Origin of the sequence: Rhodococcus sp. NPDC049939, from assembly GCF_040656415.1 — a bacterium.
Classification (GTDB): Bacteria; Actinomycetota; Actinomycetes; order Mycobacteriales; family Mycobacteriaceae; genus Rhodococcus_F.
Map to the genome: position 1 here is coordinate 114,130 of NZ_JBFAMC010000001.1, position 115,343 is coordinate 229,472.

At 63.2% G+C, this 115,343-nt stretch carries 99 protein-coding genes, 1 tRNA gene and 2 pseudogenes (2 of these 102 only partly in view); 68 read left to right on the forward strand and 34 right to left on the reverse strand.

The annotated features are described in order from the left end of the window. Both AB0I57_RS00535 and AB0I57_RS00540 read left to right on the forward strand, forming a co-directional pair. On the forward strand, window positions 1-624 hold the 3' portion of the coding sequence (locus AB0I57_RS00535) for a VIT1/CCC1 transporter family protein (RefSeq protein WP_358328321.1). 468 nt of this gene lie to the left of the window's left edge; only the last 624 of its 1,092 coding nucleotides appear in the window; the start codon falls outside the window, past its left edge; it ends in the stop codon at window positions 622-624. Window positions 625-805: 181 nt separating this feature from the next. Next, window positions 806-2,278, forward strand: a complete 1,473-nt coding sequence (locus AB0I57_RS00540; RefSeq protein ID WP_358328324.1) for a DUF4185 domain-containing protein — start codon at window positions 806-808, stop codon at window positions 2,276-2,278. Window positions 2,279-2,403: 125 nt separating this feature from the next. Here AB0I57_RS00540 and AB0I57_RS00545 read toward each other — a convergent pair whose 3' ends face one another. From AB0I57_RS00545 to shbA, 4 genes are all read right to left on the reverse strand, one after another. Then, window positions 2,404-4,059, reverse strand: a complete 1,656-nt coding sequence (locus tag AB0I57_RS00545; protein WP_358328328.1) for an FAD-binding dehydrogenase — start codon at window positions 4,057-4,059, stop codon at window positions 2,404-2,406. After that, window positions 4,056-4,760, reverse strand: a complete 705-nt coding sequence (locus AB0I57_RS00550; RefSeq protein WP_358328331.1) for a TetR/AcrR family transcriptional regulator — start codon at window positions 4,758-4,760, stop codon at window positions 4,056-4,058. The genes AB0I57_RS00545 and AB0I57_RS00550 overlap by 4 nt, the downstream gene beginning before the upstream one ends. Before the next feature lie 119 nt (window positions 4,761-4,879). Further along, window positions 4,880-5,392, reverse strand: coding sequence for a CGNR zinc finger domain-containing protein (locus tag AB0I57_RS00555; RefSeq protein ID WP_358328334.1), 513 nt, complete (start codon window positions 5,390-5,392; stop codon window positions 4,880-4,882). A gap of 173 nt (window positions 5,393-5,565) precedes the next feature. Continuing rightward, window positions 5,566-6,240, reverse strand: coding sequence for an RNA polymerase sigma factor ShbA (gene shbA / locus AB0I57_RS00560; protein ID WP_358328337.1), 675 nt, complete (start codon window positions 6,238-6,240; stop codon window positions 5,566-5,568). Window positions 6,241-6,411: 171 nt separating this feature from the next. On the opposite strand from shbA, the gene AB0I57_RS00565 reads away from it, so the two are divergent. The 3 genes from AB0I57_RS00565 to AB0I57_RS00575 all read left to right on the forward strand — a co-directional run bounded on the left by AB0I57_RS00565 (window position 6,412) and on the right by AB0I57_RS00575 (window position 10,483). After that, entirely contained in the window at window positions 6,412-7,596 is a 1,185-nt protein-coding gene (locus AB0I57_RS00565; protein ID WP_358328340.1) for an ATP-binding protein, read from the forward strand. Between the two features lie 184 nt (window positions 7,597-7,780). Next, on the forward strand, window positions 7,781-9,736 hold the full coding sequence (locus tag AB0I57_RS00570) for an aconitate hydratase (protein ID WP_358328343.1): 1,956 nt from the start codon (window positions 7,781-7,783) through the stop codon (window positions 9,734-9,736). Window positions 9,737-9,766: 30 nt separating this feature from the next. After that, on the forward strand, window positions 9,767-10,483 hold the full coding sequence (locus AB0I57_RS00575) for a M50 family metallopeptidase (protein ID WP_358328346.1): 717 nt from the start codon (window positions 9,767-9,769) through the stop codon (window positions 10,481-10,483). On the opposite strand, the gene AB0I57_RS00580 is transcribed toward AB0I57_RS00575, so the two are convergent. Both AB0I57_RS00580 and AB0I57_RS00585 read right to left on the reverse strand, forming a co-directional pair. Next, on the reverse strand, window positions 10,473-25,175 hold the full coding sequence (locus AB0I57_RS00580) for an amino acid adenylation domain-containing protein (protein WP_358328349.1): 14,703 nt from the start codon (window positions 25,173-25,175) through the stop codon (window positions 10,473-10,475). The two genes, AB0I57_RS00575 and AB0I57_RS00580, sit on opposite strands and share 11 nt — an antisense overlap. A 137-nt stretch (window positions 25,176-25,312) precedes the next feature. Continuing rightward, a complete protein-coding gene (locus AB0I57_RS00585) occupies window positions 25,313-26,320 on the reverse strand; it encodes an NAD(P)H-dependent glycerol-3-phosphate dehydrogenase (RefSeq protein WP_358328352.1) in 1,008 nt (335 codons plus the stop codon). A 140-nt stretch (window positions 26,321-26,460) separates the two neighbouring features. Between AB0I57_RS00585 and AB0I57_RS00590 the strand changes: the two genes are divergently transcribed. Beyond that, window positions 26,461-27,351: a haloalkane dehalogenase gene (locus AB0I57_RS00590; RefSeq protein ID WP_358328355.1), complete on the forward strand. Its 891-nt coding sequence runs from the start codon at window positions 26,461-26,463 to the stop codon at window positions 27,349-27,351. Window positions 27,352-27,450: 99 nt separating this feature from the next. Here the strand turns inward: AB0I57_RS00590 and AB0I57_RS00595 are convergent, their stop codons facing one another. After that, window positions 27,451-28,935, reverse strand: coding sequence for a multicopper oxidase family protein (locus AB0I57_RS00595; protein ID WP_358328358.1), 1,485 nt, complete (start codon window positions 28,933-28,935; stop codon window positions 27,451-27,453). Between the two features lie 386 nt (window positions 28,936-29,321). Between AB0I57_RS00595 and AB0I57_RS00600 the strand changes: the two genes are divergently transcribed. From AB0I57_RS00600 to AB0I57_RS00625, 6 genes are all read left to right on the forward strand, one after another. Beyond that, window positions 29,322-29,765 (forward strand): VOC family protein, encoded by a 444-nt coding sequence (locus AB0I57_RS00600; protein WP_358328360.1) that lies wholly within the window; start codon window positions 29,322-29,324, stop codon window positions 29,763-29,765. Between the two features lie 372 nt (window positions 29,766-30,137). Further along, window positions 30,138-31,313 carry an ABC transporter substrate-binding protein gene (locus AB0I57_RS00605; protein ID WP_358328362.1) on the forward strand — a complete coding sequence of 392 codons (1,176 nt, stop codon included), beginning with the start codon at window positions 30,138-30,140 and terminating at the stop codon, window positions 31,311-31,313. Window positions 31,314-31,383: 70 nt separating this feature from the next. Further along, window positions 31,384-32,274, forward strand: coding sequence for a branched-chain amino acid ABC transporter permease (locus AB0I57_RS00610; RefSeq protein WP_358328365.1), 891 nt, complete (start codon window positions 31,384-31,386; stop codon window positions 32,272-32,274). Further along, window positions 32,271-33,257: a branched-chain amino acid ABC transporter permease gene (locus AB0I57_RS00615; RefSeq protein WP_358328368.1), complete on the forward strand. Its 987-nt coding sequence runs from the start codon at window positions 32,271-32,273 to the stop codon at window positions 33,255-33,257. The genes AB0I57_RS00610 and AB0I57_RS00615 overlap by 4 nt, the downstream gene beginning before the upstream one ends. After that, window positions 33,254-34,063, forward strand: a complete 810-nt coding sequence (locus AB0I57_RS00620; RefSeq protein WP_358328371.1) for an ABC transporter ATP-binding protein — start codon at window positions 33,254-33,256, stop codon at window positions 34,061-34,063. The genes AB0I57_RS00615 and AB0I57_RS00620 overlap by 4 nt, the downstream gene beginning before the upstream one ends. Next, entirely contained in the window at window positions 34,047-34,766 is a 720-nt protein-coding gene (locus AB0I57_RS00625) for an ABC transporter ATP-binding protein (protein ID WP_358328373.1), read from the forward strand. The genes AB0I57_RS00620 and AB0I57_RS00625 overlap by 17 nt, the downstream gene beginning before the upstream one ends. Before the next feature lie 62 nt (window positions 34,767-34,828). Here the strand turns inward: AB0I57_RS00625 and AB0I57_RS00630 are convergent, their stop codons facing one another. Further along, window positions 34,829-35,371 carry a TetR/AcrR family transcriptional regulator gene (locus AB0I57_RS00630; protein ID WP_358328376.1) on the reverse strand — a complete coding sequence of 181 codons (543 nt, stop codon included), beginning with the start codon at window positions 35,369-35,371 and terminating at the stop codon, window positions 34,829-34,831. Window positions 35,372-35,424: 53 nt separating this feature from the next. On the opposite strand from AB0I57_RS00630, the gene AB0I57_RS00635 reads away from it, so the two are divergent. Together AB0I57_RS00635 and AB0I57_RS00640 are read left to right on the forward strand one after the other, a co-directional pair. Beyond that, a complete protein-coding gene (locus AB0I57_RS00635; RefSeq protein WP_358328379.1) occupies window positions 35,425-36,264 on the forward strand; it encodes an SDR family NAD(P)-dependent oxidoreductase in 840 nt (279 codons plus the stop codon). Window positions 36,265-36,321: 57 nt separating this feature from the next. After that, window positions 36,322-36,687 (forward strand): annotated as a pseudogene (locus AB0I57_RS00640) (integrase core domain-containing protein); the annotation flags it as partial. On the opposite strand, the gene AB0I57_RS00645 reads toward AB0I57_RS00640, so the two are convergent. The 3 genes from AB0I57_RS00645 to AB0I57_RS00655 are packed head-to-tail and all read right to left on the reverse strand — an operon-like array spanning window position 36,650 to window position 39,425. Next, window positions 36,650-37,414: a crotonase/enoyl-CoA hydratase family protein gene (locus AB0I57_RS00645; RefSeq protein ID WP_358328382.1), complete on the reverse strand. Its 765-nt coding sequence runs from the start codon at window positions 37,412-37,414 to the stop codon at window positions 36,650-36,652. The pseudogene AB0I57_RS00640 and the gene AB0I57_RS00645 sit on opposite strands and share 38 nt — an antisense overlap. Before the next feature lie 27 nt (window positions 37,415-37,441). Further along, window positions 37,442-38,206, reverse strand: a complete 765-nt coding sequence (locus tag AB0I57_RS00650; RefSeq protein ID WP_358328384.1) for an SDR family NAD(P)-dependent oxidoreductase — start codon at window positions 38,204-38,206, stop codon at window positions 37,442-37,444. Between the two features lie 34 nt (window positions 38,207-38,240). Then, the gene (locus tag AB0I57_RS00655; RefSeq protein ID WP_358328387.1) at window positions 38,241-39,425 is read right to left on the reverse strand and encodes a thiolase family protein; all 1,185 of its coding nucleotides are present in this window, start codon (window positions 39,423-39,425) and stop codon (window positions 38,241-38,243) included. A 126-nt stretch (window positions 39,426-39,551) separates the two neighbouring features. On the opposite strand from AB0I57_RS00655, the gene AB0I57_RS00660 reads away from it, so the two are divergent. The 9 genes from AB0I57_RS00660 to AB0I57_RS00700 are packed head-to-tail and all read left to right on the forward strand — an operon-like array spanning window position 39,552 to window position 49,528. After that, complete coding sequence (locus tag AB0I57_RS00660) at window positions 39,552-40,721, forward strand: acyl-CoA dehydrogenase family protein (RefSeq protein ID WP_358328390.1); 1,170 nt, start codon at window positions 39,552-39,554, stop codon at window positions 40,719-40,721. Between the two features lie 36 nt (window positions 40,722-40,757). Continuing rightward, window positions 40,758-41,531 (forward strand): SDR family oxidoreductase, encoded by a 774-nt coding sequence (locus tag AB0I57_RS00665; RefSeq protein WP_358328395.1) that lies wholly within the window; start codon window positions 40,758-40,760, stop codon window positions 41,529-41,531. Between the two features lie 30 nt (window positions 41,532-41,561). Beyond that, window positions 41,562-42,584: an LLM class flavin-dependent oxidoreductase gene (locus tag AB0I57_RS00670; RefSeq protein ID WP_358328398.1), complete on the forward strand. Its 1,023-nt coding sequence runs from the start codon at window positions 41,562-41,564 to the stop codon at window positions 42,582-42,584. 15 nt (window positions 42,585-42,599) lie between these two features. Further along, complete coding sequence (locus AB0I57_RS00675; RefSeq protein ID WP_358328401.1) at window positions 42,600-44,252, forward strand: AMP-binding protein; 1,653 nt, start codon at window positions 42,600-42,602, stop codon at window positions 44,250-44,252. A gap of 17 nt (window positions 44,253-44,269) precedes the next feature. After that, window positions 44,270-45,436, forward strand: a complete 1,167-nt coding sequence (locus AB0I57_RS00680; protein ID WP_358328404.1) for an acyl-CoA dehydrogenase family protein — start codon at window positions 44,270-44,272, stop codon at window positions 45,434-45,436. Window positions 45,437-45,446: 10 nt separating this feature from the next. Then, window positions 45,447-46,352 carry a CoA ester lyase gene (locus AB0I57_RS00685; protein ID WP_358328407.1) on the forward strand — a complete coding sequence of 302 codons (906 nt, stop codon included), beginning with the start codon at window positions 45,447-45,449 and terminating at the stop codon, window positions 46,350-46,352. Next, entirely contained in the window at window positions 46,352-46,819 is a 468-nt protein-coding gene (locus AB0I57_RS00690; protein ID WP_358328411.1) for a MaoC family dehydratase, read from the forward strand. The genes AB0I57_RS00685 and AB0I57_RS00690 overlap by 1 nt, the downstream gene beginning before the upstream one ends. Next, window positions 46,819-48,300, forward strand: a complete 1,482-nt coding sequence (locus tag AB0I57_RS00695; RefSeq protein ID WP_358328414.1) for an aldehyde dehydrogenase family protein — start codon at window positions 46,819-46,821, stop codon at window positions 48,298-48,300. Before AB0I57_RS00690 ends, AB0I57_RS00695 begins: the two co-directional genes overlap by 1 nt. Window positions 48,301-48,310: 10 nt before the next feature. Continuing rightward, complete coding sequence (locus AB0I57_RS00700; protein WP_358328417.1) at window positions 48,311-49,528, forward strand: CoA transferase; 1,218 nt, start codon at window positions 48,311-48,313, stop codon at window positions 49,526-49,528. A 60-nt stretch (window positions 49,529-49,588) separates the two neighbouring features. Here the strand turns inward: AB0I57_RS00700 and AB0I57_RS00705 are convergent, their stop codons facing one another. Next, entirely contained in the window at window positions 49,589-50,017 is a 429-nt protein-coding gene (locus tag AB0I57_RS00705; protein ID WP_358328420.1) for a hotdog domain-containing protein, read from the reverse strand. Then, window positions 50,014-50,808 (reverse strand): glucose 1-dehydrogenase, encoded by a 795-nt coding sequence (locus AB0I57_RS00710; protein WP_358328429.1) that lies wholly within the window; start codon window positions 50,806-50,808, stop codon window positions 50,014-50,016. Before AB0I57_RS00710 ends, AB0I57_RS00705 begins: the two co-directional genes overlap by 4 nt. 158 nt (window positions 50,809-50,966) lie before the next feature. On the opposite strand from AB0I57_RS00710, the gene AB0I57_RS00715 reads away from it, so the two are divergent. The 15 genes from AB0I57_RS00715 (at window position 50,967) to AB0I57_RS00785 (ending at window position 64,715) form a co-directional block, all read left to right on the forward strand. Then, window positions 50,967-52,115: an acyl-CoA dehydrogenase family protein gene (locus AB0I57_RS00715; protein ID WP_358328432.1), complete on the forward strand. Its 1,149-nt coding sequence runs from the start codon at window positions 50,967-50,969 to the stop codon at window positions 52,113-52,115. Between the two features lie 21 nt (window positions 52,116-52,136). Beyond that, window positions 52,137-54,071, forward strand: a complete 1,935-nt coding sequence (locus AB0I57_RS00720; protein WP_358328434.1) for a 2-oxoacid:acceptor oxidoreductase subunit alpha — start codon at window positions 52,137-52,139, stop codon at window positions 54,069-54,071. Between the two features lie 5 nt (window positions 54,072-54,076). Further along, entirely contained in the window at window positions 54,077-55,144 is a 1,068-nt protein-coding gene (locus AB0I57_RS00725; RefSeq protein WP_358332984.1) for a 2-oxoacid:ferredoxin oxidoreductase subunit beta, read from the forward strand. Between the two features lie 127 nt (window positions 55,145-55,271). Next, the gene (locus tag AB0I57_RS00730; protein WP_358328437.1) at window positions 55,272-55,484 is read left to right on the forward strand and encodes a hypothetical protein; all 213 of its coding nucleotides are present in this window, start codon (window positions 55,272-55,274) and stop codon (window positions 55,482-55,484) included. 25 nt (window positions 55,485-55,509) lie between these two features. Further along, entirely contained in the window at window positions 55,510-57,060 is a 1,551-nt protein-coding gene (locus AB0I57_RS00735; protein WP_358328440.1) for an AMP-binding protein, read from the forward strand. After that, complete coding sequence (locus tag AB0I57_RS00740; RefSeq protein WP_358328443.1) at window positions 57,057-57,524, forward strand: hypothetical protein; 468 nt, start codon at window positions 57,057-57,059, stop codon at window positions 57,522-57,524. Before AB0I57_RS00735 ends, AB0I57_RS00740 begins: the two co-directional genes overlap by 4 nt. After that, entirely contained in the window at window positions 57,521-57,931 is a 411-nt protein-coding gene (locus tag AB0I57_RS00745) for a MaoC/PaaZ C-terminal domain-containing protein (RefSeq protein ID WP_358328445.1), read from the forward strand. The genes AB0I57_RS00740 and AB0I57_RS00745 overlap by 4 nt, the downstream gene beginning before the upstream one ends. 33 nt (window positions 57,932-57,964) lie before the next feature. Then, window positions 57,965-58,801: a mycofactocin-coupled SDR family oxidoreductase gene (locus AB0I57_RS00750; protein WP_358328448.1), complete on the forward strand. Its 837-nt coding sequence runs from the start codon at window positions 57,965-57,967 to the stop codon at window positions 58,799-58,801. A gap of 46 nt (window positions 58,802-58,847) precedes the next feature. Continuing rightward, complete coding sequence (locus AB0I57_RS00755) at window positions 58,848-59,684, forward strand: mycofactocin-coupled SDR family oxidoreductase (protein ID WP_358328450.1); 837 nt, start codon at window positions 58,848-58,850, stop codon at window positions 59,682-59,684. 46 nt (window positions 59,685-59,730) lie between these two features. Further along, window positions 59,731-60,570, forward strand: coding sequence for a mycofactocin-coupled SDR family oxidoreductase (locus AB0I57_RS00760; protein WP_358328453.1), 840 nt, complete (start codon window positions 59,731-59,733; stop codon window positions 60,568-60,570). A 90-nt stretch (window positions 60,571-60,660) separates the two neighbouring features. Further along, complete coding sequence (locus AB0I57_RS00765; protein WP_358328456.1) at window positions 60,661-61,500, forward strand: mycofactocin-coupled SDR family oxidoreductase; 840 nt, start codon at window positions 60,661-60,663, stop codon at window positions 61,498-61,500. Window positions 61,501-61,547: 47 nt separating this feature from the next. Beyond that, window positions 61,548-62,384 carry a mycofactocin-coupled SDR family oxidoreductase gene (locus AB0I57_RS00770; RefSeq protein WP_358328458.1) on the forward strand — a complete coding sequence of 279 codons (837 nt, stop codon included), beginning with the start codon at window positions 61,548-61,550 and terminating at the stop codon, window positions 62,382-62,384. 105 nt (window positions 62,385-62,489) lie between these two features. Continuing rightward, window positions 62,490-63,326 (forward strand): mycofactocin-coupled SDR family oxidoreductase, encoded by an 837-nt coding sequence (locus AB0I57_RS00775; protein ID WP_358328461.1) that lies wholly within the window; start codon window positions 62,490-62,492, stop codon window positions 63,324-63,326. Window positions 63,327-63,372: 46 nt separating this feature from the next. Continuing rightward, window positions 63,373-64,212: a mycofactocin-coupled SDR family oxidoreductase gene (locus AB0I57_RS00780; RefSeq protein WP_358328464.1), complete on the forward strand. Its 840-nt coding sequence runs from the start codon at window positions 63,373-63,375 to the stop codon at window positions 64,210-64,212. Further along, window positions 64,209-64,715, forward strand: a complete 507-nt coding sequence (locus AB0I57_RS00785; protein ID WP_358328467.1) for a pyridoxamine 5'-phosphate oxidase family protein — start codon at window positions 64,209-64,211, stop codon at window positions 64,713-64,715. Before AB0I57_RS00780 ends, AB0I57_RS00785 begins: the two co-directional genes overlap by 4 nt. Window positions 64,716-64,768: 53 nt before the next feature. Here the strand turns inward: AB0I57_RS00785 and AB0I57_RS00790 are convergent, their stop codons facing one another. The 3 genes from AB0I57_RS00790 to AB0I57_RS00800 form a co-directional block, all read right to left on the reverse strand. Next, complete coding sequence (locus AB0I57_RS00790) at window positions 64,769-65,305, reverse strand: nuclear transport factor 2 family protein (RefSeq protein ID WP_358328470.1); 537 nt, start codon at window positions 65,303-65,305, stop codon at window positions 64,769-64,771. 91 nt (window positions 65,306-65,396) lie between these two features. Beyond that, window positions 65,397-65,918, reverse strand: coding sequence for a nuclear transport factor 2 family protein (locus AB0I57_RS00795; protein ID WP_358332987.1), 522 nt, complete (start codon window positions 65,916-65,918; stop codon window positions 65,397-65,399). Window positions 65,919-65,976: 58 nt separating this feature from the next. Beyond that, entirely contained in the window at window positions 65,977-66,741 is a 765-nt protein-coding gene (locus tag AB0I57_RS00800; protein ID WP_358328473.1) for an enoyl-CoA hydratase/isomerase family protein, read from the reverse strand. A gap of 188 nt (window positions 66,742-66,929) precedes the next feature. Here AB0I57_RS00800 and AB0I57_RS00805 point away from each other — a divergent pair, with 188 nt between their 5' ends. Continuing rightward, the gene (locus AB0I57_RS00805) at window positions 66,930-67,667 is read left to right on the forward strand and encodes an FCD domain-containing protein (RefSeq protein ID WP_358328476.1); all 738 of its coding nucleotides are present in this window, start codon (window positions 66,930-66,932) and stop codon (window positions 67,665-67,667) included. 62 nt (window positions 67,668-67,729) lie between these two features. Here the strand turns inward: AB0I57_RS00805 and AB0I57_RS00810 are convergent, their stop codons facing one another. Beyond that, window positions 67,730-67,927 (reverse strand): ferredoxin, encoded by a 198-nt coding sequence (locus AB0I57_RS00810; protein ID WP_358328479.1) that lies wholly within the window; start codon window positions 67,925-67,927, stop codon window positions 67,730-67,732. 158 nt (window positions 67,928-68,085) lie between these two features. On the opposite strand from AB0I57_RS00810, the gene AB0I57_RS00815 reads away from it, so the two are divergent. Beyond that, window positions 68,086-69,330 (forward strand): cytochrome P450, encoded by a 1,245-nt coding sequence (locus AB0I57_RS00815; protein ID WP_358328482.1) that lies wholly within the window; start codon window positions 68,086-68,088, stop codon window positions 69,328-69,330. 101 nt (window positions 69,331-69,431) lie between these two features. Beyond that, window positions 69,432-69,860, forward strand: a complete 429-nt coding sequence (locus AB0I57_RS00820; protein WP_358328485.1) for a nuclear transport factor 2 family protein — start codon at window positions 69,432-69,434, stop codon at window positions 69,858-69,860. A gap of 53 nt (window positions 69,861-69,913) precedes the next feature. Here the strand turns inward: AB0I57_RS00820 and AB0I57_RS00825 are convergent, their stop codons facing one another. Then, a complete protein-coding gene (locus AB0I57_RS00825; protein WP_358328489.1) occupies window positions 69,914-70,831 on the reverse strand; it encodes an SMP-30/gluconolactonase/LRE family protein in 918 nt (305 codons plus the stop codon). Between the two features lie 175 nt (window positions 70,832-71,006). Here AB0I57_RS00825 and AB0I57_RS00830 point away from each other — a divergent pair, with 175 nt between their 5' ends. Beyond that, complete coding sequence (locus tag AB0I57_RS00830; RefSeq protein ID WP_358328492.1) at window positions 71,007-71,645, forward strand: isochorismatase family cysteine hydrolase; 639 nt, start codon at window positions 71,007-71,009, stop codon at window positions 71,643-71,645. 32 nt (window positions 71,646-71,677) lie between these two features. On the opposite strand, the gene AB0I57_RS00835 is transcribed toward AB0I57_RS00830, so the two are convergent. Continuing rightward, window positions 71,678-72,865, reverse strand: a complete 1,188-nt coding sequence (locus AB0I57_RS00835; protein WP_358332990.1) for an ROK family transcriptional regulator — start codon at window positions 72,863-72,865, stop codon at window positions 71,678-71,680. 221 nt (window positions 72,866-73,086) lie between these two features. On the opposite strand from AB0I57_RS00835, the gene edd reads away from it, so the two are divergent. From edd to AB0I57_RS00850, 3 genes are read left to right on the forward strand one after another with little or no spacing between them, the layout of a single operon-like run. Next, the gene (edd, locus tag AB0I57_RS00840; RefSeq protein WP_358328495.1) at window positions 73,087-74,940 is read left to right on the forward strand and encodes a phosphogluconate dehydratase; all 1,854 of its coding nucleotides are present in this window, start codon (window positions 73,087-73,089) and stop codon (window positions 74,938-74,940) included. An 11-nt stretch (window positions 74,941-74,951) separates the two neighbouring features. Further along, entirely contained in the window at window positions 74,952-75,578 is a 627-nt protein-coding gene (gene eda / locus AB0I57_RS00845) for a bifunctional 4-hydroxy-2-oxoglutarate aldolase/2-dehydro-3-deoxy-phosphogluconate aldolase (RefSeq protein WP_358328497.1), read from the forward strand. Between the two features lie 40 nt (window positions 75,579-75,618). Further along, window positions 75,619-77,055 carry a sugar porter family MFS transporter gene (locus AB0I57_RS00850; protein WP_358328500.1) on the forward strand — a complete coding sequence of 479 codons (1,437 nt, stop codon included), beginning with the start codon at window positions 75,619-75,621 and terminating at the stop codon, window positions 77,053-77,055. Here the strand turns inward: AB0I57_RS00850 and AB0I57_RS00855 are convergent. Further along, a complete protein-coding gene (locus AB0I57_RS00855) occupies window positions 77,052-77,771 on the reverse strand; it encodes an FCD domain-containing protein (protein WP_358328503.1) in 720 nt (239 codons plus the stop codon). The two genes, AB0I57_RS00850 and AB0I57_RS00855, sit on opposite strands and share 4 nt — an antisense overlap. 165 nt (window positions 77,772-77,936) lie before the next feature. Between AB0I57_RS00855 and AB0I57_RS00860 the strand changes: the two genes are divergently transcribed. Next, window positions 77,937-79,331, forward strand: coding sequence for a gluconate:H+ symporter (locus AB0I57_RS00860; protein WP_358332993.1), 1,395 nt, complete (start codon window positions 77,937-77,939; stop codon window positions 79,329-79,331). A 45-nt stretch (window positions 79,332-79,376) separates the two neighbouring features. Then, on the forward strand, window positions 79,377-79,958 hold the full coding sequence (locus tag AB0I57_RS00865) for a gluconokinase (RefSeq protein WP_358328506.1): 582 nt from the start codon (window positions 79,377-79,379) through the stop codon (window positions 79,956-79,958). Window positions 79,959-79,960: 2 nt separating this feature from the next. On the opposite strand, the gene AB0I57_RS00870 is transcribed toward AB0I57_RS00865, so the two are convergent. From AB0I57_RS00870 to AB0I57_RS00890, 5 genes are all read right to left on the reverse strand, one after another. Then, entirely contained in the window at window positions 79,961-81,391 is a 1,431-nt protein-coding gene (locus AB0I57_RS00870; RefSeq protein WP_358328509.1) for an MFS transporter, read from the reverse strand. A gap of 109 nt (window positions 81,392-81,500) precedes the next feature. Further along, entirely contained in the window at window positions 81,501-83,099 is a 1,599-nt protein-coding gene (locus tag AB0I57_RS00875; protein ID WP_358328511.1) for an NAD(P)/FAD-dependent oxidoreductase, read from the reverse strand. Between the two features lie 99 nt (window positions 83,100-83,198). Then, window positions 83,199-83,275 (reverse strand) — tRNA-Met (locus AB0I57_RS00880). Window positions 83,276-83,341: 66 nt separating this feature from the next. Then, the gene (locus AB0I57_RS00885; RefSeq protein WP_358328514.1) at window positions 83,342-83,980 is read right to left on the reverse strand and encodes an LON peptidase substrate-binding domain-containing protein; all 639 of its coding nucleotides are present in this window, start codon (window positions 83,978-83,980) and stop codon (window positions 83,342-83,344) included. Next, the gene (locus tag AB0I57_RS00890; protein ID WP_358328517.1) at window positions 83,980-84,453 is read right to left on the reverse strand and encodes a DUF309 domain-containing protein; all 474 of its coding nucleotides are present in this window, start codon (window positions 84,451-84,453) and stop codon (window positions 83,980-83,982) included. The genes AB0I57_RS00885 and AB0I57_RS00890 overlap by 1 nt, the downstream gene beginning before the upstream one ends. A gap of 240 nt (window positions 84,454-84,693) precedes the next feature. Here AB0I57_RS00890 and AB0I57_RS00895 point away from each other — a divergent pair, with 240 nt between their 5' ends. After that, entirely contained in the window at window positions 84,694-86,199 is a 1,506-nt protein-coding gene (locus AB0I57_RS00895; protein ID WP_358328520.1) for an MFS transporter, read from the forward strand. A 28-nt stretch (window positions 86,200-86,227) separates the two neighbouring features. Here AB0I57_RS00895 and AB0I57_RS00900 read toward each other — a convergent pair. The 4 genes and pseudogenes from AB0I57_RS00900 to AB0I57_RS00915 all read right to left on the reverse strand — a co-directional run. Then, a pseudogene (locus tag AB0I57_RS00900) lies at window positions 86,228-87,427 on the reverse strand (MFS transporter); the annotation flags it as partial. A gap of 122 nt (window positions 87,428-87,549) precedes the next feature. Then, window positions 87,550-88,899 (reverse strand): phosphonoacetate hydrolase, encoded by a 1,350-nt coding sequence (gene phnA, locus AB0I57_RS00905; RefSeq protein WP_358328523.1) that lies wholly within the window; start codon window positions 88,897-88,899, stop codon window positions 87,550-87,552. 223 nt (window positions 88,900-89,122) lie between these two features. Next, window positions 89,123-91,069, reverse strand: a complete 1,947-nt coding sequence (locus tag AB0I57_RS00910; protein WP_358328526.1) for an NHL repeat-containing protein — start codon at window positions 91,067-91,069, stop codon at window positions 89,123-89,125. Window positions 91,070-91,207: 138 nt separating this feature from the next. Beyond that, window positions 91,208-91,846: a TetR/AcrR family transcriptional regulator gene (locus AB0I57_RS00915; protein WP_358328529.1), complete on the reverse strand. Its 639-nt coding sequence runs from the start codon at window positions 91,844-91,846 to the stop codon at window positions 91,208-91,210. Between the two features lie 143 nt (window positions 91,847-91,989). On the opposite strand from AB0I57_RS00915, the gene AB0I57_RS00920 reads away from it, so the two are divergent. The 3 genes from AB0I57_RS00920 to AB0I57_RS00930 all read left to right on the forward strand — a co-directional run bounded on the left by AB0I57_RS00920 (window position 91,990) and on the right by AB0I57_RS00930 (window position 94,678). Next, a complete protein-coding gene (locus AB0I57_RS00920; RefSeq protein WP_358328532.1) occupies window positions 91,990-93,135 on the forward strand; it encodes an acyl-CoA dehydrogenase family protein in 1,146 nt (381 codons plus the stop codon). 40 nt (window positions 93,136-93,175) lie between these two features. Then, window positions 93,176-93,937 (forward strand): glucose 1-dehydrogenase, encoded by a 762-nt coding sequence (locus AB0I57_RS00925; protein ID WP_358328535.1) that lies wholly within the window; start codon window positions 93,176-93,178, stop codon window positions 93,935-93,937. A gap of 96 nt (window positions 93,938-94,033) precedes the next feature. Further along, a complete protein-coding gene (locus tag AB0I57_RS00930; protein WP_358332996.1) occupies window positions 94,034-94,678 on the forward strand; it encodes a TetR/AcrR family transcriptional regulator in 645 nt (214 codons plus the stop codon). 3 nt (window positions 94,679-94,681) lie between these two features. Here the strand turns inward: AB0I57_RS00930 and AB0I57_RS00935 are convergent, their stop codons facing one another. Continuing rightward, window positions 94,682-95,149 carry an SRPBCC family protein gene (locus AB0I57_RS00935; RefSeq protein WP_358328538.1) on the reverse strand — a complete coding sequence of 156 codons (468 nt, stop codon included), beginning with the start codon at window positions 95,147-95,149 and terminating at the stop codon, window positions 94,682-94,684. Window positions 95,150-95,441: 292 nt separating this feature from the next. Here AB0I57_RS00935 and AB0I57_RS00940 point away from each other — a divergent pair, with 292 nt between their 5' ends. Next, window positions 95,442-96,461, forward strand: a complete 1,020-nt coding sequence (locus AB0I57_RS00940; protein ID WP_358328541.1) for a phosphotransferase family protein — start codon at window positions 95,442-95,444, stop codon at window positions 96,459-96,461. A 37-nt stretch (window positions 96,462-96,498) separates the two neighbouring features. Here the strand turns inward: AB0I57_RS00940 and AB0I57_RS00945 are convergent, their stop codons facing one another. Next, window positions 96,499-97,371, reverse strand: a complete 873-nt coding sequence (locus tag AB0I57_RS00945) for a DeoR/GlpR family DNA-binding transcription regulator (protein WP_358328544.1) — start codon at window positions 97,369-97,371, stop codon at window positions 96,499-96,501. A 193-nt stretch (window positions 97,372-97,564) separates the two neighbouring features. Here AB0I57_RS00945 and AB0I57_RS00950 point away from each other — a divergent pair, with 193 nt between their 5' ends. The 5 genes from AB0I57_RS00950 to AB0I57_RS00970 all read left to right on the forward strand — a co-directional run bounded on the left by AB0I57_RS00950 (window position 97,565) and on the right by AB0I57_RS00970 (window position 103,017). Continuing rightward, complete coding sequence (locus AB0I57_RS00950; RefSeq protein ID WP_358328547.1) at window positions 97,565-98,440, forward strand: class II fructose-bisphosphate aldolase; 876 nt, start codon at window positions 97,565-97,567, stop codon at window positions 98,438-98,440. Between the two features lie 172 nt (window positions 98,441-98,612). Then, window positions 98,613-99,932 carry a D-tagatose-bisphosphate aldolase, class II, non-catalytic subunit gene (locus AB0I57_RS00955; RefSeq protein WP_358328550.1) on the forward strand — a complete coding sequence of 440 codons (1,320 nt, stop codon included), beginning with the start codon at window positions 98,613-98,615 and terminating at the stop codon, window positions 99,930-99,932. Beyond that, on the forward strand, window positions 99,925-101,088 hold the full coding sequence (locus AB0I57_RS00960) for an SIS domain-containing protein (protein ID WP_358328552.1): 1,164 nt from the start codon (window positions 99,925-99,927) through the stop codon (window positions 101,086-101,088). Before AB0I57_RS00955 ends, AB0I57_RS00960 begins: the two co-directional genes overlap by 8 nt. Window positions 101,089-101,090: 2 nt before the next feature. Continuing rightward, on the forward strand, window positions 101,091-102,071 hold the full coding sequence (locus AB0I57_RS00965; protein WP_358328555.1) for a BadF/BadG/BcrA/BcrD ATPase family protein: 981 nt from the start codon (window positions 101,091-101,093) through the stop codon (window positions 102,069-102,071). Window positions 102,072-102,075: 4 nt separating this feature from the next. Next, the gene (locus AB0I57_RS00970) at window positions 102,076-103,017 is read left to right on the forward strand and encodes a DMT family transporter (RefSeq protein WP_358328557.1); all 942 of its coding nucleotides are present in this window, start codon (window positions 102,076-102,078) and stop codon (window positions 103,015-103,017) included. A 94-nt stretch (window positions 103,018-103,111) separates the two neighbouring features. Here AB0I57_RS00970 and AB0I57_RS00975 read toward each other — a convergent pair whose 3' ends face one another. Further along, window positions 103,112-103,699 (reverse strand): ribulose 1,5-bisphosphate carboxylase large subunit, encoded by a 588-nt coding sequence (locus tag AB0I57_RS00975; protein ID WP_358328560.1) that lies wholly within the window; start codon window positions 103,697-103,699, stop codon window positions 103,112-103,114. Between the two features lie 111 nt (window positions 103,700-103,810). Here AB0I57_RS00975 and AB0I57_RS00980 point away from each other — a divergent pair, with 111 nt between their 5' ends. From AB0I57_RS00980 to AB0I57_RS01000, 5 genes are read left to right on the forward strand one after another with little or no spacing between them, the layout of a single operon-like run. Further along, a complete protein-coding gene (locus AB0I57_RS00980) occupies window positions 103,811-104,317 on the forward strand; it encodes a methylated-DNA--[protein]-cysteine S-methyltransferase (protein WP_358328562.1) in 507 nt (168 codons plus the stop codon). Beyond that, window positions 104,314-104,805, forward strand: coding sequence for an RNA polymerase sigma factor (locus tag AB0I57_RS00985; RefSeq protein ID WP_358328565.1), 492 nt, complete (start codon window positions 104,314-104,316; stop codon window positions 104,803-104,805). Before AB0I57_RS00980 ends, AB0I57_RS00985 begins: the two co-directional genes overlap by 4 nt. After that, window positions 104,802-105,407, forward strand: coding sequence for a methylated-DNA--[protein]-cysteine S-methyltransferase (locus AB0I57_RS00990; protein ID WP_358328568.1), 606 nt, complete (start codon window positions 104,802-104,804; stop codon window positions 105,405-105,407). The genes AB0I57_RS00985 and AB0I57_RS00990 overlap by 4 nt, the downstream gene beginning before the upstream one ends. Window positions 105,408-105,447: 40 nt before the next feature. Further along, window positions 105,448-106,104: an alpha-ketoglutarate-dependent dioxygenase AlkB gene (locus AB0I57_RS00995; protein WP_358332999.1), complete on the forward strand. Its 657-nt coding sequence runs from the start codon at window positions 105,448-105,450 to the stop codon at window positions 106,102-106,104. Next, a complete protein-coding gene (locus AB0I57_RS01000; RefSeq protein WP_358328570.1) occupies window positions 106,101-106,955 on the forward strand; it encodes an AlkA N-terminal domain-containing protein in 855 nt (284 codons plus the stop codon). Before AB0I57_RS00995 ends, AB0I57_RS01000 begins: the two co-directional genes overlap by 4 nt. Here the strand turns inward: AB0I57_RS01000 and AB0I57_RS01005 are convergent. Both AB0I57_RS01005 and AB0I57_RS01010 read right to left on the reverse strand, forming a co-directional pair. Beyond that, complete coding sequence (locus AB0I57_RS01005) at window positions 106,952-109,174, reverse strand: MMPL family transporter (RefSeq protein ID WP_358328573.1); 2,223 nt, start codon at window positions 109,172-109,174, stop codon at window positions 106,952-106,954. The two genes, AB0I57_RS01000 and AB0I57_RS01005, sit on opposite strands and share 4 nt — an antisense overlap. Window positions 109,175-109,253: 79 nt before the next feature. Then, window positions 109,254-110,795, reverse strand: a complete 1,542-nt coding sequence (locus tag AB0I57_RS01010) for a bifunctional 3'-5' exonuclease/DNA polymerase (RefSeq protein WP_358328576.1) — start codon at window positions 110,793-110,795, stop codon at window positions 109,254-109,256. Between the two features lie 116 nt (window positions 110,796-110,911). Between AB0I57_RS01010 and AB0I57_RS01015 the strand changes: the two genes are divergently transcribed. The 6 genes from AB0I57_RS01015 to AB0I57_RS01040 form a co-directional block, all read left to right on the forward strand. Further along, a complete protein-coding gene (locus AB0I57_RS01015; RefSeq protein WP_358328579.1) occupies window positions 110,912-111,118 on the forward strand; it encodes a hypothetical protein in 207 nt (68 codons plus the stop codon). Window positions 111,119-111,317: 199 nt separating this feature from the next. Then, window positions 111,318-111,869: a MarR family transcriptional regulator gene (locus AB0I57_RS01020; protein WP_358328581.1), complete on the forward strand. Its 552-nt coding sequence runs from the start codon at window positions 111,318-111,320 to the stop codon at window positions 111,867-111,869. Window positions 111,870-111,965: 96 nt separating this feature from the next. Next, window positions 111,966-113,165, forward strand: a complete 1,200-nt coding sequence (locus AB0I57_RS01025; protein ID WP_358328584.1) for a homogentisate 1,2-dioxygenase — start codon at window positions 111,966-111,968, stop codon at window positions 113,163-113,165. Continuing rightward, window positions 113,162-114,019: a hypothetical protein gene (locus AB0I57_RS01030; RefSeq protein ID WP_358328587.1), complete on the forward strand. Its 858-nt coding sequence runs from the start codon at window positions 113,162-113,164 to the stop codon at window positions 114,017-114,019. Before AB0I57_RS01025 ends, AB0I57_RS01030 begins: the two co-directional genes overlap by 4 nt. Further along, window positions 114,016-115,209 (forward strand): fumarylacetoacetase, encoded by a 1,194-nt coding sequence (gene fahA / locus AB0I57_RS01035; RefSeq protein WP_358328590.1) that lies wholly within the window; start codon window positions 114,016-114,018, stop codon window positions 115,207-115,209. The genes AB0I57_RS01030 and fahA overlap by 4 nt, the downstream gene beginning before the upstream one ends. Then, window positions 115,206-115,343, forward strand: partial view of an enoyl-CoA hydratase gene (locus AB0I57_RS01040; RefSeq protein ID WP_358328593.1) — the 5' portion only. The gene runs 645 nt beyond the window's last position; 138 of the gene's 783 nt are visible here — the first part of the coding sequence; its start codon is at window positions 115,206-115,208; the stop codon falls past the right edge of the window. The genes fahA and AB0I57_RS01040 overlap by 4 nt, the downstream gene beginning before the upstream one ends.

Here is a 115,343-nt window from a genome sequence, read left to right on the forward strand (position 1 = left end):
CTGGTCAGCAACCTTGCGCTGATCCTCGGCATCAGTGGAAGCGGCGCCTCCAACGAAATCGTGTTGCTCACCGGACTTGCCGGACTGCTCTCGGGTGCTCTGTCGATGGGCGCGGGTGAGTACGTATCCGTGCGTTCGCAGCGTGAGCTGCTCGAGGCCTCGACACCGGGGAAGGGGGCGCGGGAGGCTGTGCCACTTCTCGACGTCGATGCCAACGAGCTGGCACTCGTATACCGGGCACGCGGCATGTCGGCGGCGGATGCCGAGAAGAAGGCGTCCGAGGTCCTGGAGGCAACTGATCAACTCGATCCTGTTTCGGGGGAAGACGCCGTCGACCAGCACGAGGCTATCGGTACAGGGCTCGGTGCGGCTGCGGCGAGTTTCTCCTTCTTCGCATCCGGCGCGATCATCCCGGTTCTGCCGTATCTCTTCGGGCTGCAAGGAACCACCGCGCTGGTGGTCTCCGCATCGCTGGTGGGCGTGGCTCTGCTCTCGACCGGCGTGGTAGTGGGACTCCTGTCGGGTGGTCCGCCGATCAAGCGGGCATTGCGCCAGTTGGCAATCGGATACGGTGCCGCGACCGCCACCTACATCCTGGGCATGTTGTTCGGTGCGAGTATCTGAGACCGTCATCGGCACGGCAGAACTTAGGTCTGGGAACCGACCACGTCAGCCCCCCGGGGTTGTCCGAGAAAGTTTTTCGCCCCGAGCGTGCGTGGTGAATCTGTGAGTGCCTGCAGGCGGTGTTACCTTCCAGTTTGCGGTGGTGCCGCGACCGAGCGGCGGATCCAACGGAGGGGGCGGGATGTCGAAGAAGTTGGTCGCGTCGTTCGCGGCCGTGGCGATCGGTTCGGGTGTCATCGTCTACTCGAACCAAAGCGATGCGGTTGCCGAACCCGAGGCGGTGTGGAACGGGATTCCCGGCAGCGGTCCGTGCGCTAGCGAGGTTTCGAACGAGACGGTATCGCTCATCCCGGAGAAGCTGGAGATTCCGGTTCCATACCCGAAGATCACGACGGTGCCCTACCCGGTGGAGGCGAAGGAACCGGTTCGTGTCTCCCAGGAATTACCCGCCGATCCATGCACCGATCCGTGCCCGGACTTGACCGACGAGACCGCCCTGGACTCCGGGAACCTCTCGAGTGTTCTGAACATTCCGGACGTCAGCCTGAAGTTCACACCGTTCCATCTTGGAATTCCCGTCCCGGGAGCCGATATTCAACTACCTCCTCCACCACCGGTGGCAAATCCCGCGACCGTGGAGGCTCCACGCAGTCCTGCTCCGCCGACCCCGAAGGTAGGAGAGGTGACTCGCGTGGCCAAGGTGACCGGGCCGGGTTCGGTCAGTCGCACGGACAAGCGCTACCAGGTCAACGGCACCGACCTCGGGATCATGTGGGAGTCCGCGCCGGACCAGATAGCGATTGCGTTCGGTGACACCTTCGGCAAGGGTTTCATTCCACCCGGCGGCCAGGGTGGCGATTGGCGCAGCAATGTGCTGGGGTTCAGCTCCGACCGCAACCTGGCGGACGGGATGAGCCTGGACAGCATGGTGATGGACAGCCGTTGCCATGCGGCGGAGGTTCTCGACAGCCGAAAGCTCGACAACGTCGAGATCACCACCATACCGACGTCGGGATTCGCCATCGGGGACAGGCAGTACATGAGTTATATGTCGATCCGCACGTGGTACAGCATTCCCACCACGTGGTGGACGAACTACGGCGGTATCGCCTACTCGGACGACGGCGGCTCCACCTGGACGAAGGACCCGTACGCGAAGTGGGAGAACATATTCGGCGTCACCAATTTTCAGGTCGCGTCGATGGTGCCTGTCGGTGACTTCGTCTACATGTTCGGCACTCCCAACACGAGACTGGGTTCGGTCGGACTCGCTCGTGTTCCGGTGGACCAAATCTTGAATACGTCTGCGTACCAGTACTGGCAGAACGGCACCTGGACACCGGTGGGAGGCTTCACGGAAGCGACGCCGATCGTCAATGCTCCCGCCGCAGAACTATCTGTTCGTTACGACGAGACGACGGGCAAGTGGCAGATGGCTTACCTCGACACGTCGAAGCTGGCCATCGTTCTGCGTGAGGCCGACTCGCCGCAGGGTGCCTGGTCCGACGGGGCGCGCATGGTCAGTGTCACCGAGTACCCGGAACTGTACGGCGGATTCATCCACCCCTGGTCGACCGCCGACGACCTGTACTTCACCATCTCGACCTGGTCCGACTACAACGTCTTTCTGATGAGAGCGAAACTGGGCGAGTAACCGGCTCGATAGCGGCGGCTCGGTGGCCGGTCGCGTCGCAGGCGTGACACCTTCACCGGTGTCTCCGCCTGCGACGTCCGCAAACGCGGGAGCGACGGCACTGAGGAAATTGTGAGCGGACGGGCCTACAGCTTGCGGGCCAGTGCGCGACCTGCCGCGCGTCCGGAGAAGATGCAGCCACCGAGGAAGGTGCCCTCGAGTGCGCTGTATCCGTGGACACCTCCGCCGCCGAATCCGGCAACCTCCCCGGCGGCATAGAGGCCTTCGAAGGCCGTGCCGTCCGGTCGGATCACCCGAGAGTCGAGGTCGGTTTCGAGGCCGCCGAGGGTCTTGCGGGTCAGCAGGTGCAGCTTGACCGCGATCAGTGGACCGTTCTTGGGATCGAGTAGTGCGTGTGGGCTAGCGACGCGGGTGATCTTGTCGGACAGAAGATTTCGCGCATTCTGGATCGCCATGATCTGGAAATCCTTGCTGTAACTGTTCTTCACCTCGCGGTCTCGGGCAACTATCTCACGCTCGATGTCCTCGTAAGCCACCGGAGCCTCCGGGGAGATTGCGTTCATGCCGTCGACGAGCTCGCGGAGGTTGTCGCGAACGACGAAGTCCGCACCCTTCTGCTTGAACGCCTCGACCGGTCCGGGCGCCCCCTTCCTGACCCTTTCGGCGAGAAGTTTGAAGTCGCGGCCTGTGATGTCGGGGTTCTGTTCGGAACCCGACAGCGCAAACTCCTTCTCGATGATCTTCTGGTCGAGGACGAACCACGTGTGGTGGTGTCCACTGTCCACGATGTGCTGGAGCGTTCCCAAGGTGTCGAACCCGGGGAAGTTGGGGCTCGGCAGTCGTTTACCGTTGCCGTCGAACCACATCGACGACGGGCCGGGGATTATGCGAATGCCGTGGTTGGGCCAGATCGGATCCCAGTTCTGGATGCCCTCGACGTAGTGCCACATACGGTCCCGGTTCACGATGTTGCCGCCCGCGTTCTCGGTGATCGCCAGCATCCGGCCGTCGACGTGTGCCGGGACGCCGGCGAGCATGTGCTCGGGAGCCTTTCCCAGACGTGCGGGCCAATTCTTCTTGACCAGTTCGGGATTGCCGCCGATGCCTCCCGACGTGACGATTACCGCCTGAGCCGAGAACTCGAACTCCCCGATCGCAGTCCGTGAACTCTTCACTCCGCGAGGCTCGGTGGACGGCTCCAGGACAGTGCCGCGCACGCCGGTGGCGGCGCCGTCCGTCACAACGATCTCGTCGACCTGGTGGCGGTGTTTGAACGTGACCAGTCCCCGCTTCGAGGCCGCGAGGACGCGCGTGAGGAAGATGTCCACCACGCCAGGACCGGTGCCCCAAGTGATGTGGAAACGAGGGACGGAATTGCCTTGCCCGATTGCGGACCCACGTCCACGTTCGGCCCAACTGACGTTCGGCATCAGGCGCAGGCCGAGGTCGTGGAGGTAGCGCCGCTTCTCGCCTGCGGCGAACTCGACGTACGCCTGCGCCCACTGTCGTGGCCATCTGTCCTCGCGGTCACGGTCGAACGCGGCGGTGCCCATCCAGTCTTGGATGGCCAGTTCGTACGAGTCCTTGATGCCCAGGCGTCGCTGTTCGGGGCTGTCGACGAGGAACAGTCCACCGAGCGACCAGAAGGCCTGCCCGCCGAGGTTTGCCGCACTCTCCTGGTCGACGACGAGGACTTTGCGGCCCGCCTGAACCAACTCATAGGTAGCGACCAGTCCCGCCAGTCCTGCTCCGACGACGATCGCATCAGCTTGTTCTGTCACGAAGACTCCTCATTTTTTGGGTGGGTATGAGCGGTATCGGGTTCGGTGTATGCGGCCACGACATGGGTGAAGAGGTCGAGGCGTAGTTCGCGTGCCGAGACGTCGTCCTCCTCGATCAGGCATTGGATCGTTGTGCCGTCGTGCAGGGCGACAAGCGCGCGACCGAGGACGAGAGGATCGCCGACTATGCGTCGACCGAGTCGGCTCAGCGCCTTCTCGAGAATAGGCATGATGGTGTGCAAGATCGCCTCTTCGCGCTCGGCTAGTGCTTGCTGGAGCGGTGGGTTTCGCAGCGCGTGGGCAATGAACTCGGAGTTGATTCGGTACCACTGATCGTCGATCGGGACTGCGTCGAGTACCAGTGCCGTGCCGGTTCGGAGTTTGTCGTCAGGGGTGAGCTGTGCGAGGGCAAGGGCCGAGGAGTCGGCGGTGCAACGGATTCGGTCGAGCATCGAGTTGGAGCGTTGCTCCCACATCGCGAAGAACAACTCGTCCAACGAAGCAAAGTTGGAGTAGAACGCGCCGCGTGTATAGCCTCCGCGTTCACAGATCTGCTCGACGGTAGACCGGCCGAAGCCGTTTTCCGCGAAGACCTCGCCTGCGGCGTCGAGTAGGCGTTGGCGAGTACGCACCCGCCGCTTCGTCACACGCGTGACTGTATCGGCGACAGGTTCGCCGGAGCGTGCCGGCGATGTCGACACAGCGCCTCCTCATCATCCCGGTTCGAGAGCAACGTTCGATACGCTAGCGCATCGGATACACCAGCGTATGCTTTTTCTGGTTGCGTTTCCCGGTTGAGAGCCGGGGAAGAGAGGGGCAGTTACCGGGCCCGATGGCGACGTACGGCATCTCGGTTCGCGCACCGTGGCGAGCAGTACCGCTGGCGGCCGGTGCGCGACACGTCAGCGTAGATGACATGGCATTCTTCTACTGCGCAGCGGCCTAGGCGGTGCATCCCGCGGCCCACCAAGTGCAGCGCCGTCCCCATGGAGATCAGAGCTTCGAGTACACCCGCGAGCGAATGTTGGTCGTCGCGGTAGTGAAGGTGCCAGCCGTCGTCGGCGTGGTTGCTCATTCGGGGATAGGCCGAGGCCTTCTCGAGCATGATGTTGACGAGTTCGGCCCGATCCTCTTCAGCGGTGGCGTCCACGACCAGTGCCCACCGGTCGAGAATTTCGTGCACGTCGGACAGGTCGTCGTCGGTGACGGGGAAGTCGATTACGAGGCCGGACTCGACGCATCGGGCGACGAGTTCCTCTGTTGATTCGGGTGGGCGATTCGCAAGATCAGCGGCTAGTACGACAGCAGGTTCGCCGTAAGGGTTGAGATGCACAATGCCATTACATCACGCTGGGGGCATGAGTGACCAGCATCAACATGAATGGCGTGAAACGTTTCGGTACCGGACGAGCACGGGAATCGTCGCGTACCGTGTCTGCGGGTGTGGACTGTGGGAGGTGTCGCCGACTGAGGTTTCGCCCTCTCAATCCCCGTAGCCATGTCCAATCACGCACGCGACGAACGGGTTCGAGCCGTTGTCTGTGTACAAGCGTGAACAGGTCTCCTTCTCGGCGCTTGTCGAGGTATTGGCGAATGGTTTTGTGCAGTGTCAGATCCAATCCGTTCCCGCAGATGGTTCAGCGCCCGGTGTTGCGCGACGCGGACGGCCCCAGCAGTGGTGTCGAGGACGCGAGCGGTCTGTTGTGCCGACATTCCCAGCACGATGCGCATGAAGAGGATCTGCTGATGCCGGGTCGAGAGACCTTCGACGAGTTGTCCTACGTCGGTGCGTAGTTCGCGGTGGAGAACGTGGTGTTCTGGGCTGTCCTCGGTGCCTACCGGGTCAGCTGCGGCTGCAGCGCGCGCGGTCGTGACGGACCACCGGGTCGCGCGACGCCGAGCGTCACACACCTTGTGCGCCGCGATGCCGAAGATGAACGACAAGAGGGACTTTCCCTGGTCCTCATATGTGGGGAGTGCCCCTATCAACGCCATGCAGACGTCCTGGGTGACGTCTTCGGCGCAGGCATGCGAGCTATCCGTGCCTTCGAGCCTGCTCTTGGAAAAGCTGTACACAAGGGGGTATGCGATACGTAAGACTTCTTCCACGGCCGCTTCGTCCCCATTCACGGCGTCCGGAGCGAGTGCTTCCAATTTGGCTCGCAGGTCCAACTCGATCATGATGTCCTCCCCGATTCTGTGTCCGTATCCAGACTCGACGGAGCATGCGAATGGCGATAGGCACCACAGGGTGGGAATGTCCCCACTCTCTGGCAGCAACTTCATAGCGTCGTCTAGGACACGGGCTAGATCTGCCCAGATTCGACAATCGAGGTTGTTACCTTCAAAGCCATGGACCCCGTCCGTAACCCATATGCGCCAGGAGCAGGACAGCGGCCACCGGAACTCGCCGGGCGAACTCGCCAACTCGACGCATTCGACGTGGTGCTCGAGCGAGTCGCCCGCGCGCGCCCTGAACGCAGTGTGATGCTCACCGGTCTTCGAGGGGTAGGCAAGACGGTGCTGCTCAACCACTTGCGTTCGGCGGCAATCTCGCGGAGGTGGGGAACCGGGAAGATCGAGGCCCGTCCAGACCAGGAGTTGCGCAGGCCGCTGTCGTCGGCATTGCACATGGCGGTCCGGGAGATCGCCGGTGCGCACCGCGACCCCGACCGGGTCGAGGCGTTCCTCGGCACCCTCAAGTCGTTTGCCCTGCGTGCGACCGGAGACAAGGGCATACGGGAACGGTGGCAGCCGGGTATCGACGTGCCGGCAGTGAAGGGTCGTGCCGATTCGGGTGACATCGAGATCGACCTGGTCGAGTTGTTGGTCGAAGCGTCCTCGTTGGCCGGAGACGTCGGGGTTGGGATCGCACTGTTCATCGACGAGATGCAGGACCTGGGTGCCGCGGATGTCTCGGCGATTTGCGGCGCTTGCCACGAATTGAGTCAGGATGCGGCCCCGTTGATCGTGGTCGGCGCGGGACTGCCACACCTTCCCGCGGTGCTGTCGGCGTCCAAGAGCTATTCGGAACGCCTCTTCAGCTACCACCGCATCGATCGTCTGGATCGTGAGTCCGCCGACCGGGCACTGATCGCGCCCGCCCGCCGAGAAGACGTGAAATTCACTGACGAGGCTCTCGATGCGCTGTATGCGGCAGCTGACGGCTACCCGTATTTCGTTCAGGCGTACGGCAAGGCGACGTGGGATGTGGCTGCGGTAAGTCCGATTACCGCCGAGGACGTTCGGGTGGCCGCACCGACGGCGGAGGAAGAGCTCGCGGTCGGCTTCTTCGGATCGCGTTACGAGCGCGCTACTCCCGCCGAACGCGAATACATGCGAGCGATGGCCGATCTCGCGGACGACGGCCCAGTGGCGACGGCGACGATCGCCTCCGAACTCGGTCGCAAGCCCGCCTCCCTGTCACCCGCGAGGGACGGGCTGATCAAGAAGGGTCTGATCTATTCGGCTGAGCGCGGATCGGTCGGATTCACCGTGCCGCACTTCGGTCGGTATCTGCGCGCCCAGAACGACTAGGTATATGAGGCACCGACCTTCGCGGCGCTTCCTCGGGAAGTGGAGGCCCACTAGCGATTTCTAGTCATCTCTACGGCACGACGTAGAGAGCTCAAGATTCTCATGTCGAGTATCGAGATGCTATCGGCTCTGGCCCTCGTCGGGGGTTGTGACGCATCCTGGATCTAGGACGAAGGGATCAACGATGCCCGAGAATGTCGCCCGGAAAGTCATCAGTGCACACCTCCTCGACGGTCGGATGGAACCGGGCGAGGAGATCTCGATTCGGATCGATCAGACCCTCACACAGGACGCCACCGGAACCCTCGTGATGCAGGAATTGGAGGCGCTCCACCTCGATCGCATCGAGACCGAACTGAGCGTGCAGTACGTCGACCACAATCTGCTGCAGGCCGATGAGAAGAATGCCGAGGATCACGAGTTTCTTCGATCGGCGGCTCTCCGGTACGGGTTGTGGTTCTCGAAGCCCGGTAACGGGGTCTCCCATCCAACCCACATGCAGCGATTCGGTGTTCCCGGCAAGACGTTGGCTGGGTCGGATTCGCACACACCGGCGGCAGGGTCTCTGGGCATGCTCGCGATCGGTGTGGGAGGGCTCGAGGTGGCGATGGCCATCGCGGGTCATCCCCTGTACCTTCGGATGCCTCAGATCTGGGGTGTGGAATTGACCGGCAGGCTGCCCGAGTGGTGTTCGGCGAAAGACGTCATCCTCGAGATGCTCCGCCGCCACGGGGTCAAGGGCGGTCTCGGCAGGATCATCGAATACCACGGATCGGGACTTGCGACGTTGACGGCGATGGACCGTCACGTCATCGCGAATATGGGCGCCGAACTGGGCGCCACCACATCGATATTCCCGGCCGACATCGCGGTTCGCGACTTTCTGCAGTGTGAGGGGCGGGAAGAGGACTTCGTGGAACTTCTCGCCGACGACGGTGCGGACTACGACTTGCATGAGCACATCGACCTGTCGACGATCGAGCCACTGATCGCGAAGCCGTCGTCACCGGGGAACGTGGTGCCCGTCCGCGAGGTGGTTGGTGAGGATGTGAGCCAGGTGGTGATCGGATCATCTGCGAACCCCGGTCTACGTGACTTCGCGATCGTCGCTGCCATGGTGTCGGGGAGGCAGACCGTCCCGAGTGTGAGCTTCGACGTCAATCCGAGTTCACGGGAAATCTTGTCGGATCTCACGGGGATGGGCGCGACGCTCGAGCTGGTCATGGCAGGCGCGCGGATTCACCAGTCCGGATGTATGGGCTGCATCGGCATGGGGCAGGCGCCCGCGACGGACAAGAACTCTCTGAGGACTATGCCCCGAAATTTCCCGGGCCGCTCGGGAACCAGGGAGGACTCCGTATGGCTGTGTTCGCCGGAGACGGCGGCAGCGTCGGCGCTGACCGGGGTCATCACCGACCCGCGGAACTGGGCGAGAGAAGTAGGAATGCCGTATCCGAAGATCGAGTTTCCGGCACGGGCTGCGATCAACACCGCCATGCTCGTGGCGCCACTACCCGAGGAAGAAGCCCGTGGCGTCGAACTCGTGAAGGGGCCCAACATCTCTTCCCTGCCCGAGCTTCCGCGCCTGCCCGACCGACTCGAGGCACCCGTGCTCCTCGTGGTCGGTGACGATATCTCCACCGACGAGATTTCACCGGCGGGGGCGCGTGCTCTGCCGTTTCGTTCCAACATCCCCAAGCTTGCCGAGTTCACGTTCACTCAGATCGACGAGACATATCCTGCGCGCGCGGAGGAGGTGGCGAAGAGCACCGGGCATTTCATCGTCGGCGGCGACAACTACGGTCAGGGGTCTTCTCGGGAACATGCAGCGATCACGCCGCGTCACCTCGGGCTGCATGCCGTCATCGCGAAGTCGTTTGCCCGAATCCACTGGCAGAACCTCGCCAACTTCGGTGTGCTCGCGCTCGAATTCGAGAATCCGGACGACTACGACACCATTCGGCAAGGCGACGTGCTGATCCTCGACGGAGTACGTGAGGCCATTCGTTCCGGAGCGCGCCTGACTGTATTCGACGTGACGCGCGAGCTCGAGATTCCCGTACATCATCGTCTGTCTCGGCGTCAGGTGAATGACGTGCTCGCAGGCGGATTGATCCCCAACCTGGCAAGACAGGGGTAGCTGAACTCGGCCGCCGTACACTCGGCGCCGATGAACGAAATTCAGTCGCTTTGGGAGCGCATGAGCGCCGTCAGTCCCGCTCCTGCCACCTGGGTCGTCCAGACTACGGCGGTTGTCGCCGTGGTCCTGGTTGTCGAACCGCGGTCCTGGCGACTTACCCGCAACGTGGTGACCATCGTCCATGAGGGTGCACATCTGTTGGTCGCCTTGCTCTTCGGGAGAAGGCTCAAGGGGGTGCGCCTGCACTCGGACACTTCGGGTGTTGCCATCTCTTCGGGAAAACCCACCGGCCCGGGCGTGGTCCTCATGACCTTCGCCGGATATGTGGGTCCCGCTGTACTCGGGCTGGGCGCTGCCTGGGTGCTCGGCACAGGACACGCAGTGGCGGTGCTGTGGATCGGTGTGGCGGCCCTGGCCGCGATGCTGGTTCTCGTCCGGAATCTGTATGGGCTGTTCTCCCTGAGCCTGGCCGGGGCGCTACTGTTCGGGCTCGTCTGGTTCGGGACACAGGACCAGCAGGTGGCGGCGGCGTACTTGATCACGTTGTTCATGCTCTTGGCCGCGTCGCGGCCTGTCATCGAATTGCAACGCCATCGCGCGAAGGGGGCGGCCCCGAACTCCGACGCCGATCAGCTCGCCCGGCTTACCCGTATCCCAGGACTCGTCTGGGTGGGCCTGTTCCTGGTTGTGACGGTCAGTTGTCTCGTGGTCGGCGGCGGTTGGATCCTCAGTCCGGTCATCGGCTGACCAGTGCGGAAGCCAAGACGGGTCCGAGTACTGCGAGGGCCTCCGGGTCCGTCATGTGGCGATGCGGGTAGTTGACGGTGTGGTCGATCAACTCCCCGCCGATCCATGGTCGCCACGTCTCGCTTGCGGGGACGGGTTGGGATTCGTCCCGGGTCGCGCTGAAGAAAAGCAATCCGCCATCGAACCATCCCGGCGCGTAGCCGACGGCGGCGTCGATGACGTCTACATAGTCTTCGTACAATCGCTTCAAGTGCTCCGGATCGAGTTGCCGGGCGAGATCGCCGTCGAACTCCGCCAGCAACTCCAGCGCCGACGGCAGCGGATTGTCCCGTTGCGCGGTGGCATAACTGTCGATCATGGCAAGCATGCTCACTTCTTCGCCGAGCGACCGCAACTCGACGGCCATTGCGTGGGCGATTACGCCACCAACCGAGTATCCGAGCAGATGGTAGGGCCCCTGCGGCTGCACGCGGCGAATCTCCTCGACGTAACGGTGGGCACGGTCGGTAATCGAAGTGAACCGTTCGTCGGGCGCGGTCAACGCTGGCGACTGCAGGCCGTAAACGGGTCTACCCGGATCGAGGTGTGCGTGCAGTCCCGAATAGCACCAGGACAATCCGATCGCAGGATGTATGCAGAACAGGGGTTCTCGCTCGTCGCCTCGGCTCAAGGGCAGCAGTGTGTCGAGCGCGGAAGCGGCTTCGGGACCCTGCTCATTCGATGAGATCCTGGCCGCGATTGCTTCAACCGTCGGATCGTCGAAGAACCATTCGAGCCGGACGGCGACATCAGTCGTGGTGTGCAGTCGTGATGCGGCCTTGACTGCCGACAACGAGTTGCCCCCCAACTCGAAGAAGTTGTCGTCCAACCCGACCGGACCGGCGCCGAGAATCTCCTCGAACGCGGACGTGACCATTTTCTCGATACAGGTCGTGGGAGGCCGAAATGGCTGGGTCCGCGGAATACCGGGATCGGGCAGCGCCCGCCGATCAAGCTTGCCGTGGGGTGTCGACGGCAACGCCTCGACCACCGCGATCTGGTTGGGCACCATGTATCGAGGGAGACTCCGAGCCAGTTCCGCCGACAACAGTCGGGTGTCGATCACGACGTCCGGGCGGGGGACCACATACCCGACCAGACGGGCTCCGGCGACGGGGGATTGGTGCACCGCGGCTGCAGATTGAGCGACGTCGCGGTGAGCCCGCATTGCCGCTTCGATTTCTCCGAGCTCGACGCGTTGGCCGCGAATCTTCACCTGGAGATCATTACGGCCTAGGTAGTCGAGGGTTCCGTCTCTTCGGCGACTCACCACGTCGCCCGTTCGGTACATCCGTTCACCGGACGAACCCCATGGATTGGCAACGAACCGGGCGGCGGTCGTGCCGGGTTGTCCCAGGTACCCGCGAGCGAGTTGCGCTCCCGCGAGATACAGCTCACCCGGAACGCCGACCGGCGAAGGATGTAATCGCGCGTCCAGAACCAACACGCCGACGCCGCACATGGGCAAGCCGATCGGGACGGTCCCGTCGCTGGTGTCGACGACGGAACGGGTGACGGCCACAGTTGATTCGGTCGGACCGTATTCGTTGTACAGCAGCGCATCCGGACACCGTGTTCGGAAGGCGTGAGCGGTGTCGCGGGGTAGGGTCTCGCCGCCACACGACACCTGTCGCAGCGACGTGAGATCGGTATCCGGGACCGTCAGGATCTCGGCGAGCATGAGTGGAAGGAAGTACCCCACACTCACCCGATGCCTTCCGATCAATTCGGCGAGACGCAGAGGATCGCGCTGACTGTCCGCCGGCGCGATCACCAACCGCGCACCCGCGACGAGTGGCCACCAGAGCTCGCGCGCCGAGGCGTCGAACGTGTACTGCAACTTCATCAGCACCGTGTCCTCGGGGCCGATCGGGTCGGTGCGCTGCCGCCAGTTCAGAAAGTTCACGACGGATGCATGAGTCACCACCACGCCTTTCGGTGCGCCTGTCGACCCCGACGTGTACATCACATACGCGGGGTTCTGGGCCCGTAGGGGCGCGATCCGGTCGAGGTCGGTTACCGGAGACGAATCGAGACCGGATACATCCACGCTGTCCAGGACTACGAGAAGGACGCCCGAGGGCACTCCATCGGAAATCTCGTGACGATCTCGTTCTGTGGTGAGGACGACGTGTGTGCCCGAAGCCTGGATCAACTCGGCGTTGCGATGCACTGGATGGTCCGGATCCATCGGCATGTACGCCGCTCCGGTCTTCGCCACGGCGTACATTCCGATGAGGAGATCAATGCCGTGGCGGACGGCGAGCCCCACGATCGATTCCGGTCCGACGCCGATGCCGATGAGATGGCGGGCCAGGCGATTGACGGTCCTGTCGAGTTCGCGGTACCTGAGTTCGCACCCGCCTTGCACGGTGGCTGTCGCGTCGGGTGACGCGGCGACCTGCCGGTCGAACAGATCGACGAGTGTCAGGCCTGTGGGGGCTACCACCGGAGGTGGAAGGATCCGTTCGAGGACAGCAATGTCTCCAACGGGCAGATCAGGTTGTGCGACAGCCTCGCTCAGGGTCGAGACGAAACGATCGGCGATCGCCGCGACAGTGTCATGGTCGAACAAATCGGTCGCATAGGTGAACACGAGAGACATTCCGGCTCGCTCCGCCGGCGGGTGTGGGCCGACGACCACGGTGAGTTGGAGGTCGACCCTTGCCGATTTGATGGACGGGGTCAGTTCGCGGACCTCGAGACCGGGCAGGGTGAGCGGGGTGTGGTCGAGATTCTGGAAGGCCAGGGCAACCTGGAACAGGGGATTACGTGCGCGAGACCGGGAAGGGTCGAGTACCTCGACCACGGTCTCGAAGGGCACGGTGGAGTGCGCGAACGCGTCGAGATCGCTCTCGCGAATCCGGCTGAGTAGGTTGCTGAAGCTTTCCCCGGGAACCACTTCGGTGCGCAGAGCGAGGTTGTTGACGAACATCCCGACCAGTTCGTCGAGGGCTTGATCCCCTCGTCCGGCGACTGGTGTGCCGATCACGATGTCGGTCGACCCGCTGAGCTTCGCCAGTAGAACCGCGAATGCGGCGTGCACGACCATGAATGCGGTGACCGAGTTCGCCGATGCCGTGCGTTCGATTGCGCACCAGACATCGTCGTCCAGTGTTGATTCGACGTTGGCACCGCGGTGCGACGCAACGGCGGGACGCGGTCTGTCGGTCGGAAGCGATAGTTGTTCCGGTGCACCCTCCAGCATCTTCTTCCAGTACGACAGCTGCTGTGCGACAATCGAATCAGAATCCTCCCGTTCGCCGAGGAAGTCGAGTTGCCAAAGGGTGTAGTCCGTGTACTGGACGGGTAGCGGCTGCCAGTGCGGCGCCTGTCCGGACAGTCGCGCGGCGTATGCCTGCATGAGGTCACCAGCCAGTATGCCCATCGAATAGCCGTCCGCGCTGATGTGATGGACGGTCATGGCCAAAACCCACTCGGTATGGGACAGGGCGAACAGCCTGGCGCGTATCGGAAGCTCGTCGCTGAGAGTGAATCCGGTAGTCGCACAGGCCGTCACTCGTGCAGCGACCTCATCATGGGATACGGGAATCGGCGTGAGCCGCGGCACCGCCCGCGGCGCCGGGGTGATCTGCTGATACGCGACACCGTCATGCTCGGGGTACTGGGTGCGCAACGGCTCATGACGACGCACCACGTCCCCGAGGGCTGCACCAAGAGCGGCCACATCCAGTGACCCCGACAGCCTCAGTGCCATCGCGATGTTGTATTCGGGTGACCGGGGAGCGAGGCGGGCAAGGAACCAAAGCCGTTGCTGAGCAGGAGACAGCGGGATACGCGCAGGCCGGGGACGGACTGTCAGGGCGACCGGGGCCGCGTCCTGAGCTTGTTCCGCGACGGCCTCAGCGAGCGTGGACACGGTAGGGGCATCGAACAGGGTGCGCACCGGCACGGTGGCGCCCAAGGCCGCGCCGATTCGCGAGACGGCACGCGTGGCGGACAACGAGGTGCCACCGAGTGAGAAGAAATTGTCTTCCCGCCCCACCAGATCGGTGCCGATCACCTGGGCGAACACCGTCGCAACGACCTGTTCGGTGGGCGTGCGCGGGGCGTGGAATGGGACCGTGGTGGGCTCTGGGTCGGGGAGGGCCGCGAGATCGAGTTTGCCGTTCGCGGTGAGCGGAACGGTGTCCACGACGACCACGGTCGTGGGAACGAGTGGCGCCGGCAGATACGCGGCCACGTATCGGATGATCTGCTCCGGATCGACGGTTGCATCTTGTGCCGGAACGACATACGACACCAATGCGTCCGCACCGGTGTGGAGCACGCGCAGATCCGTCGCGGCGAACCTCACGCTCGGATGCTCGAGGAGAGTCGCGTCGATTTCGCCGAGTTCGATCCGGACTCCGCGCAGTTCGACCTGCGCGTCGTTACGATACAGGTACTCGATCGAGCCGTCAGGTCGCCGCCGCCCGACATCACCGGTCCGGTACATACGTTCGCCGGCCGTCCCGAATGGACAAGCCACGAACCGTTCTCCGGTCAGTCCCGACCTGCGGTGGTAGCCTCGCGCAACACCCGGACCGCGAATGTAGAGTTCGCCCGCAACACCCGGCGGAACCGGGTGCAAGCGCGGATCCAGCAATACGATCGTGGAACCGCGCACGGGACGGCCGATCGTGACGACCTCGCCGGGCTCCATCGGATCACTGATGCTTGTAACTATGGTGGTTTCGGTCGGCCCGTAAGCGATGAACAACGAGATATGTTCCTGTGCGGCCCAGTCGGCGACGAGGCGCGGGGGGCAGGGTTCGCCGCCGACGACGACGAGAAGTGCGTGCAGTCCGGCCGGGTCGATCGTGGCCAGTACCGTCGGGGTGGTGAACATGTGCGTCACTCGTTCGGCCACGAGCACATCTGCGAGTTGGTCGTCGCCGTAGACCGTCGGTGGCGTAAGCACCGCGCAGGCACCCGCGCCGAGCGCCATGAGCAACTCGAGCATCGTCCCGTCGAAACTGGGGGACGATGCCAGCAATATGCGTGAGGACGCCGTCACCGAGTATCGTTCACGCTGTTCTGTAGTGAAATTCGCGAGACCTGCGTGCGTCGCCACGACACCCTTGGGCCTGCCGGTCGAACCCGACGTGTAGATCACGTACGCCGGATTCTGGGTGTGCAGTCGTTGCACACGATCTGAATCGGTTATCTCCGCCGACGAGTAGCCGCGGCACTCGCTACGGAAGCCCGGGTCGTCGAGCATGATCCAGTCGACCGCATTCGGCATCACCTCGCGATCCGACCGGGTGGTCAGCCCGAGAACGGCGCCGGAGTCGTCAAGGAGGTACTCGATGCGGTGTAGAGGGTAGTGGGGGTCAACGGGAACGAACGCAGCACCGGTCTTTGCGACGGCCCATATCGAGAGGACCGAGAGTATCGAGCGGGGCAGGCCCAGGGCCGCGACCGATTCCGGCCCGATCCCACGTCGAATCAATGCGCGGGCAAGTTGATTCGATTCGAGGTCGAGGTCGCGGTAGGTGACGGACCGGCCCTCAGCTCTCAACGCCGTCGCGTCCGGGTCGTGTCGGACGGCCTCCGACAACAACTCGGGCAGCGTTCGGGGCGGCAGCGACGGTGGACTTCGGTGTCCGACCTCGACATCCTTCTCCTCAGGGCAGAGCAGTTCGATGTCACCGATCACGACGTCGGGATTGTCGAGGACCGTCTCGAGAATACGTTGGAACCGATCCGCGAAACCTCTCACGGTGGCCTCGTCGAACAGGTCGGTGGCGTAGGTGAAGACGCAGGAGAGCGGGGCTGGGTCACCCGCAGCGTCGAAAGACTCGGTGACCGTCAGCTGAAGGTCGAACTTGGCTGTGTGGGTGTCGACCTCGAGAATTCTGGCGGACATGTCCGGAAAGTCGATCGCGATCGGTACCGGGTTGTGGAAGGAGAGCGCCAATTGGAACAGTGGGTTGTGACTGAGGGCGCGAGTCGGCGAAAGGGACTCCACCACATCCTCGAAGGCAACGTCCGCATGGGAGTACGAGGCGAGGTCGACGCTGCGCGCGTGGGCGACGACCTCGGCGAAGGATGTGTGCAGGGGGGTGTCGGTTCGCAGCACGAGAGTGTTGACGAACATGCCTACGAGATCATCGAGTTTCCGGGGTCCACGTCCGGAAATCGGAGTGCCGACTGCGATGTCGTGGATGCCGCTGAGCCTGGTCGCAAGAACCGCCAGCGCCGCGTGTACCACCATGAACGGAGTTGCGTCGTGGGTAAGTGCGAGTTCACGAATCTTCTGGTGGCTGTCGGCGTCGAGCGAAAATGTCACGTGGGCACCGTGGTGAGTCGCGACGCGAGGGCGGGGGCGGTCGCACGGAAGCGGCAACACCTCGGGCAGTCCGGACAGAGCCTGCGTCCAATACGAGAGCGCCGGGCTGCCCGGTCGACCGCGCAAATCTTGCTGCCACCGTGCGTAGTCGGCATACCGAACGGGTAGCGGAGCCCAGGAAGGCTCGGTTCCGGTCGTTCGAGACGTGTACGCCGCCAAGATGTCTCGTGCAAGAGGCCTGAGCGAAAAACCGTCGACACTGATGTGATGTATGACCAGAACGAGCACCCACTCGTCCTCACCGACCGCGAGGAGTGCGGTGAGAATCGGGGGGTCGACGGTGAGGTCGAATCCTGTCGAATTCAGTTCGTGTATCACTCCGGCGGGATCCACCGTCTTCGTGATCCGACAGGGCGATACAGCAGAGGCAGGAAGCACGTGTTGGTACGGAATCCCGTCGTGCTCGGGGTAGACCGTGCGCAGGGGTTCGTGACGCTCGATCACGTCACCCACCGCCGCGCACAACGCCGATTCGTCGAGTGTGCCCTTCAGAGACAACATGATCGGAATGTTGTCTGCGGACGTGTCACCGTCGAGACGGTTCAGGAACCATAGTCGCTGTTGCGCCGGCGACAGTGGGACGTGCTCGGGCTGAGCCCCAGACAGTGGGACGTGCTCGATCGGAACGCGAGCCACGAGCGGTATCGAATCGGTGCCGCGTCCCCGCATGGCGAGATACTCGGACAGTCCAGCGACGGTGGGATGGTCGAACAACTCGCGAATCTCGAGTGGGATCCCCAACGCTGATCCGAGGCGGGCGACGGCCTGCGAGGCGGTCAACGAGTTACCTCCGGCCGCGAAGAAGTTCAGGTCTCTAGCCACGTGGGGCGTGCCGGTCACCTCCGCGAACACGAATGAGATGACGTCCTCGACGGGGCGCATGACAGAATCGGAGTCACTTCGCGCGGAGGGCGGTTTCGGTAGGGATGCGCGGTCAAGCTTTCCGCTGCTCGTGACGGGCAGAGCGGCGAGGTGAACGATTGCCGAGGGAATCATGTAAGCCGGAAGCCGGTCCGTGAGGCGCTCGGTGATCTCTTCCGAGTCGGCCGCCGCACCGCTGGCGGGAACTATGTACGCGATCAGCCGATCGCCCGCACGCGGATCGCGGTGCATGGTCACCGCGGCCTCTTTCACCTCGGGGTCGGACTTCAGCGCCGCCTCGATCTCCCCGGGTTCGATTCGCTGGTCGCGACGTTTGATCTGAAAGTCGAACCGTCCGATGTAGTGGATCCGGCCGTCGCCGTCCCACCGCACCGAGTCACCGGTGCGGTACATTCGTCCGCCCTTTCCACCGAAGGGATCGGCGACGAAACTGGCTGCCGTGAGTTCGGATCGTCCGGAATAGCATCGCGCCACATATGCACTCGCGAGATACAGCTCGCCGGTGGCCCCAGGGGGTACCGGACGCAATCGGGTGTCGAGAACATACGTACGTATGTTGTCGACGGGCCTGCCAATGGGGACGGTGGCGGCGTGGTCTGCGGTATCGAACGACTCCGCGGTCGATGCGGCAACCTCGCACGGTCCGTACCAGTTGTGGAGGTCCGCTTGGCTGATGTCTCGGAATCTGGTTGCCGTCACCGTGGTGAGGAGCTCTCCGGCAGAGATCACACGGCGAAGCGTCGCCGGCGTTCCCTGGCCGCATTGCTCGATATACGCGTCGAGCAGTGACGGCACGACATGAAATGTTGTGATCGCCTCCTGCTCGACAATGTTTGCGAGGGTACCGGGGTCGCGATTGTCGTCGGGGCCGGCGAGCACTACTCGTGCCCCGGTCTCCAACGGCCAGAGCAGTTCCCAGACGGAGATATCGAATGTCAACGGGGTCTTGTGGAGCACCACGTCGGAGGAGTCGAGCGGGATCTGCTTCTGGGCCCAGCGAAACTGGTTCACCATCATTTCGTGGGTCACCGTGACGCACTTGGGTCGCCCGGTAGATCCGGACGTATAGAGAACGTATGCGGCATTCGTGGGACGCAACGGCACACGTCTATCGGCGTCGGTGAGCGGACCCGATTCGAAGGCGGTCGCGTCCAGAACATCGAGGTCCACAACGGGCACTCCCTCCGGCGTCGCCCGTGGCTCGGCGCCGGACGCCAGGAGCAGCGCGGGATGGACCGTGTCGACCAGCTGGGAGGTGCGGCCGAGTGGATGCTCGGCATCGACAGGAAGATAAGCGCCACCCGCCTTCATGACCGCGTACAGCGCGACGAGAAGGTGCAATGATCGGGGAATCGACACACCGACAACGGTTTCCGGTCCGATACCTCTCGCTACCAAGTACCGCGCAAGACGGTTCACTCGCGAATCGAACTCGGCATACGTGAGTCGTTCCACGCCCGATACCACTGCGGTGGCCGTGGGTGTGCGCCGCACTTGCGCGGCGAAGCGATCAGGCAGGGTATCGCGGGGAACCGGCGCGTCTGTCGCGTTCCATGTGCGCAGGACCCGTTCCCGCTCTTCGGTGCCGAGCAGGTCGAGCGCACCGATCGGACGGTGTGGATCCCGCGCGATACCCTCGAGTACACGTCCCATCCGGGCGAGCAGTGCGGTCCCCTCGTATTCACCCGACCGGCATTTCACGGTGAGCTCGAGTGTTCGACAGGTTTTCGCCGAGAGCGTTACGGAGTAATGCGAGGCATCGTGTGCACGGACGCCGTCCGGTACGAGTCCGTCCACCGAGCCGGCCAACCCGGTCAGGTCGACAGGGTAGGACTCGAACGCGACCAATGTGTCGAACAGCGGTGCCACACCGACGGCCTCCTGTATCTCCGCGAGACCCAGATAGTGGTGCTCGAGGAGTTGGACGTGGCGAGCCTGCAGTCGGGTGAGCAGCGTTGCGGCGTCGACGTCGAGGTCGAGGGGAATCCGGACAGGGACGGTATTGACGAACAGCCCGACCGCCGACTCGACGCCGGTGAGTTCCGCAGGCCGGCCGGAGACGGTCGCGCCGATGACGACTTCGTCCCGTCCGGTCGCGTGTCCGAGAACGATTCCCCAGGCCAACTGCACGAGGGTGCTCAGCGTGACTCCGAGATCGGCCGCGTGCGCGGCCAGCGTCCGGGTGGTCTCCGCGGACAGATCCAATTCGGCCTCGGATGTGTACCCGGTGTTCTGTGTCGGTGGCGCGGGTGCGGTGATGCCGTCGAGTGCCTCAGCCCAAACCCTCGCCGACTCGCGGGTGTCCCTTGTCGAGAGCCACACCAGGAAGTCGCGGTACGGACTCGACGATGGTGACTCCCTCCGTACGTGACCGTCCCGATACGCGGTGAACAACTCGCGCATCAGAAGCGGAATCGACCAGCCGTCCACAGCGATGTGATGGCTCGTGATGGCGAGTTCGGCGCGATCCTGACCATGCGTGAGCAGTGTGAATCGAAGGGGTGGGGGAGCGGCGAGGTCGAAGGCGGTGCTGCGGTCCTCCAGCAAGATCTGCTCGGCATCGGCATCCGGATCGGGACCAGAGAGGTTTTCGTGTCGCCATCGAAGCGGCGGGTCATCGAGTACGAGTTGTGCCGGGACGCCTCGACGGTCACGTACGAACGCCGTTCGCAGGTTCGCGTGCGCTGCAAGGACAGCGCAGCAACTGCGACGTAGACGCTCGCGATCGATTTTCCCGGACAGGCCCAGGATCACCTGTATCACATATGGATCGGGGTCGTTACCGGTGAGTTCCGCGTGGTAAAGCAGACCCGCTTGCAACGGCGTCAACGGCCACACGTCCAGAAGGTCTGAGTGGCGCCGTTCCCACTTCTCGATGTCGCTCCGGTCGACGGAGACGAGTGGTAGATCGGACGGGCTCAGCCCACCCGGGGGTGGAGTCAGCGTTCGTTTGGTGAGAGCGGTCAGCGCTTGCACCCACAGATCAGCCAGGTCGCGTATGTCCTTCGCAGGGATTGCGTCGGCGGCGAACGCGAAGGTTGTGTCGAGTGTGCCGGACGAAGTGAACGCGGTGACGTCGATCAGCGCCGTCACGGGCATCGACGGGTCGGTCGACGAGAAGACAGCAGTTTCGTCCTGCACAGGACGCCAGTTGCCTTCTGCGACAGCGGCATCGAGTCGTCCGAGATAGTTGAAGCTGATCTGTCCGTCCGGACGTTCGCGCAACTCGTTCGCGGTGTCTTCGCCGAGGTACCGCAACAGTCCGTATCCGATTCCCTTGTCGGGCACGGCGCGCAGTTGCTCCTTGACCGAGCTGATTGCGCTACTCGCGGCGGGGCCGCCGGCGAATGCCTCGGCCAAATCGATTCCCGACAGGTCCAGTCGGACAGGGAAAATACTGGTGAACCACCCGATGGTGCGCGAGAGGTCGGCACCGGGCAGTACAGATTCCTCCCTGCCGTGCCCCTCGAGCCGGATCAGGGGCGCGGTCGTGGACCGGCCTCGACGTCGCTGCCACTTCGTCAGCGCCAGGCCGAGGGCGGTGAGCAGCGCGTCGTTGATTTCACAGTGGAGGGACGCCGGGACGTCTCTGAGCAATGAGTGTGTCACCGCTGCAGGAAGTTTCACGACAATCCGGTCGACCGTGGCATTGGTGTCACGCTCGGTGTCGAGCGGTCGGGTGCCGAGAGGGGGATCGTCGACGCCGACCACCTCGCGCCAGAATGTCATTTCGGACCGCCGGTTCGGGCGCTGAGCCTCCTCGATCAGTCCGTATGACCACCGTCGCAGTGAGGTCCCGACCGCGGCAAGCGTGACAGGATACGACCGGGCCTCGATCTGAGGCCAGGCCACCGCGAGATCACTGATCAGTATTCGCCAGGAGACGCCGTCGATCACCAGGTGATGTGCAACGATCAGGAGCCGTCCGCGCCGGGCCGTATCCGACGACCCGGTGTCCAGCCAGACGCACTGCAACATCACGCCCGCAACGGGATCCAGCCGTCGCACTGCAGCTTCGAATTCATTTCGGGCACAGTGGGCCAATTCCGCATCGGTGATCTTTGTGTTGACGGGAATCCGGCGAATCAGATCGGCGGCCGCCGGGGCGGACCCACTCGCGCTGAGGAATGCCCTGCCATCGGAGTGTCGAAACAGGTGTGTGCGCAGAGCGTCGTGGTGGCCCAGTAGCACTGTGACCACTTCGCATAGTCCGGCCGCATCGATCCCGGGTGGCAACTCCAGCTGGACGGCCTGCGCGTAGCGATCGATATCGCGAACACTGTCCAACAGAAAGGCCGCCGCCGGCGTCAGCGGGATGTCTCCGATCCCGCCCCCGGGCAGTTCCTCGAGGAGCGGGATATCGATGCCGTCTTCGGCGACGCCGCAGAGGCGGGAGATGGTGCGTTGCTCGAACACGTCACGCGGGGTGAACGAGATCCCCACAGTCCGCGCGCGGGATGCCAGCTGAATCGCCATGATGCTGTCGCCGCCGAGCGCGAAGAACGAGTCGTCCACCCCGAAGTCGCCGGAGCCGAGGACTTCGGCGTAGATGTCGTGCAGTAGGCGTTCGCGTTCGTTCCCCGGTGATCTTTGTTTCGATGATCGGAAGCCTTTGTCGAGAAGAGCATTACGGTCGAGCTTTCCGGACGGCGTCAGAGGCACTTCCGGAAGGGCGATCACCGAGGCGGGGACCATGTGCGAGGGCAGTTCGGCGCCGAGGAATGCGAGCAACTCCTCCTCGTCGACGTCCCCGTTTCCGACCACGTAGGACGTCAGCTGGGGGTAGGCCCCTCGCTCCCGGACTAATGTGACCGCGAACCGGACAGCGGGATGCCGGCACAGGGTGGCGTCGATCTCGCCGGGTTCGATGCGTACACCCCGAAGGTTCACCTGATCATCACTGCGTCCGAGGTAGTGGAGTTGATATTCGGGCGTCCATCGGACGGTGTCCCCGGTGCGGTACATACGCGTACCCGGAGGCCCGTACGGATCGGCGATGAACCGGGCCGAGGTGTCCCTAGCTCGGTGGTGATATCCCCGGGCGAGTGGGGCTCCCGCGACGTAGAGTTCACCGACCACACCCGAGGGAACCGGGCGTAGCCGTTGGTCGAGCACTACCGCCCGTGCCCCCCGAATCGGCCTGCCGATGGTGACCGGCTTCGACGCGTCCAGGGGATCGCTGACGGTTGCCACCACGGTGCTTTCGGCAGGACCGTACGCGTTGATTACGGTGCACTGGGAAGTCCATCGAGACAACAGGTCCCGCGGGCAGGATTCGCCACCGACGACGAGTGTGCGCAGGCCCTCGACCTCGCTTGGCTCGATCGAGGCCAGTACCGAAGGGGTAATGAACGCGTGTGTGACACGCTCGGTGGTCATCAGGTGAGACAACGGCCATCCGCCGTAAGTCGTGGGTGGGGCGATCACGAGGGTGGCACCGGAACCGAAGGCCATCAACATCTCGAGGACGGAGGCGTCGAAACCAGGCGACGCGGCGTGTAGAACCCTGGACGCTTCATCGATGCCGAATCGATCGCGTTGTTCCGCAACGAGGTTGGCAATCCCGCGATGGGTGACTGCGACTCCCTTCGGAACGCCTGTCGATCCGGACGTATAAATCAGATAGGCGATCTGGTCGATTTGCGTTGCAACGCTTGGAGGATCTGAAGCAGTCGATCCATTTGCCGGTAACCAGTCGATGGTGGTCGGCAGGTTCGGCAGGAATTCTTCAGTGGTCAACCCCACTGAAGCGCGCGATCCGTCGAGCATGTGCTGCACTCGAGGCCTTGGGTAGCTCGGATCCACGGGCAAGAACGCGGCCCCTGATTTCGCCACCGCCCATACCGAACAGACGTAGTCGATAGATCGACTGAATGCCAGCGCCACAATGTCATCCGGCCCCACCTCGGCGCTGATCAGCATCGCGGCCAACAGGTCGGAGCGCTCATCGAGTTCGCGGTACGTAATCTCCTGGCCCGTGCAGACGACGGCAACCGAATCCGGATTGTGCTTCGCGGACCGGCGTAGCAGTTCGGCGAGGGTGACACCCGCGTCGCCGGGGTGCCCGGTGAAAGGGACCAGCGCCGACGCTTCTCCTGTCGTGAGGACAGGCAGGTCACCGATCGGGTGGGACGAGTCGGCTCGGAGGAACTGACGGAGGTATCGCAGGAATCGACAGTGATGCTGTTCGAGCTCGTCTTGCGAATACAGGCGCGGGTTCGCCTTGAAGTCGAGGCTTATCGGTTCGCGAGGTCCGTCGCGGTAGAGGTTCACCAGGAGGTCCTCGATCGGCCCCGAAGAGAGCACATGTAGGTGTGCCGTCACGGAGCCGAGCTCGAGATCTCTGGAGGGGAGCATGATATTGACCGCGGGGCCGAACAGCCGGGGCTCGGTGGGTGAATCCCTCAGATCCGCGCGGATGTCCTCGATGCGGTAGCGCTGATGTCGCAAGGCGCCGGATATCGCCAGCCGCGTGCGGGACACCAGATCGCCCACGCTCGTAGTGCCCGAGGCCGCGATCCGCAACGGGACCATGTTGGCGACCATGCCACCCGACCTACGCAGCGCCGCTGTTGTGCGCCCCGACACGGGGAGGCTGAGCGTTATGTCGTCCTCGCCGGTCATTCTCGCGAGATACCCGGACAGCGCAGCCACCACGAGGGTCGCCAGGTTGCCTTCATGAGCGGCTGTGAACTTGTCCAATTGATCGACGATGTCGTCGGGCAACAGTCCGCTGACGTCCCGGGAACCGGCTGTGGCAGGAGCACGCCCGCGCGCCAGTGTGCACGAATGACTGAACCCGCGCATTGTCTCGGTCCAGTACTTCCGGTCGGCCTCCCTGCGAGCCGAGTGGCCGTACCCGATCTCGAGTTCGTGGATGTCTCGAACGCCCAGTGGTCTCTTGATCGGTGGAGGCAGTCCGTCTCCGCCCATGTACAACTCGGCGATGCGGTTGAGCATGTTGAGGGATCCCAAACCGTCCAAGGCAATGTGGTGGGTACGCCAGTACCAGAAGTAATGGTCGAGCCCGACGTGCAGAAGGCAGGAGGTTGCCATCGGATCACGCTGGAGGTCGATCGGGGTGGTTGTCTCGGTGCGCATCCAGGCGTGCGCCGACGCTTCGGGATCAGGCTCTCGACGTAAGTCGAGATAATCGACGGTCAGGTCGAGGCTCTCGTCTACCCATTGCAGTGGCTGGGTGTCAACCTCGACGATACGTAGCTCGAGCGACTCGAATTCCGACCCTGCCTGGGAAAATGCCGAATTCAGGCGAGCTCGGTCCACTTCGCCATGGATCTCGACATACTGTGCCACCGACACCGGTACGCTCGGGTCGAGCTGTTGGGCCAGCCAAATCCCCCGCTGAGCGGGGGAGAGGGGAAACGGGTTCAGATGGTTCGAGGTCGGCGAGTTCATCGATAAGCTTCTCTCCCGGCTCCTCCCCGACGCGTCGCGTGTCGGGGATACGACTCTTGCCCAGAGTCTGCCCGAGGTTTCTAGGAGAAAACTTAGAAGCGTCTAGACACTGATACTACCGGGGCGCGGCCCTCGGCTCAGGCGACCTCGTCTTCACTTCCCGGGGCCACTCTCCGCAGCCCGCGGTAGGCGCCCTCGGCCGTCTGCCGTCCGGCAACTACCGCCTCGACCTCGGCGGCGATGGGCATGTCCACGTTGTAGTCGCGGGCAAGGTCCATCACGGTTGGGGCGGTCTTGACGCCCTCGGCGACCTGGCCGAGGGACGCGAGCGCTTCGTCCACCGTCGAGCCGCGGGCGATTGCCTCGCCAACTCGCCTGTTGCGTGAACTCGGGCTCATGCAGGTGGCGATGAGGTCGCCGACCCCGGTGAGTCCGGCGAACGTCCGTGGATTCGCACCCATCGCTTCGCCGAGTCGGGTCATCTCGGCCAGTCCGCGGGCGAGCACCATCGCCCGGGTGTTGTCCCCGACGCCCAGTCCGTCGGCCATACCGGACGCGATGGCCACGATATTTTTGAGCACCCCACCGAGTTCGCAACCCAGTACGTCAGTGTTGCGGTAGACGCGGAACACTGCGGACGCGAACAACGGCTGCAGCGCGGTAGCAACCCGGACATCTTGGGTAGCGACGACAGACGCCGCGGCATACCCATCGACGATCTCTCGTGCGATGTTGGGGCCGGCGAGCAGTCCGACCGGATGGCCCGGCAGGCATTCTGCGATTACCTCGGTGGGCCGCAAGCGGGTGCCCGGCTCGAGTCCCTTGGCCAATGACAGCACCGGAACCCAGGCCCGCACTTCATTGGCGATCTGGCCGAGTGTGCTACGGATCGAGTGCGACGGAACGCCCACCACCAGGACATCGGCTTCCCGCGCTGCCTCGACCAGGTCGGACGTCGCGCGAATACTGGGGGAAAGTGGACGGTCGCCGAGGTAGCGAGAGTTGCGGTGCTCTGTGTTGATCTCGTCCGCAGTCTCGTGGCGACGTGCCCACAGCAGCGTCGGAGTGTTGTGGGCGGCGAGGCTTGCGACCGTCGTGCCCCACGAACCGGCCCCGAGGATGACAACGCGCACCGGCCGGGCCATCAGCGATCACCACTCGATCTGATGTTGTGCATGACGACAAGCCTGGCATCTGCAGCCGTTCTACAACGGTGAATCGGCAACTCCAGTCTCTACCGTCGCCTCGCGCGTTGCAGGTCTGAGTTTGGCGTTAGGGTCGAGCGATGGAGACGTTGAGAACCCCTGACGAACGCTTCGTGGACCTACCTGGATTCCCATGGAGTCCCCATTATGCGGAGACGTCGGACGGCCTGCGGATGGGCTATATCGACGAGGGACCGAAGGATGGTCCCTTGGTACTCCTGCTACACGGAGAACCGAGCTGGTCGTATCTGTACCGGCACATGATCCCCGTCCTCGTCGACGCAGGCATGCGCGTAATCGCCCCGGACCTGATCGGGTTCGGCCGCAGCGACAAGCCCACCGAAGTATCCGACTACACGTATGCCCGGCATGTCGAATGGATGCGATCGTTCCTGTTCGATGCTCTGGACCTGCACGACATCACCCTGTTCTGCCAGGATTGGGGAGGGTTGATCGGTCTACGACTGGTCGGTGAGCATCCTGAGCGTTTCGCCCGCGTCTGCGCATCCAACACCGGGCTTCCGGACGGGACCCGGAAACTTCCGGAGGCATGGCAGGTTTTCCGCAACTTCGTAGCGAGCACCCCGGAGTTGCCGATCGGCTTTCTGATTTCGAGTGGGTGCACGGAGAAGCTGTCCCCGGAGGTGACCGCAGCGTACGAGGCCCCGTTCCCAGACCCCTCCTATATGGCCGGTGCCCGGGCATTCCCCGACCTCATCCCACAGGACGAGGACAACGTCGCCACCGCGGACAATCGGGCGGCATGGGCTACGTTGGCGAAGTTCGAAAAGCCGTTTCTCTGCCTGTTTTCCGACAAGGATCCCATTACGAGCGGAGGCGAACGAGCCCTGATCCACAAGATCTCGGGTGCCGATGGGCAACCGCACCAAACCATCGAGGGCGGTGGTCATTTCGTGCAGGAGGATCGAGGCGGCGTCCTTGCCGAGGCATTGATCGACTGGATGCGGTAGTCCGCGAGGAGGATTCGGCACCGGCGTCGATGCATCAGTGACCTCTCGGAGGCGATACTGTGCAGGAGGAGTTGAAGGCCGCCGTCACTGAGGGTGGCCTCAGCTCACGTAGGAAAAGATGGTCGCCATGCCGGCAGCGAGATGATAGTCGTTGTGGCAGTGGGTGATCCATTGACCTGGGTTGTCAGCCTCGATGTCCGCGGCGACGGTCTGGCCAGGTAGCACGATGACGGTGTCCTTCCTCGGGCCTGATCCGTCTGGTCGAGCAATAGCGAAGGTGTGCCCGTGCAGATGCATGGGGTGGTACATCGTCGTGTTGTTGGTGTAGAGCAGCCGAGCTCGTTGGCCTTCGCGGACGGTCAATGGTGTGTACTCGGGGTACGCCTGCTCGTTGATCGTCCAAATGTATGGGTTCATACCGCCACCGAGCGCTGCCAGCAGGGTGGTGTCGGGTTCGCGAGGCGGCAGTCTGACAGCGTCGTCGGCATTCAGATCGGTGACGGTGAGTGGCCGACCACGCAATTCATCGGGTGCCACTATAGGGTTCGGCGGACAGCCGGCGCCGGTGCGTACCAACGCGAAGGCCTGGGCCCCCTTCCCTTCCGCTGCCGCGACCAGTGGAAAGACGCCATCTTGCAGACTCACGAGGGCGTCGTACCGCTCACCCATTCCGATCAGAATCGAACTGGTGTCGACTGGCTGGACGGGAAAGCCGTCCGTCTGGGTGACCGTCAGGCGGTGGCCACCCAATGCAACCCTGAACGCGGTGTCGTCGCTGGCGTTGATGATTCGAAAAAGTACGCGCTGTCCCGGCCGTGCCATGAAGGTTGCCGGGTCGACAGGTGGCCTGCCATTCAGAAGGTACATGGGGTAGTTCACGTCCCCGGCGTCGCCACCGAGTGCGGGCGAGGACATCTCGGGCATTGGATCCATGGTCGAGCTGCGAAGATGGTCGAAGACCTGTGACGGAGTGCGACTGGTCAGCCAGTCGGAGAGCACGACGACGAACTCGGCGTCCCAATTCTCCGGTGCCCGAGGATCGTCGACGATCAGGGCCCCATACAGTCCGCGGCCACGCTGGAGATCGACGTGAGTGTGGTACCAGAAGGTGCCCGGATCAGGAGGAATGAAGTCGTAGGTGAACTCTTCCCCGGCGGGTATCGGGGATTGCGTAACGTCCGGTACCCCGTCCATGTAGTTGCGAATCGCGATGCCGTGCCAATGCACGGTCGTCTCGTCGGGAAGCCGATTGCGGAACAGAACCCGGACTCTGTCTCCGACGTCTACCCGCAGAATCGGCCCGGGTAGCTGGCCGTCGTACAGCCATGCGGTACTGCGTACCCCGCCGAGATCGATGTCTTCCGGACGCGCACGGAGGTCGAACTCGACTCGTTTGCCGAGGGGGAACTGTCGAGCCTTGGACTGGGCGAACGCACGCGCTTGCGGGGAGTCGGGCCCGATGGGGGACTCGGTGTTCCTGGTGATGGAGCACGCGCTCGCGACGCCGAGGGCGGCCACTCCGGCGCCAAGTCGTAACGCCTGTCGCCGCGATATTTGGACGTCGGGCCGCGGCCTCCTGGGCATATTCACTCCCTCCGCGCGATTGCCTCGGGTGTGGGAGCCCGTCGGCGAAGCTAGGGCGTCTCAATTGAGGTTACTCGTCCATTGCTGGGGACTCTATGGTTGTTGGCTTCGGCGTTGATCGATGGCGCGGAAACTGCGGACGTGGTCGAGCGCGGATCGTGCCGGGCATCGAGGTCGAAGCACTAGATGAGGGGATCGGCAGCCGATCCGCCGTTGAGGCGAAGAAGCAGTACACGTAAACGTATACGTCGGAATTGTGTGCTGCAGTTGATAACTGGATACATTTCCACAGTAGTTCAGCGACACGGGTAAGTAGGAGGGTGTCGCCCTCAGTGGCAGACCCACAACTGATGGCATTTTTGCTGGTCCCGTGCGACCATCGGCGAATGTCCATGCCTTGGCCCGCTCATCTAGCGGTCGGAGCGGTGCGCTTCGCTCGGCCGACAGCCCACTACGACGACGTCCTGGTCTTCTACCGTGACGTCGTCGGTTTACCAGTGCTGGCCGAGTGGCGTGACCACAGTGGCTACGACGGCGCTGTGTTCGGCCTGCCTGGCAACCGAGTGCACATGGAACTACTGCAGCGCGGAGACCGGCCCCGTATTCCTGAACCGGACCCGGAGAACCAGCTGGTGCTATATCTCCGGGGGGCTGCGGCGGTCGCCGAAGTATCTCGGCGGATCAGCAAGTTCGGGCACGAACCTGTCAGTGCGGCCAATCCGTACTGGACGGACAACGGTGCCGTCCTGTTCGAAGACCCTGACGGGTGGCTCGTCGTGCTGGCACCGTGGGTCTTCGGCGAAGAGGATGAGCCGAGTGGCGCGGGCTGAGTTCCGCGCTCCCATCCGAGGGTAAAGACCGCGGTGACGGCAACATCGGATCTGCCGCGGCGACGCAAGTAAGCCACAATGGTGGAATCTGCTCCCTGCTCGTCGGCAAACATGCCGCCTGCGCACTGCGGCCGATCTCGTGGGTACTGCCCTGCGGGAATTCGGTCGGGGTTCGCGCACTGACTGGCGATTCTCACCTGGGGCGTTCGGCCGCGGAACAGGGTAGAAGAACCTTGCTGTACGCGTGGTCGCCGTGTGTGGGCCGTTGGGGTCGCAATCATGCAGGCGGATGCTGGACAAGGTGGCCGAACGAACTCTATCGTGAGTTAAACCACGCTGATGATGAACATCATATTGAGAAAAAGGTAGGTTATGCTCGGCCCGGTCAGGATCATCGGACGAAAACTGCTCGGTGTCGCAGCGCTCACTACCCTGACGGTTGCCGCTGCCTGCGTTTCGGGGGCGGGTGCAATCGCCGACGGTGAAATGCCGGCTGAGATCAAGGTTGTCTCGGTCACCGATCACACCGGTATCAGCGCCTACGTCGGAAACAGCCAGTTCGAGGGGATCGAGTTGGCTGTCCAGGAGATCAACGAACAGGGTTACCTGGGTGACTCGAAGTTAGTCCTCCAGAAGCGTGATTCGGCCAGCGATACGCAGACAGCCGTCAGCCAGTCCATTCAAACGATCGCCGACGGTAGCGTCAGCGCCTTTCTCGGGCCGGTACTGAGCCCGCACGCGGTAGCCGTCGCGCCGCTCGTCGAACGCGCGGAACTGCCGACGATCTTCACTCAGGCAGGCAGCGAGGGCGTCGTCATAGGTGACTACACATACAGGGCAACGGCGCCGATGGAGACGTACTTCGCCAAATCCCTAGCACGTCTGCGCGACGAGGGTGCAAAGACGGTGAGCGTCCTCTACAACGCAGGAAACGTCACCCTTGCAGCGCTTGGAGAGAAGATGATTCCGGATGCGCAAGACGAGTTCGGATATCGGGTGCTCTCGAGCACTTCAGTTCAGTCGACCACCCAGGACTTCGGAACGACGGCCACCAGAATCGCGGAGGAGAAGCCCGACGCGGTAATCGTGCTGCTGGTCGGCGCAGGCAACTCGACAGCGATGTCCCAGTTGCGGCAGGCCGGATACGACGGGCCTGTGGTTGGCAACCCGGCCGCGGGCGCAGGCAACCTGGCCTCGGCCGGTCCTGCGGGAGCAGGCATGTTTTGGGCCACGGACTTCAACTTCCATCAGACCCCGCCTTCGTCGCAGGAGTTCGTCGAGGCCTACCGCGCCAGATACGGCACGGATCCACTGAACTACGCCGCGGAAGGGTACGACGCGACCTGGATGATTGCGCGCGCAATCGAATCCGCGGGTGGCGCGTCGCGGGAGGACATCCAACGGGGGCTCCAGCAGGTGGTGTCGGAGGGTTTCGAAGGTGCGCTGGGCAATGTCTGGTTCGTAGGCAACGACATGCGCGTCGACGGAGTGATGGTCGAGTGGGACGGCAGCGAGGAAGTCTTGCTCGCCGAGGGAAGTTCCGAGTAGTGGTTGCGAGAGCTTGACGAGAAGAGTCTGCAATGCGCTGCGATGAACCCAGTTCGGGAGGAGCGGAATAGTGCCTCAGCTACTGATCGATGCACTCGTCCTCGGTTCGATCTACCTCTTGTTCTCCCTGGGCATGAGCATCTCGTGGGGCACGATCGGAATTCTCAACTTCGCGCACGGTGGCCTGTTCATGTTCTCTGCCTTCGTCGGCTCTCGTGTCGTGTCGACATTGGAGATCGGTCTGGTGCTGGTGTGTCTGATCGCGCTGGTTGTCGGAGCTCTGCTATCGGTGGCCATCGACACCTTCGCATTCCAGCCCATCCTGCGCCGGGCGAAGAATCACCGGACCGCGGAACTGCAGATTCTGATCGGCGGCATCGGAATCGGCATCGTCCCGGTCGCGATCGTGCAGTACTACACCAAGAGTGAGCCGTTCGGCTTCGCCGGGAGTACGTACACCACGCAGGTGTACACATTTTTCGGTCTGCGCATCACGAGCACCGGCATGATCGTCATCGGATGCGCCTTCCTGCTCACGGCTCTCGTTGCTTTCTGGCTCAAACGCACCAGCCACGGCTTGTCGTTGCGGGCGATCGGTGTCGATTCCGAGACGGCCGAACTGATGGGGGTGAACCGTCGACAGCTCTCGTTCCTCACGATGGCAGTTGCGGGCGGACTGGCCGGGCTGGCAGGAGCACTTCTCACCTACAACCTCGGTGCGATCACCGCGGAAAGCGGTGAAACCCTGCTCATCAAAGCCTTCGCCATCATCATCCTCGGCGGCGTCGGCAGCACGATCGGTGCCGCCACGGCAGCAATGATCCTCGCGGTGTCGGAAACTCTCGTGCTCCGCTTCACCAGTGGCGGGTGGGTGGATGCTGTCTGCTTCGGAATCATCCTCGCTGTCCTTCTCATCCGCCCACAGGGCATCTTCGGCCGGAAGGAGGTTCGACGGGTATGAGTCAGTTCTACTTCTCGCACATCGTCCTCATTCAGAGCACGTTCACCGTGCTGCTTCTGGCCTTGAGCATCCAGGTCCAGTTCCGGATGGGAGTGTTCTCCTTCGCCGGAGCGGGCTTCTACGGCATCGGAGCCTACGGCGCGTCGATGCTCGTTCTCCACGCCGACTTCGACTCCGTGTCCGCCATCGTGACCATCACGCTGATCTGTGGACTGATCGGATATTTGCTGGCACTCGTGGTCCAGCGTCTGAGTGGTCTCCATCTGGCGATGGCCACGGTGTCGTTCACCATGATCCTCACAGTGATCGCGCACAACGGCGGCGAGTGGACCGGCGGATCGGTAGGATTGTTCGGCGTAATGGCCTTCCCCATGATGACGGTGGAAGCGCTGGCGATTATCTGCCTCGTCGTGGTCGGGCTGGCCGTCCTCAGTGAACGCGGCCGTCTGGGCCGGCGCATCGAGGCTGTCCGCGAGGACCCGGAACTCGCGTCGGCGATGGGTATCAGCGTGCCGCGCTACCGCATCGCGTCGTTCGTGATCAGCGGCATTCTCGGCGCGCTGGGTGGGTCGCTGAACGTCCTGATGATGACGGCGATCGCCCCCGAGAGCATCGGCTTCCCCCTCATCGTGCTGGCGTTGACGATCATCATCGTCGGCGGTTCTCGATCGTGGCTCGGCGTGCTGATCGGGGCGTTGATCTTCACCTGGCTGCCCGTGGTGCTCGAACAGGTCGGGACCTATCAGGCAATCGTGTACGGCTGCATCGTCGCGGTCGCCGCGGTCTACATGCCCGGCGGAATCGTCGGGGTCGTGACGGACGTGTACCGCAAGTACGCGGCCCGACGAGTGCAAGACGGCGGCGAGGCCACCGTGGCCAGTGCAGCGGCAGAGAACACGCCGAGTACCGCAGAGCACAAGCTCGTCGAAGAACTCACCGGTTCCTCGGGCAACGACACGGTGACCACGGGAGAACGTCCATGACCTCGCAGAGCGCATCGGGCGGGGCCGAGTCTGCCATGCAGACATTGGAATCAGTTCTGCGGACAGAGGATCTGGCGGTTCACTTCGGCGGCATCAAAGCCGTCGACGGAATCTCGATCGCGCTCGAGCCCGGACGCATCGCCGGGATCCTCGGCCCTAACGGCTCCGGCAAGAGCACGCTTCTGGGCGCCGTGACCCGCTTGACGAAATTGACGCGCGGCACGATGTTCTTCGAAGGAACCGAGTACTCCAAGGTACGACCGGAAAAGGTTGCGCGGCTGGGTATCGGCAGAACCTTTCAGACGGTCCGGCTGCTTGAAGACCTCAGCGTGTTCGAGAACGTGCAACTCGGGTTCGATCTGATCTCGGGCAGCCGGATGTGGCGGAGGAGCGCCGCAGGCAGGGACGCCGAACGCAGCGCGGTGGAGACAGCACTGTGCCGCGCGGGACTGGCCGACCGCGGAAAGCTCCGGCCCGGCCAGTTGTCATATGGGCTGCAGCGCCGGGTCGAGATAGCGCGCGCCATCGTGATGTCGCCGAAGCTACTGATCCTCGACGAGCCGACCGCGGGAATGAACAAGTTCGAGCGCGAGGAGATCTCCCGGCTGCTCCTCGATCTCCGCGGTGAAGGGCTCACCCAGCTCGTTGTCGAACACGACGTGCAGATGATGGTCGAGACCTGCGACCACCTGTTCGCGATGAACTCAGGGAAGCTCATCGCCGAGGGCGCACCGCAGGACGTGGTCCGCAACAGTGCGGTACGCGAGGCCTACCTCGGAAGGAGGGACGATGCTCGAGATTCGTGATCTCCACGTCAGCTACGGCAAGGTCAGTGCCGTCCGAGGTGTGTCGGCGACGGCGTCGCCCGGACGGGTGACACTGGTTCTCGGCGCGAACGGCGCAGGAAAGACGACGACACTGCGCACAGTGGCCGGACTGTCGAGCCCCGACTCGGGCGACATCCTGCTCGACGGCGTTTCGCTGACCGGACTTCCCGCCCACAGGGTCCTGAAGCGGGGCATCTCATTGGTCCCGGAGGGGCGAAAAGTGTTCGGATCCCTCACCGTCGCAGAGAATCTGCGACTGGGCGGTTTGGTTGCGAGCAAGAAGGCGCGCGAGGAATCGCTGGCGATGGTGTACGGGATGTTCCCCATCCTCGAAGAGCGGCAGTCGGGTCCGGCAGGCCTGCTCAGTGGCGGCGAGCAGCAGATGCTGGCCTTCGGGCGGAGCCTGATGTCTCAACCGGCGTTCATTCTGATGGACGAACCGTCGATGGGACTCGCACCGGCCATCGTCGACCGGGTCATGGATTGCGTCAGGGATATCGCCGACCGCGGTATCGGCGTCTTGATGGTCGAACAGAACGCCGAGGCAGGCATGAAGATCGCCGACGACGTGGTCGTCGTGAACCGAGGAGAATCGGTGTACTCCGGCCCGGTGGATGAAGCCCGTGATCATTCCTCGGTCGTGCTCGCCTTCCTCGGCGAAGCGGCACTGACGGAATCATGAGGAGAGCGTGGCTAGCTGGACTGACCGTGAACGTTGATTGAGCGGGGAGGACGTCGAGCAGGCTAAATCGCGCAGCGCAGCACTTGCGACACGTGCTGCGTCAGTTCCGCAGGCGACATCGTCGGCAAGCGCATGAACCAGCGATAGAACACAGGTCCGAGCAGCAGCTCTGCAGCGCGTTGAGTGTCCGATACTCCGCCGCGTTGGAACAGGGCCTGGACCGTGCTCAGCTGCGGGCGCAGGAGTCGTTCCTGGAATTCACGGGCTACCGCCTCATCTGTCTGGATCGTGGCGGCCAGAGTGCGCAGCAGAGACTCATGCGGCTGCGTCGTGATCTCCTCAATGGCGGACCGCAGCAATTCCTCGAGCTGGTGCTGCAGGTCTCCGCCATCGTCCCGTGCGTCCGTGTCAGGTTGCTGCGTGCTGCGTGTGAGCAATGCGTCGAAGAGGATCGCAGGCACGGATTGCCATGTCCGATAGAGCGTCTGCTTGCCCACTCCAGCCTTGGCGGCGATGCCTTCCATGGTCAACGACGCGGGTCCGTAGGCGGTCGCGAGCTCCAAGACCGCCGCGTGTACGCGGGCCACTGTGGTGGTACGAGCCATGATGGAACTGTACCAAACGAGACGCACCGTCTCGTTTGTGCTTTCATGGTTCCATGACTGATTCACAGACTTGGTTCATTACCGGCGCGAGTAGAGGACTCGGCTTTGCCTTGGCCAAGGCAGCACTCGACGCCGGACATCGAGTCGTGGCAGCGACGCGAAGTGGTGAAGTCCCCGTGCGTCACGATCGACTGTCCACGTGTCGGCTCGATGTACGTGACAGAGATGCTTGCCGGGACGCTGTCCGTGTGGCTGCTGAAGAGCACGGCAAACTGGATGTGCTTGTGAACAACGCTGGCTACGGACTCGTAGGCGCTGTCGAAGAGGTCGGGGAACTGGAGACCCGCGCGATCCTCGACACCGACCTGCTTGGGGCGCTCTGGCTGACGCAGGCGGCACTACCTGTAATGCGAACCCAGCGGAGCGGACACATCGTGCAGATCTCGTCTGTCGGTGGGGTTGGAGCCATGCCCTTCTTCGGGCTTTACAACGCGGCGAAGTGGGGTCTCGAGGGCTTCGCCGAGGCTCTGGCAGGTGAAGTGAGGTCTTTTGGAATCCGCGTGACCATCGCGGAAGTCGGCTCCATGGACACCGAGTGGGCCACCGGCAGCATGAAGTTCAGTAGATCCATTCCCGAGTACGACGACCTGCGTCAAAGCGTCCTGGGCACGCCGTCCGTGCCCTGGAAGAGCGAAGCGGGCGCAACCGGCGGTGGTGCTGACCCCGCAGACATCGCAAGCGAGCTACTGCAACACGTCGCCGCACCCGCGGACGACCGGCTTCGGATCCTCCTGGGAAGCGACGCCCCATCTCAGGTAGCGGCCGTGATCCAGCAGCGTCAGACCGAGTACAACCTCGATCCCCGTTACACGGCCGCAAGTGTCAGCCACTGAGCCCGCATTTTCCCCGAAGGGTCAGCCGCGCACCTCGGCTGACCCTTCGGGGAAAGGAGCATCCCCGACGGCGGCTGGCGCTACGTTGGCCGCGCTCAGGGCGACCGCAACCGTGCCGGGACCCCGGGCGAACTGAGGAATCAATACGGCGGCCCGAAACTCGGCTACGCCTTCGTTCAAACGTCCACAGACGACCGGGAAGGTCGAGCGTTTCCACCGCATCATGGCCGACGGATGGGCCTACGCCCGCTGTTACCCGCTCCGAGGCCGAGCGCCGTGAAGCCCTCGAGTCCTGGCTGCACCACTACAACCAGCACGGCCTCACACACTGCCCACGGCAACCAGCCGCCGATAACGCAGTTAACCAACCTCCTGGTCACTACAACTAGCGCCCCTGCCACACGGGCGCACGCTTCTCCTTGAACGCCCGGGCCCCCTCCTTGGCATCCTCGGACGACCGGACGGGTTCGTAGATCTCCCGCATCCGTGTGAACTCCTCGTCGCGGTTCCAGTCGCGGGCCTCGGAAATGATCTTCTTGGTGGCCCGCAGTGCGAGGGGGCCGTTCTTCGCGATCGACTTCGCAAGTGCCAGCGCCTCGTTCAGCGCCTGCCCCTCGGGAACCAGACGGTTGAGGAGCCGCGCGTCGTGAGCGACGGCCGCGGAGAAATAGTCACCGGTGAGCGACCATTCGACCGCCAGCTGGTGGGGAACGCGGCGGGGAAGCCGGAGCAGACCGCCGCCGCCGGCGAGGAGTCCACGCTTCACCTCGGGGAGCCCGAATACCGCCGTCTCGTCCGCCACGATGAGATCGCAGGCCAGCACGATCTCGAAACCACCCGCTACCGCGTATCCCTCGACGGCCGCGATCAATGGCTTCGCCGATGATTTCTCGGTGATTCCGGCGAATCCCCGACCGTCCACCGACGGACGCTCGCCAGCGAGAAAGGCCTTCAGATCCATTCCGGTGCAAAATGTCCCGCCTGTGCCGGTGATCACCCCCGCAACTAGATCGTTCCGGTCGTCGAGCTGGTCGAGAGCCTCGGCGATTGCGACGGCGGTGGCCGTGTTGATCGCGTTCCGCACCTCGGGGCGATTGAGGGTGATGACTTGCACTCCGCCCTGCTGTTCCACGTGTACCGGTGTGTCCATCTGATGTCCTAATCGGGTTGCATGTCCCTACCGGGGTTGCATGCGAATGGCGCCATCGATGCGGACGGTCTCCCCGTTGATCATGGCGTTGTCGACGATGTGGAGGGCGAGCTTGGCGTATTCGTCCGGTTCGCCGAGGCGCGCCGGGTGCGGTGTCTGTGCCGCGAGGCCGTCGCGAATCTCCTGGGAGAATCGGGACAGGATCGGAGTATCGAACGTGCCGGGCGCGATACTGTTGACGCGCACCAGTTTGCGTGACAAGTCGCGGGCAGCCACCAATGTCATCCCCACGACGCCAGATTTCGCTGAAGCGTAGGGGATCTGGCCGATCTGCCCTTCCCATGCGGCCACGGAGGCTGTCAGGACGATGACGCCGCGTTCGCCGTCGATCGGCTCGTTGCGGACCATCCGAGCCGCGGCCAGTCGCAAGACGTTGAAACTGCCGATCAGGTTGATCCGCACGATTGTCTCGTAGAGGTCGAGCGAGCCGGGTGTCCCGTCCTTCTCGACCACTCGCACGGTGCCACCACGGCCTGCGCAGTGGACGACGGCGCGGATCGGCGCTCGTTCCTCCGCGGCGTCCAGTGCTGCGTCGACGGCGTCCGGATCGGTGACGTCCGCAGCGGAGAACACGGCGAGTTCACCTAGTTCCTTCGCGATCGTTTCGCCGTCCGACGACGGAAGGTCGAGAATCACGGTGGGGACGCCGAGCCCGACGAACCGCCGCACGGTCGCGAGACCGAGCCCGGATGCGCCACCGGTGACGACGGCCGATCCCCGTGTGATGTCCATGCTCATTCCTCCTGCTCTTGCTGTCGGGCTGCTCTCAGTGGCCGCTCAGGCGTTCGACGACGGTCGCGTTGGCCATTCCGCCTGCCTCGCACATCGTCTGCAGGCCGAACCGTCCCCCTGTGCGTTCGAGGTGATTGATCAGCGACGTCATCAGCCGGGCACCGGAGCATCCGAGTGGATGCCCGAGCGCGATGGCCCCGCCGACGGGGTTGAGCACGTCGGCGTCGGCGCCGATCTCTCGCTGCCAGGCCAGTGGGACGGGCGCGAAGGCCTCATTCACTTCGAACGCTGCTATGTCGGACACCGACACGCCTGCTCGCGTCAGTACTTTCTTGGTCGCGGGGATCGGACCGGTGAGCATCAACGTCGGATCGTCACCGACGACGGCAGAGGCGCGGATAGAGGCACGGGGGCGGAGGCCGAGTGCGCGGGCCTTCTCCTCCGACATGATGAGAAGCGCGGCGGCGCCGTCGGAGACCTGGGACGAGCTCCCGGCGGTCACCTTCCATTCGATGTCAGGAAACCGGTATTGCCACTGTTCACTGCCGAAGGCAGGCTGCAGGCCCGACAGCTTCTCGGCGGTGGTGTCCTCGCGAATGGTTTCGTCTTTGGAGACGACGCCGTCGGGCGTGGTGACGGGAACAATCTCGTTGTCGAACCATCCCGCGGCGCGGGCTGTGGCGGCGCGTTCGTGCGAGCGAGCGGAGTACTCGTCGAGCTCGGCGCGGGTGAGCGCCCACTTCTGCGCGACCAGTTCGGCCGCAATTCCCTGTGGCACCAGGTCTGGGAAGCGTTCCCGCACAGTGGGTCCGTGGGGGTCGGCACCCATCGCGGCGGATCCAATGGGAACTCGGCTCATCGATTCGACGCCGCCCGCGATCGCGATGTCGTAGGCACCGGCCTGAATTCCCTGCACCGCGAAGTCGACGGCCTGCTGACCCGATCCGCACTTGCGCTCGATGGTGACGGCAGGGACGTGGGTGGGAAATCCCGCACAGAGCAGCGCCTGCCGCCCGGGGGTCGCGGACTGCTCGCCGGACTGGTTCACGCAACCGATGATGACGTCGTCGATCAGGCCATGGTCGAGATCGGAACGGGCGACTAGGACCCCCAGCACCTGTCCGAGCAGGTCGGCCGGGTGCAGGCCTGCCAGTGCGCCCGACGACTTTCCCTTGCCGACCGGGGATCGGACCGCGTCGACGACGACAGCGCGTGTCATGGAACTCCCTTGCTGCGATCTGAAGTATTGATGATTATGGTTACTATCCAATCACCGCATGATACGTGACCTTGACCACGAGCGCGGGTCGGTTCTAGGGTAATGATGAACATGAAAGGTTGGGCTATGGCCAAGTTGCGACTCGACGCGGACGACGATCTGCGTGAGATCCGCGCCTCTGCCGAACGCGTGGCTCGTGAGCGTTATGAGCCCAAGGCGGCTCAGTGGGATCTCGAACGCACGCCGTTCCCGCACGAGGAGCGTCGATTCCTTGGCGAGCTCGGGTACCTTGGCATTTCACTGCCCGAGGAGTTCGGGGGCGCGGGCGCTCCGCTGTCGCAAGCTCTCGTCGTCATCGAGGAACTCGCGCGGGTCTGCCGGCCGGCGGCATTCCAGGTGTTCGAGGCCAACACCGGGCCCGCGCAGGTAGTTGCGTTGATCGGAACGGACCACCAGAAGAAGAACTTTCTCCCGGACATCGTGTCGGGTGCGAAGACCATGGCCGTAGCTATTTCGGAGCCGGACGCCGGATCCGCGGCCACAGACTTGACCACCAAGGCCACCCGATCGGACGGAAACGTCACAGTATCGGGGAACAAGCGGTGGATCTCCAACGGCAGTGAAGCAGACGTGTATCTCGTGTACAGCCGGCTCAGTGACGCGCCCGGCTCGAAGGGGATCGGAGCGGTACTCGTCGAAGCCGATCGTGAGGGTGTCAGCTACGGCGCGCGCGAGAAGTTGATGGGATTTCGTGGGATTCCTTCCGCCGACGTCTATTTCGATGATGTCGTGGTTCCGGCAGAGAACATCGTGGTCGAGGCGGGCGGGTTCAAGTCCCTGTTCGGCGCGTTCTCGATCGAGCGGCTCGGGAACGCCACCATGAGCTTGGCCATCGGCCAGGAAGCACTCGACCGCACGACCGACTACGTACAGGAGCGCATGCAGTTCGGCAAGCCGCTCATCGAGTTTCAGTCGGTACAGATGATGCTTGCCGACATGATCCTGCAGGTCGACGCCGCTCGTCTGCTTCGCGACCGGGCGGTCGCGAACATCACCGATGGCCTGCCTGACCCACTCGAGGTGTCACTTGCCAAGTGCACCGCCAACGAGATGGCGAAGAAGGTCACCGACATGGCGATTCAGCTCCACGGAGGCAACGGCTACACCGAGGAGTTCGGCATCGAACGCCTGCACCGTGATTCGCACGGTTGGGCGCTCGCCGGCGGAACCCCCACGATGCAGCGCACCCGAATCGTCTCGGAGTTGCTGGGCCGCTCGTTCAACCAGCGCGCCTGACGCACGCACATCGACTACTCCAAAGAGGTGAATGGAATGCTCGGTCGCTACAAAGGTCGTATCGCCGCAATCATCGGAGGCGGATCCGGAATGGGCCGCGCCATCAGTCAGCGTATCGCAGCCGAGGGCGGCCACGTCTACGTCGCAGACATCTCCGAGGACGGCGCCACCAAGGTGGTCGAGGAGATCCATTCCGCGGGCGGGGTAGCGACACCGGTCAAGGTCGACGCGACGAATACCGACGACCTCGAGAGCCTGTTCGGCAAGATCGACGCAGACCACGGCGTACTCCACGCTCTGCACGCCCAGGTGGGCATGCCCGGCCCCGGTGGGCTCGAAGTCGACGAAGCCCAGTGGGAGAAGAACATCGCGGTCAACGTCAAGAGCGCCTACTACTCGACCACTCTTGGGTTCGACCTGCTGAGGAGGGCCGAGGGCAAGGGTTCGGTGACGCTCACTTCGTCCACGTCGGCGCTCATCGGGTCGCCGTTCAGCCCCATCTATTCGATGACGAAGGGTTCGCTCGTCCCGTTCGCGCGATCACTGGCCCTCGTCGGGGCCAAGGATGGTATCCGCGTCAACGTCATTTGCCCGGGACAGGTCATCACTCCGATGCTGGCGCAATTCTTCGGCCGTGAGCCGGGTGCGGATGTCTCCGCACTCACCAAGGACTTCGTGGCGACCATCCCACTGGGCCGCGGAGCGCAACCAGAGGAGATCGCCTCCGTCATCGCGTTCCTGAACAGCGACGACGCCAGCTACATCACCGGCGTCACCATTCCGGTCGACGGCGGTCTCACCGCTCAGTAGGCCACAGACTCGTGCGAAGGGATCTTTGAGATGGTTCAGGTCGGCTTGCTGCTCAGTGACGTGCCGCAGTCGGTGACCCCGGCACAGCAGCTCGAGGACATCCTTCGCATCGTCGAGGCGGCCGAGGACAACGGTCTCAACTACATCTGCATCGGTCAGCACTTCCTGTACGGCGAACTGCGCTGGCTGCAACCGGTGCCACTGCTCGCGCGCCTTGCTGCACACGTGGCACCCACCACCAAGCTGGTCACCCAGATCATGATCGCCCCGCTGTATCACCCGGTGATGCTCGCGGAGGAGATCGCGACCCTCGACGTCGTCACCGAAGGCCGGTTGATCTTCGGCGCAGGCCTTGGATACCGGCCCGAGGAATTCGACTATCTGCAGGTGCCCTTCAAGGAACGCGCCGGGCGTTTCGACGAGTCGCTGCAGATCATGAAGCAGCTGTGGACCCAGGACGAGGTGACGTTCAAGGGCAAGTACTTCCAGCTCGACGGCGTCAAGCCGCATCTGTTCCCGGTGCAGCAACCACACGTTCCGATATGGATCGGTGCCCACGCGATGGGCGGCGTTCGACGCGCCGGGAAGTACGGCGACGCGTACGTCGTTCCGCCCGAGACTCCGAAACAGCAAGTGGAAGAGCGTTACCGCGTCGTGCAAAAGCTCTTCGCGGAGCGAGGCAAGCCATTCGGGTCCCAGCCCCTGCGGCGCAACGTGCTCGTGGCCGACACGAAGGAACAGGCGATGGTCGAGTACGCCCGCGTAGCGAAAGGCCGCTACATCACCTACGCGAACAAGGGCCTTGACGTGATGGCAGACAAGGACCTCGAGAATCAATTCGCCGAGGCCGTGTCCGGGCACGTCGTGGTCGGCACCGCCGACGATGTGGTGGCCGAATTGACTGACTTCGTGACCAGCCTTCCCGTTGATCCCCTTCTCCTGCGTCCGCAGTGGCCGACGATGGACGCCGACGAGACGATCGCCGCCATCAAACGACTGGGCCAAGACGTCGTCCCCTCGATGTTGGCCATCGAACCCCGCACGGACTTCTAGAGGGGCACAGCGCAAATGAACCAGGTGTACACGGACCTACGGCCGAACTTCTCGAATCCCGAGGACTGGACGCTGGATACGGTCCTGCGCGCGCACGTCGCGGCGCAACCGGATGCACCATGCCTGATCACACCCGAAGAAGGTCTCGAGTGGACCTACGAGGAGGCTCTGGCCTCCGCCGAGCGTATCGCGGGAGCGTGGCACAGCGCTGGTGTCAGCCAAGGTGACCGTGTGGTGATCATGGCGATGAACTCGTCACGGTTCCTGCGGAGTTGGTTCGCGACTGCCGTGGGCGGCATGGTCGAGGTGCCGATCAACGTCAACAACGAGGGCGAGTTCCTCCGCCACCAGATCGTCACAGTAGACCCGCATTGGGCCGTTGTGGACGACACGTTCGCCGACCGCTTTGTCGCAATCGCCGAGCACTGCCGCGGAATCGAGAAGTTCTGGGTGATCGACACCGGAGTCGGGATGGTCGACAAGGCTGTTCGACTACTCCGCGACAACGGCTGGGCGGCTGACGTGTGGGACGTCCTCGAGAACGGAGTTCCGGTATCGGTGCAGGCGCCGCCGAAAGCGCAGGATCTCGGCGCCATCTTCTTCACCTCCGGCACGACCGGGCCGTCGAAGGGCGTCGCGATGCCGCACTCGCAGCTGTACTTCTTCGCGCAGGAAGTCGTGAGTCTCATGCGGCTGGGCGCCGACGATCGCTACCTCACCACCACACCGTTGTTCCACGGCAACGCCCAGTTCATGGCTGTATACCCGGCACTCGTCGCCGGTGCGAGCGCGGTGGTCCGTCCGAAGTTCAGTGCGAGTCGGTGGATTGATCACGTCCGCGATTCCGGAGTCACCGTCACCAATTTCGTCGGCGTCATGATGGACTTCGTCTGGAAGCAGCCGCCCCGGGACAGCGACCGCGACAACAGGTTACGCGCCGTTTATGCGGCGCCGACGGCGAGCACGATAGTGGATGGGTTCAAGGAGCGGTACGGGATCGAGGCGTTCCTTGACGCGTTCGGCCTCACCGAGACGTGCGCACCAATCCTCGCGCCGTACGGTGTCGAGCGACCCGCAGGCGCCGCCGGGCTCGCCGCCGCCGAGTGGTTCGACATCCGACTAGTCGACCCGGAGACCGACCGTGAGGTTCGGGTCGGGGAGGTCGGCGAACTGGTGGTCCGTTCGGTACAGCCGTGGACGTGCAGCCTGGGCTACTACAACATGCCCGAGAAGACTCTCGAGGCGTGGCGGAACCTCTGGTTCCACACCGGCGACGCCCTGAAGAAGGACGAGGACGGCTGGTACTACTTCGTCGACCGCTACAAAGATGCGCTCCGGCGTCGCGGCGAGAACATCAGTTCCTACGAAGTCGAGCAGGCGGTGCTCGGGCACCCCGCCGTGGTCGAGTGTGCCGTCATCGGTGTACCTGCCGACCAGGACGCGGGTGAGGACGAGGTGCTCGCGACCGTCGTCACCAGCACCGAGGTGGAGGCCGAGGACATCCTCTCGTGGTGTGACGGCAAGATCCCGGCCTTCGCGATCCCGCGTTACCTGCGCTTCGTGACGTCGTTGCCCAAGACGCCGTCCGAGAAGGTCCGCAAGGCCGCGCTGCGTGAAGAGGGCATCACACCAGACACATTCGACCGCACAGCCGTCTCTGCGGTCTGATGGCGACAGGACGCGCGATGGACTTCAGCAAGAACGAAACGCACGAAGAGATCCGGAAGGGCATCAGGGAACTCTGTAAGCGATTCCCCGATGAGTACTGGTCGAAGCACGACGACTCACACGAGTTCCCGTGGGAGTTCTACAACGCCATGGCGGACGGCGGCTGGATGGGTCTCACAGTTCCCGTGGAGTACGGCGGCGGCGGTCTCGGCGTCACCGAGGCCGCGATCGTGGAACGGGAGATCGCCGCTTCGGGCGCCGGTATGGGTGGCTGCAGCGCCGTGCACATCGGCATTTTCGGCTTCGAACCGATCATCCGTCACGGCTCGGAGGAGATGAAGAAGAAGTACCTCCCTCGTGTCGCCACCGGCGAACTGCACACTTCGTTCGCCGTAACCGAACCCGACGCCGGCACCGACACCACGAACATCAAGACGTTCGCCAAGAAGGTGGACGGCGGATTCCTGGTGTCGGGTAAGAAGGTGTGGATCACCAAGGCTCAGGAGGCGGAGCGGATGCTCTTGCTGTGCCGCACCAGCCCGCGTGAGGAGAACGGAAAGCGCACGGCGGGAATGACTTTGCTGTTTGCGGAAATGGACCGCAGCAAGGTGCAGATCGTTCCAATCCCCAAGATGGGCCGAAATGCCGTCGACACCAACGAGTTGTTCATCGACGAACTCTTCGTTACCGACGATGATGTGGTCGGCGAAGTGGGACACGGCTTCCGTGCCATCCTCGGCGGACTCAACGCCGAGCGGGTGATCTCCGCCAACGCCGCGCTCGGTATCGGTGAGGCGGCGCTGCGGCGCGGTGTCGAGTACGCGAAGCAACGCGAGGTCTTCGGACGTCCCATCGGCCGGAACCAGGGAATCGCATTCCCGCTGGCCGAGGCTCGCATCCGACTCGATGCTGCGGAAGCGATGCTCGACAAGGCAACATGGATGGTTGACCAGGGGCTGCCGTGTGGACGTGAAGCCAATGCCGCGAAGTTCCTTTGCGCCGAGGCCGGTTTCTACGCCGCAGACGTCGCACTGCAGACCCACGGCGGATTCGGATTCGGCAAGGAGTTCCACGTGGAGCGGTACTTTCGCGAGTCGCGCTTGATGCGGATCGCACCGATCAGCCAGGAGATGGTCCTCAACTACACGGCCGAGCACGTTCTGGGCCTGCCGCGAAGCTACTAGGAGGGAACCGGTGGAACCGTATCGTTCGATCTTGTTCGTACCCGGTCATCGTCCCCGCTGGGTGGAAAAGGCGATCGCCACCGGCGCGGACTGCCTGGTACTCGACCTCGAGGACTCGGTGCCGGCGTTCGAGAAGGAATCCGCGCGCAATGCCGTGGCGGAGTCGATCGCCCGCGCCCGGGAGACGAGTCCCGACATCGGCCTGTTCGTCCGGGTGAATCCGCTGGCCACAAAGATGACCGGCGCCGACCTGGAAGCCGTCGTGGTGCCGGGACTCACCGGGGTCTTCGCCCCGAAGATCGAGCAGGCCACAGACGTGTTGCAATACGACGCCCTCGTCGACCACTTCGAGCATCGCAACGGGGTGTCGGGACTCGAGTACATCGTCCCCGTCGAGACGGTGAAGGCCATCCACAACTGCCTCGAGGTGGCGACGGCGTCCCCGCGGGTCGGCGCGATGATCGGACCGTCTGCGCAGCACGCCGACATTGCCCGGGAGGTCGGTTACGAGTGGACGCCCGAGGGGCTGGAGACACTGTACCTGCGTAGCCGGGTGCTCCTCGCCTGCCGGGAAGCGAAGATCCATGCGCTGACCGGACTTTGGGAAGACCTCGACAACCTCGACGGTCTGCGCCAGTTTGCAGTCCGAGGACGCCAACTGGGGTTCCGCGGCATGATCGTGATCCACCCCACCCACGTGGAGACCGTCAACGACGTGTTCTATCCGTCCGACGCCGACATCGAGTTCTACCGCGGGCTTGCCGAATCCTACGAAAAGGCCGAGGCGCAGGGCACCGGCGCCCTCAGATATCGGGGACTGCACATCGACAAAGCGCACTACGACAAGGCAATTCAGTGGCTCGAACGAGCTCGCTCGATCCGGCTGAGAACGGGTGCGGAGAGAGGCGAACAGTGATGCGCGGTTTGTATTTCGAGGAGTTCGAGGAAGGCAAGCATTACAAGCACTCCCTCACACGCACCGTCACCGAAATGGACAACATCCTCTTCACGTCGCTCACGATGAACGTGCAGCCACTACATCTCGACGAGGAGTTCGCGAAGAAGTCGATCCATGGGCAGCGCGTCGTCAACAGCCTGTTTACCGTCGCGCTGGTCGGTGCGTTCCACGTTCCGGAGCTGACCATGGGAACAACGCTCGGCAACCTCGGCTACGACAAGATCAAATTCCCCCACCCGGTCTTTCACGGAGACACACTCCGTGGCGAGACGACCATCCTGAGAAAGCGCGAATCAAAGAGCCGGACCGACAGCGGAATCGTGTGGTTCGAGCACCGGGGATTCAACCAGCGTGACGAGATGGTGTGCCTGCTAGAGCGCGTCGGCCTGATGGCGAAGCGCCCCACCGACGAAGAAGGTGTCTGATGCCTACTGTGACCGAAGCCCAGAATCCGCTGAAGGATTGGGTCCCCGAGACGCGGACCCTACTTCTCGGCGACCGGAGCGCCGCGGCCGCGGGCGAGACGTGGGACGTGTACAACCCCGCCACCGAGGACGTCATCGCGACAGTCGCCGGCGCGTCGCCGGGGCAGGTCGACGAGGCCGTCGCCGCTGCTCGGCAAGCATTCCCGGCCTGGGCTGGGTTGAGTGGCGAGGAGCGGTCGCGGCACCTCCACCGCCTCGCGGACGTCCTCGAGAAGGCTGCGGACAGGCTGCTGCCGTCGATCGTCAACGAGGTCGGCACGCCTGTGTCCCTGGCCGAGTACCTCCAGGTGAAGATGGCCGTGGACGAGCACCTGCGGTGGGCGGCGGAGGCCGCGAAGACAGACCGCACCATCCACCTGGGCGAATTCGACAAGCCCGTCCCGACGATGAGCGACGTCGTGCACGAGCCCGTCGGTGTGGTCGCAGCCATCACCGGCTACAACTACCCCCTCAACCTGGCGATCTTCAAGTTCGGGGCAGCCCTTGCCGCTGGATGTACCGTGGTGCTGCTGCCGTCGCCGCGGACCCCGCTCACCACGTTGTTCCTGGGCGATCTCATCAAGGAGGCCGGACTTCCGCCGGGCGTCATGAACGTCGTCATCGGTGGTGCCGACGTGGGACAGCAGCTGTCTTCGCATCCCGGGGTCGACAGGGTGTCGTTCACCGGTTCGGACGGCGTCGGCGCCAAGATCATGGAACAGGCCGCCGCCAACCTCACCGGCGTGACCCTCGAGCTGGGTGGCAAGTCACCGAGCATCGTGCTGCCCGGGGTGGACGTGCAGAAGATCGCCGTCGAGATGCATCTGCGGTGGTCCCGCAACGGTGGTCAGGGCTGCGCCGCCCTCGCCCGACTGCTCGTGCACGAAGCCGTCTACGACGAATTCCTCGACGCCAGTACGTCGGCGTTCGACCAGATGGTCGTGGGCGATCCGTGGGATCGCGCTACCAACATCGGCCCGATGATCCGCCCCGATCACAAGGCGCGGGTCCAAGGCTTCATCGACGGCTCGGTGGCCGAGGGTGGTACGAAGTTGCTCGAGGTCACCAAACCGCTGCCCGAGAGGGGCTGGTTCGTCAATCCCGTTCTGCTCGGGGGTCTTCCACACAGCGCACGGGCTGTGCAGCAGGAGATCTTCGGGCCCATCGCGGTGGTCGTGCCATTCAAGGGCACCGAGGAGGCCATCCGCCTCGCCAACGACACCCCCTACGGCCTCGCCGCCAACGTGTGGTGCGACGACCCGGTCGAGGCGCGTCGCGTCGCGGAGCGGGTACGCGCAGGCACCGTGTGGATCAACGGCGGCGGTGCCATGCGTCCCGACGCACCATTCGGCGGATACGGAAGGTCCGGTCTCGGTCGGGAACTCGGTGAGTGGGGTATGCGGGAATACCTCGAGGTCAAGCACATTCAGTGGCGCGTCTAGGGAGATCGTGATGACTGCTTCGTCTGCTGGACCGCTGGCCGGGATCAAGGTGCTCGAACTGGGGACCATGTACGCCGCGCCCACCGCCGGAAGAATGCTCCGCGACTTCGGCGCCGACGTCGTGAAAGTCGAGGACCCCAAGACGGGTGACTATGCCCGCCATTGGATCCCGCAGAAGGAGGGGCTGTCGCTCGGCTTCTGTCGTCTCAACGCCGGAAAGCGTTCGGTGGGAATCGATCTTCGCTCTGCCGAGGGGCGCGACCTAGTCCTCCGGCTCGCCGCGCGTGTGGACGTCGTGCTCGAGTCCTTCCGGCCAGGCCGGCTCGAGGAATGGGGACTCGGTTACGAGGAATTGAGCAAGGATCATCCGGGACTCGTCATGGCTCGTGTGTCGGGGTTCGGGCAGACCGGCCCCAACCGCCTGCTGCCCGGATTCGGGACGGTCGCCGAGACGGTCAGCGGATTCGCACACGTGAACGGCTGGCCCGACTCGCCTCCCACGTCCCCGCCGTTCGGGTTCGCCGATTCGATCGCCGGGCTGTCGGCCGCGATGGGCGTCGCGATGTCGCTGTACAAGCGCGAACGCACCGGACAGGGTGAGTGCGTCGACGTCGCCCTGTACGAGCCGCTGATGTTCATCATCGGCGACATTTTCCTCAAGTACACCTCGCTCGGTGAGATCCAGAACCGGATCGGCAACAGCACCGGTTCCGCGTCTCCGCGAGGCATCTACGAGGCAAGCGACGGGAGGTTCCTGTCTATCGCAGCGTCGAACCAGACCATCGCCAGGAGGCTGTTCGCGGCGATGGGCATGCCCGAGGTGATCGAGGATCCCCGTTACGCCACCAACGCCGCCCGGTTGCAGAACAACGACGAGGTCCAGTCGATGGTGAAGAACTGGGTGCGGTCGATGCCGCGCGCCGACGTCCTGGCAACCCTCGAGAAGTTCGAGGTGGTGTCCGCACCGGTCAACGATGCCGCGGATGTCGTGGCAGATCCGCACTTCCAGGAACGCACGCTCGTCGAGATCACCGGCGACGACATGATGAAGAACGTCCTCATGCCCGGCCCCGTCATGCACATGAACGGGTATGAAGGCCCGTCCTACGACGGCGTTCCGGCCATCGGAGAACATACGAAAGAAGTGCTGTCGTCCCGGCTCGGATTGAGCGCCGAGGATTTTTCGTCCCTGGCAGCGGCGGGCGTCGTCAGTCGCTCACAGGGCTAGTGCCACTTGCGCGTGTGACGAGCCCCGTACACCCACTTCGCATTGCCGATTCCCAAGCCACTAGGTAGTGGTGTAGCTGGACGGTTCGAGGGTCTTCAGGGCGCTGAGCAACCGGTCGGGGATAGCGACTTTCGCTCCCTCGGCGCTGCGCACGGCGAAGGTGATCTTGCCGTGGGCGACGAGTTCGTCGCCGCGGACGAAGTCGAAGCCCAGTGTGTAGGACGTTGTACCGAGCCGGTCGAGGACCACCGTGCACGTCAGCTCGTCGAAGACCGCGCAACTGGCGAAATACTGGCACTCCGACTTCAGCCCGACGGTGTAGGCGCCCACTGTTTCGAGCATGGTGTGGCTGTCCAGCCCGAAAGAGTGCAGCCAGACGCTGTAGGTGCGTTCCATCCACGGATAGTTGATCGCGAAGTAGGCAATGCCGAGAGCATCGCAGTCGCCGTAGGACAGTTGGATCCGCTGCTGTGCGACGGCTGCGGTCATGGCTGACCGCCGTCGACGGTGATGACGGAACCGGTGGTGTAGCTGGACGCATCGCTGGCGAGGTAGAGCGCGGCGCCGACGATTTCTTCGGGCTGTCCTCCGCGCTTCGCGGCGAACGTCTGTGCGCGCGCCGCGAACGCATCCTTGTCCCACGAGTTGCTCACGTCGGTGAGGAAGGTGCCCGCCATGATGGCGTTGGTGCGGACGGTGGGACCGAATGCGCGCGCGAATCCAGCGGTCAGTGCATTGAGGCCTGCCTTGGCCGCCGCATAAGGGAGGATCTCGGGGCGCGGGTGGATGGCCCCGACACTCGAGATGTTGATGATGGATCCGCCGCCGCCTTTCGCCATGCGCGTTCCGACGAGAGAAGTGAGCCGGAACGGGCCCTTGAGGTTGACGGCGAGAACCTTGTCGAACAGGACCTCGCTGACCGTGTCGACGCTCTCGTAGAGCGGCGACATTCCCGCGTTGTTGATGAGGACGTCAACCTTGCCGAAGTGGCGGTAGGCGGCGTCGACGAGTGCGTCGATCGACTCCCATTTCCCCACGTGGACGCTGTAGGGGAGGGCCTTACAGCCGGTCAGGTCGCTGATCTCTTCGGCAGTGGTCTTGCAGGACTCGAGGTTGCGACTGGCGACGACCACGTCGCATCCTGCGGCGGCGAGCCCGAAGGCCATGGCACGGCCCAGCCCGCGGCTGCCGCCGGTGACGACGGCGGTGCGCCCCGTCAGGTCGAATGCATGGCTGGGATCGAAGGGGCCATGATCCCTCTGGTGGGTCGATCCGGTCATGTGATGGTCACCTACGCATGCTCATTGACGACTTAATATCCATTGCTATTGTGATCATAGATTACTGGTGGTGACGCAGTTCACGTCCGGAACACCTCGACGCGTGCCCGGCGGTCGGCCGACGTGTCTTTGGAGAATCATGAAGAATGGAGAACGACGTGAGCAGCGACCAGCAAGAACTGTTTGCGCTACCGACCGAGTACCGAGACTTGCAGGCGGAAGCGCGGGATCTCGCTGTGTCGTGTGCAGACCTCGCTCCGCGCGCCGACGAAGCCGACAGCCTCGATGTCGGCATCCGGAAGCGGTTGCAGGCATCAGGTTTGGCTCGCGTCGTCGTTCCTGCCCGATTCGGCGGACGCTACGAGCGGGTCGATTCCCTGGCAGTCACCCTTGTCCGCGAGCAACTGGCCGCGGAGTCGTCGCACCTCGATTCACTCTTCGCGATGCAGGGGATCGGCAGCTACGGCATCGCCGTCGGCGGATCCGAGGAACTGCAGCGCGAATGGCTGCCCAGGGTTGCGAACCTCGGCACCATTGCGGCTCTCGGGCTCACCGAACCGCACGTCGGATCCGATCTCAAAGCACTGACCACCACAGTCGTCGAGCGCGATGGAAAGCTGGTTGTCAACGGACACAAGTCGTTCATCACCAACGGGGGCGATGCCGACTTCTATTGCATTCTGGCGCGCGAGGGTCACGGATATTCACTGGTCCTGGTGCCTGCGGATACTCCAGGTCTGTCGACGCAGCGGCCGCACCAGATCATCGCCCCGCACGTCCTCGGCGATGTGATCCTCGAGGACGTCGAAGTGCCGATCGGCAACCGTATCGGCGAAAAGGGCAAGGGTTTCGGTCTCGTGCTCGTGACCCTCGCCACCTTCCGCGTCTCGGTCGCGGGCGCGGCGGTTGGAATGGCCGAGGCAGCGTTGCGAGAAGCGGTGCGTCATGCAAATAGTCGCGAACAATTCGGGGTGAATCTGTCCCGACTGGGTTCGGTGCCCGAGCACCTCGCCTCCAGCTGGGCCGACATCGAAATGGCTCGTTCGCTCACCTACCGCGCGGCTGCAGCGGCTGCCCGTGACGCCAGGGGCAATCTCCACCTGTCGTCGATGGCGAAGGTCGGTGCGACCGAAATGGCCGCCCGGGTGATTGACCGGGCGGTGCAAATTATGGGCCGATTCGGACTTGTGCGCGGCGGAAAACTGGAACGCTTGTACCGCGAAGCACGGCCCATGAGGATCTACGAGGGATCCACCGAGGTCATCCTCGACTCCCTCGCGAAACAGCTGATCAGAGACCAACACTAGCTAGAGAGATCTGGTGGTTCGATGACGACGGAGGCGAACTCCACGAAGCTGGAGCGGGTGGCCATCCGCTTTGCGGGCGACTCGGGTGACGGCATGCAGTTGACCGGCGACCGGTTCACGTCGGAGGCCGCGGCGTTCGGCAACGACCTCGCCACTCAACCCAACTTCCCTGCCGAGATCCGGGCTCCGCGAGGAACCCTCCCAGGAGTGTCGTCGTTTCAAATCCAGATCGCGGACTATGACATCCTGACCGCAGGCGATCGCCCGGACGTCCTTGTTGTCATGAACCCGGCCGCGTTGAAGGCGAATTTGGAGGATCTACCGCGCGGCGGCATGATCATCGCGAACACGGACGAGTTCACCAAGCGGAATCTCTCGAAGGTCGGCTACGCCACGAACCCGCTCGACGACGGCACGCTCGCGGACTACGTGGTGCATCCGGTGGCGATGTCGACGTTGACGGCCGGCGCGGTGGAACCCGCCGGGCTGAGCCGCAAGGACGGCGAGCGGGCGAAGAACATGTTTTCGCTGGGCTTGCTCTCGTGGATGTACAACCGCCCTACAGACGGTATCGAGCGATTCCTGCGGTCCAAGTTCGCGGCGACGCCGCAGATCGCCGAGGGGAATCTTCTCGCGTTCAGGGCGGGGTGGAACTACGGGGAGACGACCGAGAGTTTCGCGACCACATACGAGGTGTCGGCTGCTGCACTGCCGCCCGCCACCTACCGTCGGGTCACTGGGAACAAGGCCCTGGCATACGGAGTGCTGACTGCGGGGCATTTGGCCTCGATGGACGTCTTTCTCGGCACGTATCCGATCACCCCGGCATCGGACATCTTGCACGAACTGAGCAATCACCGGGGCCTCGGTGTCACTACTTTCCAGGCCGAGGACGAGATTGCCGGGATCGGTGCGGCGCTGGGAGCATCCGTCGGTGGCGCTCTCGGGGTGACGAGCACGTCTGGTCCCGGCTTGGCGCTCATGACCGAATCGATCGGACTGGGGGTGATGACGGAGGTTCCACTGCTGGTGATCGACGTCCAGCGCGGGGGTCCGTCGACGGGGCTTCCGACCAAGACCGAACAGTCGGACCTGTTGCAAGCGATATACGGACGCAACGGTGAATCACCGGTTCCGGTGATCGCACCCCGCTCACCGGCGGATTGTTTCGACGTCGCCATCGAGGCCGCGCGGATCGCCATCGAATACCGCACACCGGTGCTCTTGCTGTCGGACGGTGCGATCGCGAATGGAAGTGAACCATGGGCGATTCCGAACGTGTCGGAGTTGGATCGAATCGATCCGGGTTTCGAGACCGAGCCTCCCTCGGAAGGGCAGTTCGCCCCGTACGCCCGCGACCGGGAGACGCTCGCGCGTTCGATGGCGATACCGGGAACGCCGGGACTCGAGCACCGGGTCGGTGGGATCGAGAAGTCGGACGGCAGCGGTGACATCTCCTACGATCCTGCCAACCACGATCTGATGGTGCGGTTGCGTCAAGCGAAGATCGACGGAATCACCGTCGACGATGTGGTTGTCGACGACCCCTCGGGAAGAGCGGACCTGCTGCTCATCGGGTGGGGAAGTTCGTACGGGCCGATCGGTGAGGCGTGCAGGCGAGCTCGCCGCGAGGGCAAGAATGTCGCCCACGCGCATGTGCGCAATCTCAATCCGCTGCCCGCCAATCTCGGTGCGGTACTTCGGAGTTACGAAACCGTCGTCGCGCCGGAGATGAATCTCGGTCAGTTTGCCACAATCCTCCGCTCGAAGTTTCTCGTGGACGTGCAATCGGTGACGAAGGTGCAGGGCCTGTCCTTCCTCTCCGATGAACTGCACGAGGTGATCGAAGCGGCTCTGGCGGGAACCTTGCGCAAGAGCGAACTCGCGAAGACCTCCGATGCGCTCGCGTCGGCAACTTACCGAACGACCACACCAGGGGAAGGGGAGTCGGCGTGACAGGAATGATCGGCCGAGTCGGTGCAGACCTGGGGCTGACCGCCAACGCGAACGTCCCCAAGACTGACGAACAGCAGACGGCCAAGGACTTCGCCACGAGCCAGGAGGTCCGTTGGTGTCCTGGGTGCGGTGACTACGTCATCCTCGCCACGATCCGAAGTTTCCTGCCGGAGTTGGGACTTCGACGTGAAAACATGATGTTCGTTTCCGGGATCGGGTGTTCGAGTAGATTCCCGTACTATCTGGACACGTACGGCCTGCACTCGATTCACGGCCGTGCGCCCGCTATTGCGACGGGCCTCGCCGTGACACGGCCGGATCTGTCGGTGTGGGTGGTCACCGGCGACGGTGACGCATTGTCGATCGGGGGCAACCACCTCATCCACGCGCTGCGGCGGAACGTCAACATGACGATCCTGCTGTTCAACAACAGGATCTATGGGCTGACCAAGGGGCAGTACTCACCGACGTCCGAGGTCGGCACCGTCACGAAGTCGACCCCTCTCGGTTCGGTGGATCACCCGTTCAACACCCTGTCCCTGGCACTCGGTGCCGAGGCGACGTTCGCGGCCCGAGCGATCGACACCGACCGCAAGGGTCTGACGGAGGTACTGCGGCAGGCGGCGGCACACCGGGGAACCTCTTTTATCGAGATCTACCAGGACTGCCCGATCTTCAACGACGGCTCCTTCGACATCCTCCGTAAGGACGGTTCGGAGCAGCGACTGATCCCGCTGACTCACGGCGAGCCGATCGTGTTCGGAGAAGCTGGCGAATATTGTGTTGTCCGTTCTGGTTTCGGGATGAAGGTGGTTTCGACGGTTGAGGTCGACAGGGGCGAGATCGTCGTACATGACGCTCATGCCGACGATCCCGACTACGCTCACGCTCTGTCGAGGCTCTCGGATCAGAACCTCACTCACACGGTGACTGGCGTGTTCCGCAGTGTCGTACGGGACACGTATGACGACATGGTTCGCCTCCAGAACGAACTCGAACGGGAGAAGAACCCCGTCGACACCGATGCGCTTCAGCGTCTGCTGACCGGACAAGACACGTGGACGGTGGAATAGCCGGCTTCGCCGCCCGGTCGTCTGGAGTGCCTGGTGTTGTGAAGTTAATGCGTCTCCCCCTAGTTCCCTGCGCATCATTCGTATAAAGTGGCGTCATCACACCACTGCTCGGTTCGGAGAAACCGGAATGTCGATCACACATGACATCGAAAATGCACTCGTGCGTTGCGGATTAGCCTACGAAGACGGCAATTTGGACACTGTCGAGACGCCGTTCACGTCGGACGAGAACGACCCCTTGCGGGCGCTGTCCACGGACAAGTACGAGGACGAGTGGGCGAACGCTGGTAACGAATGGCACCTTTTCAAGCGTCATATCGGGCTGGGCTTTCAGTACTGAGCCGCCCCCTTCCAGGAGATAGAGTATGACGCTGAATCAGGGTCTGATCCCGGCGAAGTGGGCAGCGCTCACGCCGAATGCTCCGGCTGTCTACGATGTGCCGAACGATCGGCGGATCACATTCTTCGAGTTGGATGATCGGGTGCGGCGCGCGGCCAACGGTCTTCGCGGACTCGGCCTGGAGAAGGGTGACCGCGTCGCCGTACTCGCCAAGAACAGCGTCGAGTTTCAGGAACTGTTCTTCGCGGTCGGTCGCGCAGGCTTGGTGCTGCAGCCGCTGAACTGGCGACTGGCGGCGCCGGCGCTGTCCGGGCTGATCGCCGATGCCGCCCCGAAGGTCGTCATCACGGCGCACGAGTTTCGCGGGGTCGCCGAGGAGCTGAAGCGTTCGTCGAACGTCGATAACTGGCTGGAATTCGGGCCCGATGGTGACGGGACGTACGAAGCCCTGCTTGCAGCGTCTGTCAGCGCGGAACCGATCTGGACGTCGGGCGTACAGGGGCATGACCCCTTCTTCATCCTCTACACCGGGGGAACGACCGGGGAGTCGAAGGGTGCCTTGCATTCCCACATGAGCGCTGCGGCGGGAATGTTGAACCAGACCGTGGCCGAACGGGTGGTTCCCACTGATGTCTACATGCTGACGGGGCAGATGTATCACATTCCCGTTGTGCTTTCGATGAATTACATGAAGCACGGATGCCCCGTTGTCCTGGTGAACTTCGAGGCCAGGCAGGCGCTGGAGGTCATCGAGGCGGAGAGGGTCTCGGCGTTCCTCGGCATCACCACCATGCTGAACTGGATGATGGCGGTGGAGAATTTCTCCTGCTACGACCTGTCCAGCTTGCGTAACATCCAGTACGGCGGCGGGCCGATGCCGTCGTCCACCGTTCGGGCGGCGCTCGAGGCCTTCCCGTGCACCCTTATCCAGGGTTACGGGCAGACCGAGGGCACGACGATGGCGTTCCTGTCGCAGGAAGATCACCTCGACGCGGTGCGGGGCATCAACTCGCATCGGCTGAAGTCCTGTGGCAGAGAGGGATTCGTCACCACCATCCGGGTGGTGGATTCCGTCGGCAACGAGGTGCCGCGCGACGGGAAGACACCCGGGGAGGTCGTCGTCCAGTCCGAAGCGAACATGCTCGGCTACTGGAACAGGCCCGAGTTGACGGCCGAAACTCTACGAAACGGCTGGATGCATACCGGCGACATCGCAACGTGGGACGAGGACCGGTATGTGTTCATCGTCGATCGTGCCAAAGACATGATCATCTCCGGCGGCGAGAACATCTACAGCGTGCAGGTGGAAGAGGCCATCGGGGCACATCCCGCAGTGCTCGAGTGCGCGGTGATCGGCGTTCCCGACGAGGAGTGGGGTGAGGCGGTGAAGGCCGTCGTCGTTCTCAAACCGGGACACACTGCCACCGAGGTCGAGATCATCGAGACCGCGAAGAACAACCTGGCGTCGTATCAGAAGCCGCGGTCGGTCGACTTCGTGGACGCACTGCCGAAGGCGCCGACGGGCAAGATCATGAAGCGGGACCTTCGGGCTCCATATCTGACGGTCGGCGCATGAAGACGGCGACCGACCTCGTGGTGCCGACCGAGAGCGAACTCGCCGAACTTGTGGGAACGCCGTTCCCCGGTGGCACGGTGCGGTTGGAACGATGGTGGGTCCATCTCGTACTCGACAGCATGATGGCCGACACGAAAGACGGTGCAGAGCACCCCGTCTTCGTCTTCCTCGTCGCCACCAGTGCCATGGGTTGGAGCTGGGACGAACTGTTCGCCGTATTCGGCGCCCGCGAATCGGACGGGCCGATGGCCGGTGAGACGGAGACGACCATCCGAAGACCACTCCGAGCGGATGAAACATACACAGTGTTCGGCGAGATCGTCTCGGCACAAAGGAAAGTCGGCAAACAGACCGGCGTCTTCGACATTGTCGGCTACCGGCTCGACCTCTACGCCGAGGACGGCGCACTCAGTGCCTCCACCACCAATTCGATCGTCTTCCCGCGCAGGGGGGTCGCGTCATGACCGTCGCGATCGGACAGGAGATCCCAGAGCGCATCATCGAGGCGGTCGATCCCGCGCGGATGAAGACGTTGTCGGCGTTGATGCGCGATCCGAACCCGATCCACTTCGACCGATCAGCGGTTTCGGAGTTGGGGATGGGGGAGCGCACTGTCAACCAGGGTCCCGCGAACATCGCGTACGTCGTCTCGATGCTCGGTGCCTGGGCGGGAGGGGTCGATCGGATCCGGCACTTCCGGTTTCGGTTCCGGGGCAGGGTCGTCGAAGGGCAGCGTCTGCGCGCGAGCGGTGTCGTCACCGCCGTCGAGGAAGGGCAGGACGGCACGCTGGTTCGCTGCGACCTGGCCCTGGAGGTGGTCGACGGTGCCCGGGTACTCGAAGGTGTCGGCGCCGTCCTGCTTCCACTCTGATTCACGCAACACCGTCAGGAGGTTTGAGCGAACATGTCAGGTCGTGTAGAGGGCAAGGTTGCATTCATCACCGGTGCCGCGCGGGGGCAGGGGCGCAGTCACGCAGTGCGTCTGGCGGAGGAGGGCGCCGACATCATCGCGGTCGACATCTGCGAGAACATCGAGACGGTCACGTCGTACTCTCTCGGGACAGATCGGGAACTTCAGGAGACCGTGGCGCAGGTGGAGGCGCTGGGCAGGCGGATCGTGGCCGTCAAGGCCGACGTACGCGACCTCGTCGGTCTCCAGAAGGCGTTCGATTCGGGTGTCGAGCAGTTCGGCCACGTCGACATCGTCGTCGCCAACGCCGGCATCGTCGGCTTCGGGCGGTCGTGGGAGCTCACCGCGCAGCAGTGGCAGGACGTGATCGACGTCAATCTGACCGGTGTGTTCAACACGGTCAAGGTCGCGATCCCGAGCATGATCGACGCAGGCCGTGGCGGGTGCATCCTGTTCACCAGTTCGCTCTGCGGGCTCAAGGGGATGCAAGAGATCGGGCACTATGTGGCCGCCAAACACGGAATAGTCGGTCTGATGCGAACCCTGGCCAACGAGTTGGGGCCGTACAGAATTCGGGTGAACACCATCCATCCCACCCACGTCGACACGCCGATGCTCCAGAATCCGGACGCGTACTCGAAGTTTTCGCCCGAGGAACCCGAGCCCACCATGGAGATGGCAATACCGGGATTCATGTCGAACAACATTTTGCCCATACCGTGGGTCGACCCGACCGATATCAGCAATGCGGTGCTGTTCCTCGGCAGTGACGAGGCCCGGTATGTCACCGGGGTCACCTTCCCCGTCGATGCCGGCGCGTACGTGAAATGACCGGCAAACCCTAGTCCCCACAACACTTTCAGGAGGTTTTTCGAACATGTCGGGTCGTGTAGAAGGCAAGGTTGCATTCATCACCGGCGCGGGGCGGGGGCAGGGGCGCAGTCACGCAGTACGGCTGGCGGAGGAGGGCGCCGACATTATTGCGGTCGACATCTGCGAGAACATCGAGACGGTCACCCACTACTCCCTGGCCACCGATCAGGATCTACAAGAGACCGTGGCGCAGGTGGAGGCGCTCGGCCGGCGGATCGTGGCCGTCAAGGCCGACGTGCGCGACCTCGTCGGTCTCCAGAAGGCCTTCGACACAGGTATCGAGCAGTTGGGCCACGTCGACATCGTCGTCGCCAACGCCGGCATCATCACCTACGGACAGTCGTGGGAGCTCACCGCGCAGCAGTGGCAGGACATCATCGATGTCAATCTGACCGGTGTGTTCAACACTGCCAAGGTCGCGATCCCGAGCATGATCGACGCAGGACGTGGTGGGGCCATCCTGTTAACCAGCTCGGTCTGCGGGCTCAAGGGGACCCAAGGGACGGGGCACTATGTTGCCGCCAAACACGCAATAGTCGGTCTGATGCGGACCATGGCCAACGAACTGGGGCCGCACAGCATTCGGGTGAACACTATTCATCCGACCAATGTCGACACCGTAATGCTGAAGAATCCAGGCGCTTACGCGATGTTCTCGCCCGGCGAACCCGAGCCCACCATGGACACGGCGATGCCGGGGTTGATGTCGCTCGACGCGCTGCCCACACCGTGGGTCGACCCGACCGACATCAGCAATGCCGTGCTGTTCCTCGGCAGTGACGAGGCGCGGTATGTCACCGGGGTCACCTTCCCCGTCGATGCCGGAGCGTGCGTGAAGTGACCGGCAAACCCCAATCCCCACAACGCCTTCAGGAGGTCTTTCGAAAATGTCGGGTCGTGTAGAAGGCAAGGTTGCATTTATCACCGGTGCCGCGCGGGGGCAGGGGCGTAGTCACGCATTGCGGCTGGCGGAGGAGGGTGCGGACATCATCGCGGTCGACATCTGCGAGAACATCGACACGGTTACGCCGTTCTATCCTCTTGCCACAGAACAGGAGTTGGAGGAGACCGTGGCGCAGGTGGAGGCGCTGGGCAGGCGGATGGTGGCCGTCAAGGCCGATGTGCGCGACCTCGCCGGTCTCCAGAAGGCCTTCGATTCGGGTATCGAGCAGTTCGGCCACGTCGACATCGTCGTCGCCAACTCCGGCATCATCACCTACGGAATGTCGTGGGAGCTCACCGCGCAGCAGTGGCAGGACGTGATCGACGTCGATCTGACCGGAGTGTTCAACACGGCCAAGGTCGCGATCCCGGGCATGATCGACGCAGGGCGTGGTGGGTGCATCCTGTTCACCAGTTCGATCTGCGGACTGAAGGGGACACAGAGGACCGGGCACTACGTGGCCGCCAAACACGGAGTCGTCGGCCTGATGCGGACCATGGCCAACGAGTTGGGGCCGTACAGAATTCGGGTGAACACCATCCATCCCACCAATGTCGACACCCTCATGATCCAGAATCCGGGTGCGTACGCGATATTCTCGCCCGGCGAACCCGAGCCGTCCCAGGACACGGCAATGCCGGGATTCACGTCACTCAACGCGCTGCCCACACCGTGGCTCGAACCGACCGATATCAGCAATGCGGTGCTGTTCCTCGGCAGTGACGAGGCACGGTACGTCACCGGGGTCACTTTCCCTGTCGATGCCGGCGCGTGCGTGAAATGACCGGTAAACCCGTTCTGGGAGTGGAGACAACGAGGATCTCCGCTCGCCGCGCGCTCTGATCCACGCAACAGCTTCAGGAGGTTTTCGAACATGTCGGGTCGTGTAGAGGGCAAGGTTGCATTCATCACAGGTGCCGCGCGGGGGCAGGGGCGCAGTCACGCAGTGCGGTTGGCGGAGGAGGGTGCGGACATCATCGCGGTCGACATCTGCGAGAACATCGACACGGTTACGCCGTTCTATCCTCTCGCCACCGATCAGGAGTTTCAGGAGACCGTGGCGCAGGTGGAGGCGCTGGGCAGGCGGATGGTGGCCGTCAAGGCCGATGTGCGCGACCTCGCAGGTCTCCAGAAGGCGTTCGATTCGGGTGTCGAGCAGTTCGGCCACGTCGACATCGTCGTCGCCAACGCCGGCATCATCACCTACGGACCGTCGTGGGAGCTGACCGCGCAGCAGTGGCAGGACGTGATCGACGTCGATCTGACCGGTGTGTTCAACACTGCCAAGGTCGCGATCCCGAGCATGATCGACGCAGGGCGTGGTGGGTGCATCCTGTTCACCAGTTCACTCGCCGGGTTCAGGGGGAAGCAAGGGACCGGGCACTACACGGCCGCCAAACACGCAATAGTCGGCCTGATGCGGACCATGGCCAACGAGTTGGGGCCGTACAGAATTCGGGTGAACACCATCCATCCCACCAATGTCGACACTCACATGATCCAGAATCCGGGTGCGTACGCGATGTTCTCGCCCGGCGAACCCGAGCCGTCCCAGGACACGGCAATGCCGGGATTCACGTCACTCAACGCACTTCCCACACCGTGGCTCGACCCGACCGACATCAGCAATGCTGTGCTGTTCCTCGGCAGTGACGAGGCGCGTTACATCACCGGGGTCACCTTCCCCGTCGATGCCGGAGCGTGCGTGAAGTGACTGGCAAACCCTGATCCCCACAACACCTTCAGGAGGATTTTCCGAACATGTCGGGTCGTGTAGAGGGCAAGGTTGCATTCATTACCGGTGCCGCGCGGGGGCAGGGGCGTAGTCACGCGGTGCGGCTGGCGGGGGAGGGCGCGGACATCATCGCGGTCGACATCTGCGAGAACATCGACACGATCACGTCGTACTCCCTCGGGACAGATCGGGAGCTGCAGGAGACCGTGGCGCAGGTGGAGGCTCTCGGTCAGCGGATCGTGGCCGTCAAGGCTGATGTGCGCGACCTCGTCGGTCTCCAGAAGGCGTTCGATTCGGGTGTCGAGCAGTTCGGCCACGTCGACATCGTCGTCGCCAACGCCGGTATTTCCAACTTTGGGCGGTCATGGGAGCTCACAGAGCAGCAGTGGCAGGACATGATCGACGTCGATCTGACCGGTGTGTTCAACACGGCCAAGGTCGCGATCCCGACCATGATCGACGCAGGCCGTGGTGGGTGCATCCTCTTCACCAGTTCGCTCTATGGGCTGCGAGGGATGCAAGGGTTCGGGCACTACACGGCCGCCAAACACGCGATAGTCGGTCTGATGCGGACCATGGCCAATGAGTTGGGGCCGTACAACATTCGGGTGAACACCATTCATCCCACAAACGTCGACACGCCCATGATCCAGAATCGGAGAGCGTACACGATGTTGTCACCCGGCGAATCCGAACCCACCATGGACGCGGCGATGCCGGGATTCATGTCGCGCAACACGTTGCCCATACCGTGGGTCGACCCGACCGACATCAGCAATGCCGTGCTGTTCCTCGGCAGTGACGAGGCGCGGTACGTCACCGGGGTCGCTTTCCCTGTCGATGCCGGAGCGTGCGTGAAATGATTGGTAAATCCGTTCCGGGAGTGGATGACAACCAGGATTTCTGTACGGCGCGCGCCGCTCTGGTTCGGCTCTGAACCGCACAACACTTTCAGGAGGTTTGCGAACATGTCGGGTCGTGTAGAAGGCAAGGTTGCATTCGTCACCGGTGCTGCGCGGGGGCAGGGGCGTAGTCACGCGGTGCGGTTGGCGGAGGAGGGCGCGGACATCATCGCGGTCGACATCTGCGGGAACATCGAGACGGTCACGGCGTACTCTCTCGGGACAGATCGGGAGCTTCAGGAGACCGTGGCGCAGGTGGAGGCGCTGGGCAGGCGAATCGTGGCGGTCAAGGCCGATGTGCGCGACCTCGCCGGTCTCCAGAAGGCCTTCGATTCGGGTATCGAGCAGTTGGGCCACGTCGACATCGTCGTCGCCAACGCCGGCATCGTCAGCTTCGGGCGGTCGTGGGAGCTCACCGCGCAGCAGTGGCAGGACGTGATAGATGTCAATCTGACCGGTGTGTTCAACACCGCGAAGGTCGCGATCCCGAGCATGATCGACGCAGGCCGTGGTGGGTCCATCCTGTTCACCAGTTCGACCGGCGGGCTGAAAGGGTTGCAAGGGATGGGGCACTACGTGGCCGCCAAACACGCAATAGTCGGTCTCATGCGGACCATGGCGAACGAACTGGGGCCGTACAACATTCGGGTGAACACCATCCATCCCGGCAGTGTCGACACCCCGATGTTCCAGAATCCGGGCACGTACGCGATGTTCTCGCCCGAGGAACCCGAGCCCACCGTGGACACGACGATTCCGAAGCTGATGTCTCAACACACGCTGCCCATACCGTGGGTCGTCCCGGCTGACATCAGCAATGCCGTGCTGTTCCTCGGCAGTGACGAGGCGAGGTATATCACTGGGGTCACCTTCCCCGTCGATGCCGGTGCATGCGTGACATGACCGGCAAACCTTAATCCCCACAACATATTCAGGAGGTCTTTCGAACATGTCGGGTCGTGTAGAAGGCAAGGTTGCATTCATCACCGGCGCCGCGCGGGGGCAGGGGCGCAGTCACGCGGTACGGCTGGCGGAGGAGGGCGCGGACATCATCGCGGTCGACATCTGCGAGAACATCGACACGGTTACGCCGTTCTATCCTCTTGCCACCGATCAGGAGTTTCAGGAGACCGTGGCGCAGGTGGAGGCGCTGGGCAGGCGAATCGTGGCGGTCAAGGCCGATGTGCGCGACCTCGCCGGTCTCCAGAAGGCCTTCGATTCGGGTATCGAGCAGTTCGGCCACGTCGACATCGTCGTCGCCAACGCGGGCATCATCACCTTCGGGCAGTCGTGGGAGCTGACCGAGCAGCAATGGCAGGACATGATCGACGTCAATCAGACCGGTGTGTTCAACACCGCCAAGGTCGCGATCCCGAGCATGATCGACGCCGGACGTGGTGGGTCCATCCTGTTCACCAGTTCGACAGCCGGACTGAAAGGGTTGCCGGGAGCCGGGCACTACGTGGCCGCCAAACACGCGATAGTCGGTCTGATGCGGACCATGGCCAAGGAGTTGGGGCCGCACAACATTCGGGTGAACACCATCCACCCCGGCAGTACCGACACCCTCATGATCCAGAATCCGGGCATGTACGCGATCATGTCGCCCGACGAACCCGAACCGTCCCAGGACAAGGCGATACCGGGATTCATGTCGCTCAACATGCTGCCCGTGCCGTGGGTCGACCCGACCGATATCAGCAATGCGGTGTTGTTCCTCGGCAGTGACGAGGCGCGGTACGTCACCGGAATCACCTTCACCGTCGATGCGGGACTGTGCGTAAAATGACCGGCAAACCCGTTCTGGGAGTGGATGACAACGAGGATCTTCGCTCGGCGCGCGTCGATCCCCGCGGTATGCGCGAGCTACTGGCCGCGCAGACCGAGTGCACGTTCTCGTTCATCACTGAGAAAGGCTGGCCCGCGGGCGTCGTGATGAGCTTTCTCTATCACAATGACACTTTCTGGCTCACCGCGGCCGCCGATCGGGCGCATGCGAGGGCTGCAGCCCGTGATCCGAGGGTCACGCTCGTGATCTCGAATGCCGGAACAGCTCTGCCCGGGCGTCGCATGCTCGCTGTCCGCGGGTGGGCGACCGTCCACACCGACCGCGCCACCAAGGATTGGTTCTACCCGGCCTTCGCCGGACGGCTCGCACCCGATGACCCTGCGTCGTTCGCGCGACTGCTCGACAGCGAAAACCGCGTGGTCATCGAAGTCGAACCCGTCCGGGTCGCCGTCAGCCACGACTCCACCAAAATGGCAGGCGACGGCCGAGGTGGACGACTGTGAAGAGTCCGGTGCATTTCGCCGCACCCCGGTGATGCCGTTGTAAGCGTGGGCGATCAGCGGTAGGTGGCCCAAGTCGGGTGCGTTTCCGGGTATTCCGCAGGTTGGGGATCCGTCCCCGGCCAGCGGATGCGGTCCGTCGTGGTGACCGCGGTCTCGAGGTCGCGGAACGGCGTGGCGTAGAGGAAACGGAGGTGTCGGCTGGCGAACAGCCAGCGATCGTCGTGCCGGACGTAGTCGTCCGAGTACCGGTAGGCAGCCATCATCAGCGTTCCGTCGAGGGCGAGCTCGGCCTGCCCGGTCAGCAATCCCTTGGCTCGATCACCGTCGACCGCGATCTGGTTGCTCTGAGGTGTGTGCAAGGTCAGGGAGTAACGGCCCATCGCCCGCACGTAGAACGTGCGGATTTCCTCGTGTCCCCGAGAGACGACGCCTGCGCGTTCGAACGTGCCGTCCTCGCTGAACAAACCCACCAGGGTGTCGATGTCGTGATCGTCGACCGCGATGGCGTAAGCGGCCGCGAGGTCCTGGATTCGTGCCCGATCCTCGAGTCGGGTGACACGTCGTTCGAGTTCGGCGTGGATATTCGGCATGACTTTCCTCCTCATGACATGGAACTGTGAACGTGTTGAGCGGATGTTGTGCCTGCGGCGCAACATCGAAACCGGTGCTGCTTGCAGTGCGTTACTCCTTGCGATAGGTGTTCCAGGTAGGTGCCGACTCCGGATAGTCGGCCTCGGTGTACCTGGTTTGTGGCCATCGGATCCGCCGGGTGGTGCGGAAGCTCGCGCCCATCGACTCGAAGGGTACGGAATACATGAATGACACTGCGCGCGATGAGAATTGCCAGGTTCCGTTGGATCGGAGGTACCGGTCGCGGTACCGGTACGCACTCATCATGAGGGTGTCGTGGACGGCGAGCTCGGCGTGCCCTGTCATGATTCCGGTGGCGTGGTTGTCGTCGGCAATCGTGACTACGTGGATCTCGGGCGTGTGCAGCATGGTGTGGTAGCGCTCCATGCTCGCGACGTAGAAACCACGGATCTCGTCATGCCCACGCAGCGTGGTCCCCGCGACCTCGAACATGGCGTCGTCGGCAAACATCGCGATGAGGGCCTCGATGTCGTGGTCGTCGACGGCGAGCGCGTAGTTGGCGGCCAGGTCGCGGATTGCGTCCTTGGCGACGAGCCGTTGAAGCGCGTCGATCACCGAATGCTCCTTGTCTCAGACGATCTCACGGTCCCGGTCATGCGCGGTCTCGTAGCTACTCGGCGGGTGGGAACTGGGGCGTGCGCTTCTCGAGGAAGGCCTGGGCGCCTTCGATCATGTCTTCGCTACCGATCGCTTGGATCAGCATTCCGAGCCCGTTGGTGAAGGAATCGCGTGCCGAATTCCACCAGATGTTGGAGCTCGTCTTCGTGATCTCGAGATATCGGGGGCTGAGCAGTTCGAATTCCTTGCACAGTGCCCGAACGGATTCCGTAAGGGCGTCGTCGTCGACGACCTCGTTCACCAGTCCCATCTCGTACGCGTCGTCCGCGGAATACCTGCGGCAGAGTAGGGCGAGTTCCTTGGCTCGCTTCTCGCCGATCTGCACGCCCATGACGTTCGTTGCGCCGCTGACGGGCGAACTTCCCACGCGCGGGCCGGTCTGTCCGAATGTCGCGGACCTTGCGGCAACCGCGAGATCACACGCGACGACCAGTTCGTTGCCTCCGCCGGCTGCGGCGCCGTTGACCGCGGCGACTACGGGCCGAGGGCAGGTGCGGATCGCGTCGAACATCTGGAGCGACGCGCGGTACAACCCACGCATCTGTTTGACCGTGGGCTCGCTGAGCTGTCCGAGCGAACCGCCGGCGCAGAAACTTCGGCCGGTCCCGGTGATTACGACGGAGCGATATCCAGCCGCGTTGTGCAGTGCGTCGACGATCTTCGCACACATGTCCGCGTCGAAGGCATTCATGCGTTCGGGTCGGTTCAAGCGGATCCACAGTGTCGAGTCGACGTCCTCGAAAGCGACATCGGTCATCAGGGCCTCCTGAATCTAGTTGGGTGTCGCGGAATACTCGGCGGGGCGTTGTCACAAAACGTTATAATCTTAGGTATTGATCCGATATGGTCTCGAGTACTTGGGTAGTGACGGAGGCGAGAGCTCCGGAGGCAGATACCGGGTCGATCGCGCGAGGCGGAGAGCGCTCGCGAACGAAGGAGAGTCAGATGATTGCGGGCAGGGCACCGAAGGCAGCAATGGTGGTGGCGCAGCACATCATTCGAGATACCACGCGCGGGGGATTGAAGGCCGGCGACCTGCTCCCGTCCGAGAAGGTGATGCTCGAGAAATACCAGATCGGCCGCGGAACCCTTCGTGAGGCGCTTCGGCTGCTCGAATTCCAGGGCGTCATTGCGCTCAAGCCCGGCCCGAAAGGTGGGCCGATCCTGCTCGACCCCGACGGATCGCACCTGGCAGGAACGATCATTCTGCTCATGCAGCTCAAGCAGGCGCCGTTCAGTGCGATCGCGGAAGCGCGGACCGCGCTCGAACCAATGATCAGTCGTCTGGCCGCGGAGCGAATAGACGACGAAACGCTGAAGGCTCTCGACGCCACCATCGTGCAGATGCGGGATTCGCTGTCCGACCAGCACGTCTTTCTCGAGGCCAACAAGACCTTCCATGATCTGATCGCGTGGTCCTCGGGTAATCCGCTGTTCGGGTACATCGTCGATTCGCTGCTGGGCATCATGGACGGCACCGTCATCGGCATCGACTATCCGCCGCATCGCCGTGAGGCGATCATCGTGGCGCACACCGAAATCTACGATGCGTTGGCTCGTCGGGACCCCACGGAGTCCGAGGCTCGGATGCGTGAGCACATCGACGCGTACACCCGCTACGCCCAACGGAAGTACCCAGAGCTTCTCGGTCAGGTCATCCAGTGGGACAGGGCGCTCGGCTGACACGGTGCGGACAGTGCTGACGACAAGGGCCCCGGGCAAAAAGTCCGGGGCCTTTCTCGTCGTCAATCCGATGTGACGACGATGGCGCGTTCTGGGCATGCCGCCGCTGCCTGGCGTGCCGACTCCTCATGCTTCGGGTCAGCCCCACCGGGCAAGACATAAGAGTGGCCGTCCTCCTCCCGGAGGCCGAACACGTCCGGCGAGGTCATCTGGCACAGGCCGTGACCCTGACAATGGAGCTCGTCGACTTCGACCTTCATGGTCGTCTCCTCTCAGCGAGCCGGCCGCCCTGAACCCGGCGGATGGTTGGAAGCACGGTTGCTTCGACGCTAGCTATGTGATCTGGCTTACTATAGCATCTGTTATAACCATTAGCAGGAGATGGACGTGGCCACGAGAGCAGGAGGTTTTCGCAGCGATGGACACGGCGAATCGGTGCCCGGTCATTCACTTCGATCACAACTCCCAGGAGCACTCGGCCGATCCGGTCGGCTCGTACCGGAAGATTCGCGAGAACGGTGGTATCGGTTGGACCGAGGCACATGGCGGCTATTGGGTACTCAGCGACTACGAGTCGGTTTTCGAAGCCGCCCGCGACGACGGGGTTTTCTCCTCGGCGCGCACCGATGACGGCGGAGAAGGGCTGTCGGTGGTGATTCCCAAGACTCCCATGCACTTCCACATCCCGATCGAGCTCGATCCGCCGGAGTTCCGCAAGTACCGCAAGATTGTCAATCCGATCACGGCGCCCGCCGCAGTCGAGCGGATGAAGAAGCTTGTGGACCGGCACATCGACGGCTTTATCGACAGCGTAATCGAGGACGGTGAATGCGACCTCACGTCTGTGATCTCGGTGCCGTCCATCGTCACCGTCGACTGGCTGGGACTCGACCTCGCCGACTGGAAGCGCTATTCGCACGCTCATCATCAGGCCCTGGCCGGAATTCCGGGCAGTGAAGACTACAAGTATGCGATGGAAGTCGAGTTCCCGGAACTCTCCGAGCGGATGCGCGAGACGATCTCCGCCCGCCGGGAGAACCCCACCGACGACATCATCAGCTATCTGGTTCAGCAGGAAGTCGACGACCGCAAGGTCAGCGACTTCGAAGCATTCGGCATGGTGGAGCTGCTGCTCGCAGGCGGTGTCGGCACCACGGCATCGCTGGTGAGCCAGTCGCTCGTGTGGTTGGCGCGGCACACCGACGTGCGGCAGCGGTTGATCGAAGATCCGAGCCTGATGGATCACGCCGTCGAGGAGTTCCTTCGGTACTTCTCGCCGACGCAGGCGCTGGCCCGCACCGTGTCCGAGGACACCGAGTTCAGGGGCTGTCCCATGAAGAAGGGTGACCGAGTCCTCCTCGCGTGGTCCTCTGCGAACCGGGACGAGAATCTGTTCGAGAATCCCGACGACATCGACATCGAGCGGTGGCCCAACCGACACACCGCATTCGGCATAGGTGTGCACCGCTGCGCTGGTTCCCACCTGGGACGCTATATGTCGAAGACGCTCATCACCCAGGTACTAGCGCGGATGCCCGACTACACCGTCGAATTCGACGCGTTGCAGGCGTACCCGCACCAGGGCACCAACATGGGATGGCAGCGGATTCCCGCGAAGTACACGCCGGGCAAGAAGATCCTGACCGACTACGAGTTGTACTGACCAACCAGTGGGAATCAGAGGAGCCCAGGGGGTCACGGCCAGAACTCGGCGGCAAGTCCGCAGACGTCATACGAGATGAGTGAGGATTTCTGATGGGACACGTGAGCGCAGTTCAGGCGCACAGGGCTGCGGATGTCCTTGTGCAGTATGCGTGGGCGGTAGACCGGGGCGACCTGGAGGCGTTGCGGGCCATGGTCATCGACGACGTCAAGATCTCGCACACGGGCATGCACGCCTCAGGGGTAGAGAACTTTCTCGACGTGTACCGATCATTCTTGGACTCGCCCATCGAGAAATCCCAGCATTCCTTGTCGAACATCCACGTCAGCGCGGAGGGCGACGGCGGCTTGCTTGTCGAATCCTACTTCGAGGGAACTATGTTCCTGCGAGAGACTTCGGAGCGCCTCTTCGGCCGCTATTCCGACTCGCTGGTGGAATCGGACGGTGACCTCAGGATTGCGCACAAGCGCATCACGGTCGACCGGGTAATGAATTTGCCGGAGGCGTCGAAGGAATTCGTTCGGCCCTGAGTGGTACACGAAGGTGGGCGTTGGCAACGGGGTCGTTGCCCACCTTGCGGGCGTCAGGGGCGTCCGGCGTGCGCGCGCTTTACCCGGGTGGCAAGCAGGCTAGCGTCGCGGGTATTCCGGCGCGCTTTCTCGGACGAGGACGGTGCCGCGCAGGCGTAGAGAGTGTGGCTGTCCTCGCCGCCGAGCATGCATGCGAACACCGCCGTGGGGAACTCGACGGTGTCAGTGATCGCACCACCCTCCTCTACGCGGATGACTTTCTGATGCAGTGCGTCCGCGACCCAGACCCCGCTGTCGGCGTCGAGGCAGATTCCGTCCGGCGCGACCGCGGCGGCGCCCATCGCCGCCCTCACCGAGTCCGTCGGGAGTTCGGGGCCGAACGCCGCCCAGGTCCGGCGATTCGTCAACTCGCCCGACGGTCCGATGTCGAACCCCGTGAGCTTGTTCCCCATGCTCTCTGCGACGACGAGGACGTCACCCGGGGTGATAGCCATCCCGTTGGGGAACCGCAGGTCGCCTGCCGCTACAGCGAATGTTCCGTCGGCCGCGACTCGCAGGAGGTTGGCAGGTTCGATTCGCGAGTTTCCGCGGAAGTCGAATCCGAAACTGCCGATGTAGGCAGTTCCGTCCTCGGCGACGACCATGTCGTTGAGCTTTCCCGTTGCCACGGAAGACAGGTCGGCGTGAGTGACGAGCGTGCCGTCGTCCTCGCGGCGGAGTAGCAGACCGCGCTCCATCGACACGATCAGCAGCCGGCCGTCGGGAAGCCAGCCCAGACCCGACGGCTCGTCTGCGTCGAGTGTGGCCTCGACCCGTACGTCACCGGTCGTCCCGATCGAGATCACCTCATGGCGGTACATATCCGACACCCACACACGCCCGTCGTGCCACCTCGGACACTCGAGAAATGCACGGTCGGCGACGACTGTATCGATGGTGGCGGGGGAGCCGGAGGTAGGGGAAGCGGTCATGAGCAGTCCTTCGGGTTCGAATGGTGCAACCACATCGCGCACTATGATGATTATAGTTATCGTGACGTTTGCCCGAGTCAACCGAACGCGGGTATCCCCGTGTTCAGCGGTCTACGCTGGCTTCCCGGAGCAGCCGATGCTCGGGGCGCGGCTCAGATCGCCGCAGGAGGGGAACATGACGGACTACACATCGCCACGGTGGGGCCGGTCCGCTCTGGTCGTCATCGATCTACAGCGAGACTTCCTCGACGACGGGCAGGCAGCGATCCCAGGTACGACGGCGGTTGTGCCGAACGTGGTGTCCCTGGTCAATGCCTTCCGTCGTGCAGGACGCCCGGTCATTCACGTGATCCGCCTCTACCCGCCCGGGGGCTCGGATGTCGACCTGTTGCGGCGCGACTTGATCGAGAAGGGCGCAGAGGTCGCCGCACCCGGAACGGACGGATCGCAGGTCGCCGACGGCGTTCTGCCGAGGGGGTACCGGCTGGACGCTGATGTGCTTCTCGCAGGAAAGCAGCAGGAGGTCGGCCCGAGTGAAATCTTGCTGTTCAAGCCACGGTTCAGTGCCTTTCATCGCACTGAACTGGAGTCGCTGCTTCGCGCAGAGGAATGCGACACCGTCGTGGTGGCCGGATGTAACTTGCCGAACTGCCCACGAGCGACCCTGTTCGATGCGAACGAACGAGACTTCCGCACCGTTCTCGTAACCGATGCCGTATCGCAGACAAGCCCCGAACGACTTGCTGACCTCGAAAAGATCGGCGTCAACCTGCACGCGACAGCCAACGTCGTAGCCTCGCTGCTCGCGAGGTAGCGACTCGAAACGTGCGCATTAGCCGGAGTCGTCTATTTCTGTTGCACGAGTAGCTGGTCGACAGCATCCACACTGAGGACGTGGTCGAGTGCCATGGTGGCGCTGCCGACCACTCCCGATAGTTCCCCGTGTGTCCAAGGGAGAATTTGAAGCTGTTGGGTAGCCACGGATATCGCTTTGCCGTAGAGCGTTTCGCGTAGTCCCGCGACCAGCGTGTCATAGGCCTGCGCCATGTCGCCGCCGACGATCACGACTTCTGGGTTGAGTAGATTGACCGCCCCCGACAGAACCTCTCCGATCCGGCGCCCGCTCTCGCGGATCATTCGCCTGGCGTCTGCGTCGCCCGCCAGGGCAAGCGCGATCACGTCGCGGATGTGGGCGACCTCGCGTCCCTGCTCTTGCAGGCTTCGTACGATCGCCCACCCACCGGCTACTGCTTCGACACACCCGACATCACCGCACCGACATGTCATGCCTTGTGCTGCTGTGATTTTCGTGTGTCCGATCTCACCGGCTGCGCCGAGGGCGCCACGTTGGAGTACGCCACCGGATACGACACCCGCTCCGAGCCCGGTGGATGCCTTGATCAGTAGCATGTCGGCGAATTCGCGACGATCTCCTCGCCTCTCGGCCAAAACCATCACGTTGGCGTCGTTGTCGACAAGTATGGGTGCGTCAGTGACCTCGGCGAGAAACGGATGGAGGGGGACGCCGTCCCAGCCCGACATCATGGGGGAGTTGAGGCTGCACCCACGCTCGATGTCGACGGTTCCCGGGAGACTGATACCGATCCCGACCGTGCGAGCGGCGGTCTCGCCCACACCCTCGCGCAGCTCGATGAGACGCTGCGCGACGATAGGCATCAACTCGGCTGGACTGGCACCGATCTCTTGCTCGACGTCCTCGGTGGCGATGATGTCGCCGGCAAGGTCGCAGACTGCCAGCTGGGTGCGACTCCTGCCGACGGCGGCTGACAGCACTACACCGGCGCGCACGTGAAACGCCAACTTGGCAGGGGGTCGTCCTCCGGTAGAGACGCCCTCCTCGTATTCGGTGACGAGTCCCGAAGCCTGCAGCGTCGCCACCCGCGCTGCAACCGCCGTGCGGGAGAGACCGGTGAGGTTCCCGATCTCGGTGCGGGTCGTCGCTTGCCCGGAGCGAATGAGGGCGAAGATGTCGCCACCCGTCGCCGGAGAGGTGGTTCCGCGAGGCGTCCGCATGTGGGTCATTCAATCAACCGGACGCGAGTCTGACAACGCGAACTCTAGTTTCTTTGTTCACGCAAAGACAAAAGTTCGTCTTGAAGGAATGCAGAACATCCCCTACGGTCGTCTGCGACGGCCCGCACAGTCGGTCTTCGTCGGTGGCGGAACAAGCACTCACCGACGCGACTCAATTCTGACCGAGCGCACCGGACGGGCCTGGCACGAAGGAGCGCAGCATGAGCCACGCAAGCAGTCGTACCGACCTGGTGCACCCCGTACTCGCCGCCGTCACCGAACGGATAATCGAGCGCAGCAGGCCTGAGCGCACTGTCTACCTGGACCGCATGCGCGAAGCCGCTGAGCGAGGTCCTGCCCGCGGACGTCTGGCCTGCGCCAACCTCGCGCACGGATTCGCCGCCTTGGGAGAGATGGACAAAGCGGCGCTGCGGGCGATGGTCAAGCCCAACATCGCCATCGTTTCGTCGTACAACGACATGCTGTCTGCTCACCAGCCGTTCGAGGCGTTCCCGAAGCGCTTGAAGGCGGCGGTCACGGAGGCGGGCGGCATCGCCCAGTTCGCCGGCGGCGTCCCCGCCATGTGCGACGGCATCACCCAGGGTCGTGACGGTATGCAGTTGTCGCTGTTCAGCCGCGACGTGATCGCGATGGCGACTGCCATCGGGCTTTCTCACGACATGTTCGACGGCGCACTGATGCTCGGAGTATGCGACAAGATCGTGCCGGGAATGCTCATCGGCGCACTGGGTTTCGGTCACCTGCCGACCGTGTTCGTTCCGGCGGGACCGATGACGTCCGGTCTGCCCAACAGCGAGAAGTCCCGCGTGCGGCAGTTGTACGCGGAGGGCAAGGTTGACCGCTCAGAGTTGCTGGACGCTGAGGCGTCGTCGTATCACGGCGCCGGGACCTGCACATTCTTCGGTACGGCCAACTCGAACCAGCTCCTGATGGAGGTGATGGGTCTGCACCTGCCGGGCTCGAGCTTCGTCAACCCCGAGACGTCGCTGCGTGACGCCCTCACCTCGGAGGCTGGAAGGCGAGTCACCGGAATCACCGCACTGGGCGACGACTACACCCCGGTCGGCGAGGTCGTGGACGAACGTGCGGTGGTCAACGGTTGCGTCGCCCTGCTCGCCACTGGCGGTTCGACCAACCACACCCTCCACCTCGTGGCGATCGCCCGTGCCGCTGGAATCACCCTGACCTGGAGTGACTTGGATGAATTGTCTTCGGTGGTTCCGCTGCTCGCCCGCATCTATCCGAATGGATCGGCGGACGTGAACCATTTCCACGCCGCCGGCGGTCTCGGGTACGTGGTGTCGTCGATGCTGGAGGCGGGGCTATTGCACGAGGACGTCAAGACGGTCGTCGGACAGGGGCTTCGGCGCTACACCGAAGAGCCGAAGCTCTCCGGCGACCGTGTCGAATGGCAGCCTGGGACACGAGTCAGCCTCGACACCAGTGTTTTACGGAGTCCCGAAGATCCCTTTGATGTCAACGGCGGACTGAGAATGCTCACCGGAAACTTGGGCACCTGCGTGATGAAGACATCGGCAGTGCACCCGGATCACCGCGTGGTGAAAGCCCCCGCTCGGGTCTTCGACGACCAACTCGACTTCCTCGCGGCATTCGAGTCGGGAAGGCTGAACTGTGACTTCGTCGCGGTACTTCGGTATCAGGGCCCGCGCGCCAACGGAATGCCCGAATTGCACAAGCTCACACCGGCGCTCGGTGCTCTTCAGGATCAGGGACGTCGAGTCGCGCTGGTCACCGATGGTCGGATGTCCGGCGCCTCGGGCAAGGTCCCCGCAGCTATTCACCTCACCCCGGAAGCAGCTGCGGACGGACCACTCACCCGGGTGTGCGATGGCGACCTCATTACCGTCGACGCCGAGTCAGGATCCGTGAACGTGCACGTCGATGTGAAAGAGCTAGCTGCTCGTTCAGTCACCGGGCGTACGCTAGGCGCCGACGAATGGGTAGGTACCGGACGTGAGTTGTTCGCCGGTCTGCGTGCCTTGGTCGGTCCGGCGACACAAGGCGCCAGCGCCTTCCGTTCGCAATCTGAGTGAAGGAGCATTCAGTGACCAGCAGCCGTTCGATCCTCGACCGTGCCCCAGTCATACCCGTCGTCGTAGTGGAGAACATCGACGACGCAGTGCCGGTCGCTCGCGCGTTGGTGGCCGGCGGGATACCCGTGATCGAACTGACCCTGCGTACGTCCTGCGCGCTCGGAGCTATCGAGGCCATAGCGAGCGAGGTGCCTGAGATTTGCGTCGGTGCCGGCACGATAGTGCGGCAGGAGCAGGCTGCGCTCGCGGCTCGTGCAGGGGCCGAGTTCCTGGTGTCGCCGGGCAGTACCGAATCGCTACTGAAGGCGATGGGCGATACCGGCCTTCCGCACCTTCCCGGAGCCGCAACGGCCTCCGAGATTCTGTTCCTTCTCGAGCGTGGCTACAAGGAACTGAAGTTCTTCCCAGCGGAGGCGTCCGGTGGTGTGAAATTCCTCGGAGCGATCCATTCACCGATACCCGCTGCACGATTCTGTCCCACGGGCGGTGTGTCGATGTCCAACGTCGGCGAGTATTTGGCGCTCCCCAATGTGGGGTGTGTGGGCGGATCATGGCTCACCCCCTCAGAGGTCGTGAAACTCAAGGACTGGCAACGGATCACAGGGTTGGCGAGAGAGGCGGCGGCGCTCGCTCGGTAGACCGGGCGGGTGACGTACATCGGAACAACAAGAGGCTCGAATGACTGCACACGTTCCGTCGTCCGATGCGGAGTGTCCCGGCGATATCGAACAGGAAACTTCGATTCCGGTCCGTTTCGCTGCGATCGCTGCCCTCGGCGGGTTGCTGTTCGGGTACGGCACCGCGGTGATCAACGGCGCGGTGTCGGCAATCGAGGACCGGTTCGAGATCGATGCCGGTGTGCTTGGATTCGTGGTGGCATCCGCGCTGATCGGCGCCGCGGTGGGTGCCCTGTTGGCCGGGCGTATCGCCGACCGATACGGCCGCCTGACCACCATGCGTGTCGCGGCGGTGCTGTTCCTGCTAGGCGGCATCGGCGCGGGACTCGCCGCCACGGTGGAGGTCCTCGTGGCGTTTCGTATCGTCGGCGGGATCAGTGTGGGTTTGGCCTCGGTGGTCGCACCGGCCTATATCGCCGAGATCTCACCTGCCCAGGTGCGGGGCAGGCTGGGATCGCTGCAGCAAGTTGCGATCTCCGCGGGCATACTGTTGGCATTCTTGGTCAATTACGTCCTCGCGGTGCTTGCCGACGGGTCCGAATACGAATTGTGGTTGGGATTCGAGGCGTGGCGGTGGATGTTTCTGGTGATGTGCGTCCCCGCGTTGGTCTACGGGCTGTTGTCGTTGACTATTCCCGAGTCGCCGCGCTACCTGATTGCGACGGGAAGGGCCGGTGAGGCGCGCCGAATTCTCGTGGACCACCTCGGTGAAAGGGCTGTGGACCAAGAGGTCGACCGGATCCGCGCCTCACTGGCTCTGCAGGAGAGGCAGTCCCTTCGCGACCTGAAGGGTTCCGCGCTGGGTTTGTTGCCGGTCGTGTGGATCGGCATCGGTCTATCGGTTTTTCAGCAGTTCGTCGGTATCAACGTGATCTTTTACTACTCGAGCACCCTGTGGGAGTCCGTTGGTTTCGACGAGAGCAGGTCATTGCAGATCACGGTCATCACCTCGGCAGTCAGCCTGGGTGCCACTGCGATTGCGATCGCCTTGATCGACAGGGTGGGCCGTCGGCCCCTGCTGATCATCGGTTCGGCGGGCATGGCCGCATCGCTCGCGATGATGGCGATCGTTTTCGGGACGGCGTCCTCCGTGGTGGTGGACGGCGTCACATTGCCACACTTGACCGGACTGCAGGGGCCGATCGCGCTGGTTGCGTCCAACCTATTCGTGGCAGCCTTTGGCCTGTCGTGGGGCCCGGCGGTGTGGGTGCTGCTGGGCGAGGTGTTCCCCAACCGTATCCGCGCGATAGCGCTGTCTCTGGCGGTCGGCGTTCTGTGGGCGGCGAACTGGCTGATCACCGTGACGTTCCCGTCGATGATGGACTTCTCACTCGGACTTTCCTACGGTTTCTACGCCGTGTGCGCGGTGTTGTCGCTGGTATTCGTGCTGAGATGGGTGAAGGAGACGAAGGGCGTGGAACTAGAAGCCATGCACTAGTTCTCGTCCCTCATCCGCGAAACTGCCATAGCCGATTCCGTCACTATCGCGCGCATGGCGGTCTCGGCAGCTTCCGCGTCTCTGCTCTGGATGGATGAGGCCACTACTCCGTGTAGATGGACGACCTCGTCCTCCGCTACGTACGGCATGAGAGCGTGACGGGTTCTGCCCTCGAGCACTTCCACCACGATCGGCGCCATCGCGGCCAACAGTGGGTTGCCTGACGCGATCAAAAGGGTGCGGTGAAAATCGGAATCGTGGGCGAGGTATGCGGTGCTGTCGGCGGCGCGGGCGGTAGAAGCCAAGCCGATGACGGCCCCCGTCAGCGCGCCGCACTGATCGGGTGTGGCACGTTCGGCGGCGAGTCGCGCGGCGAGTGGTTCTATGCCGTAGCGCAACTCGCTGAGCTTCGCAAGTTGATCGAATCGCTCCGGACCGGCCAGCTTCCACCGAATCACGCTCGGATCCAGGGAGTTCCAGTGCTCCTCCCCGAGGACCGTGATCCCCACGCGGCGTCGCACCTCCAGGAGCCCGAGTGATTCGAGAACTCTCACTACCTCGCGTACGACGGTACGGGAGACAGAGAACTGGTTGACGACGTCGTCGGCGGAAATTCGGGTGCCAGGTGCAACGACTCCTGCCACGATGTCGCTGCCCAACCGTTCGAGCACCGTTTCGTGCAGTTGCCGGTACTCGGCGCTCTCTGATTTGGTCACTAGCCGATGGTCCCACGGTCGGCCGCTGAACACACACCTACCCGCGAGTCACTATCTACATAGTATGTAAACATAACTACTATTGAAATAGTATGGTTTTTGAGGCATGGTGATCGTAGTCACTTGCAGGGGCATCCCCTGGCCACCCCTACCGGAGCGAACAGAATCAGTACCTTCTCACTACTAGCGGGTTCCGACGGTGCCAGCCATGACGCGAGGCTGATCGCAGCCGCCGTGGTCGGTGTCGCCGTCATCATCGCGATGATCACCTGGCTCAAGCTGCATCCGTTCCTCGCTCTGTCCATCGGTGCCGTCGGTGTCGGTATCGCCGCAGGTATGGGCGCCTCGGACTCGGTGACGGCGTTCGTCGAAGGCTTCGGGGAGACCATGGGAAGCGTCGGGATTCTCATCGGGTTCGGCGCAATGTTCGGCAAACTCCTGGCCGACTCCGGTGGTGCCGACCGTGTCGTCGACACGCTCGTCGGACGATCGGGACCGCGCACCCTGCCATGGACGATGGGACTGGTCGGTGCGGTGATCGGCTTGCCGATGTTCTTCGAGATCGGCCTCGTGCTGCTGATGCCTGTCATCATCCTCGTCGCCAGGCGTTCGGGACAGCCGCTGATGGTAATCGCGATCCCGACGCTGGCGGGGCTGTCGGCCATGCACGGCCTGGTTCCACCTCATCCGGGTCCTCTGATTGCCGTGTCGGCTCTCGACGCGAACCTAGGCCTCACCCTCGCGCTCGGTATCTTGGTCGCCATTCCCACAGTGATCGTTGCGGGCCCCCTGTTCGGCAAGTGGGCCGCACGCTTGGCCGATGTCCCCGTCCCCGAGTTGTACGTCACCGTAGAGGATCGGGAGGGCGCGGAGGCTGCGGCTCAACGCCCCCGCCCGAGTTTTGTGGCAACGATCTCTGCGATTCTGCTGCCAGTCGTGTTGATGCTGGGGAAAGCCCTCGCCGATGTCATCGCCCCCGGTTCGGAAGCGACGGCCAAGATTCTCCTCGATTTCCTCGGAACACCGGTCGTGGCGCTCGGGCTTGCGGTGCTCGCCGGAATCGTGCTTCTCGGACGTGGCGGGGGTATGGACCGCAGGGCGATTGCCTCCTCGCTCGAGAGCGGGCTACCACCGATAGCCGGAATTGTGCTCATCGTCGGTGCGGGCGGTGGATTCAAACAGGTTCTGATCGACACCGGCATTGCCGATGTGATCGCTCAATTCATCACGGGCAGTGCGCTACCCGTCCTTTTCCTCGCATGGCTGGTCGCCGTGCTGATCCGCGTCGCCACCGGATCAGCCACCGTCGCGACCGTGACCGCGTCCGGCATCCTGGCGCCGGTTGCGGCCGACTTGTCGTCGACGCACGTATCGCTGATGGTGCTCGCGATCGGCGCTGGATCTCTGTTCCTGTCACATGTCAACGACGCCGGATTCTGGTTGGTGAAGGAATATCTCGGTGTCTCCGTGGTGCAGAACCTGAAGACCTGGACGGTGATGGAGTGCATCATCTCCGTTTCCGGCCTGGCCGGTGTCCTCGTGCTGAGTGTGTTCATCTGAGCGGGCTGTGAATGAGGGTTGGGAAACTGGAGAGAGGTAGGTGAAATGCACATGATCAGGGGCGAACTCGAAGGAGGCATGCCCGAGATGGAGGATCCGGTGCTGGTACTGATGGGGGTGTCCGGGTGCGGCAAGTCGACAGTCGCGGGAATCATCGCCGGCGTTCTGGGCTGGGACCTGCAGGAGGGTGACACCCTGCATCCACCGGAGAATGTCGCGAAGATGGACTCGGGGAAGCCCCTGACCGACGACGACCGCCGGCCGTGGCTCGAGCTTGTCGCTGCGTGGATTCGAGCGCACACCGACAACGGCCTACCCGGGGTCATCACCTGCTCGGCGCTCAAACGTAGCTACCGCGACGTCCTGCGAGGTCCTCATGTCGTGTTCGTGCATCTCACCGGAACTCGTGAGCAGATCGGCGAGCGGCTGAGCGCAAGGCTCGACCACTTCATGCCTGCCTCGTTGCTGGATACGCAACTCTCGACACTCGAGCCGATCGAGCCCGACGAGAACGCCATCGTCGTTGACGTAGGCGGATCGCCCGGCCAGGTGGCCGCCGAGATCATCGCGCGTGTGAGGGGCTTTGGCTGGAGGACGATGCAACAGGGCACCGAGAATGCTTCGTAGCTTCAAGACCTGCTGGTCGTCCTTCGCAGCAACGGCGCGACCGTGATCATCAGTCCCACTAGTGCCACCCCGGTTACGAGCACGAGGCCGGGGTAGAACTGATGGAATCCGGCTTCATCGGTACCACCGGCCGAGTCGGCGTCGATGGCGATCAATGCAGTGGTCAGGGCCAGCACGATTGCCGCGCCCACCTGCCCGGAGGTCTGCACGAGTCCTGACGCCAATCCTTGCTCGGAGTCGGCGACGCCTGTCGTGGCTTGCGCCATGATCGAGGTGAATCCGACCGCGAAGCCTATGCCCAGGAGGATCACGCTCGGGAGGATCGCGACCGCGTACCGGGGATCATCGCTGCCGGCGAAGAGGAACCACAGATAGCCGATACTGAACGAGGACAGGGCCGCAATGGTCATTCGCGCGGTGCCGAAGGCGTCGATCAGGCGTCCGGCGAACGGCGCCCCGAAGACGACGATGATGCCGGACGGGAGCAGTCCCAGCGCCATCTTCAGCGGCGACCACCCGAGTACCGACTGCAGGAAGATGGTCAGCATGAACTGGAAACTGAGGTAGCTGCCGAACAGTGCCATGATGGCGAAGTTCGCCCGCATGATCGATCCGACCCGGAGAAGGCCCAGGCGCACCAAAGGGTGAGGAACGTGGTTCTCGACCAGGAAGAACATTGTGAGCAGGACGGCGGCAAGCGCGAAGGAGCCGAGGGTGAGGGGCTCGGTCCACCCGCGTTCCGGCGCCGACACCACGGCATACACGGCGAGCAGCATTCCCGACACAAGGGTGGCGGCTCCCAGGACGTCGTGTCCGCCGGAATCCGCCGGACGGTCGTGGGGGATCAGGAAGATGGCCGCGATCAGCGTGAGGGCTGCAAAGGGCACAGGCATGAGGAACGTCCAGCGCCAACCAGCGCTGGTCAGCAGTCCACCGAGCATCAACCCGGAGGAGTAGCCACTGGCTCCGAAGACGGCGAAGATCGACAGCGCCCGGTTGCGGGAAGGCCCCTCTTTGAAGGTGGTGGTGAGGATCGACATCGCAGTCGGCGCGGTGAATGCGGCGGCGAGTCCCTTGACGAAACGGCTTGCGATGAGCAACAAGCCGTTGTCGACGAGTCCGCCGACCAGAGACGCGACCGCGAATACGGCCAGGGCGACGAGAAAGACCCGGCGGCGTCCGAGGAGGTCGGCTGTGCGCCCACCCAACAGCAACAAGCCACCGAATCCGAGTACGTACCCGTTGACGATCCACTGCAGCGAGGTGGTCGACAGCCCTAGTTCGGATCCGATGGAAGGCAGCGCGACCCCGACCATCGACACGTCGAGACCGTCGAGAAACAGCACCACACACAGCACCGTCAGAACCCCCCAGAGACGGGGAGTCCAAGTAGGGGTGGGAGATGAAACGGTGTCCGTGGGGGTGGCAGTCACAGAGACGAAAGTAGGTGCGCGTGGAATCGTTGCGCAAGCGAATTGTTGGTCAGCGCTGAACGCGGACGAATCAGATCCTTGCAGGCGAGGCGTCCCGGCGAGTGGAGACCTATGGGATCGACCCCTTCGAAAGCAGACCCGTGACGGCACTCGAGGTGCGCCGCCTCACCCACCCGCGCGGTCCGTGCTCGCCGATCGCGGCGCGGGCAGCGTTCAGTCCCGATACTCCGTGGACTCCTCCACCCGGATGCGCGGACGCACTCGCGAGGTAGAGGCCGCGGATCGGCGTCTCCGACCGTGAGGTGCCGGGGCCGGGCCGAAAGATCAGCTGCTGATGCAGTTGCGCCGTGCCACCGCCTACCGCGCCCGACACCAAATTCGCATCGGCTGCCTCGAGGTCGGACGGCCGCTGGACGACCCGTCCGACCATCAGATCCGAGAAACCTGGTGCGTGCGCTTCCAGCACGTGGTCCACACGGCTCGCCAGCAGGTCCGCGGACGTGTCGTCGGTAAGTCCGCGTGGCAAATGGGTGTATGCCCACGCGCTTTCGGTGCCCTTCGGTGATCGGGAGGGGTCGGCGGTGGTCATTTGACCGAAGAGCAGGAACGGTGTGGTAGGGATGGTGCCGGTGGTGAGGTCGGCCATCCAGTGCACCAGGCCGTCGCTATCGGCCCCCAGATGGACGGTACCCGCATCGCACAGGCTGGCTGAACGCCACGGGATCTTGTGCGACAGAGCGTAATTGATCTTCACAACGGGGGTGTCCCATTCGAAGTGCTCCATATCGGCTCGTATGCGAGCAGGAACGGCATCCGCTGGGAGTAAAGACCCGTACAGCGCGGGTGCCGAGACGTCGGCGACCACGGCCCGACCCGCGGTGTGGTGAATGCCCGACGCGGTCCTGACCCCCACCGCACGGCCTGACCGAACCTCGATCCCGGTGACGGCGTCGCCGCAGTAAAACTGCACTCCCGAAGACTCGGCCCTGCGGACCATCGCGGCCGACAACTCGCCTGCTCCTCCTACCGGCACCGGATACCCGCCGTCCTGTGCGAGCATCGCCAGGAGAAATCCCATGACGCCGCTTCCGGGCGCATCCGAGGGGATGTCGGCGTGCATCGCGTTGCCCAGCAATAGAAGCCTCGCTGCCTCGCCGCGGAACAGTTCGTGGGCCATCCGGCGGGCAGGGAGCAGTAGAAACCTCGTCAGGCGCAGCGCATCGGCAGTGCCGAGTTGCCGCAGCAGGCGGGCCGGACCGCGGACCGGCGGGAACGGGCTGAAGAGGGTATTGAGGAAAGGTTCCTTGATGTCGTGCCACAGGTCGACGAGCGCTGACCATGCATCGCCATCTCCTGCCTGGCGTCGTTCCAGGTCAGCGGCCGTATCTGCGTGTTCCGGGTGGATTACCGGCGCATCCTCGTCGGCGGCCGAACGGGCGTGACCGAGCGCGCTGGGGGCTCGCGTCCAACGCAGTCCGTGCGACTCGAGGTCGAGAGCGCGGAAGGCGGGTGACACCGTGGAGAGAGGGTAGAAGGCGCTGAACAGGTCCGAGGTGTAGCCGGGGACGAGTTCTGCAGACTTCACCGCGCCACCCGGTGCCGGCTGCGCCTCGACCACCACGACATCCCAGCCTGCATCGGCGAGTGCCGCTGCTGCTACGACACCGTTTGGGCCGGACCCGATGATCACCGCGTCGGCTTTGCTCATTCGATCAGGCTTGCAGACCGGACTACGAGCCCGCCAGGTCTTCGACGATGTTGGTGGAATAACGCGAAAACGACTCCGGAGAACTCTCCGGAGTCGTTGTGGTAGCGGGGGCAGGATTTGAACCTGCGACCTCTGGGTTATGAGCCCAGCGAGCTACCGAGCTGCTCCACCCCGCGTCGTTTCGCGCTCACAAGAGTACACCGTTTGCCTGCCGCTCTCGACCACTTGTCGAGAGGGCTAGCTCACATCAGACGGAACTGGACCATTTCGATGGCGTTCTCGGTTGCCTCGGAGACCTCCCGCAATCGTTCTACTGCGCCTGCGGCGGCGAGAACGCGGAGGCGGTCGGCCTCCCCCATCGGAATGTACGCAGCAATCTCGAACAGTCTGGTGCCCAGAGTGCCCTGGAAGCCGGTGATGTCGGGGACGTCGGGCGGAATGTTGCCTGTTTCGGCCGCGAGTCGATCGAGTAGGTCGTACAGGAACCCGACTCTCTCTATCAGAGAATGGAATTCGTAGTCATTGTCTCGCGTGCCAGTGTTCTCGTCCGGCCACAGACATACCTCGGCGATCGGATAGGGGTTGTCTGGCAACCACTTAGACACCTTAATGCGTTCGTGAGTGCGGCAGAACAGTTCGTATCGGCCATCGCCGATCGCGACGTGGGATTCTATTCGGGCCATGGTGCCGACGTCATGGCGGACGTCACCACCGCCGACCTCGGTTCCTCGCGCGATGAGCACGACCCCGAATTGGGGGTCACCGGGGGCGTCGAGGCAGTCGCGGACGAGTTTCCGGTAGCGGGGCTCGAAGACGTGGAGGGGAAGTGGCTGGCCGGGTAGCATCGCCGAGCCCAGTGGGAACATCGGGAGCAGGGTCATCAGGGGATTCTCAGCCGCGGTATCGGCGGCGCCGGGAGCGGCTCTACGCGGTCTATCTCGTCTGTGAGGTGTTCGGACCACATGAGTAGGCCGGAGATGTCGAGGCCGTGCGGCGCCGCCACCTCGTAGTGCCGGATCCGGTCGTGGCCCTGATGCAACAGCGAGCGTGCGCCGGTCTTGTTCCCCCGCATCAGGTGGGTCAGACCTACAGCGAGTTGGGCGAGGCCCTGCCACAGTTCCCGTTCGTCTTCCGAGGCGATCTTCCACGTGCCTTCGAGGACTTCGTGGGCGTGGAACGGCATGCCGTGGTCGAGGAGTCGCTGGGCCTCCGTGATCGCCTCGTCGGGCTGTAACCGCAGGTCGTCGGGGATTCGCGGCACTCCCTCGGCGTCGTGGGACAGTGGACGACCGAGTTCGTCGCGGGGGCGTGCGTTGAGAGGTTTGCCCGCCTCGTCCCTATCCCGATCGGCCATGCGACAAGGGTAACGCTCGGTGCCGGATCGGCGAAGAGTGCGCGAGGGCACCGGACATCCTTTTCGATCATGGAAATTATCGGCTGGCGATCGGCTGTCGCCTTGCCGGGGTCAGCGCACCGTCCTAGTATCCGTTTCGGGCCGAGGGACTGTTTCTTCGGTAGCCGGTTTCTTCGGATAGCAGGACTTTTTCTCGCTATAAGGGCAAGTTTCGGGGGCGCGGCAGAAGAGCGTGTACTGATGGCCGACCTCCAGAGCTCCTCTCAGGGAATCCCGACGATCGCTGCTCGGATGGACCGTCTGCCGATCACCCGGAATCATCTGTGGCTGACGGTGGCAATCGGGCTCGGACTGTTCTTCGACATCTATGAGATCTTCTTGGCCGGCGTTCTGAGTACCGTGCTCGGTGAGGACTTCCATCTGAGTGCTTCGCTCCTGCCGCTACTGCTGTCCTCGGCATTTCTGGGCATGTTCATCGGCGCCTTGACCATTGGTCGTCTGGCCGATCTGCTCGGGCGTCGCCGCGCGTTCCTCTTGAGCCTCGGCATCTACTCGGCGTTTTCTCTGCTGGCCGCGTTCAGCGTCGGACCGGTAATGCTGGTGGTCACCCGGTTCTCGGCCGGTATCGGGATCGGCGCGGAGCCCCCGGTATCGGACACGTATCTCGGTGATCTGTTGCCGCCCAAAAACCGGGGGCGTTATACGGCATGGGCCTACACACTGTCGTTCTTCGGTGTGCCTGCAGCGGGATTTCTTGCGCACTGGCTGGTGCCCCTGGCGCCTTTCGGTCTCGAGGGGTGGCGGTGGATGTTCCTGATCGGAGCACTGGGCGCGGTGATCGTATTCGCGTTGAGAACGGCGCTTCCAGAGTCACCGCGTTGGCTGGAAGCGGCTGGGCGCACGGACGAGGCCGACGCGGTCGTGCGGCGCTTCGAGGCACGAGCCATGGCAGAGGGCAAGGCTCTGCCACAACCGGATACCAGGCGGCTCGTTGCTGATTCGGAGATGGCGGCATTGCGAAACCTGTTCGTGCGGCCCTACTTACGGCGAACCGTGATGATGTCGGTGTTTCAAGTGTTGCAGACCTGGGGTTACTACGGGTTCGGCACACTGGTGCCTCTGGTGCTGGTGGCCAAGGGTTTTCCGGTCGTGCAATCACTGCTGTTCAGCGCCGTGACCTTTGTCGGCTATCCGATCGGGTCAGTGCTGTCGATTCCCATCGTCGAGCGGGTCGAGCGCAAGTTTCTCGTGATGGGTTCGGGGATCGTGATGGCAGTACTCGGGTTGGCTTTCGGCTTCGCGAGCGCCACCTGGGCGATCCTGTTGTTCGGGTTCCTGTACACGGCGGTCTCAAACCTGTTCTCCAACGCGCACCACATCTACCTGGCTGAGGTATTTCCCACGAAACTACGCGGCACCGGTGCGAGCGGCACATACTCGCTGTCCCGGCTTTCCAGTGCGGTGATTCCGTTCGTTCTGGTGCCGCTGCTGCACCACGGCGGGCCGGGAATGTTATACGCGGTGGTCGCCGGTGCCATGGTCGGCGTCGCTGTGGACATAGGCTTCCTCGGGCCGCGTACTACCGGTCGCGCGCTCGAATCTGTCAATTCCGCTCCATCCGCTCAGACTGCGAATTCGTCGACTCGGGGGGCCGGTGACGGATCGTCAGGGTTGCCAGCGCACTCACGAGGCAGCACGCAGCGACGATTGGGAAGATGTAGCTCGTCTGACCGGTCACGTCCATGATGTGTCCAGTTATCGGTGAGGCCGCGCCTGCAAAAAGGTAAGCGAAGAAGTTCACGACGCCGATCGCCGTACCGGCGACCTTGGTGCCGGAGATGTCGACGGTGAGTGCCCAGAAGGATGATTGTGGGCCGTGGACGAAGAATCCGGTGAGGAAGAGCACAATCATCCCCGCCGTAATGCCCAGGGGTGCGGCGTACATCGTCATCGATGCAATGGCCCCGATAGCGGTGAACAAGATGATCGGAAGGTCGCGGCGAGAACCGAAGAGCCGGTCTGATATCTCGCCGTTGACCAGAGCTCCCACCGCCATGCCGATCGGCAGCGCGATGGAAGTCCACAGCGGGCTGATCGAACCGCTGACGTGGCCTGAAGCTGTCGTAAGGAAATACACGGGTACCCAGGTCAGTAGGCCGTAGCGGGCCGAGTTCAAGAATCCGATGGCAAGACCTGTCGACCAGATCCTCGGGTTCGACAGGACACGGGCGTACCGGGACAGCGACGATTTCTCGACGCGTGCGTCCTCCTCCGTGGTCCCGGTCTCGGTTCTTGTGATCGCCTCGTGCTCGACGGCGAACTCCTCTGTGAAGTGCTTGGGCGGAACGATTTTCGCGCTGTCTGGAGATTCACGGGATATCAGGAAGAAGACGATCCCGCCGACGAGCATGAGCAGCACGGGGACGCGGAAGATCCATTCCCATTCCAAATGGAGGGTGTCCACGACGATGGTGGACGTCAGGTAGGCCACCACCGAGGCCACCCCTCCTGCGAAGGTGTAGAAACCGAAGCTTCGCCCTCGAGCGCTCGGCGGCCACCAGTTCGAGATGACCCGTCCGCCTGCCGTCCAACCCATCGCTTGGGCATAACCGTTGGCCGCCCACGCTGCTCCCAGACTCAACGGGCCGATCGCGAAGCTGGTCGCCCAGTTCAAGGCAGTGGACAAGACTGTGCCGGTGGTCATTACGCGCCGGCCACCGATCTTGTCGACGATGTTTCCGTTGATTATCTGCCCGATCGCGTATGTCCACAGCAGGAGCCCGCTGATCGCCCCCAGGACCTCATTGCTCAGGCCCAAGTCGGCTTCGATTCCGGGTATCGCGAACCCGAATGTTTGCCGACCGGTGTAGAAGAAGGAGTAGCAGAACATGGTTGCAAGTAACATTCGCCACTGCAGCCTGCGGAACTCCTGATCGGGCACTGGATCTGCTGTGTGCGAATCGTCGACGGACATGTTCGTCGTTACCTAGGTTTCGAGAGGAATCAACCCTGTCCGCCAGTTCAGCATCGTGCGACGATCTCACGTCGTCGGAGGCAGTTGGACTGCCGGGCAGTATTTTTCGTGGTGAATGGGACCTACGCCCGAGACGGCCCGGTGGGCTGCCGACGACTGAGCACGGTTGTCGCGAACCAGAATGCGTCGTAGTTGTGCACGCGGGCCGAGCCGCCGAGGTGGGTGTCAACCAGTTCCGGTTGCTCGAGTCGGCGGTTGATCACGAATGGGATGTTCAGTTCGCCCAGCGCCCCGTGCGAGCGCAGTGGTGCATCGAGCTGCGTTAGATCGTGCCACTGCGCATACCGTCCGAGGGCAGTGTTCTTCTCAGCCAGCACGACGATGTCGCCGATACGGTCGGCGGGCAGTTCGTAGCGGTCGGCTGCTTCCTGACGTCTGTGCACCGCCTCGATGCCGTCGATACCGGCCAGTGCCTGGCAGAGCGGACCGGCATCTGTGTCTGGAGGAATGTACACGCTCGCGAAGGAGCCGAGCGCACCGTGGTGGACGGTGTACGGGTCGGTGATGGGCAGGATGACCCGGACGCCGTCCGATGGAGCGCCGAGCTCGGCAAGAATGCGTTTGACCTCGTCTTCGACGAAAATGACCCGGGGTGTGCCATCCGGCAACGACTTCGCGCTCATGCCGTGATCCGCGGTAACCACGACGATGGCTCCGAGCGCGTCGAGTTCGCTCGCGTACCGGTCGATCATTTCGTAGAAGTCGTTTGCGACTTCGGTACCCGGCGCGTGCTTGTGCTGTATGTAGTCGGTCAGGGTCAGGTACATCAGATCAGGCTGGCGGGTCTCGAAGATCTTGGCGCCGGCCGCAAGCACGAATTCACTCAGGTCCGCCGAATACACCCCGGGCAGCGGTCGACCTACCAGCTCGAGGACGTCGCCGATCCCATTCGCCTCGATTGTTGCCTGATCGGCCTTCTCGGCAGAGAAGCAGATACCCCGCCGAGCCGGGGCAGTCGTCCCCGGCGTGCTGTCGAGGTTCGGGCCCTCTTCGACGAGTCCGGCACCGAGCAGGCGTCGAAGTTTGTCCTTTGCGGTGACGACGACGACGTCGAGCCCCGATTCGTTGGCGGCGGCGAAGATGGTCGGGATCCGCAGGAACTTAGTGTCGTTCATCAACACCTCTTCACCGCTCTGGGTATCGAAGATGTAGTTCCCGCTGATGCCGTGATACTTCGGCGGAAGCCCAGTGGCGATCGAGACGTTGTTGGGGTTGGTCAGCGCGGGCATCGCGCAGTGGGCGGGTATGTACGTACCCTCACCCGCCAGTGTCGCTTCGAGCCAAGGCATTCGCTGCGCCTCGATTGCCTTCAGGTGATACTCCGGTTCGCTTCCGTCGATGCAGATGACCACCACGGGCGTGTCGGGAACGATGTATTCGCGGCCGTTGACACTGAAGGACTTGTCAGGCATCTGAATCTCCTCGCGACGGATACGACGAGTCGCTTACGCGCGCTGCCTTCACGCCCGACCGCAAGTGGTCGTATATGAGTGTTCGCTGTGGTCGCCACTGTGCGCTCTTGTTTCGGTGGGCGCAACCGAGACTTCGGAGATCCGTGGGAAACAGACCTTGATCAGGTGCGTTATCCGCCTGGGGTGACCGTGGTCAACAGGGCGGAGGCCCTGTTGAGGTTCGTCAATTTGCAGGCGCGGTGGACTGCAGAGGTGCCGCAAGGCCCACGTACGCCACGATCTCGTGACCTCCCGGGTTCGTCTGAATCGGGATGTCCAGCCAGTTGTTCGCGAGCCAGACGTTGCCGGACGGGTCAACCGCGACCCCGGTGTTTCGCTCGAGTCCGTCGAACGCGTATCCGGTGACGGCAGGTGAGATCGGGTCTCCGCTCTTCATCCCCGGAGGGCACGTGGACGTATCGGCGCCGCAGAAGTTCGACAACCTCTTGCCACCGAAGTTGGCCACCCAGACGTTTCCGTCACCATCGGTCGCGATGCCCCAAGGGATGGTCAGGCCCCCGCCCATGTACGGCCCGCCGCGCACGGATCCGTCCGGATTCAGGAGGGTGATCGATCCGATCCCGGGCGAGAGACCGGGGATGTCCGGGCAGGGCAGCTGCACGATGCTCGAATTGGCGACCCAGACATTTCCGGATCCGTCGCTTGCGATGCCCATCGGGTTGTTGAGTCCACCGCCGGTCACCGGAGAGTTGGGCAGGGGAGTGCCGTCTCTGTCGAGAACGGCCACTGCGTGGTTGAGCATCCCGGTCGCGAATACGTGGCGACCGTTGTCCACCATGCCGAATGGCCGCTGGACACCGGCGTCGATGGTCTCGGCTCGACTCGGGTCGCCGTCCGGGTATCGGGTCAGCGTGTTCGAGCCGCAGTTGGCCATCCAGATGTTGCCGCCCCGGTCCGCGATTGTTCCCTGTGGCCAGTCGATATTGCCCTCGGTGAAACCCTCTGGGGGAGAAAGTGGCTGACCGTCCGAGGTGAACTTCGAGACGCTGTTGTGCGGTGGCTGCTGGTCCTCGGGGCAGCCAGGAGGCTGAGCGGCGAATCCGAAGTTGCCCACCCAGACGTCGCCGTTCGGGTCGATGGTTATGCCGAATCCGGCTCCGCTCAGGCCACCTCCCGCGAACGGCGAACCGGGTACGAACTGACCTGTCGGACTGAACTTGAACAACAAGTCGCTACCACACACGGGAACTCGCGGGTCGGCGTTGTACTGGTAGTTGTTGTTCACCCAGATATAGCCGTCCTCGTCGATTGCGAAATTGCCCGGACCCGAAAGCGAACGCCCGTCACCGTTGAACCGGAGGGCGAGTGTCCATGCCGCCGGTGGGAGGTCGAGTGCGGGTAGGTACGCCCTGGGCGGGAGCATCGAGATTCCGAACAGGGGCAGGACGGCATTTGCCGGACCACGGGCGATATCGGACATGGCTCGGAAGGTGTCGACAGGACGGGGTTCTCCCGGTTGAGTTGCCGAATCGAGCAACGCGTCGCAGGATTTCCGCATTGCCACGCACGCACCGAGCATGTTCGACAGTGAGTTGAAGGCCGCCGGCGTGGAGGTCTCGGCACCGTTCGGAGAGGAGAGCAAGACGGACCCGAGTTCGCCGGTTGTGACGTCCACGAGGTTGCGCACCATCCCCGCCGCATTGGCAACTCCGGGGTTCGATCCGGAGATTCCCTCGGGTGAGACGAATTGCGCCAGCGCGAAGGCGGAAGCCACGGTCGTTCTCTCGTTGACGACCACGTCGGCGGGTAACGATCCGTTGCCGAGCACGCTGGCGAGCACCAGTGCAGCGGGATCGGACCGAACCGTGTTCTCCGCGAGCAGGTACAGGACCGAACCCGGCGTTCGCGGGCTGTCCAGGTTCACCACGAAGCGCCCGTCGGAGTCGGTTGTTGCGCTGCCGAGTGACTGGGCTGGTCGCCCGTCGCCTCCAGCGCTCCAAGCGGTGACCGAGAACGATTCGAGTGGCCCGCTCGCCCCTCGAACGTGACCGGAAATGCTGCCGAGCCCAGCCGATACCGCCGACGGGACGGTGATGGGGACAGCCATCGCGGCAAGTAGGAGCGTGGCGGTGGAGGCTACAAAGCTGAACGAGCGGAATCCGTGCGCCATGAAATCCTCCGTCAGAATGCCAAGCTCTGATGGTCATGTGCTCGAGTAGTTGCCAACAGATTACGCGGGGGCATCGCGAGATTTGGCGAAAATGCCTTCAGGTGCTGGACATTGCCTACAAAGCAGGAATTTGCTGAGCTATTGCGGAAGGGTCCCTTGCGGCACTCCTGAGGCGCGCTGGCCCGCACCCACCATGCGCATGGCGAGGTCTGAATAGAGGTCGGCGACAACCTTCGGTTCGGTGTACGCACCAGCAGGAAACCAGCGGCAGACGTCGACGCACAGCGACATGAGAGCCAGCGTGACGCCCTCAGTGTCGGGCACCGTGAATTCGCCGGACGCGGCCCCCGCGTCCACGACGGTACGAACGATGCGGGTGATTTCCCGGCGTAGTCCTACCACCTCGCGGTAGTGCGCGGGTGTGAGTGCATTGAGCTCGTACTGCACGACGCGAGCCTGTGTGTGGTGCGTGGCCTGCCAGAAGGCGAAGGCGCCGATCAGTGCCCGCAATCTCTTGGACGGGAGTTCGTCCGGAAGGTCCGCGCTCGTGAGGACGTCAAGGGTGGCGGTGTGGCCTTCGAAGCTGATCGCAAAGAGCAGTTCCTCCTTCGACCGGTAGTGCGGATACATCGCAGCCGGACTCATGTCGAGGCGGGCGGCGATTTCCCGGGTCGTGGTGCCGCCATAGCCGTTGGCCGCGAAGGCGTCGGCGGCTGCCGCCCGGATGCGGGCTGCAGCCTTCGATGGGCTGATCACCTGGCTCGGTGATTCGCTCATTACGTTCTCCGTCCTCGGCTGTGTGGAGGTTTGACAATACCGAGCCGACGCACCACTATAAGCAATCGCTTATAAAATAAGCATGTGCTTACATTCTGTGAGCATGCACTACCGGAACAGTCACATTCGAAAGAGGAGCGGTCATGCGACGCACCCTGTACGGCCCAGATCACGAAGCATTCCGCGAATCGGCCAGGGAGTTCGTGAACCGCAATATCTTGCCCGTGGCTGACAAGTTGATCGAGCAGCGTTTCATCGACCGCGAGATCTGGCTCGAGGCCGGACGCAACGGCTTCCTCGGCCTCGAGGTACCCGAGCAGTATGGCGGTAGCGAGGCAGGCGACTACCGGTTCAACGCGGTCCTCGGTGAGGAACTCTCCCGTGCCAGCGGGGCTGTGTCCTCGAGTTTCGGAATCCACGCTGACATCGTTGCCCCATACCTGGTTCAGTTGACCACCGAAGAACAGAAAAAGCGCTGGCTGCCGAAGTTCTGTACCGGCGAGATCATCACCGCGATCGGCATGACCGAACCTTCCGGTGGATCCGACCTCGCGTCGCTGAAGACGACGGCGGTCAAGGACGGCGATGACTGGATCATCAACGGGTCGAAGACATTCATCACAAACGGCTACAACGCCGATCTGGTGATCGTGGCTGCACGCACCAGTCCGGAGAAGAAGGCCAAGGGCATCACCCTCTTTGCTGTCGAGACCGGTATGGAGGGCTTCGAGCGTGGCCGCAAGCTCGACAAGGTGGGCCAGCACGAGTCGGACACTGCAGAGTTGTTCTTCGAGAACGTGCGGGTGCCGTCAGCGAACATCATCGGCGAGATCGACCGCGGATTCATCCACATGATGGAGATGCTCCCGCAAGAACGTGTCGGTGCCGGTGTGGCGAACATCGCGCACGCCGCAGTCATCCTCGAGGAGACCATCCAGTACGCCAAGGACCGCAAGGCTTTCGGGCAGCCGATCGGTTCCATGCAGTGGAACAAGTTCCTCCTCGCGGATCTGGTCACCCGCGTAGAGGTCACCCAGGCGTTCGTCGACAATTGCGTCGCCGCGCACGCAGACGGAGAATTGACCGCCGTTGACGCCGCAAAGGCCAAGTGGTGGACAGCCCAGGTGCAGAACGAGGTCCTCGACCACTGCGTGCAATTGCACGGTGGCTACGGCTTCATGACGGAGTACCGTGTCGCTCGTGCGTGGATGGATGCGCGGGTCACCAAGATCTGGGCCGGGTCCAACGAGATCATGAAGGAACTGATCGGTCGCGATCTCGGCCTCTGACCCGAATCCCGCAGCCCCACAACGAAGGAGTCGTCTCACAATGTCCGTTCTCGACAAGTTCAGCTTGACCGATCGGGTGGTCGTCGTGACCGGCGCGTCGTCGGGCCTCGGGGTCGCGTTCGCTCAGGCTGCGGCGGAGGCCGGCGCGGATGTGGTGCTCGCCGCGCGCCGCGCCGACCGCCTCGAGGAGACCGCCGAGCTGGTGCGGAAGGCAGGACGTCAGGCGCTGTGCGTCAAGACGGACATCACCGACCCGACTCAGGCGCAGAACATGATCGACCAGGGTATGGAGAAATTCGGCCACGTGGACGTGCTGGTAAACAACGCGGGAGTTGGCACCGCCGTCCCGGCGACGCGGGAGACTCCGGACCAGTTCCGTCAGGTTGTCGACATCAATCTGAATGGTTCCTACTGGGCGGCGCAGGCGGCCGGAAAAGTCATGAAACCGGGTAGCGCTATCGTCAACGTCGCCAGCGTGCTCGGCATCACCACTGCGGGACTTCCGCAGGCCGCGTACTCCGCCAGCAAGGCCGGCGTGATCGGTCTCACCCGAGACCTGGCTCAGCAGTGGGGTTCCCGCAAGGGGATCCGCGTCAACGCCATCGCTCCCGGATTCTTCGAATCGGAGATGACGGCGCAGTACCAGGCCGGATACCTCGACGCGATGAAGCCGCGCCTGGTTCTCGGTCGACTCGGCGACCCGGCAGAGCTGGCCGCTACCGTGGTCTGGCTCGCTTCGGACGCCGCGGCTTATGTGACCGGGCAGACGATCGCGGTGGATGGCGGCATCACCATCACCTGAGCGTCGCGTTTGGGCGTGGCTGTTCGTTTGGCGTATAAGTGGGAAATGACCATTCACATCATCGATGAAGACTGGGACGAGCAGCCCGCCCCGTCGATGGCTGCTAGCGGTCTGCTGCGTGAACCTCCGGCCACCCCGCGTGGCGCACGCACCCGTGCGGCCCTCGTAGCGGCGGCGAGGACCGTATTCGAGCGGTCGGGATATCTCGACGCCAGGCTTACCGACATAACCAAGGAAGCCAACTGCTCGACGGGGTCGTTCTACACCTATTTCGACAACAAGGAGCAGGTCTTTGCCGCCGTGCTCGAGGTGGCACAAGAAGACATGATGCACCCGGGCATGAAGCGTGTGCACGATACGGACGACCCCTACGCGGTACTCGAGGCCAGCAACCGCGCCTATCTCGAGGCATACCGGCGTAACGCCAAGCTGATGGGCCTGCTCGAGCAGGTAGCGCACATCGACCCGGATTTCGCAGTTCTTCGGCGCAAGCGTGCAGACGCATTCATCGCGCGTAACGCTCGTGGAATCGCAGACCTGCAGGCACGGGGTATTGCGGACAAGGAACTCGACCCCGTACTGGCCTCTCGGGCCCTGTCGGGGATGGTCAGTCGTCTCGCGTACAACGTTTTCGTCGCCGATGTCGACAGGGATGTCGAGACATCTGTCGACTTCGAAGACGTTGTGTTCACCACGACACGCATCTGGGCGAATGCGCTGAGGTTTCCCGAACGGGACTGAGTCCTACCCTGGACCGGGCGCTCGTTTCGCGTACAACTCCTCGAGGTTGTTCCGCAAGTTCACCTCGGAGTTCTTCACGGCCGTTTCGATGAACGGTTCGACGATGAGTTCCAGTGCCTTCCCTGCCAGACCGCCGGGGAGTCTGTAGGCAAAGTCCACGTTGATTTCGGTCTCGTTCTCACCTCTCGCGGTGAACTCCCAGGTGGAAGAGTTGGCGGTGCCGTCGAGTGACGCCAGGGTTATCACCCGGTTCCGCTCCCACTCGGTCACCTCGAGCCGTGACCGCAGCTCGGCGGGGCCGATGTGTATGGTCGCGTCGAACGTCGACTCCAACCCCTGATCGAACTCCCCGGTTGGGCTGAATTCCGAGATACCGAACATCCAGTCGGGGACTGTCCTGTAGTCGTCGATGTATGCGAACGCGACGTCGACGGGTACGGCGGCGATCGCGGAGTGCCGAACGTGGATCATCGGGCGGTCCCTGGCTCTCTGTCGGGGAGGCTGTCGATCTTCGTCGACCTCGTCCGACTCTAGTCAACTCCCCCGACCACGTCAGGGAGTCGGGTTCCGCTTCCCAGCGTAGGGCACCTCTCGGTGGAGAGTGGTCGACTCGGCGATTCCCGAACCGGGTACCGAAGGGAGGCTGCCTCGGCTTCGACGCTTCGACACAGCTCTTGACCGGGCCGAGTCTCGTGTGCAACGGTCACCATCCATCGGCGCCATCGACGGCTGGTTGTATACGGTCCAATGAGCGGAGGCAATTGTGACGATCGGACTGGATCTTCTTGCCCTGCAAAACTTTTTGTCTGATTCTGGTATTGCTCTCGACGGTGAGTTGAGGGCCGAGTTGATGTCGGGCGGCAAGTCCAACCTCACCTACACAATTTCCGACGATTCCTCGAGGTGGGTGCTGAGGAGGCCTCCGGCCGCGGGGCTGACGCCCTCCGCGCACGACGTCGCTCGTGAGTTCCGGGTTACCTCTGCATTGCAGGGCACCGAGGTCCCAGTCGCGGCCACCATCGCGCTGTGCGAGGACGACAGTGTGGTGGGTGCGCCGTTCTCCATCGTCGAGTATGTCGCGGGGCGGGTGATCAGGACCAAGGCTGATCTCGAGGCGCTGTCCCACGACGACATCGGATCGTGCGTGAATACGTTGGTCAAGGTGCTCGGTGCGCTCCACGACGTGGACTACGAAGCCGTCGGGTTGGGTGAGTTCGGCCGACCCGACGGCTACGTGGCTCGGCAGGTGAAGTTATGGGCGAGTCAGTGGAACAGGGTAAAGCCGGACGAATGTACCGATATCGACCGTCTCTACGCTGATCTGTCGGAATCGATTCCCCCGCAGTCGGAGTCGTCGGTCGTGCACGGTGACTACCGGATCGACAACACAATCCTTGCGCCTGATGATGCGAGCACGGTTGCGGCGGTGGTGGACTGGGAGCTGTCGACATTGGGTGACCCGCTCGCAGATGTCGCGCTGATGTGTGTCTACCGGCACCCGGCACTCGATCTGGTGCTCGGTGAACCTGCGGCGTGGACAAGCCCGCGGCTGCCGTCGGCCGACGATCTCGCGCAAAGCTACACCGTCGTCACGGGACGAGAGTTGGTGAATTGGAACTTCTACATGGCGCTCGCGAACTTCAAGCTCGCCGTCATCGCGGCGGGAATAGACTATCGCTACCGCGTCGGCGCTACTCGCGGTGAGGGTTTCGACAAGGCGGGCGCGGCGGTACCCGAGTTCGTTGCGGCCGGTCTGCGTGCGGTGCAAGGAAAGACTTCATGAGCGCAGCCGCAGGCTCCCCGGGTTTTGTAAATGCTCCTTACTGGGGCGCCTGCCTCTCTCGCTCTTGCACGATGTGCAACCGGACCCCGCTGCGCCTGATACGTTCCAGTTCGTCCGGGTCAGCGTCGGAATCGGTGACGACGTCGTGAACTTCGTCGATATCGGCCATACGCGCGAGAGTGACCTTGCCGATCTTGGAACTATCGGCGACAACGATGACGCGTCGCGCGTGGCTGACCATCGCTTGGCTCACGCGAGCCTCGGTTTCGTCGTGGGTTGTGATTCCGCCCGCCGCGCTGACTCCGTCCACTCCAAGGACCGCAGTCGCCACATTGATCGAGTTGAACGCCGCCTCGGACAAAGGACCTGTTGCCTCGAAGGACTGCGAGCGGACCACCCCACCGGTGATGACAACCTTCACATGAGGCCATGGCGCGCATTCGGCTGCGATATGGAGGGAGTTGGTGATGATGGTCAGGTCGGCGCGATACCGGAGAGTTCGAACCACCTCGGTGGTGGTCGTCCCGCCGCTGACGGCAAGGGTGTGAGGTCCGGGCGGGATCAGGCGTGACGTTCGTTGTGCAATCAGTTGTTTAGCTCGGCGAAATTGCGAGCCACGAAGGCGTACGGGGATCTCGTCGGGGAGTTCGATCGCCTGGGCGCCACCGTGGGTGCGAACAAGGAGTCCCTGTTGCTCCAGTTCGGCTAGATCTCGACGGATAGTTGCTGCGGAGACTCGTAGCAACGCGGTCAACTCATCGAGCGTCACCGCCTCGCGATCTTGAAGGAACGAGAGGATCTCATGCATGCGCGCGAGCCGTTTTCGGCCGAGTGCGCGCGGCAATGCGTCTCCGTATCGCCGGTGAGCGTTGGTGGTTCGCTCCTGGAAACGCGCAGTTTCATTGATCATTTGACCGCCGAGGGTTGATTATTGTGATCAATAATACGCAGGATTAGCCCATGTACAGGAGGTTCCCGATCCGCTGGTCGTGCGGTGTCGCAGTAACCCGCAAGGGTGCGGCCCCGCAGGTCGATCGCGGCGGTCTCTCGGTCCGGTGCCACGGTGCCGGGGGAGGAGAGAATTGGCGCAAAGGCGGTGAACGGTGACCCTTGTAGCGACTTCTGACCTCGTCTCGGCCGCCGTCGACAACCGCAGTGCGGTTCCTGCTTTCAACGTCATTTCCCTCGACCAGGCAGAGGGCATCGTTGCAGGGGTTGAACGCGCGCAGTCAGCCGCGATCTTGCAGATCAGCGAAAACGCCATCGCCCATCACGGTGGTCTATTGGAGCCGATTGTCTCGGCATGCGCGGAATTGGTTGATAACTCGTTCGCGAAGTTGGCAATTCACCTGGATCACTTGCGCGATCCAGACCTGCTGTTGCGAGCGATCCAGCGTTGTCATCGCCTCCGAATCAGTTCCATCATGGTTGACGCATCGCACCTCTCTTGCACGGAGAACGTTGCGCGAACCCGGCTTTGCGCAGAACTGGCGCATGCTCAGGGACTCTGGGTCGAGGCCGAACTAGGGGAGATCGGTGGCAAGGACGGTGCGCATGCGCCCGGTGTCCGGACGGACCCAATCGAGGCGGCCGAATATGTGCAGTGCACAGGCGTAGACGGCCTGGCTGTCGCGGTCGGGAGTTCGCACGCGATGAGTTCCAAGAGTGCGCGACTCGATCAAGAGTTGATCACCACGATCGGTTCCGCGGTGACGGTACCCTTGGTGCTGCACGGTTCCTCCGGTGTCCCGGACGACGGTCTTACGGCGGCGGTTGCCTCGGGGATGCGGAAGATCAACATCGGAACCGCCCTGAATATCGAGTACACGCGGGCCGTTCGCGGCTACCTCGAGGAGAACCCGGCGGCGTCGGACCCAAGGAAGTACATCCGCGAAGGCCGGGACGCGATCACCACGTTGGTTGCGCACCTGTGCACACTGCTGTCGTCTCCGGCCCAGCGGCCGGCGGCATATCAATAGCTTCAGAGATGAATCCGTTTCAAAAGATGAAGCGGTTGTGGGCTTCGAGAGGCCTACGGACAATTCGCGGCGACGCCGAGTGCCAATCACACGGTTTGGCCGTTTGGGAGGCATGGACATGACCTGAACCGCTAGGCCGTAGACAGATCGACATTGAGGGAAGGGAGCGACGGTGGTCAACCATTTGCATGACATCATTCGCCGCCACAAAGCTGGAGAGAGCGTGGGTATCTATTCCGTGTGTTCGGCGCACCCGACGGTCATCGAGGCGTCGATCCTGCAAGCGCGGGAGGACGGTACCCATCTTCTGATCGAGTCGACGTCCAATCAGGTCGACCAATTCGGCGGCTATACAGGGCTCATCCCAGTGCGTTTCCGTGACCTCGTCTTCGCTCTTGCCGACAAGCACGGCTTCCCACGGGATCGAGTGATACTGGGCGGGGACCACCTCGGCCCGAACCGCTGGCAGAGTAAACCCGCCTCCGAGGCCATGCGCCTCGCCGAGGATCTTGTTGCGGCGTATGTCGAGGCGGGCTACACGAAGATCCATCTGGACTGCAGCATGTCTTGCGCGGACGATCCGCCCGCGCTCGGCGACGACCTCGTTGCCAACCGTACGGCCCTACTTCTTCGAGTTGCCGAGGAATCCGCGCGCCGGACGGGATCGGCCGACGAGATCTCATATGTCATCGGAACGGAAGTTCCGAAACCGGGCGGAGCTCATGAAACTCTTCATGGGCTGTCCCCGACCTCACCAGAAGCCGCTCAGACCACGCTTGAACATCACCGCGCGGCCATCAAAGAAGTCGGACTGGAGGAGATCTGGCCTCGGATCATCGCCATGGTCGTTCAGCCCGGTGTCGAATTCGACCACTGCCAGGTGATCGACTACGAGCGTGGTCGCACGGAACAGTTGCGTACGGTCCTCGACGGCGAAGCCAGGCTGGTATTCGAAGCGCACTCCACGGACTACCAGCAGGCGCCACGGCTGGCCGAACTCGTTGCCGACCACTGGGCAATTCTGAAGGTGGGACCCGCCCTTACCTTCGCAATGCGTGAAGCCCTCTTTGCGCTCGCCCGAATCGAGGACGAGATCGTCTCGCCCCGCGAACGCTCGGGACTCGTCGAGGTCCTCGAACAACGCATGCTGTCCAAACCTGGCCACTGGAAGGGCTACTACGAAGGCGGTGCCGGCGAGCAGAAGATCGCCAGGCGCTTCAGCTACAGCGACCGCCTGCGCTACTACTGGTCCGACCTCGAGGTCGAACTCGCGGAGACACGGCTGTACGAAAACTTGTCCGAAGTCGGGATCCCTCTCCCGCTGATCAGCCAGTACCTGCCCTTGCAGTACACGCGCGTTCGTGCGGGTCTGCTGAAGGCCACACCCAGTGATCTGGTAATCGACAAGATTCGCGACGCGCTGCGCCCCTATTCGTCCGCGTGTTCTCCGCGGAACCTCAACCTCGTCCATACCGGAGAGCCCAATGCCTGATTCGACGGTTGCTCCCACAGCAGTGCTGGACTGCGCCACCAATCGCGAGATAACCCAGCAACCCGAGGTGTGGTGCCAAACGGCTCAGTACGTCCGCGACCATCGTGACCGAATCAATGCGTTCCTGGCCCCTCAGCTCAGTCGTGAAGGACTGCGCATCATCTTCACAGGCGCCGGAACGTCTTCCTTCGCCGGGGAGATTGCGGCACCAGCTCTCGCCCAGCAACTTTCGCGGCGGATCGAAGCAATCGCCAACACCGACTTGGTATCGAACCCTGCCACCTATCTTGCCGAGGATGTTCCCACTCTGCTGGTCTCCTTCGCTCGATCAGGCAACAGCCCCGAGAGTGTCGCAGCGACTCGTATCGCAGACCAAATCCTCAGCGATGTAAGCCATTTGGTAATCACCTGTGATCCTGCCGGTGCTCTGTTCAGAGATCACTCCGAACGGCCGGAGTCACTGGTCTTGCTCATGCCGGAGCTCTGCAACGACGAGGGCTTCGCTATGACGTCGAGCTTCACCTCGATGCTGCTGGCGAGTCTGCTCATCTTCGTCGGTGACAACGATGCAGCGATCGAATCCGTTGCTGCAGCTGCGGAAAGCCTCATCGCGTCGAGGGATGTGATCGAGTCCCTCGTCGCCCGTGATGCGGAGCGCATTGTTTACATAGGTAGCGGCCCGCTGGCCGGGCTGGCCCGGGAATCTGCGCTCAAACTACTCGAGCTCACCGCGGGTCGGATCGTCACTCATTTCGATTCGTCCCTCGGATTCCGGCACGGCCCCAAGGCGGTGCTGAACGACAAGACCCTTGCCGTCGTATACGTCTCCTCCGATCCCTACACGCGTCGATACGACGAAGACATCATCTCCGAACTGCGCAACTCTCTCGGAACCGACCGCGTTGTCACGATCTCGGGCCAGCCATCGGAGGCTACGAACGGAGTCGGTTGGGTTCTCGATGACCTCGACGGTGTCGACGATGCGTACCGCTCCCTCGCCTATGTCGTTTTCGCGCAACTGTTCGGCTTCCACTACTCGGTGTATCTCGGGATAACGCCCGACAATCCCTTTCCTGGTGGTGACGTGAACCGGGTCGTGAAGGGCGTCCGGATCTACCCACTGTTCACCGATACCGAACAGCAGATCGGTAGATAGCCATGGCACTGTTCCTCGGGGTGGACGGAGGCGGATCGAAGACCGCCTTCGTCTTGCTCGATGATGCCATGCGCATTGTCGCCGAGGTACAGGGCCCGGGCTGCTACTACTTCACTTCTCGCATCGGTCTGGTCTCCACGGTGCTCACCGATGGAATCGCTCGAATCACCTCGGAGGCGGAGGTGAGTACGCAGGAGATCGACTACGCCTTCTTCGGTCTCCCTGGCTACGGCGAGGCCAGCGCCGACATTGCCGAGCTGGACGTCATTCCGAGTTCGATCCTCGGCCACAACCGCTACACCTGCGACAACGACATGATCGGCGGGTGGGCCGGTTCTCTGGGCGGTGCGGATGGAATAAACATCATCTCCGGCACGGGGTCCATGACGTATGGAGAACGCGACGGAATCGGCTACCGAGCCGGCGGGTGGGGCGAACTGTTCGGTGACGAGGGTTCGGCCTACTGGGTTGCGATCCAAGGTCTCAATGCATTCTCCAGAATGAGCGACGGCCGCCTACCCCGTGGACCTCTCTATGAGACATTCAAGGAACGCGTCGGTATCCGAAGCGACCTCGACCTCACTGGAATCGTCGTCAACGATTGGGGTGGGGAACGCGCAGCCATCGCCGCCCTGTCCAAAACGGTTGTCGAAGCCGATGCCCTCGGCGACCGCGTCGCCGCCGGCATCCTCGCCGATGCGTCCCACGAACTGGCGCAACTCGTGGATGTCACGCGTGTGCAACTCGGCTACGGAACAGACGAGTCCGTCCCCGTTTCCTACTCGGGTGGAATGTTTTCGGCTCCAGAGTATTTGGCAAAATTTTCCGCAGCCCTCCATGACCTGAATGCCGGGTATCAGCTCCGCGCCCCTCTGTTCGGCCCCGGTATCGGATCAGCTCTCTACGCCATGAAGAAACACGGCGTCACCATTCCGACTTCATTTCCAGCCCATCTCGACCAAGCACACGCCACTCGAAGGTGACCTCATGAAGAAGACTCATAGCTGGATGCTTTACGCAGGCCTGTTGATCCTGTTCTGGGGCGTCTGGGGTGCATTCTCGTCGACGCCCGTCACCCGCTACGGCTATCCCGACGAGATGATCTACGTGATCTGGTCATTCACCATGATCATCCCGGCTGCGTTCATCCTCATGCGGCAAAAGTTCGACCCCCGACCAGCCGCGACGGGATATGGGCTCTTGATCGGATTCACCGGGGCCGGCGGCCAGCTCGTTCTCTTCAAGGCACTCGCTCTCGGACCCGAATACCTCATCTTCCCGATCATATCCATTTCGCCCGCGATCACAGTGCTGATGGCCATCGGATTCTTGCGCGAGCGACTGACCAAACTGTCGGTGATCGGACTGGTTGCCGTGATGATCGCCTTGGTGCTGTTCAGCGTCACCAGCAGCAACGGCGAAACCGGTTCCGGACCATGGCTCCTACTTGCCGTCCTCGTGTGCGTCGCCTGGGGTATTCAGGCGTTCTTCATGCGTAAGGCCGCGACGATCGCCGTGAATGAAGCCACGACCTTCACTTGGATGGCGGTCACTGGCCTCGCCCTCGCACCCGTCGCCATCTGGATGATGGGCGGCCTGCCTGCCGGTGCGCCTTGGCAAGCCCCCGCGCTGACCGGCGCCACCCAGATCCTCAACGCAATCGGCGCACTCTTCCTCGTCATGGCGCTGACCCGAGGCAAGGCCTCTGTCGTCGCACCCATCACGAATGCTCTGGCCCCGTCCCTGACAGTCGTCATTTCCCTGCTGGTGTACCAAACCCTTCCCACCGTCTACGGAGTCATCGCGATCATCCTGGCTCTCGGTGGTTCGACACTCATGGTCTACAACGACGAGAAGAGGGGCGAAGCAGACAGCGGCCCGTCCTCGGAGGCAGAACCCGCCCATCCTCGGATGGCTCACCCGACGTAGAAAGAGATGTCTTGGGCGAAAATATCTTTGGGGGACCTCAGATGAGCCCAAAGGTACGTTCACCCCTCGAGGCTAGGTGTCGTGATTGCGACACCTAGCCGTCGTATCGGGTTTCCCCGCGCTTGCGAAAATACTTGAAGCCGGGGACACCCAGGATCGCCTGACGCACTCCCTGAACCTCCTCGAGGAGTTGGTGGATCTCCGGCGAGACCGTGTCGAGAGTTCCGAGTATCGGCAGCAGGCCCTCCATTCGCAATGTGAGTTCGGGCAGATGGTTCACCAGTCCGATCGCCGCGCGAATCTCTTCCTCGGAGAATTCGTCGACCACCCGTTGTGCCACCGGCGCCGCCTTCTCTGCCAGTGGTTCGTAGAGTCCGACCAGATTCTGTACGGAAGCGGACGCGTCCGCAGCAACGGCAACGACGGCAGCCGCATCGTTTGTGACCGTGCTTGCCTTGGCAACTGTGGTTTCGGCGCCGCCGCTGATCGTCTCGATGCGGTTGACGAGTACCTCGATGCGGTTGACGAGTATCTCGATATGGGCGATGAGCGCCTCGACCTGGTAGAGCAGACCAATGATCCGGCGGGGAAGTGAGACGACGAGTCCGGCGGTGTTCACGGAGAGCAGAGCGAGGCCGGTGGCGGAACGTACCAGGGGGCGAGGACTGTGTACGGGAGGCATTTGCCTATCCTGCCTTACGCCGATCGGCAGGTAGCAGAACAACGATCTCACGTTTCGAAGGTGGCGGGCGTTTACATGTCAGAGGCCGGTACACCTGGAAGGATGGAAATCGTGAATGCCCAGCGAACAGCGCACACCGTCATCGATTCGCCGATAGGTCCGTTGACGCTGGTCAACGTGGATGGGGTACTGAGCGGGGTTTATATGGCCGAGCACCGTCATCAGCCAGATCCGGCTAGGTTCGGGGAGCGCAACGCGTCAGGCTTCGATGACGCGACGGCGCAACTCGCCGAGTACTTCGACGGGCGACGCACAGATTTCACGGTGCCCGTCGCCATGCGCGGCACTCCGTTCCAGATTCGGGTCTGGGAGGCGCTGCGCACCATCCCGTACGGCGAGACATGGACGTACGGCAAGTTGGCAGACACCCTCGGAAATCCGGCGGCCGTGCGTGCGGTGGGTGCCGCGAACAGTAGGAATCCGATCAGCATCATCGTCCCGTGCCACCGCGTCGTCGGGAGTAGTGGCAGTCTGACCGGGTACGCGGGCGGGCTCGACCGCAAACGGTTCTTGCTCGATCGCGAAGCGGAACGGGCGGGGCTCCAACTCGGCTCATGACGCTGAGGCCGTTCGAAGACGTCGTGGCCGAGCACGGTCCGACTGTCCTGCGAGTGTGTCGGGCCGTTGTCGGGCCGACGGACGCCGAGGACGCCTGGTCGGAGACGTTCATAGCCGCGATGCGCGCGTACCCTGATCTACAGCCGGGGCACAACATCGAGGCCTGGCTGGTGACGATTGCGCACCGGAAGTCACTCGACCATATTCGTGCACGAAATCGCAGGGCTGTGCCCACCGCCGAGCTTCCCGAGGAGAGTACCGCCAGGGGAATCCCGGGCAGCTACGACTCGGAGTTGTGGGATGCGGTAGGCGCCTTGCCGGTGAAACAGCGGGCAGCGGTGGCGTATCGCTACCTGGCCGGGCTGCCATACGCCGAGATCGCGATCATCTTGGGGAATTCCCCGGACGCATCAAGGCGCGCGGCAGCCGATGGCATCGCAGCACTCCGTAAGACTCTCTCGATCGCTGTGAGTGGAGACATCAGATGAATACTGTGCCGGACATCGTCTATGCGCTGTCCACATCGGATTCCGCAGTCGAGCAACGACTCCGGGAGCGACTCGCCACCGCAGCCGCAGAGTCAGGACTTCTCGACGTCGCCTATCGGACTCTGGACACTCCCATCGGCTCGCTCTTGCTTGCGTCCACCGATCGCGGACTGGTGCGGGTCGCCTTTCCCCGCCAGGATCACGACGCGGTCCTTCAGAGCCTCTCCGAGCAGATCAGCCCACGGATACTGCGGGCACCCGCCAGGCTCGACGTGGCGGCCCGTGAGATCGAAGAGTACTTCTGCGGTGAGCGGACGAAGTTCGATCTTCCGCTGGACTTGCGACTTTCAAAGGGATTTCGACGTTCAGTGCTCGGCTGCCTTGTCGACATCGAGTACGGGCACACCGCGAGCTACGCTGCTGTTGCGAAGGCCGCGGGGAGTCCTCGTGCGGTCCGCGCCGTCGGTACCGCGTGCGCCCTGAATCCGCTCCCGGTGGTTGTGCCTTGTCACCGCGTGGTCCGTAGCGATGGCAGCATGGGCCGGTATGCGGGTGGGCCGGAGGCGAAGTCGATCCTCCTGACGCTGGAAGCAGCAGCGTGACAACGTCGACCCTGTGCCTAGACCTTTCGGATTGGCCAAGATGTCTGCACTGATACCCCGACCTAGGAGCGAGGTAGCGCCCGGCGCCGTCCACGTTCCCGATTGGCTCACCTTGGACGAACAGCGCCACCTGGTGGCCGAGTGTCGTCGCTGGGCTATGGGGCCGGTCCCGATGCGGGCGGCGCAACTGCCGACCGGGCATCGCATGTCGGTACAGACGGTATGCCTCGGCTGGCATTGGAAGCCGTACTCGTACTCGCGCATCGCAGACGATGCGGGTGGCGGTCGCGTTGCGCCCGTACCCGACTGGCTGGTTGCGCTCGGTCGGCGCGCCGTGACCGCGGCCTACCGAGCTCCAGCCGGCGACTACACACCGGACGCCGCTTTGATCAACTTCTACGACGCTACCGCGAAAATGGGCATGCACCAGGACAAGGAGGAACGATCCGACGCGCCCGTCGTATCGGTGAGTGTCGGTGACACGTGCATGTTTCGGTTCGGGAACACCACCAACCGAAACAAGCCGTACACCGATGTCGAACTCGTCTCTGGTGATCTCTTCGTGTTCGGCGGCCCCTCGAGATTTGCGTATCACGGTGTGCCGAAGGTTTTTCCCGGGACGAGCCACGCCGACTGTGGACTGAAGGCCGGGCGGTTGAACATCACGCTACGCATGACGGGACTCGAGGACACATGAAAGTCCTTCTGCCATACCACCGTCCATTTTCGGAGGGGCCACTCCTGGGTGCTCTCCGGTCGCACACAGTCTCCGGACTCGAGTATCACGACCCCGATTCCGGAACTCACACACGGGTGGTGAACGGAAAGCACGGACCGGCACTGGTCTCCGTGGCGATGCGCCCCGATCGAGGGCACGTCGAGGCGCACCTGACGTCGACACATCCCGACGACGTCGAATCACTGACGGCCACCGTTCGTCGCTGGCTCGACCTCGACGCGGATCCGCTGTTGATCGATGCAGCGCTGAGTAGCCACCCGCGGCTGGCGCCGCTGGTTGAACTGAGGCCGGGGTTGCGGCGCCTTGGAAGTGTAGACGGGTTCGAGACAGCGGTGTTTACTGTTCTGGGACAACAAGTTTCGCTTTCAACCGCCCGCACTTTCGGTTCGCGACTGGTGTCGGCGTACGGCCTACCAGTTCTCGACGGATTCTTTGCCTTTCCCCGGCCGGAGACGTTGGCGGCACTCTCGCCCGAGCACATTCGTTCGACTGTCGGCCTCACCGGCTCTCGGGCACGTACGGTACGTGCGCTTGCCGTGGCGGTGGCTGACGGGCTTCGCATCGACTCGGACACCGATCCGGTGGACTTCCGGCAGGGCCTGCTCGCCCTGCCCGGGATCGGGCCTTGGACTGCGGACTACCTGGCTGTACGAGTACTCGGCGATCCGGACGCATTTGCCGCTGACGATCTCGTTCTCTGGCGAGCACTGGGTGTGACGAACGGACGGGAAGCAGCTGCGCTCGCGCAGGCCTGGCGGCCGTGGCGTGCGTATGCCCTGTTTCATCTGTGGGCGGAAGAGGCTTACTAGTCCTTCGCTTTAGCCAGTGCGGACGGCCACCAGATCGTCTTGCCGATGTCGTGGGAGAGCGCGGGGACGAGGATGCTGCGCACGATGATCGTGTCGAGCAGCACACCGAACGCGACGGCGAAACCGATCTGCGCGAGGATGACGAGTGGCAGCACGCCGAGGACCGAGAACGTCGCGGCGAGCACCACACCGGCCGAGGTGATGACGCCGCCGGTGACCGCAAGTCCGCGTAGCACCCCGGATCGTGTCCCGACTTTCTGGGTTTCTTCGCGGACGCGGGTCATCAGGAAGATGTTGTAGTCGATGCCGAGTGCCACCAGGAACACGAACGCGAACAGCGGAAAAGCCGGATCCGAGTTGGCGAAGTGGAAGACGTGGGTAAAGAAGAGTCCGCTGACACCCAACGTGGCGGCGAACGACAGCACCACCGTCGCGATGAGGATGACGGGGGTGAGTATCGCGCGGAGCAAGATCGCGAGAACGATGAAGATGACGACGAGCACGATGGGGATGATGAGGTTCCGGTCGTGCACTGATGCGATCTGCACGTCGAGAGTTGTTGCGGTAGTTCCACCGACGAGTGCGTCGGCACCGGGTACGGCATGCACCACATCGCGCAGGCGCTTGACCGTCTCGAGGGCCTCGGGGGAGTCGTAGGAGTCGGAGAGCGTCGCGTTCACCAGCATGCGTCCGTCGATCGGCTCGACAGTCAGGAAGTCGGGTGCGCAACCCTGGCCCGCCGCGGACGCTGCGGCAGCCGGGTTGGACTGGATGAATGCAGACAACTTCTCGACGTCGACCTGTGGGCACACCGCACCGGGTTCCTGGGAAACCCCCTCCACCGAACTCACGGCGTCGATGACGGCCTGCGTCTGATCGGCGTTGGTGACGATGACCGCGGGGGCGCCGGCACCCGGATCGAACTTCGAGTCGTACAACTCCTGACCGACGACGGCGTCGGGGCGGTTGGTGAAGTTTTGCGTAGAGGTAAGTCCGTCCGTCTTCAGGCTTCCGATTCCGACGAAAAAAAGCACCGCCAACAGTGCGGTCGTGCCGATCCACAGGGTCCGGTCCCGGCGCCCGACCTGTGTCGCGATCTTGCTCCACAGCCCGTCCGAGGTCAGGTCTGCTGTCTGGTCCACCGCGGGTCTGCGCGGCCAGAAGACCCACTGACCGGCTGCGGACAACGCCACGGGAAGGAACGTCATCATCACCAGGTAGGTGCAGACGATGCCGATCGCTGCGACGGGGCCGAGGCTCTTGTTGGAATTCAGTTCAGAGAACATCAGGCACAGCAGGCCGAGGATGACGGTGGCAGCCGACGCGGTGATCGCAGGAGCAGATTCCTTCCACGCCTTCGTCATCGCTTCGAACCTGTTGTGGTGGAAGTGAAGTTCTTCCCGGTATCGAGAGATCAGGAGCAAAGCGTAGTCGGTGCCTGCCCCGATCACGAGGACGAACAGAATGCCCTGACTCTGTCCGGTGAGCGTGAGCACTTCGTTCTCGGCCAGATAATAGATGACCATCGACGCCAGTCCGAGGGCAAGTAACGCCGAGAAGAGCGGGAAGATCCACAGCACGGGAGAGCGGTAGACGATCAGCAGGATAACGACGACCACGGACAGTGCGGCGCCGAGCAGTGCGCCATCGATTCCTTCGAAGGCGTCGATGAAGGCCACCAGCAGACCACTCGGGCCCGCGGGGAGCACCTCGAGACCGCCGGCAGCATTCTCGGCGGCAGCGAGTACGTTCTGCTCGGTGGCAACTACAGCCTCGCCGGATACCGGGGTGCCGTTCTCCCCGGCGACGAGGGGAACGAAGATCGAAGCTGTGGTGCCGTCCTCGGAGAATTGTGTCTGAGTCATGCCATCGGAGTCGACACCGTCGATCTCGGCGATAGCTGCTCGTGCCTGCTCGATGGCAGCCCTGTCCTGATCGGTGAGCGCGGAGTCGCGGTGGAACAGTACGAAGCCGGGAATCGTCTCGACCGTGAGGAATGCTGCCGACTCGTTGGTCACGACCGTCGATTCGGCGGAACTCGACAGGTAGGAGGCGTTGTCGTTCTTCTGAACCTCGCTGAGCTTTCCCTGGAAGGTACCGCCGAACCCTCCCGCGAAGAACGCGATGATCGCGAGGGCCACGATGGTGAATGCCGGCCAGCGATACTTGCGGGATTTCTCGCCGCCCGCGCTCGAGTCCATCGAATCCACCTTCGTCATCGGTTCCCCTTCGCCGCTGGCAGAGAGTGCGTTCAAGTACACCACGCCAAAGGCATCTGGGAGGACGAAACCGCGTGCGCTACAGGTCCTCGGAGCGTTCGCGATAGCAGTTCCGCACCGCGACATCCATCGGAAACCGTACCCGGGTCTGACCGAAGAGGAGGCGGGACGCAACATCGACAGCACCGAGGACGTGCTCGGTGGCGGTCTCGGGGTCGCGGGTGTGGACCACGACCTCGTCGTGTTGGAAAAAGACGAGTTCGCTGCCGAGATCGTCGGCGAGTCGACGTCGTAGATCTGCGAGCACGCACAGCGCCCACTCGGATGCCGTGGCTTGCACCACGAAGTTTCGGGTGAAACGACCGCGGGACCGGGCATCGCCGTGGGACCAGAAGTCAGGTGACGGCGGCGGACAGGCCCGACCGAGCCACGAGTGCACCACTTCGCCGCGCTCGCCTGCGCGCGCTGCTGCCTCGACGAACTCGACCGCGTCGGGAAACCGGGTGCGCAGCATGGTGAACAGTGACCGGGAATCGCCCGTCGTCGCGCCGTAGAGAACACCCAGGATCGCGACCTTGGCCTTGTCCCTGTCGCCGCCGAACGTCTCCGCCGCGACCGGAGCGTACAGATCGTCGGCACCGGCCGCGGCCATCATGCGAGCATCACCGGCCATGGCTGCGAGGATGCGAGGCTCCAGTTGTCCGGCGTCAGCGATGACGAATGTGTGTCCAGGGTCGGCGATCACGCTCGACCTCACCGGTTTCGGGATTTGTAGTGCACCCCCACCACGGCTGGACCAGCGGCCCGACACGACACCACCGGGAACGTAGACCGGGCGGAAGCGATCTTCGCGTACCCAGTCTTCGAGCCATTGCCAGCCGTTGGTGGTGTACAGCTTGGACAGGTCCCGGTGCCGCAGTAGCAACGGCACAACAGGATGGTCTATCTCGCGCAGCACGTGCTTGCGGGTCGACTCGAGTTCTATACCCTCGCGGCGGAAGGCGTCGACGACCTCGACGTGTGAAGCCGGATTGATACGACGACCAAACGTTTTTCCGATCTCCGCGGACAGGTCTGCGATGTGCCGCGGCAATTCGTATCCCGACGGCTGCGGCCCGAGCGTGGCCTCGAGAAATGCGCGGTGCGTGGCAGCGGAGAAGGGGAGCCCGTCGAACCCCATCTCCGCAGCAGCCAAAGCTCCAGCGGACTCGGCGGCGACCAACAGATCGAGGCGGCCATCGTTACCGATCGTTCGCCGCTGGTCGGCGAAATCAGCCACTACACGGGCCGGATCCGCTCTAGGTGCGGTGTCGAACAGCATGGGGCGATCGTCGACGGCTTCATGCGGCGGTGGCGCCGGGATACCGGCACGCATGCTCAGGATGGCGCGGGTGAGCGAGAGGTCGTGACAGCGCTGGACTCGCACACCCGCCCGCAGAAGTGCTGGATAGACCGCGGCGGTGCTCGTCCAGATCCAGCGGGGATGTTCACTGGCCTCGATATCCCGAACAGCACCAGCGGCGTCGGAGTGGTACTGCGGGGATTCGATCGGAATTCCGGCGGGATCGGTACGGACGGTCGTTGCTCCACCCTCGGCGTCGGGCACGATCGTCACTCTCACCCCGCCAGTCTGCTCCGGGCTACCGACAGCCCGACGGTCCGCCCCGGGCCGGAGGGGAACCCCCTGGTAGGCACTACACTGAACCTGAGACTTCTCGCACGAAGGCAGGGTAGTCGATGGCAACCATCGAGGAGTTCGAACAGGCGGTGATCGATCAGGTGATCGCCGGACTCCATTGCAGGTTCAGGGACTACGAGCGTCGCGGTGTCGCAGTCACCGATCTCGGCGACCCGGATCAGTTGGCCAGCCGGATGTTGGCGGCGATGCCTGCCGCCCATCCTTGGTATGAACAGTTCGGTGAATTCTGGTCGAATTCGTCCTGACGGCGACCCACATGTAGGTGACACGCGCACTGCTACGCCCTCATCTTGTGCTTTCGCATCAGTGCTGCATACTCGAATCAGGGTAGCCGAACTAATTCATCTATATACTAAAAGTTGCCGTGACGGACGGCCGGTCCACCATCAACCATCAATAGCCCGCTAAAAGGCCCCTTCATGCCAAAAGACAAGAGGTCCCTTCATGCCTGAAGACGAAGTGACGGCACCACTCGAGGTGTCGAGCCACCTCGACTTCTGGTCGTTCATCGAACTTGCGAACAAGCGGTTGAGCACCGAATTCGGTTCGACACACCAGCTTGCTACCCAGGTTCTCCTGACGCTCAATCGGGCGTCGAACGTGGTGACCTATGACCTGGAGGCGTCGATCCATCGCCCGCGCGGACTCTCGTGGTCGGCGTTCCGGCTCATGTTCGTCACCTGGTTGGCCGGGCCGTTGGATGCCAAGACGGCGGCAACACTCACGGGTATGAGCAGGGCCGCGGTATCGAATCTGACCAAGACGTTGATCACCGCAGGTCTGATGGAACGTACGCCCGACGAGCGGGACGGTCGGTCGGTCCAGTTGTCCCTCACGGACCGCGGTCACAGCGAAATCGCCGAGATCTACCGTGAACAGAACGAGCGCGAACACGCTTGGGTGAGTGTCCTGACCGAACCGGAACAGCGCATCCTCGTCATGCTGCTCGACAAACTGATCACCAACCATCAGTTCGACATACGCGGACGAAGCTGAGGTTGAGACGTCTCCGGTGGTGAGGATTGTGCTTGCCATCACACCCGCAGTGTAGTTAATGTATTTACTAACGCTGAAGTACTAGGGAGATCGATCATGGCGTACTATCGGCACGCGGGCAGTATTCCGCCGAAGCGGCACACCCAGCATCGGGACGACAGTGGCCGGCTTTATTTCGAGGAGTTGATGGGCGAGGAAGGGTTCTCCTCGGACTCGTCGCTTCTGTACCACCGCCACATTCCCTCGGCGATCGTCGATGCCACCGTGTGGGACTTGCCGGACCAGCGCACGACGCCCAATCATCCACTCGAGCCACGTCATCTGAAGTTGCACGACCTCTTCAGCGAGGCTGACTGGCCCGAGACCGACGTGGTCACCGGGCGTCGGCTGATTCTGGGCAATGCGGACGTGCGTATCTCCTACGTGGTCGCGGGCAAGGAGTCGCCGCTGTACCGCAATGCGATCGGCGACGAAATGGTCTATGTCGAATCTGGTTCTGCCACAGTTGAAACCGTGTTCGGCGCTCTGGAAGCCGAGCAGGGCGACTATGTTCTACTTCCGATGTCGACCACGCACCGGTGGATTCCGAAGGGCTCGGAACCTTTGCGGGCTTACGCGATGGAAGCCAACAGTCACATCTGCCCGCCGAAGCGGTATCTGTCGCGGTTCGGCCAGTTCCTGGAGAATTCGCCGTACTGCGAACGCGATCTGCACGGACCCTCCGAGACCCTGCAGGTCGAAGGTTCTGACGTCGAGGTGCTTGTGAAACACCGTACGTCGCACGGGATCGTCGGGACGCGAATGGTGTACGCGGACCACCCCTTCGACGTGGTGGGTTGGGACGGGTGCCTGTACCCGTACACCTTCAACGTCTCCGACTACGAGCCCATCACGGGGCGCGTACACCAACCACCGCCCGCGCATCAGGTGTTCGAGGGCAACAACTTCGTGATCTGCAACTTCGTACCCCGCAAGGTCGACTACCACCCGCTGTCGATCCCGGTGCCGTACTACCACTCGAATGTCGACTCGGACGAAATCATGTTCTATTGCGGTGGAGACTACGAGGCGCGCAAGGGCGCCGGAATCGGTCAGGGTTCCGTTTCGGTCCACCCCGGCGGCTACGCCCATGGGCCGCAGCCCGGTGCATACGAACGCAGTATCGGCGTCGAGTTCTTCGATGAACTGGCCGTCATGGTCGATACGTTTCGGCCACTCGAACTCGGCGAGGGTGCTCTGGCCTGCGAAGACACCGGCTACGCCTGGACCTGGGCGGGGCGGGGGCCCAAGCGGTGATTCCCGACCTGTTTGCCGGTCTTTGCGACGATGCCGCCCTCTTCCCGCCAAGCAACACGCCTATCGGGGAGGCACTGGTCGCCCATGCGCGGCACCGGTCGGCACCCTATGCAGCACTCGTGGGTCCGTTCGTCATTTCCGATGCCTGGTTGGGTGAATTGGAACCCGGCGACCTCGAGCTGAGCCTGACGCTGCCCGGCGGTCCGGGATCTCTCGAGCCGGCTTTCGCGCGACTGGCCTCTGTGGACGGCGCCAAGCCGGTTGGCCTCGAGATTGCCGTTCCAGCAGAGCAGTCGGTGAGCGAACTCCTGAGTGAACTCGGCCGTGTGTCCGCTCTCGCCCCGGACCTGGACGTCTTCGTCGAAATCCCACGCGACGACCGAAGACCGGGGTTGTTGTCAGCGCTGGCCGACACACCATTCGCCGCCAAATTCCGCACGGGAGGCGTAGTCGCCAAGGCATACCCGGACGAGGACGAGCTTGCGGCCGCGTTGCACAGCGTGGTCGAGGTCGGTGTCCGCTTCAAAGCGACCGCGGGCCTGCACCATGCTGTCCGCAACACCGATCCGCAGACCGGATTCGAACAGCACGGCTTCCTGAACGTGCTTCTGGCGACCCGACAGGCGCTCGACGGGGCTCGGGTCACCGAGTTGGCGGAGACTCTCTCCGAGCGCGATGGTGCCCGAATAGCCCGAGAACTGAGCGATCTATCCGAAGACACGATCACCGAACTGCGCGCGACATTCCGATCCTTTGGCACCTGCAGCATCCTCGACCCCCTCGCGGATCTCGTTGCCCTGCAACTTGTGCCCACTTCCGTTCTCGTTCGCGCAAATGAAGAGGCCCCCGCATGACCGTTCTCGACATCCCCCCCGATTCCCTCTTCGGGCTCGAGAATCTGCCCTATGGGGTGTTCCAGCCGAGGGGTTCCGCACCACGAGTGGGAGTGCGGGTGGGTGATTCCGTGGTGGACCTCGCCGCCGAACTGGGCGACGCCGTCTTCGCGGAATCGACCCTCAACCCTTTCATGGCGCAGGGCCGTGGCCGCTGGACTGAAGTTCGCCAGCAGGTAACCGAACTCGTTCGGGGCGACATCACCGACACCGCGGTGTTCGCGGTCGACGAGGTGACGATGCACTTGCCCGTGGCAGTTGCCGACTACGTCGATTTCTATGCGTCCGAGAACCACGCCACCAACCTCGGGCGGCTGTTTCGTCCGGACTCGGCACCGTTGATGCCCAACTGGAAGCACCTTCCGGTCGGGTACCACGGTCGTTCCAGCACCGTGATCGTCTCCGGTACAGACGTCGTGCGCCCGTGCGGACAACGGAAGACGCCGGAGACCGACTCACCCGTCTTCGGACCGTCTCGGCGCCTGGATATCGAGGCAGAGATGGGATTCATCGTCGGCGTTCCCACACAGCTGGGGCAGACCATCGCTCCGGATCGGTTCGCAGAGCACGTGTTCGGCGTGGTCGTGGTGAATGATTGGTCCGCCCGCGACATACAGGCCTGGGAATACGTGCCGTTGGGTCCCTTCCTGGGAAAGAGTTTTGCGACATCCATCTCGCCCTGGGTGGTTCCGCTCGATGCGCTCGAAGCTGCTCGTATCGACACCCCAGCGCAAGATCCCGAACCACTGCCATACCTGCGCGGGCAAGAGAAGTGGGGTCTGGACATCGATCTGGAGGTCGAGTGGAACGGCCACGTCGTGTCGCGCCCACCGTATTCGCAGATGTACTGGTCGCCGGCGCAGATGCTTGCCCACATCACGATCAACGGTGCCACAGCCAGCACCGGTGACCTCTTCGCCTCCGGGACCGTCTCTGGGCGGGAGAAGAACCAGCGGGGTGCGTTCATCGAACTGACCTGGGGTGGAAAGGAACCCGTCAAGGTCGGTAACCACACCCGCACGTTTGTCGAAGATGGCGACGAAATCTCGATATCGGCCACCGCACCCGGAACGAACGGTACCCGCATCGGGTTCGGTGAGGTGCGGACACGCATTCTTCCTGCGACAGCGGATGGTGGGCAGGAAGAATGAGACCGAACTTCGCCACCACAACTGTCGAGCGAGACACCGGGATCGCGTTCGTGACGTTGAACCGACCCGAACGACGTAACCCGCTCTCACTCGAAGCCATGCGGGATGTCACTGCGACACTTAGGAAGTTGGGC

Coding starts and splice junctions, on each gene's coding strand:
- AB0I57_RS00540 (WP_358328324.1), top strand. CDS start 806: ATGTCGAAGAAGTTGGTCGCGTCGTTCGCGGCCGTGGCGATCGGTTCG.
- shbA (WP_358328337.1), bottom strand. CDS start 6,240: ATGATCGAGTTGGACCTGCGAGCCAAATTGGAAGCACTCGCTCCGGAC.
- AB0I57_RS00565 (WP_358328340.1), top strand. CDS start 6,412: ATGGACCCCGTCCGTAACCCATATGCGCCAGGAGCAGGACAGCGGCCA.
- AB0I57_RS00570 (WP_358328343.1), top strand. CDS start 7,781: ATGCCCGAGAATGTCGCCCGGAAAGTCATCAGTGCACACCTCCTCGAC.
- AB0I57_RS00575 (WP_358328346.1), top strand. CDS start 9,767: ATGAACGAAATTCAGTCGCTTTGGGAGCGCATGAGCGCCGTCAGTCCC.
- AB0I57_RS00580 (WP_358328349.1), bottom strand. CDS start 25,175: ATGAACTCGCCGACCTCGAACCATCTGAACCCGTTTCCCCTCTCCCCC.
- AB0I57_RS00585 (WP_358328352.1), bottom strand. CDS start 26,320: ATGGCCCGGCCGGTGCGCGTTGTCATCCTCGGGGCCGGTTCGTGGGGC.
- AB0I57_RS00590 (WP_358328355.1), top strand. CDS start 26,461: ATGGAGACGTTGAGAACCCCTGACGAACGCTTCGTGGACCTACCTGGA.
- AB0I57_RS00595 (WP_358328358.1), bottom strand. CDS start 28,935: ATGCCCAGGAGGCCGCGGCCCGACGTCCAAATATCGCGGCGACAGGCG.
- AB0I57_RS00600 (WP_358328360.1), top strand. CDS start 29,322: ATGTCCATGCCTTGGCCCGCTCATCTAGCGGTCGGAGCGGTGCGCTTC.
- AB0I57_RS00605 (WP_358328362.1), top strand. CDS start 30,138: ATGCTCGGCCCGGTCAGGATCATCGGACGAAAACTGCTCGGTGTCGCA.
- AB0I57_RS00615 (WP_358328368.1), top strand. CDS start 32,271: ATGAGTCAGTTCTACTTCTCGCACATCGTCCTCATTCAGAGCACGTTC.
- AB0I57_RS00620 (WP_358328371.1), top strand. CDS start 33,254: ATGACCTCGCAGAGCGCATCGGGCGGGGCCGAGTCTGCCATGCAGACA.
- AB0I57_RS00625 (WP_358328373.1), top strand. CDS start 34,047: ATGCTCGAGATTCGTGATCTCCACGTCAGCTACGGCAAGGTCAGTGCC.
- AB0I57_RS00630 (WP_358328376.1), bottom strand. CDS start 35,371: ATGGCTCGTACCACCACAGTGGCCCGCGTACACGCGGCGGTCTTGGAG.
- AB0I57_RS00635 (WP_358328379.1), top strand. CDS start 35,425: ATGACTGATTCACAGACTTGGTTCATTACCGGCGCGAGTAGAGGACTC.
- AB0I57_RS00645 (WP_358328382.1), bottom strand. CDS start 37,414: ATGGACACACCGGTACACGTGGAACAGCAGGGCGGAGTGCAAGTCATC.
- AB0I57_RS00650 (WP_358328384.1), bottom strand. CDS start 38,206: ATGGACATCACACGGGGATCGGCCGTCGTCACCGGTGGCGCATCCGGG.
- AB0I57_RS00655 (WP_358328387.1), bottom strand. CDS start 39,425: ATGACACGCGCTGTCGTCGTCGACGCGGTCCGATCCCCGGTCGGCAAG.
- AB0I57_RS00660 (WP_358328390.1), top strand. CDS start 39,552: ATGGCCAAGTTGCGACTCGACGCGGACGACGATCTGCGTGAGATCCGC.
- AB0I57_RS00665 (WP_358328395.1), top strand. CDS start 40,758: ATGCTCGGTCGCTACAAAGGTCGTATCGCCGCAATCATCGGAGGCGGA.
- AB0I57_RS00670 (WP_358328398.1), top strand. CDS start 41,562: ATGGTTCAGGTCGGCTTGCTGCTCAGTGACGTGCCGCAGTCGGTGACC.
- AB0I57_RS00675 (WP_358328401.1), top strand. CDS start 42,600: ATGAACCAGGTGTACACGGACCTACGGCCGAACTTCTCGAATCCCGAG.
- AB0I57_RS00680 (WP_358328404.1), top strand. CDS start 44,270: ATGGACTTCAGCAAGAACGAAACGCACGAAGAGATCCGGAAGGGCATC.
- AB0I57_RS00690 (WP_358328411.1), top strand. CDS start 46,352: ATGCGCGGTTTGTATTTCGAGGAGTTCGAGGAAGGCAAGCATTACAAG.
- AB0I57_RS00695 (WP_358328414.1), top strand. CDS start 46,819: ATGCCTACTGTGACCGAAGCCCAGAATCCGCTGAAGGATTGGGTCCCC.
- AB0I57_RS00700 (WP_358328417.1), top strand. CDS start 48,311: ATGACTGCTTCGTCTGCTGGACCGCTGGCCGGGATCAAGGTGCTCGAA.
- AB0I57_RS00705 (WP_358328420.1), bottom strand. CDS start 50,017: ATGACCGCAGCCGTCGCACAGCAGCGGATCCAACTGTCCTACGGCGAC.
- AB0I57_RS00710 (WP_358328429.1), bottom strand. CDS start 50,808: ATGACCGGATCGACCCACCAGAGGGATCATGGCCCCTTCGATCCCAGC.
- AB0I57_RS00720 (WP_358328434.1), top strand. CDS start 52,137: ATGACGACGGAGGCGAACTCCACGAAGCTGGAGCGGGTGGCCATCCGC.
- AB0I57_RS00725 (WP_358332984.1), top strand. CDS start 54,077: ATGATCGGCCGAGTCGGTGCAGACCTGGGGCTGACCGCCAACGCGAAC.
- AB0I57_RS00730 (WP_358328437.1), top strand. CDS start 55,272: ATGTCGATCACACATGACATCGAAAATGCACTCGTGCGTTGCGGATTA.
- AB0I57_RS00735 (WP_358328440.1), top strand. CDS start 55,510: ATGACGCTGAATCAGGGTCTGATCCCGGCGAAGTGGGCAGCGCTCACG.
- AB0I57_RS00740 (WP_358328443.1), top strand. CDS start 57,057: ATGAAGACGGCGACCGACCTCGTGGTGCCGACCGAGAGCGAACTCGCC.
- AB0I57_RS00745 (WP_358328445.1), top strand. CDS start 57,521: ATGACCGTCGCGATCGGACAGGAGATCCCAGAGCGCATCATCGAGGCG.
- AB0I57_RS00750 (WP_358328448.1), top strand. CDS start 57,965: ATGTCAGGTCGTGTAGAGGGCAAGGTTGCATTCATCACCGGTGCCGCG.
- AB0I57_RS00755 (WP_358328450.1), top strand. CDS start 58,848: ATGTCGGGTCGTGTAGAAGGCAAGGTTGCATTCATCACCGGCGCGGGG.
- AB0I57_RS00760 (WP_358328453.1), top strand. CDS start 59,731: ATGTCGGGTCGTGTAGAAGGCAAGGTTGCATTTATCACCGGTGCCGCG.
- AB0I57_RS00765 (WP_358328456.1), top strand. CDS start 60,661: ATGTCGGGTCGTGTAGAGGGCAAGGTTGCATTCATCACAGGTGCCGCG.
- AB0I57_RS00770 (WP_358328458.1), top strand. CDS start 61,548: ATGTCGGGTCGTGTAGAGGGCAAGGTTGCATTCATTACCGGTGCCGCG.
- AB0I57_RS00775 (WP_358328461.1), top strand. CDS start 62,490: ATGTCGGGTCGTGTAGAAGGCAAGGTTGCATTCGTCACCGGTGCTGCG.
- AB0I57_RS00780 (WP_358328464.1), top strand. CDS start 63,373: ATGTCGGGTCGTGTAGAAGGCAAGGTTGCATTCATCACCGGCGCCGCG.
- AB0I57_RS00785 (WP_358328467.1), top strand. CDS start 64,209: ATGACCGGCAAACCCGTTCTGGGAGTGGATGACAACGAGGATCTTCGC.
- AB0I57_RS00790 (WP_358328470.1), bottom strand. CDS start 65,305: ATGCCGAATATCCACGCCGAACTCGAACGACGTGTCACCCGACTCGAG.
- AB0I57_RS00800 (WP_358328473.1), bottom strand. CDS start 66,741: ATGACCGATGTCGCTTTCGAGGACGTCGACTCGACACTGTGGATCCGC.
- AB0I57_RS00805 (WP_358328476.1), top strand. CDS start 66,930: ATGATTGCGGGCAGGGCACCGAAGGCAGCAATGGTGGTGGCGCAGCAC.
- AB0I57_RS00810 (WP_358328479.1), bottom strand. CDS start 67,927: ATGAAGGTCGAAGTCGACGAGCTCCATTGTCAGGGTCACGGCCTGTGC.
- AB0I57_RS00815 (WP_358328482.1), top strand. CDS start 68,086: ATGGACACGGCGAATCGGTGCCCGGTCATTCACTTCGATCACAACTCC.
- AB0I57_RS00825 (WP_358328489.1), bottom strand. CDS start 70,831: ATGACCGCTTCCCCTACCTCCGGCTCCCCCGCCACCATCGATACAGTC.
- AB0I57_RS00830 (WP_358328492.1), top strand. CDS start 71,007: ATGACGGACTACACATCGCCACGGTGGGGCCGGTCCGCTCTGGTCGTC.
- AB0I57_RS00835 (WP_358332990.1), bottom strand. CDS start 72,865: ATGCGGACGCCTCGCGGAACCACCTCTCCGGCGACGGGTGGCGACATC.
- edd (WP_358328495.1), top strand. CDS start 73,087: ATGAGCCACGCAAGCAGTCGTACCGACCTGGTGCACCCCGTACTCGCC.
- AB0I57_RS00850 (WP_358328500.1), top strand. CDS start 75,619: ATGACTGCACACGTTCCGTCGTCCGATGCGGAGTGTCCCGGCGATATC.
- AB0I57_RS00865 (WP_358328506.1), top strand. CDS start 79,377: ATGCACATGATCAGGGGCGAACTCGAAGGAGGCATGCCCGAGATGGAG.
- AB0I57_RS00875 (WP_358328511.1), bottom strand. CDS start 83,099: ATGAGCAAAGCCGACGCGGTGATCATCGGGTCCGGCCCAAACGGTGTC.
- AB0I57_RS00885 (WP_358328514.1), bottom strand. CDS start 83,980: ATGACCCTGCTCCCGATGTTCCCACTGGGCTCGGCGATGCTACCCGGC.
- AB0I57_RS00890 (WP_358328517.1), bottom strand. CDS start 84,453: ATGGCCGATCGGGATAGGGACGAGGCGGGCAAACCTCTCAACGCACGC.
- AB0I57_RS00895 (WP_358328520.1), top strand. CDS start 84,694: ATGGCCGACCTCCAGAGCTCCTCTCAGGGAATCCCGACGATCGCTGCT.
- phnA (WP_358328523.1), bottom strand. CDS start 88,899: ATGCCTGACAAGTCCTTCAGTGTCAACGGCCGCGAATACATCGTTCCC.
- AB0I57_RS00910 (WP_358328526.1), bottom strand. CDS start 91,069: ATGGCGCACGGATTCCGCTCGTTCAGCTTTGTAGCCTCCACCGCCACG.
- AB0I57_RS00915 (WP_358328529.1), bottom strand. CDS start 91,846: ATGAGCGAATCACCGAGCCAGGTGATCAGCCCATCGAAGGCTGCAGCC.
- AB0I57_RS00920 (WP_358328532.1), top strand. CDS start 91,990: ATGCGACGCACCCTGTACGGCCCAGATCACGAAGCATTCCGCGAATCG.
- AB0I57_RS00925 (WP_358328535.1), top strand. CDS start 93,176: ATGTCCGTTCTCGACAAGTTCAGCTTGACCGATCGGGTGGTCGTCGTG.
- AB0I57_RS00930 (WP_358332996.1), top strand. CDS start 94,034: ATGGCTGCTAGCGGTCTGCTGCGTGAACCTCCGGCCACCCCGCGTGGC.
- AB0I57_RS00935 (WP_358328538.1), bottom strand. CDS start 95,149: ATGATCCACGTTCGGCACTCCGCGATCGCCGCCGTACCCGTCGACGTC.
- AB0I57_RS00945 (WP_358328544.1), bottom strand. CDS start 97,371: ATGATCAATGAAACTGCGCGTTTCCAGGAGCGAACCACCAACGCTCAC.
- AB0I57_RS00960 (WP_358328552.1), top strand. CDS start 99,925: ATGCCTGATTCGACGGTTGCTCCCACAGCAGTGCTGGACTGCGCCACC.
- AB0I57_RS00965 (WP_358328555.1), top strand. CDS start 101,091: ATGGCACTGTTCCTCGGGGTGGACGGAGGCGGATCGAAGACCGCCTTC.
- AB0I57_RS00970 (WP_358328557.1), top strand. CDS start 102,076: ATGAAGAAGACTCATAGCTGGATGCTTTACGCAGGCCTGTTGATCCTG.
- AB0I57_RS00975 (WP_358328560.1), bottom strand. CDS start 103,699: ATGCCTCCCGTACACAGTCCTCGCCCCCTGGTACGTTCCGCCACCGGC.
- AB0I57_RS00985 (WP_358328565.1), top strand. CDS start 104,314: ATGACGCTGAGGCCGTTCGAAGACGTCGTGGCCGAGCACGGTCCGACT.
- AB0I57_RS00990 (WP_358328568.1), top strand. CDS start 104,802: ATGAATACTGTGCCGGACATCGTCTATGCGCTGTCCACATCGGATTCC.
- AB0I57_RS00995 (WP_358332999.1), top strand. CDS start 105,448: ATGTCTGCACTGATACCCCGACCTAGGAGCGAGGTAGCGCCCGGCGCC.
- AB0I57_RS01000 (WP_358328570.1), top strand. CDS start 106,101: ATGAAAGTCCTTCTGCCATACCACCGTCCATTTTCGGAGGGGCCACTC.
- AB0I57_RS01005 (WP_358328573.1), bottom strand. CDS start 109,174: ATGACGAAGGTGGATTCGATGGACTCGAGCGCGGGCGGCGAGAAATCC.
- AB0I57_RS01015 (WP_358328579.1), top strand. CDS start 110,912: ATGGCAACCATCGAGGAGTTCGAACAGGCGGTGATCGATCAGGTGATC.
- AB0I57_RS01020 (WP_358328581.1), top strand. CDS start 111,318: ATGCCTGAAGACGAAGTGACGGCACCACTCGAGGTGTCGAGCCACCTC.
- AB0I57_RS01025 (WP_358328584.1), top strand. CDS start 111,966: ATGGCGTACTATCGGCACGCGGGCAGTATTCCGCCGAAGCGGCACACC.
- fahA (WP_358328590.1), top strand. CDS start 114,016: ATGACCGTTCTCGACATCCCCCCCGATTCCCTCTTCGGGCTCGAGAAT.